Origin of the sequence: Brachybacterium kimchii (assembly GCF_023373525.1) — a bacterium.
Lineage (GTDB): Bacteria > Actinomycetota > Actinomycetes > Actinomycetales > Dermabacteraceae > Brachybacterium > Brachybacterium kimchii.
In genome coordinates this window covers 1-113,335 of the sequence record NZ_CP097218.1, presented here as the reverse complement: position 1 = coordinate 113,335, position 113,335 = coordinate 1, and the positions used below count along the sequence as shown (strand labels likewise).

The following is a 113,335-nucleotide window of genomic DNA, read 5'->3' as shown; positions in this document are numbered from 1 at the left end:
CCGAGCTCGAGCCGCTCGAGACCGCGCTCCGACAGCGCCCAGTCCGCGACGGTCGCCGCGGCGCGGCTCGTCCACCCACGGCCGCGCGCGGTGCTCGTCATCCAGTACCAGAACCACCCGCTGCGGTTCCCCTCGTCGACGGTGACGCATACGAGTCCCCACAGCACGTCGTCCCCAGCGATCGCCCAGGCCTCATGCGACGAGGCCGTATCACGCAGATGTGCGACATAGCGCTCGGCGTCCTCCAGGGTCGCCACGTCGGCTTGGCGAGCCATATCGGCTGCTGAGGTGAACGCCGTCAGCACTGCCATCGCATCCGATGCTCGAAGTCGGCGAAGCGACACGTCCGACCCGACGGTCACGCGACCCTCAGCGGGGTGATCGCGGCGATCTGCTCGCCCGCGGGTTCCTCCGCACGGCGCAGCCCGTAGTGGCTCTGCAGGTTGATCCAGAACTCCGCCGAGGTACCGAAGCACTTCGCAAAGCGCAGTGCGGTGTCTGCGGAGATTCCGCGCTTGCCATGCACGATCTCGCTGGTCCTCCGAGGCGGCACGCCGATGGACATCGCGAGCCCGTTCTGCGTGATGCCGAAGCCCTCGATGAAGTCTTCCTTCAGGACCTCACCTGGGTGAATCGGCTCGATCCTGTCAGCAGTAGTCAACGATCTCCACCTTCTCTGGTCCTACGTCGGTCCGCACGAGACAGATCCGCCATCGGTCGTCGGGCCTGATGCCGTGCCGTCCGACCCGATCGACCTTGAGCGCTTCGAGCCGGTTTCCGGGCGGGACGCGTAGGTACTCGAACACCTCTGCGGATCTCACATGACGAAGCTCGCGCAACGCGACGCGATGGATCGTCGGATCCATCTACCGCACGCGTTCACGACACCACAGCCGCTCGACTTCCTTGCCGCCGAATGATCTGGCCACCCGACCGAGTCTATAACGAAATCCGCCAATTAAGCTAGACGTCAAACCGGAACTCCACCGAGTTCCGTTGGGGACCAGCCCCTGAGAGCGAGAATGGCATCGGAACCGGACGAGCGATCCGCCTCAGTAGTGGTATCGGGCCTGCAGGATGACGAGGTCATCATCCACAACGAGGTAGACCAGCCGATGCTCGTCGGTGATGCGCCGCGACCATGCGCCCTGTGCTCCGTACTTCAGCTGCTCAGGTTTGCCTATACCGGCGAACGGCTCGCGGAGACTGGCGTCGATGAGGGTGTTGATACGCTTCAGGACCTTCCGATCGGTGGTCTGCCAATGCTTGTAGTCCTCCCACGCTGACGCGTCCCAGACCAGTCGCACTCAGGCTCCTTCGTCTGCCCGATCGAGGCCATGCACCTCGGTCTTGCCGACGCGTGCACGATCGTAGGCATCGAGGAGTCGGCGGGCATTGACTGGAGACCGGAACAGATACGCAGTCTCCTGCCACGCGGCATACTCGTCGGCCGACATCAGCACGGCATTCCCCTTACGGGAGACGATCTCGACGGCATCTCGGTCCTCGTTCACACGCTCGATGAGAGGGAACAGCGTCCTGCGTGCCTCGCTTGCGCTGACGGACATGGTGAGTTCCTTCGTTCGGATCGGTGGTACAGATTTATGGTACCAGTGAACGTTGTGCATCCGAACACCGAGTGGTGCCACAGGCCATGCCGGGGGCGACGGAGACAGTCAAGCGGCGCGCAGCACCTCCCGCTCGACGCGATCGCCGAGCTCGTCGCCACCGGGCGCATCCGGAGCACGGTGGCCCACACGCCCTCATCGATCACGCCGGAATCACTTCCGAGTGGCCCATGCATGCAGCGAGAGCGGGCCGTCGCCTCAGCACGAGGGACGGGCAGATGCTCGGATCACGCATCGGGAGCACTGATCACACGTTGAAGCGGAACTCCACCGCGTTCCGACAGGGAGAACCATCAGCGATGGCGTGCCCTCAACCCGCGCCGAGACGCGCGACGAGTGCGTCCGCGACCTCATCCGCAGTCCGCGCTGCCGTGTCGAACTCCAAGAACTCATCGGACCACGCGGCGTAGTCAGCTCGACGGCGCTGCACGTCCGTCCAGGTCGGCTCGCCCACGTGGACGAGACCGCGATCCCTGCCTTCGAGCCTCCGCTCATGCTCGTGCACGTCGGAGATCATGAGATGCACGAACTCGACCTGCGCGCCCGTTCGCGAGGCCGCAGTTCGCCAGGTCCGCCGGGCCGGTTCACTGTCGTTGACCGCATCGACGACGACATCGTGACCGAGCCGGAGATTCTGCTCCGCCATCGCACGCGCCGCCTCGTACGCGGCGACGCCGACCTGCCACCCCGAGGGCAGACCGCAGGCGAGAAGCGACTCCTCGACCACATCGATGGACAGGTGGACCGACCCCGTGCGCGCAGCGACAATCTCGGCGACGCTCGTCTTCCCGACCCCAGGCAGACCGGAGATCACGATGAGGTGCCCAGTCACGAGACCTGCAGGGGCGTGATCGCAGCGATCTGCTCGCCCGCGAGGTCCTCCCCGCAGTCGAGCTCATAGTGGCTCTGCAAATTGATCCAGAACTCCGCCGACGTGCCGAAGTACTTCGCCAGGCGCAGCGCGGTGTCCGCCGGGATCCCGCACTTACCGTGCACGATCTCGTTGATACGCCGCGGCGGAACCCCGATCGACACCGCAAGCTTGTTCTGCGTGATGCCGAATCCTTCGATGAAGTCCTCCATGAGGACCTCACCCGGGTGGATCGGCACGATCCTGTCAGTAGTCGTCAACGATCAGCACCTCCTCCGGTCCGGCGTCGGTCCACACAATACAGAGCCGCCCTCAGTCGGGCTCCGCACCACGCCAGGCCCGTTCGCCGAACCCGGATCCCACGCAGCCCGTCGCAGACGTCAGACGTTAAACCGGAGCTCCACCGAATCCTCATCTTGCAGCAGGAAAGCCTTCAGCTCGCCAGCGAGCGAACTACTTGGGACGTCATGAAGAGATCGCGACTTATCAAGGTACCCAAGATCCCTAAGGCGCTTCTGCACTTGTGTGAGCAACAATTTTCCGTACACCATTTCTTCGGTAGGCACTGCGCCATCGGGCCATAGCTCATCCGTACGAGGAGCCCCACCGTCAAGGTACTCTCGGTTGATCGCGCGACGCTTGTCTCGATGTTTCTTTTTCAACTGCGGAGACCACTCCTCGAGAACCTCAGAACGGATCCTTGTCGCATCTTCAACGGCGAGGCCAGTCACGGCCACGATATGATCGACTGTCGCGTGATACGCCTCCGTATCACACAGAGTCGGACAGAAGACCTCAATGCCTCGATCGCCAAAGACACGCGACCACTCCTCCAACTCGACCGCAGTGAGAAAGTCTCGATCCCGGTGAACAATAACCCGCGGGGACACCGTCATCATTTCAGACATCTCGTGGAACGCCTCAGCTGTGTACTTATTGCCAAGCCCATTGAATGACGCAATCTTGACATCATCTTCAGAGTAACCCGCTTCACGTAGCGCCAGTCGCAAGGCCCAGGGATCCTCATCCTCAGTGCAGAGGATTACGCGGCTATTCAGATCTAGTTGATCAAGCGCACCGAGATCCATTAGGAGGGCAGTGAGACCTCGCTGACTATCAGTCTCGACTTCACCGTCCTTCATCCAAACGACCTTGACAGCATCGGACGCCCCAGTGATCAAGTGCCGGCTGTGCGTACTAACAATGACCTTGCACTCAAAATCCACGGCGATTCGTTCAAGCGCTACCCCAAGCGCCTTCTGACGAGATGGGTGAAGGTGACTGTCAGGCTCATCAACAAGCAGGAGAGCTGGCTTGAACAGAAGTACGTACGCAAATATTTGCGTTATCTGCAGAATCCCGGTCCCCCACAGGTCGACCGGAAGGTGATCCCTTACTGGCACAGATTCGCCTGTGGCAAGCCGCACGTCCACATAAAGGTCGCGATCCGGATCGTATCGAACCAGGAACGAGACAGGAACCCTTAGAACAGACTCAAGCATTTCTTCGAGTCTTCCCAAGAGATCGCGATCGGAAAGGAGGCGAATGATATTTCGGAACACAAGATTCGCGTCACCACTCGCGGCCTTGCGGAACACGGCGGCATATCCGCTCATTTCCTCTCGATGAGGAACCCCTGCCAATCCGGGAACATAAACACTAAAAAGCTTCTTCGGGTCGCTAATTACCTGGCCGAACCCTGCCGAGGTGCCAGACCTGTCAACGCCTACATTGTTATGATTCCGCGCCTTGTACATCTCAATTCGGTATTCCGATAGCACGTCGTTATCCACCGGTGTGCCTTCAAAGAGAACGGAACCTCGGAGGCCGTCACCTCGGTTTGAGTACTGCGCACCATGCCCAAGGAGAGAGAACTCAGCTACTGGAGAATAGCGCAGGCTAGCTTCAGCGATGACTTGCTGCCCCAGTTCCACGGAAGCCTGCGCGCAACTCACAGCAGTGTGGATCGCCTGCAGCACACTACTCTTTCCTGAGTTATTCCCGCCAACCAAATAGGTGATCGGCCCCAATTCGATGCGCGAATCTTTGATCCGTTTAAAGTTTCGGATGCGCACTGCTTCGATCGCGAGAGAAGCGCAACGCTGACTCGGAGGCTCCGGCTCCCTGTCTTCACCGCCGTTCTCGAGAACGCCAAGGTCGAAATCGTTATCGCCCTTTGCGCTGCCCCCGTCGGCAACGGTGCTCACTTCTTGCCGCCAGAGGTTAGTCCGCTACGGAACTCCACCACGTCCCCGTCGGCCATCACGTAGTCCTTGCCCTCCATGCGCACCCAGCCGTGGGCCTTGGCGTCGGCCATGGAGCCTGCCTCGACGAGCTTGTCGAAGCTGACGATCTCGGCCTTGATGAAGCCGCGCTCGAAGTCCGTGTGGATGACGCCGGCGGCCTGCGGGGCGGTCGCGCCCTGCGGGATGGTCCACGCGCGGGACTCCTTGGGGCCGGCGGTGAGGTAGGTCTGCAGGCCCAGCGTGTGGAAGCCGACGCGCGCGAGCTGGTCGAGGCCCGACTCCTCCTGCCCGGTGCTCTCGAGCATCTCCCGCGCCTCGTCCTCGTCGAGCTCGGCGAGCTCTGACTCGAACTTGGCGTCCAGGAAGATCGCGTCGGCCGGGGCGACGAGGTTGCGCAGCGCCTGCTGGGAGGCCTCGTCCGCGAGCCCCTCCTCGTCGGTGTTAAAGACATAGATGAAGGGCTTCGCGGTCATCAGCTGCAGCTCGCGGAGCAGCGAGACGTCGATCCCGGCTCCGGCAGCGCCCTGGAACAGTGTCGTGCCGGTCTCCAGCAGGCCCTTCGCGGCGTCCATCGCGTCGAGCACGGCGGCCTCGGTGAGCTTCCGCTTGACCTCCTTCTCGACGCGCGGGCGCGCGTTCTCGAGGGTCTGGAGGTCGGCGAGGATCAGTTCGGTGGTGATGGTCTCCATGTCGCCCGAGGGGCCGTCGGACCCTTCGGCCCGGATCACATCGGGATCCGAGAAGGCACGGGTGACCTGGCAGATCGCATCGGCTTCACGGATGTTCGCGAGGAACTTGTTGCCCAGTCCCTCGCCCTCGCTCGCTCCCTTGACGATGCCGGCGATGTCCACGAAGGAGACGGTCGCGGGGACCTGCTTCTCGCTGGCGAACATCTCGGCGAGCGTGCCGAGCCGCGGATCCGGCAGCGGCACGACGCCGACGTTCGGGTCGATCGTGGCGAACGGGTAGTTCGCCGCGAGGACCTCCGCGCGGGTGAGGGCGTTGAACAGGGTGGACTTGCCGACGTTGGGCAGTCCGACGATTCCGATGGTGAGAGCCACGGGATCGGAGTCTACGGGCCGACGCGCCCGGATGCCCGCCGCGCGCGGCAGTCGTGGGCGAGAGCACGCCGTCGCAGCGGCCTCCCGCGGCATCCCCGTGAGTCCTCGCGCACCGCCGCCGGACATCCCTCCCCGCTGCCGACCCGATTCACTACTCTCGTCCTGCACGGACCGCTCTCGATCAAGGAGTCCCCATGGCCTTCAGCCTCAGCAACACCATCCTGCGCGGCGTCACCGGCGCCTACATCCTGAACTCGGGGATCGGGAAGCTCGCCCTCCCCGAGGAGGCCGCCACGGGCCTCCAGCAGATGGCCTCGCAGGGCATCCCGCAGGTGGAGAGCCTGTCCCCCAAGCAGTTCGGCTGGCTCGTGAGCCTCGGCGAGATCGCCGTCGGCTCGGCGCTGCTGCTGCCGATCGTGCCGACCCGCGTGGCCGGCCTCGGCCTCGGCGCCTTCAGCGCCGGCATGCTCTCGATGTACTTCCGCAACCCCGAGATGACCCAGGACGACGGCATCCGCCCCTCCCACGCGGGCACCCCGCTGTCCAAGGACCTCTGGCTCGCCGCGATCGCTCTCGCGCTCTTCGTGCGCGGTGCCGGCTCGAAGAAGGTGAAGGTCAAGGAGGTCGCGAAGGACTGACCTCCGCGCCCCGTAGAGATGAGCGTGGCGCACCGGACCCATCGGATCCGGTGCGCCACGCTCATCTCTACTGCCGGGTCGGCCGCGGACCACCCGTCGGGCCGCCTGCCGCGACCCTCGGCCGGCCCGGCCGTCCGCGGGACCGGCGGGTCAGTACGCGACGGTGAAGCGCGCGTTCCGGTGCGCGGGCTCCTCGATCTCGTCGACGACGGCGATCGCGAGATCGGCGCCGGAGATGAAGGACTCGCCCTTCTCGTCGGAGACGAGCACGTCGCCGCCCACGCGGTAGGAGCCGGTGCGCTCCCCCGGCGCGTATCCGCCGAAGCCCGCGGCGGGGCTCAGGAAGAACCACTCGAGCTCGCCGTCGGCGCCGCGCAGGTCCTCCAGGACGGCGCCCAGCTCGCGGGCCTCCGTGAGGAACGCGTCCGGGAAGTCGGGGGTGTCCACGAGCAGCGGGCCTCCCTCGCTCACGTGCAGGGAGCCGGCGCCGCCGATCACGCCCAGGCGCACGCCCTTGCTCTCCGCGATGCGGGCGAGCTCGGCGTAGGCGCCGCGCAGCACGCCGGGCTCGGCGAGCTCTCCGCGCGGGGAGCTCGTGGCGACGACCACGTCGGCCCCGTCGAGCACATCGCCCAGGAACGCCGCGTCGCGCACGTCCCCCGCGCGGTGCGAGGCGCCGGCGGGAAGGCTCTGCGGAGCCTTGCGGCTGACGGCGACGACGTCGTGGCCGCGGCGCGCGGCCTCCTCGACGATCAGCGAGCCGGCGTAGCCGGTGCCGCCGAGGACGACGACGCGGGAGGAGCCGGTCGAGGTGCTGGTCATGGTGTCTCCTTCGGGGCGCTCGGCGCCCGGATCGATCTGATGCCCGACGGATCCGCCGGGCCGGTGCGACGTGCGCCGCACCCACGACGCTCACTGTAGGTAACTCGGTATCCTTTGGGAAGTAGGCACCTCGCAGTAACCGCCCGTCGGCGGTCACTCGTCCCCTGCCGCTGCCCCACCCGGCCCCTCGGCCGACCCTCGAGAGGAACCGCCATGTCCGCCCCCGCCCTCTACGACCCGTACCGCGTCTGCCCGTCCCGCCAGCTGCTGGACCGCATCGGCGACCGCTGGACCGTGCTGATCATCGGCACCCTCGAGGACGGCCCCCTGCGCTTCTCGCAGATCTCGCGACTCATCGACGGGATCAGCCAGAAGATGCTCACCCAGACCCTGCGCTCGCTCGAGGCCGACGGGCTCGTCGTCCGCACCGTGTATCCCAAGGTGCCGCCGCACGTCGAGTACGAGCTGTCCGCGCTGGGCCGCACCCTCCTCGAGCCGCTCGAGATCCTGCGCGCCTGGGCCGTCGACCACATGGACGAGGTCGCCACCGCACGCGCCGCCGCCCTGGGCTGACCGCTCGGGCGCGTGGCTCCGCATCCGCTCGGATGTCCCTCCCCTGTGGTGTGCTGAGCCCATGGACACCCTCACCGTGATCCTCGTCCTCCTGGTCGGCGTCGCCCTCGGCGCGCTGGGCACCTACCTCGTCATGCGCGATCCGCGCTCGCGAGGCGCCTCCCGCACCGATGCCGGGCACCTCGATGGGCAGGGGGCGCCCGCGATCGACCCCGCCCAGCTGCAGCTCGAGCGCGAGGCGGAGCGCCGCGAGGCCCAGGCGGCCCAGCGCGATGCCGAGCTGCGCAGCACGCTCGCCCCGATCACGCATGCGCTCACCCAGCTCGAGCAGCACGTCGAGCGCAGCGAGAGCGCCCGCGCCCGCTCCGACGGCGCGCTGCGCGCCCACCTCGAGGAGCTCGGCGAGCGCACCCGCGACCTGGATCGGGGCACCCACGCCCTGACCGCCGCCCTGCGCGCGCCCACCTCCCGGGGCCGGTGGGGCGAGGTGCAGCTGCGCCGCATCGTCGAGGCGGCGGGCATGCTCGAGCACGTCGACTTCAGCGAACAGCACGCCGGCCGCGGCGCGAGCGGCGAGGCGGGCCAGCGGCCCGACATGGTGGTGCGCCTGAGCGGCGGGCGCAGCGTCGTCGTCGACGCGAAGGCGCCGATGGACGCCTATCTCGACGCGGTCGAGGAGCCGGATCCCGATCGTGCCCGCACCCGGCGCGCCGCCCATGCCAAGGCGATGCGCGGTCACGCGGACCGCCTGGGCTCGAAGGCGTACTGGGCCGCGCTCGGCGACACCCCCGAGTTCACGGTGATGTTCGTGCCCAGCGACGGCGTGCTCGCCGCCGCCCTCGAGTCCGATCCCGAGCTGCTCGAGCACGCGTTCTCCCGCGACGTCGTGGTCGCCTCCCCCGCGACCCTGGTCGCGCTCCTGCGCACGGTCGCCCACACCTGGCGCACCGACTCCCTGAACCGCGATGCCCGCCATGTGCTCGACGCGGGCCGCGAGCTGCACCACCGGCTGGGCACGCTCGCAGGTCACCTCGGGAAGGTGGGTCGCTCGCTGGACTCCTCGGTCGCCGCCTACAACGACGCCGTCGGCTCCCTGCAGTCCCGGGTGATGGTCACCGCCCGGCGCTTCGAGGAGATGGAGCTGACCTCGAAGAAGGTCGAGGACGTCGAGCAGCTCACCCGTCGCGCCCGCAGTCTCGACGAGGAGCAGATCGCCGACCTCGCCCGCGGGGACGCGATCGGGCGTGCAGATGGCACCGACTCCCGCGCGGCGGGCTGAGTCCTCGAATTCCGTGTCGCCGGCTCGCGATCGCGCGCCGCGGCTGGATGCCCTTCACCCATCCACCCCGCCGTCACCGCGCCTTCTCCCGTCGGGCCGCCTTCCCGCGGCCCCGCGGCAGCACGAGCACCGGCACGGGCGCATGGCGCAGGATCCGCGCGGCCGTGGACCCCAGGAACACCCGGGCGAGACCGGCATGGGAACTGGAGCCGATGACGAGCAGGTCGCCGCTGCGCCATTCGAGACCGCCCACAGCGGCGGACCAGCGGTCCCCCTCGACCACGGATCCCGCGTCGGCCTCGACCTCCGGGCACGCGGCGCGCACCTCGTCGAGGATCGTGCGCTGGGTGCGCACCGCATCGCGCCGCCACTGCGCGTAGAAGCCGCTCTCCCGGAAGGCGGTCATCGCGCTCCGGGTGCCGCTGCGCACAGCGAAAGTGACCACCGTGAGCGAGGTGCCCAGCGCCTCGAGCACGCGGACCACGCCGGGCACGAGCGCCGCGTCGGCATCCGACGGATCCACGGCGAGCACGATCCGCGAGAGCGTGCCCTCGCCGGGGTCGAAGCCGCGCGGCGCGAGGGCGACGGGGACCCGTGAGCTGTGCACGAGGCGGTCGCTCGTGCTGCCGAGCCCGATCCGACCGACGACCCCGTCGGCCGATCCGACCACGAGCATGCGGCATCCGCGATCGCGGGCCTCGCGCTCGAGGATCTGCGGCACCGAGCGGCCGACGCGCATCACCGTCTGGACCTCGAGGTCCTCGGGCAGGCGGGAGCGCGCCTCGGCAAGCGCCTCGCGCGCGAGGCCGGTGATCTCCCGACGCCAGTCGTCGTCGACCCCGGAGAAGTCGCGCAGCGACGGGGAGCCGAAGGAGTCGTGGACGACGCAGCACAGCACGAGGTCCTCGCCGAGGGACCGCGCGATCGCGACTCCCAGGCGCAGTCCCGATCCCGTGCGGGTGTCGGGTCCGAAGCCGACGAGGATGCTCATCGCACGCCTCCCCGCCCGTCCTCGTCGGGCGCGGAAGCATCGGGCGCCCGGCCGCGGGGCGACGATGCCTCGTCCCCACCGGGCCCGCCCGGCTCGCCCATGAAGGGCGTGGGCGTCGGGACCGGTCCGCTCCCGTGCGTGCCCAGGTGCGAGTGCCGGTAGCTGTACACCACGTAGACGATGAGGCCGATCACGAGCCAGGCCAGGAACCGCAGCCACGTCTCCACGGCGAGGCTCGCCATGAGCCCCGCGCAGGCGAGGACGCTGACGATCGGCAGGACGGGCACGAGCGGCGTGCGGAAGGGGCGCTCCATGTCCGGATCGGTGCGGCGCAGCACCACGACGGCGATCGAGACGACCACGAAGGCGAACAGGGTGCCGATGCTGACCATCTCGGCGAGCACGGAGATCGGGATGAACCCCGCGAGCAGGGCGACCGCGCCCACGGTGAGGGACGTCATCAGCACCGGCGTCCCCCAGCGCGGGTGGACGCGCGAGAACACCGGCGGGAGCAGCCCGTCGCGTGCGAGGGCGAAGCCGATCCGGCCCATCGCCACGATGTCCACGAGGATCACCGAGCTGAGCCCGGCGACCGCGGCGATGCCCACCAGGATGCCCACCCAGGGCAGGCCGACCTGGTGGAAGACGTCGGCCACGGCGTCGCCCTCGGAGAGCTTGGAGTACTCGACCATGCCGGTGACCACGAGGCACACGCCGACGTAGAGGACGGTGCAGATGGCGAGCGTCCCGAGCAGGCCCATCGGCATGTCGCGGGCCGGCTTCTTGGTCTCCTCGCCGAGGTTCGCGACCGCCTCGAACCCGGAGTAGGCGAAGAAGACGACGGCCGCGGCGACGAACACGCCCGCCACCCCGAAGGTCGAGGGCTCGATCCCCGTGACTGCCTGCCAGAGCGGCGAGGTGAGCCGGGACCCGGTGGACTCGGAGTGCTGGGCCGGCGGGATGAAGGGCACCAGGTTGTCGGTCTTGATGTAGAAGACGCCCACGACGATGACGAACACGCACACCAGCACCTTGATGAGCACGAGCCCGTTGGTCACCCACTTCGACTCGCGGATGCCGCGGATCGCGACGACGCCCAGCAGCACCGCGATGAAGATGGCGCCGAGGTTCACCACGGACCCCTCCTCGGCGAACCACTTCGAGGGCAGTCCGAACACGCCCGCCACGTAGCCGGACCAGCCTCGCGAGACCACCGCGGCGCCGAGCGCGAACTCCAGGATCAGGTCCCACGCGATGATCCAGGCGAAGATCTCCCCGATCGTCGAGTAGGCGTAGGTGTACGAGCTGCCCGCGGTGGGGACGGCGGAGGCGAGCTCCGCGTAGCAGAGGGCGGCGAGCAGGGCCACGACGCCCGCGATCACGAAGGAGATCATCACGGCGGGGCCCGCGTTCTCCTTGGCCTGCAGGCCGGTGAGGGTGAAGATCCCCGTCCCGATCACGATGCCGATCCCGAAGCCGATGAGGTCCTTGACCCCGAGGGCCTTCTTCAGGTGCGCGTGGTCCTCGTCATCGTCCTGATGCAGGACCGTCTCGATGCTCTTGCGTCGCAGCACGCTCATGCAGCCGCCTCCTCGTCTCGGGCCGCCCGACGCCGCGGACCGCAGTGGACTGCGGCGGCGTGATGCCGCGCGGGCTGGGGCAACACTCCACCCCGAACCGTGTGCTGTCAATCACATCCGTGGACGCAGAGCGTCCGACGGCGGCGCGCGGGTCCTCCCCATGCCCCGTCCTTCCACACCTGCCGCCCCAGTGCTCGAACGTCCCCGCGCCGTGCCAGAGTGGACCCATGACCGAGACCCCGCCCCATCGGCCTCTCGCGCCGACGGCCGCCGAGACCACGCCGGAGAACCCGTGGCCTCTGCGCCAGCTCTCGGTGAAGGTCGGCGAGTACGTCGCACGGATGTCCCCGATCTGGGTCGAGGGGCAGATGGTGCAGCTGAACCGCCGTCCGGGCAGCGGCCTGGCGTTCATGACGCTGCGCGACCCCGAGGTGGACATGTCCTTCTCGGTGCCGATCCGCGAGCACGTGCTGCGGGCGATGACGGTCGAGCTCGTGCCGGGGGCGCGCGTGGTCGTGCACGCGAAGCCCACCTTCTGGAACAAGCGCGGGAGCCTCCAGCTCGAGGCGAGCGAGATCCGGCCCGTCGGCCTCGGCGAGCTCCTCGCGCAGCTCGAGCAGCTCAAGCGCGCCCTCGCCTCCGAGGGCCTGTTCGAGGACTCCCGCAAGCAGCAGCTCCCGTTCCTCCCGCGCACGATCGGCCTCATCTGCGGGCGCGAGTCCGCGGCGGAGAAGGACGTCGTGGTCAACGCCCGCCGCCGCTGGCCCGCGGTCGACTTCGCCATCCGCGAGGTCGCGGTGCAGGGGCAGAAGGCGGTGCGCGAGGTCTCCGCCGCGCTCACCGAGCTCGACGCCCTCGAGGACGTCGACGTCATCATCATCTCCCGCGGCGGCGGCTCCCTCGAGGACCTGCTCCCCTTCAGCGACGAGAAGCTGGTGCGCCTGGTCGCGGGCGCCCGCACCCCGATCGTCTCCGCGATCGGCCACGAGGTCGACACCCCTCTCGTGGACCTCGCGGCCGATGTGCGCGCCTCGACCCCCACGGACGCCGCCAAGCGCGTGGTGCCGGACATCCAGGCCGAGCTCGAGCAGCTCGACCTGGGCCGCTCGCGCCTGCGCTCGGCGGTGCGCACTCGCCTGGAGCGCGAGCAGGCGAACCTCGACGCCTTCCGGTCGCGACCCGTGCTCGAGAACCCGGCGAGCATCCTCACCGCACCCGCCGAGGAGATCCGCTCGCGCATCGCGCTCGCCCGCACGCTCGTCGGCTCCCGCCTGGACCGGGCGCGCGACGAGACCGCCCACCTGGGCCGTCAGGTCCGCGCGCTCAGTCCGCTCGCGACCCTCGAGCGCGGCTACGCCGTGGTGCAGACGCCCGACGGCACGATCGTGCGCGCCCCCGAGTCCGCTCCCGTCGACGCCGCACTCTCCGTGCGCGTGGCGGGCGGCCGTTTCGGCGCTCTGCGCACCGAGCACGATCCCTACACCCCGCCCGACATGGACACGATCGACGGCGCCGCAACAGATGCCCCTGCACAGGTCCCGGCCGAGCACCGCACCGATCCCACCGACCAGCCCGATGCCCCGGAGGAGAACCGATGAGCACCACGCCCGAGGACCCCGCGACGGACGATCCTGCGGAGGGGAGCCCCGTGACCGCTCCCGCCGACGACGACGCAGCCGACTCCGCCCCGGATCTGCCCGAGGACGTCGCCGCCCTCAGCTACGAGGCCGCCCGCGACCAGCTCGTCGAGGTGGTGCGCCGTCTGGAGTCCGGGCAGGGCGGGCTCGAGGAGTCGATCGCCCTGTGGGAGCGCGGCGAGATGCTCGCCCGCCGCTGCCAGCAGTGGCTCGACGGAGCGCGTCAGAAGCTCGACGAGGCGGTCCAGGCCCGGCGCTGAGCGCCGATCGCTCCGGCGCTGAGCGATGAGGCTCGCTCCGGCTCCGAGGGCCGGCGGACCACGCCGTCGACATCACCGAGCCGGGGCTCAGGACCCCGTGGTGCCGCCGTCCTCGATGCTGCGCACGGTCGCCTGCGCCGCGGTCTTGAGATCGGCGTCGTCGGCCGTGCCGTGCACGATGACGGCCCAGCCGTCGCCCTGGCACGTGATGCCGTGCTCGTCGTCCTCGCCGCTCACCGTCTGGCAGTCCGCGCCCTCGATCGTGACGTCCCCGGTCGCGTCCGCCCCGGGCAGCTGCGAGGAGAGGTCCGCCGCGGACATCTCCTCACTCTCCACGATGTTGACCAGCGTGTTCGAGGGCGAGGTGAAGCGCAGCTCCCACGTCGGCCGATCGCCCGCCGTGAAATCCGCGGCGCGCGGGGTCCAGCTGCCGCCGAGCGCGGGCTGCGCCACGGGGAACGGCGCCTGCTCCTGGGCGCGCTGCGCGCTCGCGCCGACATCCAGGCGGGACGTCTCGGGGATCTCACGGTCCACGCTGCGCCCCACGCCGAAGAAGATCACGCCGACCACGGCCACGCAGCCGAGCGTGAGGCCGAGCGCCCAGGCGATGTTGCGCATCGAGGCGTCGCCCTTGCTCATCGAGTACGGCGAGCGCTTGCGCGGCGCGGGAGCGGAAGAGGCCGGCGCAGGAGCGGACGAGGGAGCGGCGTCGGCGCCGTCCCTCTCGGCACTCCCGGCGCTCTCGGGCGCGGGCTCGGGCCTGCGCTCGGACGCCTCGGCGCTCGGATCCTTCGGTGTCGGCATGCACGCATTGTCGCGCGTTCGCCCCGTGCCGCGAAAAATGCCAAGATCTATGCCGTGAAGGCCACTTTTCTCACCGTCGGAGAATCGCTCACGGACATCGTCCTGCGCCCGGGAGAGCCGCCCGCCGAGTACCCGGGCGGGTCGCCCATGAACGTCGCGGTCGCGCTGGGCCGGCTCGGGCACGTCTCGCACCTGCTCACCCGCATCGGCGACGACGCCCGCGGGCGGGCCATCCGCGAGCACGTCGAGTCCTCGCGCGTCGTGCTCACCGCGGGCAGCATCGACGATCGTCCCACCTCGACCGCCCAGGCGCAGGTCGGGACCGACGGCGCGGCCCAGTACACCTTCGACCTGGTCTGGGATCCCGACCCCTCCGGTCTCCCCTCCGGCCTCGATGCCGTCCACACCTCGTCGATCGCCGCAGTGCTCGCCCCGGGCAGCGGCGTGGTCGCGGACGTCCTCGAGGCGCATCGGGACTCCGCGACGCTCAGCTACGACCCGAACATCCGCCCCGACCTCATGGGCGATCCCGCGACGGTGCGTCCGCAGATCGAGGCGCTCATCGGCCGCTGCGACATCGTGAAGTCGAGCGATGAGGACATCGCCTGGCTCTACGGCACCGACGACGTCGAGGACGTCGCCGCCTCCTGGCGCGAGCTCGGCCCCAGCGTCGTCGCGATGACCCGCGGCGGGGACGGGGCGGTCGGCTTCGGGCCCGACGGCCGGATCCCGGTGGATCCCGTGCGCGTCGACGTCGCCGACACCGTGGGCGCGGGCGACACCTACTCCGCGGGGATCCTCGACGCCCTCGCGTCCCGCGACCTGCTGGGCGCCCGCCGGCGCGAGGCCCTCGCCGCGGCCGACACCGCAGTGCTGCAGGACGTCCTCGCGCACGCCGCCGCGCTGGCCGCCGTCACCGTCTCCCGGCCCGGTGCCAACCCGCCCTGGGCCGACGAGCTCGAGGACCGGCCCGACGGCGGTCCCCTCCCCCGCTGACCGCGCACCGCCGGTCGCCGGTCGCCGGTCGCCGGACTCACCCATCCCGCTTCACCCACCGATGGCGACGCACCCACCGATTGCACCGGTCCCACTGATCACCGCGTCACCCGAACACCCCGTCGGCCACCGCGCCGTCACCTCGGTCCGATACCGTCCGAGGGTCACCATCCATCACCCCGCGGGGCCCGGCCCTCGCAGCACCGACGAACGAAGGAGTTCCTCCATGACCCAGCCCGAGTACCGCATCGAGCACGACACCATGGGTGAGGTGCGAGTCCCGGTCGACGCCCTGTACGGCGCCCAGACCCAGCGCGCCGTCGAGAACTTCCCGATCTCCGGCCAGGGCCTCGAGCCCGCGCACATCCACGCGCTCGCCCAGGTGAAGAAGGCCGCGGCCCGCGCGAACGAGGACCTCGGCGTGCTCGATGCCGCGATCGCCGACGCGATCATCGCCGCGGCCGACGAGGTCATCGCGGGCTCCCACGACGACCAGTTCCCGATCGACACGTACCAGACGGGCTCGGGCACGAGCTCGAACATGAACATGAACGAGGTGCTCGCGACGATCGCGTCGACGGCGTCGGGCCAGAAGGTCCACCCCAACGACCACGTCAACGCCTCGCAGTCCTCGAACGACGTCTTCCCGACCTCCGTGCACGTGGCCGTGACCAGCTCGGTCGTGAAGTCCCTGCTGCCCGCCCTCGAGCACCTCGCCGCCTCCCTCGAGTCGAAGGCCGAGGCGTGGAAGAGCGTCGTGAAGTCGGGCCGCACCCACCTGATGGACGCCACCCCGGTGACCCTGGGCCAGGAGTTCGGCGGCTACGCGGCACAGATCCGCTACGGCATCGAGCGCGTGAAGGCCGCGCTCCCCCGCACGGCGGAGGTCCCCCAGGGCGGCACCGCCGTCGGCACCGGCATCAACACTCCCGCCGGCTTCCCGCAGAAGGTCATCGCGAACCTCGCCGAGCAGACCGAGCTGCCGCTGACGGAGGCCCGCGACCACTTCGAGGCGCAGTCCGCGCGCGACGGCCTCGTCGAGATGTCCGGCGCGCTGCGCACGATCGCCGTCTCGCTCACGAAGATCTGCAACGATCTGCGCTGGATGGGCTCGGGCCCGAACACGGGCCTCGGGGAGATCGCGATCCCCGACCTGCAGCCCGGCTCCTCGATCATGCCCGGCAAGGTCAACCCCGTGATCCCCGAGGCCGTCCTGCAGGTGTGCGCGAAGGTCATCGGCAACGACGCGTCCGTCGCCTGGGGCGGCGCGCAGGGCTCCTTCGAGCTGAACGTGCAGATCCCCCTCATGGGCACGAGCCTTCTCGAGTCGATCCGCCTGCTCGCGAACGCCTCGAAGGTGCTCGCCGACAAGACGGTCGACGGTCTCACCGCGAACGAGGAGAAGGCCCGCTTCTACGCCGAGGCCTCCCCCTCGATCGTCACCCCGCTGAACAAGCTGATCGGCTACGAGAGCGCGGCGAAGATCGCCAAGCACGCCGTGAAGGAGCAGGTCTCGGTGCGCGAGGCCACGATCGCCCTCGGCTTCGTCGAGCGCGGCGAGCTCACCGAGCAGCAGCTCGACGACGCCCTCGACGTGCTCTCCATGACGACCCCGAAGGCCTGAGCGGCGCCGAGCCCCCGAAGCAGACCGCGGGCCCGCACTCCCCTCGGAGTGCAGGCCCGCCTCTGCGCCGCGGTCACCGGGTCGTCCCGGCGACCGCGACCCGTCCTCACATCACCGGCGCGTCCAGCACGTGGGTGACGAGCTCGGCGACCTTCGAGCGCTCGGAGCGCTGCAGGGTCATGTGGGCGAAGAGCTCGCTGCCCTTGAGGGCCTCGACCACGCTCGCGATGCCGTCGTAGCGGCCCACGCGGAGGTTGTCGCGCTGGGCGACGTCGTGGGTGAGGATCACGCGGGACTTCTGACCGATGCGCGAGAGCATTGTCAGCAGCACGTTGCGCTCCATGGACTGGGCCTCGTCGACGATCACGAAGGCGTCGTGCAGGGAGCGGCCGCGGATGTGGGTCAGCGGGAGCACCTCGAGCATGCCGCGGCTGAGCACCTCGTCGATCACGTTCTGGCTGACCATCGAGCCCAGGGTGTCGAAGACGGCCTCGCCCCAGGGCCCCATCTTCTCGCCCTGGTCGCCGGGCAGGAAGCCGAGCTCCTGGCCGCCCACCGCGTAGAGCGGGCGGAACACCATGATCTTGCGCTGCGTGCGCTTCTCCAGGACGGCCTCGAGGCCGGCGCACAGCGCGAGCGCGCTCTTGCCGGTGCCGGCGCGACCGCCCAGGGAGACGATGCCGATGGACTCGTCCAGCAGCAGGTCGATCGCGATGCGCTGCTCGGCGCTGCGCCCGTGGACGCCGAAGACGCCCTGGTCGCCGGGGACGAGCCGCACGCTGCCCTCGCGGGTGACGCGCCCGAGGGCGCTGCCGCGGGGACTGGTCATGGTGACGCCGGTGTGGACCGGGCGATGGGAGACCTCGGGGATCTCCACGTCGCTGCCGTCGTAGAGCGCGGTCATCTCCTCCTCGCCGACGCTCGCGGTGACCATGCCTGTGTATCCGCGGTCGCGGGCGAGCTCGGCGCGGTACTCCTCGGCGTGGATGCCGCAGGCCGACGCCTTGATGCGCATCGGCAGGTCCTTGGAGACGAGCACGACGCTCTTGCCCTCAAGCTGCAGGTTCTTGGCGACGGCGAGGATGCGGGTGTCGTTGTCGCCGAGGCGGAAGCCGTCGGGCAGCGCGCGGTCCGAGGAGTGGTTGAGCTCGACGTGCACGTGGCCGCCGTCCTCGCCGATCGGCAGCGGGACGGAGAGGTTGCCGTGGCGATCGCGCAGGTCGTCGAGGATCCGCAGGGACTGCCGGGCGAAGAAGCCGAGGTCGGGATGGTGGCGCTTGGACTCGAGCTCCGTGATGACGACGATTGGCAGGACGATGTCGTGCTCGGCGAAGCGGACCAGCGCCTGCGGGTCCGAGAGCAGCACCGAGGTGTCCAGCACGTAGGTGAGGGTGCCGACCTCGAGGTCGGGCAGCGCCTCCTGGGCGCCCCCGGGCTCGAGCGACCGCACCACGGCCACCGGCTGACCGCCGTCCGCCTCCGTTCCGAACCGGTCCTGCGCGGCATCCCGGGCGGCCTCGCGCACGGTGTCGATCGTGGTCGGGTCCTGCTCGGCGAGGTCCAGCTCGCTCGGATCCTGCGCCGTCGTGTCGTGGGGAGCGGTCGTGGTGGTGTCGGTCATCGGGAGCCTCCGTCCGTGATCAGCCCCGTGCGGTCTGCCGCATCCCCTCGGAGGGGAAGTCTGGGGATGCGGCCCGATCGGAGCGCTTGCCGCGAACCTACTCCGCGTCGACTGTGACGCGCGGCACGACGCGCCCGGCGGCGTGTGCGCCGCCGCAGCATTCACGAGGCCGTCATCGTCCGTTCTCCGACGGGCCCGCCCGACGGCGCGGCGCCCGACGTCACGGCGCCCGCCTCACGCGCCGAAGCGGCGCTCGCGCTGGCAGTAGTCGCGCAGCGCGCGCAGCAGGTCCACGCGCCGGAAGCCCGGCCAGTTGGTCTCGCAGAACCAGAACTCCGAGTGGGCGGACTGCCACATGAGGAACCCGGAGAGCCTCTGCTCGCCGGAGGAGCGGATGATGAGGTCCGGGTCGGGCTGGCCGCGCGTGTAGAGGTGCTCGCCGATGCCCTCCATGGAGATGGCCTCGGCGATCTCGTCGGGGCTGCGGCCCTCGGCGCCGAGGTCGCGCACGAGCTCGCGGACGGCGTCGACGATCTCCTCGCGGCCGCCGTAGCCGATCGCGACGTTCACGGTGAGGGACTTCGACGGGGTCGAGCGCTCCTGCACGGCGGCGACGCGCTCCCGGGTCGCCTCGGGGAGCGACTCGACGGATCCTGCGAGGCGCACGGTGTAGCCGGCGCCCGCGATCGACTCGACGGTCTCGGCGATGATCTCGAACAGCAGCGCGAGCTCGTCGGCCCCGCGGCGCAGGTTGTCGGTGGAGAGCATCCACACGGTGACCAGCGGGATCTCGAGCTCCTCGCACCAGGTGAGGAACTCGGTGATCTTCGCGCCGCCCTGGCGATGGCCCTCGGCGGTGGTGATGCCCGAGGCCTTGGCCCAGCGACGGTTCCCGTCGACGATGACGCCGAGGTGCTGGGGCAGCTGGTAGGCGTCGAGCTCCTTGATCAGCCGCTTCTCGTACACGCGGTAGAGGATCCCGTCATCGTCCACGACCAGCTCCCCTCTCGCGCGTCCCGACTCGTCTGCTCGCTGCGTCCGCGCCCGCACGGCGAGGACGCTCCATTATCGACCATGCGCGACGGTGGTGCGGCAAGGGCGCGGCCGCTCTTCACAGCACCGCCACAGACGATGCACTCCCCACTTACGGAACCGTAGGTTACGCTCACGGCATGGCCCTGGCACCCCACCGCTCCCCCGACTCCGAGACCGACCGCGACAGCGTCTCGGAGGCCGCTCGGCGCCCGATCACGCCGGCCGAGCCGCCGTCGGCCCTCGAGGACGACCAGATCCCGACCGCGTCGACGCACCCCTTCGCCCCGCGCGAGCTGACCCGGCAGATGGCACGCCGCGCGAAGGAGCTCGGGATCGCCCTGCCCAAGCCCCGCCTGCGCGGCGTCCTGCACATGCTCGCCCTGCCGGCGGCGCTGATCGCCGGCCTGCTGCTGGTCGCGCTCGGCGACGACCTGCCCACCCGGCTCGCGTGCGCGGTCTTCGTGCTGACCTCGTGCCTGCTGTTCGGCGTGAGCGCGACCTACCACCGCGGCACCTGGCGCGCCGAGCACGCGCTCATGCTGCGGCGCTTCGACCACGCGAACATCTTCCTCATCATCGCGGGGACCTACACGCCGATCGCGGCGTCGATGCTGCAGCCGCGCTCCGCGGTCACCCTGCTGGTGATCTGCTGGGCGGGCGCCCTGATCGGCGTGGGCTTCCGCATCTTCTGGACGAGCGCCCCGCGCTGGCTCTACGTGCCCGCGTACGTGGCGCTGGGCTGGGTGGCGATCTTCTACATGCCCCAGATCATCGCGGGCGGCGGCTGGGCCGTGGCCTGGCTGATCATCGCGGGCGGCATCGCGTACACGCTGGGCGCGCTCGTCTACGGGCTCAAGCGACCCGACCCCTCACCGGCGTGGTTCGGGTACCACGAGATCTTCCACGCGTGCACGATCGCAGGGTTCGTCTGCCACTTCGTCGCGGTCGCGATCGCGGTCATCTGATCGCGCGGCCGCCACTGATCTCGCGGCCACGCCGAGCATCGGGGCCGATGGGCCGACGCGGCGCTCAGTCGCGCGGACGACCGCCCTCGTCGTCGGCGGAGTCCCCGTCGTCCGACGGCTCCGCCCCGGCGGCCGGCGCCGGCTCGTCAGCAGGCCCGTCCTCATCGGCCTGCCCCGTCCCGTCGGTGGGGTCCGCCCCGCTCGACGGCTCTGCCCCGTTCGACGACTCGGTCCCGTCGACGGACCCGGTCCCCTCGCCCCGTCCCTCCTGGGCGAGGTGGTCCTCGGCGCGCGAGCGGGCCTGGATGCGGCGCACGCGACGCGTCATGTCGAGGGCGAGCAGCACGATGACGGCGGCCAGCAGGAACATCACGATGAAGGCGGGAAGCCCCGGCGTGACGGTCGTCGCGGTCATGTCCCCGGAGTCCGAGGGCGCGGCGAGCAGCCGTCCGCCCGACGTCGCGAGCCCGATCGCCCCGGCGCTCATCACCCCGGCGCTCATCGCAGACCCGCGAACAGGTCGGTCTCGGGCAGGGTGACGCCGATGCGCGAGGTGCGCAGCTCGTAGTCGTCGGTCGCCCAATGCGACTCGCGCAGGACGTCGTTGGGGATGTGGAAGAAGAAGCCCTCGGGATCCACCTGGGTGGCGTGGGCGCGCAGCGCCGCGTCGCGGATGTCGAGCTCGTCACTGATGTCCACGCGCGTGGTCACCAGGCGGTCGGCGCCGCCGGGGAAGCGCTGGGCCATCTCCTCGAGCTGCTCGTCGGGGGTGCCGCGTCCGCGCAGGAAGTCGGCGATGCCCTGGAAGCGGCGGCGGGAGAAGCCGTTGATGTAGTACATCTTCGCGACCTCCCACGGCTCGCCGAGCTCGGGGGCGTACTCGGGGTCCGCGGCCCTGTCGAAGGCGAGCGCGCTGATCCGGTGGCACTGGATGTGGTCGGGGTGCGGGTAGCCGCCGTTCTCGTCGTACGTGGTGAGCACGTGCGGACGCAGACGGCGGATCGCGGCGACCAGGGGCCGTGCGCCCTCCTCGACGCTCACGCGGGCGAAGCATCCCTCGGGCAGCTCGGGGCGGGGATCGCCCTCGGGCAGCCCCGAGTCGACGAACCCGAGCCACTCGTGGTCCACGCCCAGGACCCTCTGCGCGGCGGCCATCTCGGTGCGGCGCACTGCGGGCAGGTCCGCGAGGATCTCCTCGTCGTCGGCGAGCTTGGGGTTGAGGATGTCGCCGCGCTCTCCGCCGGTGCAGGTGATGACGGTGACCTGCGCCCCCTCGCGGACATACTTGGCCATCGACCCCGCCCCCTTGCTCGACTCGTCGTCGGGGTGGGCATGCACGGCGACCATGCGCAGCCGGTCGTCGCTCTCGGGCTCGAGGTCGGGCACGTTTCCACCTTCACCGGGTCTGGGTCGGACAGGTCTGGTCCCGTCGGTCGGGACGGGTCCGCGGGCGGGGCTCGGGGCCTCGCCGCGGGCGGCGCCGACGGCCCGGGATCGGGCTCGTCTCCGCACCAGCCGAGGGTACGCCACCAGCCTGGTCCCGGACTGTGGCGAGGGCCGAGACCCCCGCCACTCGGACGCCGGGTCCAGGCGGGATCTGGGAGGATGGGCGCATGGACGCGCACGCTCCGAGCACCCCCACGGGATCGACCGATCCGCTCGCCTCCCGCTACGGGGGCCCGCTGGTGCCGAAGCGCACCGCGCGCGTGCTGTTCGTGATCGGGGCCGTCGTGTTCCTCGCCGTGCTCGCGTTCGTCGGCTACCGCTTCGCGGACCAGCCCGTGACCGCGAAGGACGTCGGCTACGACCACGTCGACGACGACACGATCTCGCTCACCTTCCAGCTCACCCGCAGCCCCGGCGTCGACGCCACGTGCACGGTGCAGGCGCTGAACGCGGGTCGCGCACAGGTCGGCTTCCGCGAGGTCGAGATCCCCGGGGGCCCCGAGCGGCAGGTCGTGCGCACCGTGGACATCGACACCCAGGGCGAGGCGGTCAGCGCCGAGGTCATCAGCTGCCAGAAGGCCTGATCCTCCGCCTGCCGGGATCGCGGCACCGGGGCGCGCGGCAGGGCCCCGAACCCGAGCGTCCGACGCGCCGCACCGTTGGGGGCGCCGGTCGCATCCGTTGTACGATGCTCTGATACCGACAGCGCGTCGGTCTTCATCACCCGCACACGGGGCGCATGCGCAACATGTGCCCCGTGAACTGTGTCGGGCGTCCGCCGAGGGCGGCCGCCCGCGACAAGACATCAGGAGTGTTCGCATGAGCAGCCAGCCCACTGGTTCCTGGCTCACCCAGGACGCCTACGACCGCCTCACCGCGGAGCTCGCCGAGCTCGAGGGGCCCCGTCGCACCGAGATCGCCGAGCGCATCGCCGCGGCTCGCGACGAGGGCGACCTCAAGGAGAACGGCGGCTACCACGCGGCCCGCGAGGAGCAGGGGAAGAACGAGGCTCGCATCGCGGAGCTCACCCACCTGCTGAAGAACGCGGTCGTCGGCGAGACCCCGAAGGACGACGGCGTCGTCGAGCCGGGCATGGTCGTGAAGATCTCGATGGCCGGCAAGGAGCGCACGTTCCTGCTGGGCAACCGCGAGATCGCGGACGACGGCGAGGACCTCGAGGTCTTCTCGACCGAGTCCCCGCTGGGCTCGGCGATCAACGGCACGAAGGTCGGCGAGAGCATCGACTACGAGGCGCCCAACGGCCGCTCGCTGAAGATCGAGATCATCTCCGCGAAGCCCTACCGCGCCTGAGCGATCCGTCGGGCGCCTGTGCGCCGCGACGGACGACCGGACGACGAAGGCCGGGTCTGCGTGCCGGAACCTCTTGGTTCCGACGGCAGACCCGGCCTTCTCCGTACCGGCGGTCCGGTGCGGCGGCGTCACTCCCCTGCCCGGGGCTCCTCGCCGTCCTTCGGGGCCGCACCGCTCGCGACCTCCTCGGCAGATTCCTCGCGCAGCGCGGCGGCCTGCGCCTTCGAGGACTCGGCCTTCGCGCGGCGCTTCGCCTCGCGGGCGGACTCCTCGTGCTTCTTGGGGCGGGGCGGGGCGGTGAGCTCCGCGTCCACGGTCTCGTCGAGGCCCAGGTCGGGTGAGGGATCGCGCCCCGTCATGTACAGCAGCGTGGCGTTGACGAAGGCGATCACGGGGATCGAGAACAGGGCGCCCGCGATCCCGGCGATCATCGCGCCCGAGGCGACGCCCAGGAACACGGCCAGCGGGTGCAGCTCGACGGCCTTGCCCATGAGGAAGGGCTGGAGGACGTTGCCCTCGATCTGCTGCACGGCGATGACGACCGCGAGCATGATGATCGCGAAGACCCAGCCCTTGAGCACCAGCACGATGAGGATCGCGATGGCGCCCGAGAGGATCGCACCGACCAGCGGCACGAACGAGAACAGGAACACGAGCAGCCAGATCGGCACGGCGTAGGAGCCCACGCCGAGCGCGATCATGCCGATGCTGATGCCGGTCGCGTCGACAGCGGCGACCATGATCTGCGTGCGCATGTACGCCGACAGCGCCTTCCAGCCGCGGCGGAACGCCTCGTGGGTGGGCACGCGCGCGGCCGGGGGCAGCAGACCCACCACCCAGCGCCAGATCGTCGAGCCGCCCGAGAGCAGGAAGAACAGGGTGAACAGGGCGATCACGATGCCCGTGACCACGTTGCCCACGGTCGAGACCGTCGAGAAGGCGCCGCTGATCAGGGAGTCCGTGTTCTCCTGCAGCTTCGCGAGGATCTCGTCCGTCGCCTTGTTGATCATCGAGTCGTCGAGGTTGAACGTCGTGTTCGCCCAGTCGATCAGCGTCTGCACACCCGTGAGGGCCTTGGCGTAGATGTCGCCGGCCTGCGCGAACAGCTGGCGGCTGGCCAGCGTGAACATGCCGATCACCACGATGATCAGGGCCACCAGCGCGACGCCGCTCGCGGCCGCCCGTCCCAGGAACGTGTGCCGGGTCAGCAGGCCCACCAGCGGGGAGAGCAGCGAGGCGATGAGGATCGCGATCAGCACCGGGATCACGATGGCCGTGATCTTGAGGATGCCCCAGATGATCAGGGCGGCCGCGGCGGTGATCACGATCAGCCGCCAGGACCAGGCCCCCAGGCGTCGGATCCCGATCGGGATCTCCGCGACCTCGCGCGGGGTGCTCGGTGATTCGTCGGCGCCCTCGGCGTCCGCGAACCGGCGACGGGGTGTCGTCATGGGAAGGTTCCCCTCTCGGATGTCGGCACTCGGCCAGGTTGCACTCTATCTGCTCGCTCGCGGCCCGCGTTCCGCCGGTGAGCGACGGCGGGGTTCGGACCCGGCGCTCGGACCCGGCGCTCCGACCATCGACCGATGCCGGCACCGCCCGCCGGGCCCGATCGGCCCGGTCGCCCGCGGCGTGACCGACTTAGGTCGGGTGCGCGCACCGCCGACGGATGGTCGAGCCGTCCGCAGTGCCCCCGTAGTCTTCGAGCATGAGCCAGCCCACAGTCCCGGTCCACGAACCGAGTGCCGCAGCGACCGGCGGCACGATCCCCGCATCCGCCGCTCCCCCGGGTGCAGAGCCCGCTCTGCACGTCGACGGGCTGCGCAAGTCCTTCGACGGCACCGAGGTGGTGCACGGCATCTCGCTCTCGATCCCGCGCGGCGCCTTCTACGGGATCGTCGGCCCGAACGGCGCCGGCAAGACGACGACCCTGTCGATGGCGACCGGTCTGCTGCGGCCCGACGGCGGCAGCTCGCACGTGCTGGGCGCCGACATGTGGAGCGAGCCCGAGCGCGCCAAGGCGCAGATGGGTGTGCTGGCCGACGGCCTGCGCACCTTCGACCGGCTCACCGGGCGCGAGCTGCTCACCTACGTCGGCCTCATCCGCGGCATGGACCCCGCGGTCGTCGACGAGCGCAGCACCTCGCTGCTGGAGGCCATGGACCTCGCCGGGGAGGACGGCAAGCTCGTCGTCGACTACTCGGCCGGCATGACGAAGAAGATCCTGCTGGCATGCGCGCTGATCCACGCCCCGCGCCTGCTCGTGCTCGACGAGCCGCTCGAGGCCGTCGACCCGGTCTCCGGACAGCGGATCCGCCAGATCCTGCGCGCCTTCGTCGCCGGCGGCGGCACCGTGGTGCTCTCGAGCCACGTCATGGAGCTCGTCGAGGAGCTGTGCTCGCACGTCGCGATCATCGCCCGCGGAGAGATCCTCGCCGACGGCACGCTCGAGGAGGTCCGCGCCGGCGGCAGCCTCGTGCAGCGCTTCATGGACCTCGTCGGAGCGGGCGAGGTCGAGGAGGGGAGCCTGTCATGGCTGCAGTCGTGAGGACCGACGAGCACGGGGCGCCGGCGGGAGGCCCCTTCGGCACCGACGATCGCGCCCACGCCTCCGAGGGCTCCACGCCCACCGGGACCTCCGGGACTTCCGACATCACCACCGCGGGTGGCTCCCTGCACGGCAGCGTGCACGGCATGGCGCTCGTGCGGCTGCTCATGCGGCTGAAGTGGATCCTGTGGCGCCGCTCGTTCCGCAAGAACGTCGGCAAGATCGTCGGCACCGTCTTCGGGGGCCTCTACGGGCTGGGCGGGATGGCCACCCTGGTCGCCCTCGTGGTCGCCACGGTCGTCATGGACGCCGATGGGTCCGTGTTCCCCACCGCCGTCCGCGCGCTGGGCACTGTGCTCGTGCTGGTCTGGCTGCTGCTTCCGCTGTTCGCCTTCGGCGTCGACGACTCCCTGGACCCCCGCAAGCTGGCCCTGTACCCGCGCACCGCGCGGGAGCTGCAGCCGGGGATGCTGGCCGCCGGCGCCATCAGTCTGCCCACCCTGTTCACCGTGCTCGGGGTCGCGATCACGAGCGTCGGCGTCATCATCTGGGCGGCGATGCACGCGGCCGGGCCGATCTGGATGGTCCTCGCGCTCATCGCCCTGGTCCCCGCCCACCTCGCCGGCATCGTGCTCTGCCTGCTGCTGCCGCGCGCGGTCCTCGCGCACCAGGCCTCGCGCTCCTCCTCGCGGCGCGGCCGCGAGGTGGGCGGCGTGATCGGCATCGTCGTCATGCTGGGCGCCCTCTACGGCATCAGCCTGCTGGGGCAGTCGCTCGACGGCGCGAACATCTCCCTGTGGTCGAAGGTCCTCGCCACCGGAGCGCAGATCGGGGCGTGGACCCCCTTCGGCGCGCTCTTCTCCGTGCCCGTCGACCTCGCCCAGGGCGCCGTGCTGCCCGCCCTCGTCCGCGTGCTGATCGGACCGGCCACCATCGTGCTGGTGTGGCTGTGGTGGCGCCGCAGCATCGATCTGGCGATGCGCGAGGCCCTGGTCGGCGATGCCTCCTCCGGCAGCGCGAAGGTCTCCGCCCTGGTGCCGCGCTTCGTGCGCTCGAGCGCGTTCGGCGCGGTCATGGGCCGCTCCCTGCGCTACTGGCGGCGCGATTCCCGCTACCTCGCCTCGGTCGTGATCATGCCGGTCATGCTCGTGTTCTTCGTGGCGATGGGCCTGATCAACGAGAACAACCGCGTCACGCCGTTCATGGGCGTGCTGCTCGTGGCGGCGATCAGCGGGATCACGCTCGCGAACGAGATCGGATTCGACGGGCCCGCCGGCTGGGTGAACATCACCGCGGGAGTCCCGGCCCGTGCGAACCTGCGCGGACGGATCGCCGCGATGGCCGTGTTCACCGTGCCGTTCCTGGTGCTCGCCGCGATCGTGGTCCCGATCCTCATGGGCCGGCCCGACCTGGTGCCCATGATCCTGCTCGGCGCGCTCGGACTGATGATGGGCGGCTGGGGCGCCTCGTCCCTGATCGGGACGATCATGCCGTACCCGACGGCCGCTCCCGGCACGAATCCGATGAAGGACCGCTCGTCCTCGAACGCGAGCGCGATGCTCGCGATGGGGCTGGCGACGGCAGCCGTGTTCGTCCCGCAGCTGCCCGCGGTCGGCGTCGCGATCTGGGGTCTCGTCGTCGACGGGCCGATGATCCTGATCGGCGCCGGGGTGCTCTCCCTGGTGATCGGGGTCGTGGTGCTGCTGGTGGGTCTGCGGCTCGCCGAGCGCCGGCTCGAGGCGCACTACGTGGACGTCTTCCAGCGGGTGCACCACCACGTGTGATCCCAGGCCCGCAGGTGGGTGGGCCCGCAGGTGGGCGGGCCCGCACCCGGGGCCTCCGGTCAGTCAGTCCTGCGCGAGCTCGCGGATCATCACCCGGGCGTCGACCGGGCCGCGGGGCCCCGGGTAGTAGCCGGGCCGTCGGCCGATGTCCTGGAACCCCGCCGTCTCGTAGACGGAGCGGGCGCGCGCGTTGTCCTCGCGCACCTCGAGCACGAGGGCGCGCGCGCCGCCTTCGCGGGTCGCGCGCAGCGACCAGTCGAGCAGGGCTCGCCCGATGCCGCGGCCGGGCAGGGTGGTGCCGATCGTGTGGAGGTCGGCCGAGTCGCCGAGGAGCATGACGCCCGCGTAGCCGACGATCTCGCCGGCCGCGTCAGGAGCATCGGGCTCGTCGGCGGATCCGCCGGTCGGGAGTCCGCTCCCCTGCTCGACGACGACGAAGCGGCGGGAGGGGTGCGCGATCTCCTCGCGCACCATGTCGAAGGTCCAGGCGTCCTCGGGGAACAGCCGCAGCTCGAGCTCAGCGATCGGCAGGGCGTCCTCGAGGGTGGCGACGCGCAGGCGCATCCCCGCGGGCAGCCGCGTCTGCTCGGGGAAGTCCCCGGACTCCGACACGGGCGCTCGCTCGGGCGCGGGCTCGGTCACCGCCGGCCCAGGGCGCTCTTGCGCGCCGACGGCTTCTTCGCGTCGGGCTCGCGCAGGTAGAGGGGCTCGGTCGAGGTCAGGTCCTCACCGGCGTCGAGGCGGCGCCAGGCCTCGTGGAGCAGGGAACCGGCGTCGACGTGGGCGAGCGCGGAGTTCGGATGCAGGATCTCGCTGTGCAGGAGGGCGCCGGAGCCCGCGACGACGTCGCAGGCCATGAGCTCCTCGGCGACGTCCGCCGGGGCCGAGACGGCGGGTCCCTCGACCCGGTCGAGGCGCGTTCCGGGCGCCGACGACGACGTCTCGTCGGCCCGCTCGTAGCGCGCCCAGTAGACCTCGCGGCGCCGCGCGTCGAGCGCGATCGCGAGGCTGCGGGCCTCGGGTGCCTCCTCGGCGGCCTGCAGGGCGAGGGCGTCGAGGGAGCACAGCCCGTGCAGCGGGATGTCCAGGACGAAGGCGATCTCGCGCGCGGTCACGAGACCCACGCGCAGTCCCGTGAAGGGGCCCGGACCGCGTCCGGCGACGACGGCCTCGAGGTCGGCGCGCCCACCGCCCGCCCGGCGGAGGGTGTCGTCGATGAGGGCCATGAGCACCTCGTCATGGTGCCGTGCGCGGTCGTCCTGGCCGACGGCCAGCACGCGCCCGCTCTCCCGGTCCCCGACGGCCACGCCGACGGCTCCCGAGGTGTCGATCCCGAGCCACATCATGCCTCGCGCCCTTCCGTGGTCATGGTCGTGCTGGATGCCGCGCCCCCGAGCGCCTCGCGGACCGTGCGGATCCGCGCGTCGTCCCATCGGGGCCCGACGAAGGTGAGGGTCAGAGCACGGGGCTCGTCGAACTCCTCGCCGTCGCCGGCGGCGGTGTCCTGCGCCGGCTGCGCCGACTGCGATGGCCGGAGCGGCTGGTCCGGCTGCGCGTCCTCCGCGCCGGTCGCGCGGGAGAGCTCGACGAGCAGGTGGGAGTCGCTCAGCTGCTCGACGACGTCGCGTCCCCACTCGACGACCATGACCGCGTCCGAGAGATCGGAGTCGAGGTCGAGGTCGTCGATGTCCGCGCCGCCGCCGAGCCGGTAGGCGTCCACGTGCACGAGTGCAGGCCCGCCCGCCTCGCTCGGGTGGACCCGGGAGATCACGAAGGTCGGGGACGCGACGGGGCCGCGCACTCCCAGTCCCTCGCCGAGGCCCTGGGTGAAGGTGGTCTTCCCGGCGCCGAGGGGCCCGTCGAGCACGAGCAGATCGCCCGCACCGAGCAGTCCGGCGAGGCGTCGCGCGAGGTCGCGGGTGCTCCCGGCCCCGGTCGTGGTGAGCGCGAGCGACGCGACGCCCGATCCGGGCTCGGCGCCACTCATCAGCGCTGCTCCCGCGGCACGCGGTTGGAGACAGAGGTGAGGATCTCGTAGGGGATGGTCCCCGCTGCGGTCGCCCAGTCGTCGGCGGTCGGGACGCCCGGATGGTTCTCGGGGAGCGTGGGGTCCGCGGCATCGAGGTCCGCGAGCGCGGGAGCCGATGGGGCCTCGTCGCCCGCCTCCGCGGGCTGGGTCTCCTCGGTCGACTCGGTGGACGCGGTCGTCTCCGGCTCCGCGCCGTCCCGGGAATCCGTCGGACCGCCCGTGCCCGCCGCGGGATCCGACCCCGTCTCCTGCGCCGGCTCCTCCTCCGTCTGCGCAGAGGCGACGAACTGCGGGGTCACGGCGACCTCGGACGCGTCGTCGCCCAGGGGCGCGAGCGCCTGGGCGGCTCCGAACAGCACGACCTCGTCGCCCGCGCGGGCCCGGGACTCAGATCCCAGGTCCACCACGATCTGGTCCATGCTGATCCGTCCGACCTGCTGGGCGCGGTGGTCGCCGTCGTCGGAGCGCACGAGCACGCTGACACCGCCGGAGGCGGCGCGCGGCAGCCCGTCGGCGTAGCCGATCGGGACCAGGCCCAACCGGGTGGGCGCGGGGGTGGTGAAGCGGTGGCCGTAGCCGACGGTCTGGCCCGCGGGCACGTCCTTCACGAGGGCGAGCCGGCTGGTGAGCGTGAGCGCCGGGCGCAGATCGAGATCGGTGGCGACGGGCGGGTAGCCGTAGAGGCCGATGCCCGGGCGCACGATGTCGCGGTGCAGGTCGCGCCGCGTGAGGGTCGCGGCGGTGTTCGCGAGGTGCTGGAGCGGGATCGGTCCCGCCTCCTCCTCGAGGGCCTCGCAGGCGGAGTCGAAGATCTCGACCTGCTGGTCGGTCATCGGGTCCTCGGGGTCGTCGGCCGCGGAGAGATGGGTCCAGGCCCCGCTGAGGCGGATGAACTCGTCCTCCCTGGCGGCGGAGCCGATGGCGGCGAGCTTCGCGGGGAGGGCGCCGTTGCGTCCCATGCCGGTGTCGATCTTCACGTGGACGCGGGCGCGGCGGTCGGCCTGGCGGGCGGCGTCGGCGACCATCTTGAGCATCGCGAGGCTGCCCACGGAGATCTCGACGCCCTCGGCGACGACGGCGGGGAGGATCTCGGCGGCGGTGCGCGGCTCGTACAGCCAGCTGAAGATCGGCACCTCGATGCCGGCGCGGGAGAGCGCCAGGGCGGAGGCCGGGTGGGCGACGCCCAGCCAGGTCGCTCCCCCGGCGACGGCCGCGCGGGCGGCGCTGAGCATGCCGTGCCCGTAGCCGTCGGCCTTGACCACGGCCATCAGCGCGGTGTGCTCGCGCAGCGAATCGGCGATCACACGCGTGTTGTGCGTGATCGCCGAGGTGTCCACGACGGCCCTGTTGGGCACGTGCCGAGGATCCTCTGCGGGGATCGGGATGCTCATGCTCCTCCTGCCTCGTCGGCCGGCGGTCTCCGGTCGGCCCCGGCAAGGATAGTCGCGACGGCGCGCGGGACGTGCTCGGCGACGTCCAGGGCGGCGATCGGCGCCGTCCCTCCGAGGGCCGCGTCGCGGGCGGCACGGCCGTGCACGAGAGCGGCGAGCGCGGCGGCGCGAGGTCCGGGCAGACCCGCCGCGAGCAGGGCTCCGAGCACTCCGCCGAGCACGTCGCCGGCGCCCGCGGTGGCGAGCTGCGAGGTCGCGTCGTCCTGGCTCAGCAGGGGCTCCGAGGGGTCTGACGGGGCGATGATCGTCACAGCTCCCTTGAGCAGGACGGTCGCCCCGGTGGCCTCGGCGAGGGCGCGCGCGAGTTCCGGCGCGGGCCGCTCGGGGTCGATGCGCAGCGATCGTGCCAGCCGCGCCGCCTCCCCGGCGTGCGGGGTGAGCACGACGCCGGGGTGGAAACCGTCGAGCGCGCCGGCCCCGTCGCCCTCGCGGTCCCCATTCCCATCGCCCCCGCGGCCCCTGTCGTCCGTGCCCACGGCGGCGAGCGCCCCCGCGTCGACGACGCCGGGCAGCCTCGTCCGCTCGTGGGGGCGGTGTCCGGTGCGCAGGTCGTCGAGGGCGCGCGCGAGGCGCGGATCGTCCTCGGGGACGCCGGAGCCGACCACGCGGGCCTGGTGCTTCCCCTCGCCCCCGACGACCTCGGGCCGACGGGCGAGCACGAGGTCGAGCACGCTGCGCGGGGCATCCAGGCGCACCATCCCCGCTCCCGTCCGGGCGGCGCCGCTGACCGAGAGCACCGCGGCACCGGGATAGGTCTCGGAGCCGGCGGCGATCTCGACGACGCCGCGCGAGTACTTGTCGTCCCCCCGGCCCGGCGTGGGCCAGAGCGCCGCGGCGTCCGCGGTCTCCAGGCGCTCGAGGGCGGGACGCGCGGGCAGGTGTGGGCCGAGGCCGATGTCCACGAGGTGCACGGTCCCGGCGAGATCGGCGCCGCCGGGCAGCAGCAGACCGGTCTTCACGGCCCCGAAGGTCACGGTCTCGCGGGCCGCGAGGGCCCCGGGATCGGCGGCGCCGGTGGTGGCGTCGATGCCGCTCGGCACGTCGACCGCGAGCACCGGGGCGTCCAGACCGCGCACCGCGTCGAGCAGCTCGCGCAGCGCGGGCGAGAGCTCAGGGCGCCCTCCGATGCCGGTGATCGCATCGAGCACGAGGGAGATCGGACCGCGCGCGGAGAGCTCGTCGAGGCCGGAGAGCACGCGTCCCCCGCTCGCGCGCAGCGCCTCGGCCCCCGCCTCGTGGTGGCGGCCGAGGACGGCGAGCGCGTCGGCGGCGACCCCGCGCCGTCGCAGCAGGGCGGCGGCGAACAGGCCGTCGCCGCCGTTGTCCCCCGCCCCCGCGAGCACGAGCACGCGCGCGCCGGCGACGGTCCGGGCCCCCGTCGGCCCCTTGTCCCCGCGTCCTCCGAGTCCCCCGCGCAGATGCACGAGCGCCCGCTGCGCGAGCGCGAACGCCGCGCGCTGCATGAGCGGCTCCCCCGCCTCGAGCAGCGGGGCCTCGGCGGCGCGCACCTGGTCGGCGGTGAACGCGCGGATCATGCGGGCACCGTCCGGGGTCCGGAGCCGCGCTCGGCGACGACCACGGCCGTCGCGACGTCGGCGTCGTGGGAGAGGGAGAGGTGCAGGTGGGCGACGCCCTGGCGCTCGGCCGCGGCGAGGGTCGCACCGGTGAGGACCAGGTAGGGCCGACCGGCCGCGGTGCGCTCGACGGTCACGTCCTGCCACGAGTAGTCGCCGGGCGCGCCGAGCGCCTTGCCCACCGCCTCCTTCGCGGCGACGCGCGCCGCGCGCGAGGCGGGCGAGAGCCCGCGCTCGGACGGCACGAGCAGACGATCGAGCAGGGCGGGAGTGCGGGCGGCGAGGGCGTCGAGGCGGGCGATGCCCACGACGTCGACGCCCACGCCGACGACGACGCCGTCTTCGCGCGGCGCGAAGGCGCGCGAGGACGGCGGGAGCTGTGCTGGGGTCACCCCGGCAGTATCACACCGAAACGTGCACGGCAGCGGGGCGGGGGCGGAGCGGGTGCAGGACGGGCGCCCCGCCCCGCGCCTCACTCGACGGTGACGGACTTCGCGAGGTTCCGCGGCTGGTCGACGTCCAGGCCCTTGGCCGCGGCGAGCTCGCACGCGAAGATCTGCAGCGGGATCACCGTGAGCAGGGGCGCGAACAGGGTGCGGGTCGCGGGCACGCGCAGCACCACGTCGGAGTACGGGAGCACGTCGTCGTCGCCGTCCTCGGCGATCACGAGGGTGCGGGCCCCGCGGGCGCGCACCTCCTGGATGTTCGAGACGACCTTGGAGTGCAGGGAGTCGCGGCCGCGCGGCGAGGGCACGATCACGAACACCGGCTGCCCCTCCTCCACGAGGGCGATCGGCCCGTGCTTGAGCTCGCCGGCTGCGAAGCCCTCGGCGTGGATGTAGGCGATCTCCTTGAGCTTGAGCGCGCCCTCGAGGGCGGTCGGGTAGCCGACGTGGCGGCCCAGGAACAGCACGCTGGAGACGTCGGCCATGGCACGGGCGAGGTCGCCCACCTGCTCGGCGTCGTCGAGGACGCGCTGGACCTGCGCGGGAAGCTGGTCGAGGTCCTCCATGAGCGCGGCGATCTCGTCGGGGTACAGGTTCCCGCGCACCTGCGCGAGGTAGAGGCCCAGCAGGTAGCAGGCGGTGATCTGCCCCAGGTAGGCCTTGGTGGAGGCGACCGCGATCTCGGGGCCGACGTGCAGGTAGAGCGCGGCGTCGGCCTCGCGCGGGATGGTCGAGCCGTGCGTGTTGCAGATGGCCACGACCTTGGCCCCCTGCTCCTGCGCGTGGCGCATGGCCATCAGGGTGTCCATGGTCTCGCCGGACTGGGAGATGGCGACCACGAGCGTCTTCTCGGTGACGATCGGATCGCGGTAGCGGAACTCGTGGGCGAGCTCGACCTCGGTGGGGATGCGGCACCAGTGCTCGATCGCGTACTTCGCGACGTTGCCGGCGTTCGCGGCGGTCCCGCAGGCGACGACGATGATCTTGTCGACGCTGCGCAGCACCGAGGGGTCGATGCTCATCTCGTCGAGGTGGAGCTTCCCGGACTCGATGCGCCCGCGCAGGGTGTCGGCGACGGCGGTCGCCTGCTCGTGGATCTCCTTGGCCATGAAGGAGTCGTGGCCGCCCTTCTGCGCCGCGGTCACGTCCCACTCGATGGTGAAGCGCTTGGGCTCGGGCACGAGCTCGCCCTCGAAGGTGGTGACGACGACCTCGTCCGCGGTGACGGTGACGATCTGGTCCTGGCCGATCTCGAGGGCGTCCCGGGTGGAGTCGACGAAGGCGGCGACGTCGGACCCCAGGAAGTTCTCGCCCTCGCCGAGGCCGACGACGAGCGGGGAGTTGCGGCGCGCGGCGACCACGCGGTCGGGGGCGTCGCGGTGCACCGCCAGCAGCGTGAAGGCGCCCTCGAGGCGGGCGACGGCCGCGCGCATCGCGTCGGTGAGATCCCCCGTGCCCTGCATCTCGCGGGCGACCAGGTGAGCGGCGACCTCGGAGTCGGTCTCGGAGCGGAAGACGAAGCCCTCGGCCTCGAGCTCGGCGCGCAGGGCCGCGAAGTTCTCGATGATGCCGTTGTGCACGAGGGCGAGCTCGTCGTCCTTCCCGCCCAGGTGGGGGTGGGCGTTGCCGTCGGTGGGGGCGCCGTGCGTGGCCCAGCGGGTGTGGCCGATCGCGACCGGGGAGGTGGTGTCCTCCTCGCCCGCGAGCGCATCGCGCAGGTTCTGCAGCTTCCCGGCGCGCTTGGCGACGCGGACCTGGCCGTCGTCGATCACGGCGATGCCCGCGGAGTCGTAGCCGCGGTACTCGAGGCGCGCGAGGCCCTGGAGGGCGACCTCGAGCGGACGGGGAGAGGGGGAGGCGGGGACGGAGCCCACGTAGCCGACGATTCCACACATGGCCCCGACGCTAGCGGGCGCGGGACCCGCGGCGCCCCCTGCGACGCGGGTCCGAGGGAGGCCTCGCTCACCTTCGCAGGGGCCCGTGCCCGGCCCTGACGGGGAGTGCGCACGACCTGTCAGATTCGCGCACGGACCTCTGCGCGGTCCTGAGCGGAACGGTCATGCGCGGCCATTCGTCCTCGACCGACCCGTCCCTGTACAGGGCCGCTCGCCTCCGCGGCCCCGTGGTCCCGGCGTTCGCCCCGTGATCGTCGCGCTCGGCTCCTGCGCTCCGCGCGGTTCGCGCCCGCGGCCCCCGCGGCCGATGGAACAATGGCTGACCATGAGATCCCATGCGGTCCACGGGTCGTTCACCCCCTTCGACGAGATCCGCCGCGAGGACTGGGCGCGACTGTCGGACCAGACGCCCCTCCCCCTCACCGCCGAGGACGCCGAGAAGCTGCGGGGGCTGGGCGACAAGCTGGACCTCGCGGAGATCGACGCGGTCTACCGCCCCATCACGCACCTGCTCAACATCCAGGTCGGCTCCGCGCAGGAGCTGCGACGTGCGCGCAGCGGGTTCCTCCACCAGGGCCTGCAGCGCACTCCCTACGTGATCGGCGTGGCGGGCTCGGTCGCGGTCGGCAAGTCCACGACCGGTCGTCTGCTGCGCGAGCTGATGGCCCGCCGGCCCGACACCCCGAACGTGCAGCTGGTGACGACCGACGGATTCCTGCTGCCGACGGCGGAGCTCGAGGCCCGCGGCATCCTGCACCGCAAGGGCTTCCCCGAGAGCTACGACCGCAAGGCCCTGCTGCGCTTCGTCGCGGAGGTCAAGGCGGGCACCGAGCGCGTCGAGGCGCCCGTCTACTCCCACCTCGTCTACGACATCGTGCCCGACCAGAAGGTGGTGGTGGAGCGGCCCGACGTGCTCATCATCGAGGGGCTCAACGTGCTGCAGCCGCCGCGGCCCCGCAGCGACGGCCGCCTGGGCGTCGCGGTCTCCGACTACTTCGACTTCTCCGTCTACGTCGACGCGCGCACCGAGGACATCCGCCGCTGGTACATCGAGCGCTTCCTGCGTCTGCGGCAGACGGCCTTCTCCGACCCGCGCTCCTACTTCCACCGCTACTCGCGCCTCACCGACCAGGAGGCGCGCGCGACCGCGGAGCGGATCTGGGACGACGTCAACGGCCCGAACCTCGCGGAGAACGTCGCCCCCACGCGCGGCCGCGCGGACCTCGTGCTGCGCAAGGACGCCGAGCACCGCGTGCGCAGCGTCCTGCTGCGCAGGGTCTGAGGGCCGCGAGAGGACGGAGAAGGGGCCGACGGGAATCCCGTCGGCCCCTTCCCTCAGGCCCTCGGAGCGTCCAGGACCTCAGGGGCCCTCAGAGCGAGAGGCGCTCGCGCACGACGCCCGCGAGCTTCTCCGCCGCCGTGGTCGCGACCTCGTCGCTCGGGGCCTCGACCATCACGCGCACCACGGGCTCGGTCCCCGAGGGGCGCAGCAGCACGCGGCCGTTCTCGCCGAGCTCGGCCTCGGCCGCGGCGACGGCGTCGAGCACGCCCCTGTCGATCGAGGCGCGGGCCTTGTCGACCCCCTTGACGTTGATGAGCGCCTGCGGGAGTCGGGTCATCACGTCGGCGAGCTCGCGCGCGCTGCGACCGGTCGTGGCGACGCGCTGCAGCAGGTGCAGGGCGGTCAGCTCGCCGTCGCCGGTGGTGGCGTGCGCGGCCATGATCACGTGCCCGGACTGCTCCCCGCCCAGCGAGTAGCCGCCCAGGTTCATCTCCTCGAGCACGTAGCGGTCGCCCACGGAGGTCTGCCCGAGGGTGATCCCGTGCTCCTTCATGGCGATCTTCAAGCCCAGGTTGCTCATGACGGTGACGACGAGGACGTCGTCGTGCAGCTGCCCGCGCTCCTTGAGGTCCAGGGCGAGGATCGCCATGATCTGGTCGCCGTCGATCTCGCGCCCCTGGGCGTCGACCGCGAGGCAGCGATCGGCGTCGCCGTCGAAGGCCACGCCGACGTCGGCGCCGTGCTCGACGACGGCCGCCTGCAGCTTCTCGAGGTGCGTCGAGCCGCAGTCCTCGTTGATCTGCTTGCCGTCGCTGCGGTCGCCGATCACGTGCACGGTCGCGCCGGCGCCGCGCAGGGCTGCGGGCGCCGTCTCGGAGGCGGCGCCGTTCGCGCAGTCGGCGACGACGGTGAGGCCGGTCAGCGGGCCGTCGAGCGTCGAGACCAGGTGCTCGACGTACTGCTCGACCGCGCCGCCGTAGTCGCGGATGGTGCCGACCTCGGTGTCCAGCGGCCGCTGCCACTGCTCGCCGAGTCGCGCCTCGATCGCGTCCTCGACCTCGTCGGGGAGCTTGGTGCCGCCGCGCGCGAAGAACTTGATGCCGTTGTCGGCCGAGGGGTTGTGGGAGGCGGAGATCATCACGCCGAGATCCGCGCCCGAGGTCTTCACGAGGTGCGCGAGCCCGGGGGTGGGGAGGATCCCGGCGTCCTCGACGTCGACGCCCGCGGAGGCGAGGCCCGCGCAGACGGCGGCGCTCAGGAAGTCGCCCGACGGGCGGGTGTCGCGGGCGACGATCGCCCGGGCGCGCGCGCCGTCGAAGGCGCCGAAGGTCGCGAGCACGTGGGCGGCGGCGACCGAGAGGTCGACCGCGAGCTCCGCGGTGATGTCCACGTTCGCGGTGCCGCGCACCCCGTCGGTGCCGAACAGTCGTGCCACAGGGATCTCCTCGGGGTGGGTGCTGGAAGCTGGGTGCCGGCGCGAGGCGCCGCCCGGGCAGGGTACCGCGAGGGGCTCGCGGTCCTCTGGGCGACGCCCCCGACGTGGCGCGTCGCTCGCTGTGGACGGGCGCCGCGGGAGCCCGCGCGGCAGTAGCCTGGAGGGTATGCCCACTGCGGACCTGCTGCCCCACGTGCCGCCCACGGTGATCACCCACCAGGTCGGGAGCCGGGCCGCGGGCCACGGCCTCGCCTACGCCCGTGAGGGCCGCGTCGAGGATCTGGTCTGGGACGTCGACAGCGGGACCGTCACGGCCGACGTCCAGGGCACCGCGGGCTCCCCCTATCGCACCGTCGTCACCCTCGCCGAGTACGAGGAGGACGCGGTCTCCCGCCGCTTCCTGCCCGCCGAGCCCGGCGGGCTGTGGCGCCCCCGCCGCTCCCGCTGCTCCTGCCCGATCGGGGCGGACTGCAAGCACGTCGCCGCGGTGCTCTACCACCTCGACGACCTCGGCGCGGCCGAGGAGAGGCGCGAGACGCCCGCCGAATGGCGCAGCGTCCTGCGCCCCCTGCTCACCGAGTCCCCGAGCGAGGAGGTCCCCCAGCCCCTCGCCATCCGCTTCGACCTCGAGGTCTCGCGGGTCGGTCCCGGGGTCTCCCGACTGCGCCGCGAGACCGCGACCCCCGCGCTGCTCGCCGAGGGCGGAGACCTCTGGCTGGGGCTGCGTCCGATGACGATGGGGCGCAAGGGCACCTGGATCAAGGGCGGGCTCTCCTGGCGCACCTTCGAGTTCCGGATGGCCGGCCGCGCCTACCACACGGGCCACGCCGAGGCCCTGACCCGCATGTTCGCCTCCGCCACAGCCGAGCGCTCGTACGCGAGCGGCTCGATCGAGCACCTCTGGCTGAACTCCATCGGCTCGCCGCTGATCTGGCAGTCCCTCGCCTACGCGAGGGACGCCGGCGTCGAGTTCCTGCCGGGCGACGGCCTGCGCGCGATCGAGCTCGCGTCCGTCGGCGCGGTCGAGGTCGACCTGCGCATCCCGGAGGGCGCCAGCGACCTCCAGGTCCTCCCCCGCATCACCCTCGAGGGCCAGGACGTCGCGCAGGCCCGCCCCCTGGGCACCGCGGGCGTGATCGCCCTGGACGACCCGTCGGCGCCGACGGACGAGGGCTCGCATTCGCCCACTGCCGGCTTCTCGGCGCGCATCGCGCCCGTCGGCTCCCCGATCCCGACGGCCCTGCAGCGACTCTTCCAGCGGCCCGAGCCGCTCGTCGTGCCCGGCGAGGACCGCGAGGACTTCCTCGAGGACGCCTACCCGCGCCTGCGCACGGTCACGCGCGTGACCAGCAGCGACGGCAGCGTCGAGATGCCGGCGATCGAGCCCGCGACCCTGCACCTGGCCGCCGCCTACGCCCCCGACGACCGCCTCTCGCTCACCTGGACCTGGCGCTACCACGACCCGGCCCGCACCCTGCCCATGGACCAGCGCCAGGGCGTGCGCCGCGACGTGGCCCACGAGGACGAGGTGCTCGCCCGGGTGCGGACCCTGTGGCCGACGGCCGGGGGCGATGCCCCCGAGCAGCTGAGCGGCCCGGACACGGCCCGCTTCTCGGAGCACGTGCTCGACGAGCTCGGCGAGCTGCCGCACGTGCGCACCGAGATCGTCGGCACCCGCCACGCCTACCGCGAGCTCGACGGCGCCCCGAAGGTGCGCATCACGCAGCAGCAGTCCCCCGGCAAGCACGACTGGTTCGACCTGGGCTTCGAGATCACGATCGACGGCCGCCAGATCCCCTTCCCCACCCTGTTCGTCGCGCTCGCGCAGGGCCGGACCCGGATCATGCTCCCGGACAAGACGTACTTCTCCCTGGACAACCCCGCCTTCGACGCCCTGCGCGAGCTCATCGCCGAGGGCGAGGCCCTCGCGGAGTGGGACCCGCAGCAGCAGGCCATCAGCCGTTTCCAGGTCGGCATGTGGGAGGACCTCGAGGAGATCGCGGAGTCCGCCGAGGCGAGCGCGGAGTGGGAGCGCACCGTCGGCGCCCTCCAGGACGCGCGCGACCTCACCCCGCCCCCGCTCCCCCACGCCCTCACCGCGGACCTGCGCGACTACCAGCGCGACGGCTTCTCCTGGCTGGCCTTCCTCTTCCATCACGGGCTGGGCGGTGTGCTGGCCGACGACATGGGCCTCGGCAAGACCGTGCAGACCCTGGCCCTCATCGCACATGCGCGTGAGAGCGCCCCGGTGGTCATCGACGGTGCCGACGGCTCGGTCTCGGACGCCCCGCCGCCGTTCCTCGTCGTCGCGCCCTCCTCCGTGCTCCCGGTGTGGCGGGCCGAGGCCGAGCGCTTCGCCCCGGACCTCGACGTGCGGGTCGTCGATCGCACCTCCCGCGCCCGCGGTGAGGACCTCGCCGAGACGGTCCTCGGCGCGGACCTCGTGGTCACGAGCTACACCGTGCTGCGCATCGACGACGACGAGTTCGCGCGCGAGCAGTTCCAGGGGCTCGTGCTCGACGAGGCGCAGTTCGTGAAGAACCGCCGTTCACGCACGCACCAGGCGGCGAAGAACGTGCGCGCGTCCTTCCACCTCGCGATCACCGGCACGCCGATGGAGAACTCCCTGGACGACCTGTGGTCGATCCTCGAGATCGCCGCGCCCGGCCTGCTGGGTCCCGCGATCGGGTTCCGGCAGCGCTTCACCCTGCCCATCGAGAGCGGCGAGCACCCCGAGCGGATGGACGTGCTGCGCTCGCGGCTGCGGCCGTTCATGCTGCGGCGCACCAAGGAGATGGTCGCCTCCGAGCTCCCCGAGAAGCAGGAGCAGGTGGTGAAGGTCGAGCTGGGCCCCGAGCACAGGGCGCTGTACGACTCGGTGCTGCAGCGCGAGCGCAAGAAGGTCCTCGGCCTGATCGACGCGGACCTCGATCGCAACCGCTTCATCGTCTTCCGCTCCCTGACCCTGCTGCGGATGATGGCGCTCGACCCGTCGATCGTCGACGCCGAGGCCCACGGCGACGTGCCGAGCTCGAAGCTCGAGGCGCTCTTCGACCGGCTCGACGAGGTTCTCGGCGACGGCCACCGGGTGCTGCTGTTCAGCCAGTTCACCTCGCATCTGCGGCACGTGGCCGACGAGCTGACGATGCGAGGGGTCGCCTTCAGCTACCTGGACGGCTCGACCCGGGATCGCGACGCCGCCGTGCGGGAGTTCCGCGAGGGCGATGCGCCCGTCTTCCTCATCTCGCTGAAGGCCGGCGGCTTCGGCCTGACCCTCACGGAGGCCGACTACGTGTTCCTGCTGGATCCGTGGTGGAACCCGGCGGCGGAGAACCAGGCCGTCGACCGCGCCCACCGCATCGGCCAGGAGCGCCGGGTGATGGTCTTCCGCATGGTCGCCGAGGACACCATCGAGGAGAAGGTCCTCGCCCTGCAGCAGCGCAAGGCCGCGCTCTTCGACTCCCTGACCGACGGCGGGAAGGCCTTCCGCTCGGGGATCACCGCGCAGGACATCCGCGAGCTCCTGAGCTAGTCCCCGGCTTCCACCGCCTCGGCCCCCTCCCGGCGCTCGCGCCGGGCCCCGGCCCGATCGCCGGCTGCCGTCATCCCTCGGCATCTCGGACCAATCCGCCTCCGCGAGGCTTCCGAACCCGTGGTGTCCGGCGCGGCGCCGCCGCGCGGGCCAGGACCGGATCCCGACGCCGAGGAGGCACCGCTCATGTTCCACCGTTTCCGTCGCACCACCCTCACCGCTGCGGTCCTCGCGCTCGTGGGCATGGGCCTCGCCGTGCCCGCTGCGAACGCCGAGGAGACCGCGCCCGACGAGACCGCTGCGTCGAGCTCCCTCGTCCAGGGGCCTCTGATCGACGGGCCCCTCATCGATATCGACGGTCTGCTCGAGACGCTCCAGCTGGGCCAGTTCCAGCAGTGAGCGGAGCACCGGGCACGTCGACACACTCCCACAGCGTCACGAGGAGCACGCCCCTGTGAGGATGCGCAGGAACATCGCCCCCGAGTCACCGGAGCGGATCCCGCTCACTCCGGCCCAGCGCGGCATCTGGTACGCGCAGAAGCTGGATCCGGAGAACCCCTCGTTCCAGATCGGGCAGTACCTCGACCTCGAGGGCCCCATCGACCCCCTCCTGCTGAACATCGCCCTGGTGAAGGCGGCCGCGGACCTCGACGCGCTGAGCATGCGGATCCTGGAGGACGAGGACGGGCCGTTCGGAGAGATCCGTCGGCCGCGACCCGGTGAGCATCTCGTGGAGGTCCGCGATCTCTCGCACCTGCCGCGCCACGAGGCGGAGGAGATCGCGCACGCGATCATGGACCGCGAGATGTCCACCGCCCGCGGCATGGACGGCGGGGACCTGCTGGGGGCGACCCTGTTCGTCGTCGGCGAGCGCCGGTCGCTCTTCTTCCTGCGCGTCCACCACGTGCTGATCGACGGCTACTCGGCCGTGGTCGCCCTGCGCTACATCGCCGGGGCCTACTCGAGGCTGGCCCGCCTCGTCCCCGGGACGCACGTCCCCCGGGCGCTCGCACCGGCGCTCGCCCGCGTCGGGGCGAGCTTCCCCTCGCCTCTGCCCGCCCTGGGGGACCTCCACCGGGAGCTGCGCGACTACGAGGCCTCCGACCAGCACGCGGCCGACGCCGAGCACTGGGAGCGGGCGATCGCCCGCGAGGCGCCCCCGGTGGGTCTCGAGGGCCGTTCCGACGGCATCGCCCGCGACGTGGTCCGGATCGACGTGCCCCTCGGCTCCGAGCGCGCACGCCGCCTGGCTCGACTCGATCGGGAGCTGCCCAAGACGCTCATCGCCTCGGTCGCCGTCTACCTGTCCCGGATGACGGGGGCCGAGGTCGTCCCCGTCGGGCTGCCCGTCACCGCCCGGCGGGGACGGATCGCCCGGACCACTCCCTCGATGCTCTCCAGCGTCCTGCCGCTGCGGATCCCGGTATCGCCCTCCGACACCCTGGCGACCGTGGTCTCCGGAACGGGGCGGATCGTCCGCGACGCGGTCGCCCACCAGCGCTTCCGCGTCGAGAACATCGACGATGCGCCGGCCGATCCCGGTCCCTCGGTGAACCTGCTGCCCGTCATCGACGAACTCCGGTTCGGGAGCGCGCGGGGAACGGTGCACATCCTCTCGACCGGCCCCGTGCGGGATCTGTCCATCGTTCTCGGCGATCCCCGCAGCGAGGCCTCCGACCCCGTGCTGCGGATGGAGGGCGACGTCGACCTGCACACGGTCGAGTCCCTGTCGAGGCACGGGGACCGGATCCTCCGTCTGATCGACGCCGCTCTCGAGGCGCCCGCCGCGACGACCGTCGCCGCCGCGCCGGTGGTCGGCGCCGCCGAGCGGGAGCGGCTCCTGGACGGGGGCAGAGGCTCCCGGGACCCCGTGTCCCCGGGGACCCTCCTGGACTCCGCCGCCGCGACCCTGCGCGCCCGCGGCGAGCAGCTCGCGGTCACCGCACCCGATGGCGAGCTCAGCTTCCGCGAGCTCGACGTTCGCGCGACGCTGATGGCGCGCCATCTGGTCCGCGAGGGCGTCCGTCCGGGCGATCGGGTGGCCGTGAGGATCGGCCGCACGGTCGAGCTCCCAGTGCTGGTCCTGGGCATCCTGCGGGCAGGGGGCGCCTTCATGCCCCTGGACCCCGCCTACCCCGTCGGCCGGGTGGCGGACATGATCAGCGATGCCGAGCCCGCCGCGCTGCTGACGACGTCGCAGCAGCTGGCCCGCGACCGGGAGGACGGGGCCGCGTTCGACGTCCCGACCACTGTGATCGACACCGACACCGCGACCTGGTGCCGGCGGGCGGAGGATTCGACGCCCCTTCCTGCGATCGGCCCGGACGACCTCGCCTACGTCATCTTCACGTCGGGCAGCACCGGGCGCCCGAAAGGGGTCGCCGTCGAGCACATGTCCCTGCATGCCCTGCACGAGCACCATCGACGCACGTGGCACGACCCTGCCTCCCAGCGGCTCGGGCGGCCCGTGCGCGCCGCCCACACCGCCGGGCTCTCCTTCGACGCCTCGTGGGACCCGCTGCTGTGGCTGATCTCCGGCCATGAGCTCCACATCGTCGACGACGAGACCCGCCGGGACCCCGAGCGCCTCGCCGCCCTCCTGGACCGGGAGCGGATCGATGCTCTCGAGACCACCCCCTCCTTCGCCGAGGCGCTGATCGACGCCGGGATGCTGGAGCGCGAGCACCGGCCGAGCGAGATCGCCCTGGGCGGCGAGGCCGTGGGCGAGCAGCTCTGGGCCGCTCTCGCGGCCCGTGACGACGTGCATGCCGTGAACCTCTACGGGCCCACCGAGTCGACGGTGGACAGCATGGTCGCCCCCATCGCGACCGGCCGCCGCCCGCATCTCGGCGCTTCCGTGGCCGGCAGCCGCCACTACGTCCTCGACGCCGCGCTGTCCCCGGTCCCCGACCGTGGGGTGGGCGAGCTGTATCTGGCGGGGCACGGGGTCGCCCGGGGATACATCGGCCGACCGGACCTGGACGCCCAGCGCTTCGTCGCCGACCCCTTCGCCGCCGACGGCTCCCGGATGTACCGCACGGGCGACCGGGTCAGGCGCCGCCATGACGGCACGCTGAGGTTCCTCGGACGCACCGACGACCAGGTGAAGATCCGCGGCTACAGGGTCGAGCTGGACGAGGTCGAGGCCGCTCTGCGCCGGCAGGAGGGCGTCGTGGCCGCCGCGGCGATCGTCCGCGGGGAAGGACCGTCCGCGCGGCTCATCGGCTACGTGTCGACCGGCGGGACCGGATCCTCGGCCGGCCCCGGCGCCGCCGCCGGTGAGGGAGCCGAGGCGGCGGAGTCGATCCGCGGTGCTCTGCGCGAGCACCTTCCCGACTACATGGTGCCCGCGGTGGTCCTGGCGCTGCCCCGGCTCCCGGCGACGGCCAACGGGAAGATCGACCGCTCCGGCCTGCCCGATCCGGCCACGGTCACCGGCGGCGGCGTCTCCCGTCCTCCCCGGTCCGCCGCCGAGCGCGCCGTGGCCGCCGGCTTCGGCGCCGTCCTGGAGCGCACCGACATCGGCGTCGACGAGGACTTCTTCGCCGCCGGCGGCCACTCGCTGCTGGCCACGAGGCTCGCCTCCCGGCTCAGCGCCGACCTCGATCGGGCGGTCACCGTGCGGGACGTCTTCGAGCATCCGACGGTCGCCGCCCTCGCCCGCACCCTGCAGGACTCCCCCGGCGCGGCCGTCCCCCCGCGCCCCGAGCGCGGCGCACGCCCCGATCCGGTCCCGGCCTCCCCCAACCAGCGCCGCCTGTGGTTCCTCCACCAGCTGGAGCCCGACTCGGCCGCCTACGCGGTCCCGATCGTGCTGCACCTCGAAGGAGCCCTCGACGTCGGCGCTCTGCGGGCGGCCCTCGACGACGTGATCTCCCGCCACGAGCCCCTGCGCACCCTCCTGCCCGCGGAGCACGGCGAACCCGTCCAGCGGATCCTCCCCGCCGATCAGGTGCCCTCGCCCCTCCTCTGCATCGAGGTGCCGCCCGCCCGGGTGGACGCCGTGATCGCGACGGAGACCCGGCGTCCCTTCGATCTCACCCGGGAGATCCCGCTGCGCGCCGTGCTGCTGCGCTCCGCCGCGGACCGCGCGACCCTCGTGATCACGATGCATCACATCGCGACCGACGGCTGGTCCCTGTCCCCGTTCGCCCGTGACCTCGGCGACGCGTACGCGGCGCGGCACGAGGGACGGGCTCCCCACCTGCAGCCGCTCCCCGTGGACTTCGCGGATGCTGCCGTCTGGCATCAGGACCGGCTCGGCGACGCCGAGGACCCCCACAGCCAGCGGGCGATCCTCACGGCGTTCTGGGAGCGGACCCTCGCGGGCGCGCCTCCGGAGATCTCCCTGCCGCGCGATCGCCCCCGCGGGGCCGCGAACCCGGGGGACACGGCCCAGCAGGGCGTCGGCGAGATCCGCCTCGACCTGTCCCCTCGGCGCCACGCCGCCGTGCGCGAGCTCGCCGCCGCGCACCGCACCAGCCTGTTCATCGTGCTGCACACGGCCCTGGCCGCGGCGCTGCATCAGCACGGGACCGGCGATGACGTGGTGCTCGGGACCCCTGTCGCCGGGCGCGGCGACGCCCGGCTGGAGGACCTCGTCGGATTCTTCGTGAACACCGTCGCGCTGCGCACCTCGCTGCACGGCGACCCGCGCCTCGACGAGCTCCTCGAGCGCGTCCGCGCCGCGAACACCGACGCGTACGCGCACCAGGACCTCCCCTTCGACGCCGTCGTCGACGCCGTCCGCCCTCCGCGGAGCCCAGACCGCCCTCCTCTCGTGCAGGTGCTGCTGACGCTCCAGAACGCGCCGATGGCCCGGCTCGACCTGCCGGGCGTCGACGTCGACGTCCCCGCGCCCTCCACGAGCTCGGGGGTCAAGGCCGATCTCCTGATCGACGTCACCGCCCCGGAGGGCGAGGACGGCCCGCTCACCGTGGCGCTCGGCTTCGACCGGGCACTGTTCGACGCCTCCACCGTCGAGAGGATGCGCGACTCGCTGGAGCGCGTGCTCGCACAGCTCGTGACGGACCCGTCGACCCGCCTGGGCGATCTGCCCACGGCCTCGCCCGCCGAGCTGCGCGCCCTGACGGCGCGCGACCGCGGCCCGGAGCACGGCGCGCCGCTCACGATCCTGGAGCGTCTCGCCGCCGCCGCACGGACCCGGCCGCAGGATCCCGCGCTGGTCGACGCCCATGGTGCGCTCACGGCGGCGGAGCTGCTCGCGCGCGTCGAGGAGATCGCAGCGGGACTGGCCGGGATCGGGATCGCGCAGGGGGACCGGGTCGCTCTCGCCCTCCCTCGCGACAGGGACGCCATCGCCGTCCTGCTCGGCGTGCTCCGGGCCGGCGCCGTCGCCGTCCCGCTGGACGCCTCCCACCCCGATGCGCGCCTCGCACGCGTCCTGGACTCGGCGGACCCGCGTGTCCTGCTGACCGGCGATCCCGCGCGGTTCCGCGCCCTGCGTCAGGAGGTGCCCGACGGCCCGTCCGACCCCGGCGCGACGATGATCGTCCTCGCGCCGGGTGATCTGCCGTCGGGCGGATCGGCGCCCGCGCAGCCGGGCATCGAGGACACCGCCTACCTGGTCCACACCTCCGGGACGACCGGCGACCCCAAGGGCGTGCAGGTCTCGCACGCCGCGCTCGGCACCCTTCTGCGTCACCACGAGAGGACGCTCATCGGCCCCCTGCGGGACCGTCTGGGCCGAGCACCCCGGATGCTGCACGTCTCGGGCCTCGCCTTCGACGCCGCCTGGGACCCGGTCCTCTGGCTCGTCGCCGGCAGCACGCTGATCATGGCGGACCAGGACGTCCAGGCCGACGCCGAGGCGGTCCTCGACGCGATCGGCCGCGAGCGCATCGACGTGCTCGAGACGACCCCCTCGTACGCGACGCGGCTCGTCGAGGCCGGACTCGAGGACGCCGTGCTCAGCGGGTCCGGCTCCCTGCTCCTGGCGCTCGGCGGCGAGGCCGTCCCTCCGTCCCTCTGGGACCTGATCGCCCGCAGCGAGGTCCTCGAGGGGCGGAACCTGTACGGCCCGAGCGAGGCCACGGTCGACGCCCTGGTCGCGCCGATCCGCTCCGGGGCCGTGGTCCTCGGGCGCCCCGTCGACGGGGTCGCGATCCGCGTGCTCGACGATCTGCTGCGTCCCGTCCCCGCCGGAGTCGAGGGGGAGCTCTACCTCTCGGGCGCGACCCTCGCCGACGGCTACCGCGGCCGCTCCGCGGAGACCGCCTCCCGCTTCATCGCCGACCCCACCGGCGACGGCGAGCGGATGTACCGCACGGGCGACGTGGTCCGCCGTGGCGCCGACGGCTCGCTGCGCTTCGTGCGCCGCACGGACGACCAGGTCAAGCTGCGGGGCTACCGCATCGAGACCGGGGATGTCGAGAGCGCCCTGGAGCGATCTGCCGGCGTGCGCGCCGCCGTCGTCCGGGTGGTGGCACCCGGCGGCGAGGGCACGGAGCGGATCGCCGCCTGGGTCAGCGGAGAGGTCGACCCGGAGGAGGTGCACCGGCGCGCCCGGGACGAGCTGCCCGCCTACATGGTCCCGACGAGCGTGCTCGTCCTCCCGGAGCTGCCCCTGAACGCGAACGGCAAGGTCGACGTCCCGGCGCTCCCGGATCCCCAGCGGTCCACCGGCCCGCATCGCGGCCCTCGCGACGAGGCCGAGCAGCGGATGTGCCACGTGCTGGCGGAGGTGCTCGCCGTGACGGAGCCCGGACCGGACGAGGACTTCTTCGAGCTGGGGGGCCACTCGCTCCTCGCCGTCCGCCTCGTCGGCAGGATCCGGGAGGAGTTCGGCGCGGCGCTCCCCGTGCGTGCAGTCTTCGACCACCCCACCGCGGCTCAGCTGTTGGCCGACGTGAGGGCGCAGGGGGCCGGGACCGAGGGCGTGACCCCGCGGCACCAGGACTCGTCCGATGCCCCGTCCTCGTGTGAGGGCACCGCCGTGTCGGGGCGGCTGCGGGAGTGGGTGCGGAACCATCCGCGCCCTCGCGACGAGGAGCTCCCGCTCTCCCCCGACCAGGAGCGCCTGTGGTTCCTGCACCGCCTCGACCCCTCGTCGGCCGAGTACACGGTGCTGCTCGAGTGCGACCTCGAGGGGGACCTCGACGTCGAGGCGCTCGGCGGTGCGATCGACGACCTCGTGGCCCGCCACGAGATCCTGCGCACCGTCTTCCCCGAGGTGGAGGGCCGAGGAGTCCAGCGCGTCCTCGACCCGCCCGTCGGCATCCTCCAGGACGGCCCGATCGACGTCACCGCGGGATTCGACCTCGCCGCGCGGATCCCCCTGCGCGCCGGGCTGGAGCGGACGGGCGCCGAACGCTGGCATCTGACCCTCGCCATCCACCACATCGCGACCGACGGCGCCTCGCTGAGACCGCTCACGCGCGACCTGTCCACGGCCTACAGCGCCCGCTCCGGCGGCATGCGCTCGGCGACCCGCCCCCTTACCGTGCAGTTCGCCGATCACGCCCGTCACCAGCGCATGCGCCACGCCGAGGACCCGGCGCGGGACCCCCGTCCCGCCGCCTGGGCGGATCGGCTCGCGGGCGCACCCGAGGAGCTGGACCTGCCTGCGGACGGCCAGCGGGGAGAGGCAGGCACCCGTCCCGCGCACTCCCGGACCTTCACGATCCCCGCCGAGGTCGCCGCGCCTCTCCTGCATCAGGGACGCGCTGCCGGCGGCACCGGCTTCCACACCTGGCTCGCCGCGCTCGTCTCCTATCTGCAGCGCATCGGCGCGGGCGACGACATCGTGATCGGGGCGCCCTCCGCCGGGCGGGACGACCCCGACCTCGCCGACCTCGTCGGGTTCTTCGTCACCACTCTTCCGCTCCGGATGCGGGTCGACGGGACCATGACGTTCGGCGACGTGGTGGGGCGCGCCCGCGAGGCCGCTCTGGCCGCGATGGAGGACGACGGCATCCCCTTCGAGCGCATCGTCGAGGCCGTGGCCCCTGCACGCCGCTTCGGGCGCCATCCGCTGTTCCAGACCATGCTCTCCCTCGAGGAGACGGACGGGGCCGTCCTGGACCTGCCGGGCGTCGCCGTCACCCGCGGCGCCCCCGAGACGACGGGCGCGGCCAAGGTCGACCTCTCGTTCACGCTCCGACCGGACGCCGAGGGCGGCATGGAAGGGATCCTCGAGTACGACGCCGAGCTGTTCAGCGACCTGGCCGCTCGCGGTCTCATCGACCGCTGGCTCGCCTTCCTCGGCGGCATCGCCGGGGACCCCGGGGCGTGCGTCGGCAGGGTCCCCGCGGGGCCGCCGTCGACGCCTCTGACTCCGTGGCCCGCGACGGCACCCGCGCAGAGCGTGCTCGCGGCTCTCGCGGACTCCGCCGCCTCGCGCCCGGACGCGTCGGCGCTCGTCGGCCCGGATCGAGCCCTGACGACCGCCGAGCTCGCCGCTCGCGTCGACGGGATCGCCGGAGGCCTCCGAGCCGCCGGAGTCGGGACCGGGGACCGCGTCGCTCTGGCCGTGCGCCGCGGCAGCGACTCCGTCGCCGGGATGCTCGGCATCTGGAGGGCGGGCGGGGTCGCGGTCCCGCTCGACATCGGCCTGCCCGCCGAGCGGGTGATGGCCATGATGCGCGCATCGGCGCCACGCCTTCTGCTGCACACCGGACATGCGGACGAGCAGGACGCCGCGGCGAGCGCGCGTGCGTCGGGGCTCGACGCCGACCGCATCCTGACGATCGACGGCCTCCCCGCCGGGGAGCCTCCGCAGCACCTGCCGGGTCCCGAGGACGGCGCCTACATCATCTTCACCTCGGGCACCACCGGGACGCCGAAGGGCGTCCGGGTTCCCCACCGCGCCCTCACGCGACTCCTGACCAGCCACCGCTCGACCCTCCTGCCCGATCCCGCGCGCCGCCGTCTGCGGCTCGCCCACACCACGGGAGTCGGCTTCGACGCCTCGCTCGATCCCGTCCTGTGGTGCGTCGCGGGGCACGAGGTCCATGTGGTCGACGAGCTCGTGCGCAGGGACCCCGAGGCCCTTGTCGCCCTGTTCGCGCGGGAGCGGATCGACGCCTGGGAGGCCACCCCGGGCCATGTCGACGCCCTGCGCGGGCAGACCGGGCTCACCGACCTGCTCGATGGCGGGGACCCGGAGGATCCCTTCCTCCTGCTGCTGGGCGGGGAGCCCGTCGACCCCGGCCTGTGGGACTGGGTGCGCGAGCGCCGCGCGGTCCAGGGGTGGAACCTCTACGGGCCCACCGAGGCAGGGGTCGACACCCTGGTCGCGCCCCTCGCCGACAGCATGCGGCCCGTCCTCGGAGCGCCCACCTGCGGGACCGTCGCCCGGGTCCTGGACGCGGATCTGCGTCCGGTGCCCGTCGGCAGCATCGGCGAGCTCTGGCTCAGCGGCCCTCAGCTCGCCGACGGATACCTGGGCGATCCGGCCGCGACCGCCGGGCGCTTCGTCGCGGACCCGTTCGCGGGGGACGGCAGCCGCATGTACCGCACCGGCGATCTCGTCTCCGTGCGGGACGCGGAACCGGGGCGCAGAGCGCCCGTCATCGCCCTCGGGCGCATCGACGACCAGGTGAAGATCCGCGGGCATCGGATCGAGCCCGGCGAGATCGCCGCCGTCATCACGGCGCAGCACACCGTCGCGCAGGCGATCGTGCGCACGGTCGACGGCGCCCGCGGCACCGCGCTCGCCGCCTGGGTGGTGCCGGCGCCCGGCGTGGAGGCCGACGGACTGCGCGGCCGGCTCGAGCAGGCGCTCGCCGCGCGGCTGCCCGAGTACATGCTCCCCTCGTCGATCACTGCGATCCAGGACATCCCGCTGACGTCGAACGGGAAGGTGGACGCGCGCGCCCTTCCCGGGCCGACGTCCGCCGTCGGTGCGGGGCGCGCCCCGCGGCCGGGCACCGAGACCGTGATCGCCGAGGCGTTCGCCGACGTGCTGGAGGTCGAGGACGTCCGGGCCGACGACTCCTTCTTCGCACTGGGAGGGCACTCCTTCGTCGCCCGTCCTGCGACGGCGGCGATCGGCAGGGCGCTGGGGCGCGAGGTCCCGATCCACGCCCTCCTGCGCACCCCGACCGTGGCGGGACTCGCCGCGGCGCTCGACGCCGCCGAGCCCGCCACAGGGCACGCGGCCGAGGTCGACGCGCTCGGCGTCGTGCTGCCGCTGCGGCCCGACGGCCGGGGCGATCCGCTGTTCGCCGTCCATCCGGCCAGCGGTCTCGCGTGGGCCTTCTCCGGTCTCCTGCCCCATCTGAGCACGACCCGGCCGGTGATCGGACTGCAGCTCCCGGGCCTCGCCCCGTCGGCCGACGGGGACGACGCGACGGACGCCGACGAGACCCTCGACGACCTGCTGGACCACTATCTGCGCGCCATCCGATCCGTCCAGAGCCACGGCCCGTACCACCTGCTGGGGTATTCGCTCGGAGGGCGCATCGCCCATCGGATCGCCGCCCGCCTGCAGAGCGCCGGCGAGGAGGTCGCCCTCCTCGCGGTCCTCGACGCCTACCCGGGTCAGGACGCGCTGCACGGCGTCCGCGACGAGCAGGAGCGCTGGCGCGCCTTCCTCGACGCCCAGGGGACGCCGATACCGGAGGGCCGACTGGACGTCTCCACCGTCCTCGCGACCCTCAGGGCGGCCGGCAATGCCCTGGGGAACGTCCCCGCCGCGGCGGCCCGGCGCATGGCGGCCCGCTTCCCGCAGGTGGCGGCGCTCCTGGACGACGCCGCCCTGCCGGTCGTCGACGGCGACCTGGAGCTGATCGAGGCCACCGCCCAGGTGCCGCAGGGCCGACCCGCACCGGAGGCGTGGGCTCCGTACGTCCGTGGGGCCGTGACCGTCGAGCGGGTCGCCTCACGGCATTCCGATCTCCTGTCCGATCCGGCGGCGCGCGAGGTCGCGGCGTGGCTCGACTCGATCATCCCCGGCGCGGAATCGCACCGAACCGGATCGCCGAGCGCTCCGAACCACTCTCGAACCCGACCTGACGACGGCAGAGGAAGCGCACGATGACCAACCCCTTCGACGACCCCGACGGCACCTTCCGAGTTCTCGTGAACGAGCGCGGCCAGCACTCGCTGTGGCCCGAGTCCGCGGACCTCCCCCGCGGCTGGGTCGCGGTCTTCGGGCCCGGCTCGCGCGCCGACTGCCTCGGCCACGTCTCGGCCTCCTGGTCCGACATCACTCCCGCCCGGTCCGACGACGGAGCGCGAGAGGCCTCGTGATCGCCCTGCACGGCCTCGTCAAACGGTTCGGCGGGCGGACGGCACTGGACGGCGTCGACCTCGAGGTCCCCGCCGGCACGGTGCACGGCCTGCTGGGGCCCAACGGCGCGGGCAAGACCACGATCGTGCGGGTCCTGACGACGCTCCTCTCCCCGGACGCCGGCGACGCCCTCGTCGCCGGCCGCTCCGTGCGTTCGCATCCCGACGACGTGCGGCGCAGTCTCGGCGTCTCCGGCCAGTACGCCGCGGTCGACGAGCGCCTCACCGGCTTCGAGAACCTGCGGATGGTGGCACGGCTCTACGGCATGCCCCGGCGCACGGCCGTCGAGCGGGCCCGGGGACTGCTGGCCGACTTCCGCCTCGAGGACGTCGCCGACACGCTGCTGGCCGGCCAGTACTCCGGTGGCATGCGCCGACGCCTCGACCTCGCCGGTGCGGTGATCGCGCGCCCGCCGGTGGTCATCCTCGACGAGCCCACGACGGGCCTGGACCCGCGAGGGCGGCGCGACACGTGGGATGCGGTGGACTCCCTCACGGCGGACGGGGTGACGGTCCTGCTGACCACCCAGTACCTCGAGGAGGCGGACCGGCTCGCCGACTCGATCTCGGTGATCGACCGGGGCCGCATCGTCGCGGAGGGGTCGGCCAGGGAGCTCAAGTCCCGCGCCGGGGGCTCGCGCATCGACGTCTCGTGCACGAGGGTCGACCAGGTGCGCACCGCCCGCACGGCGCTCTCCCGGCACGGTCTCGAGGCCGACGCGGACGACCGCGGGCATCGGCTCACCCTGAGCACGGAGGAGGGCGTCGGCGGCCTCGGCCGCGTGCTCCGCGCTCTCGAGGAAGCAGGCATCGACGTCGAGGAGGCGTCCCTGCGACAGCCCACGCTCGACGAGGTCTTCCTCGCCCTGACCGGGGACCAGGAGTCGGGCGGCCGTCCGAGCGGCTCGCGGCGGTCGCCGGAATCGGAGCCCGCACGATGAGGGCCCTGAGAGCCCTCGGCGACGGCGGGGTCATCGCCCGGCGCAACCTCATCGGTCTGCGGCGCACGCCGGGCGCCCTCGTCACCGGGATCGCGCAGCCGATCCTCTTCGTGCTCATCCTCGCCTTCGTGTTCGGTGGCGCGCTCGGCGGCGATCAGTACCGCGAGTTCCTGATCGGCGGGATCCTCGCGCAGACCCTCACCTTCAACTCGTCGTTCACCGCGGTGTACCTCGCGAAGGATCTGCAGTCCGGCCTGATCGACCGATTCCGCGCCCTGCCCATGTCGCGCGTCGGGGTCATCCTGGGCAGGACCGTCTCGGACCTCGCCACGAGTGCCATCTCGGTCCTCGTCATCCTCGTCTGCGGGCTCGCCATCGGCTGGCGACCCACCAGTGGGATCGGCTCGATCCTGCTCACCTGCGCCCTGCTGATGCTGTTCGCCTTCGCGGTCTCCTGGGTGGGTGCGCTGATCGCCCTGACGGCGCGCTCGGTGGAGGTCGCCCAGAGCGTGGGCCTGCTGTGGCTGTTCCCCGTGTGCTTCGTCTCGGGCGCGTTCGTCTCGGCCGACATGCTCCCCTCCGCGCTGCAGGCCGTTGCCCGCTGGAACCCCGTCACGGCGGTCGCGACCGCCGCACGAGAGGGCTTCGGGAACTCGGCCCCTGCGGGCTTCGTGGCGCCCGGCGGCTGGCCGGCGGAACATCCCGCCCTCTACGCGACGCTGTGCTGCGTCGCCCTCATCGCGGTGTTCGCGCCCCTGGCGGTCGTGCGCTATCGGAGCATCGGCCGTCGGTGATCGCCACGCTGGGGACCACGGTCGGCGCCGTCGCGGAGGCTGCGCTCCCCCTCGGCGGCCTGCCGTCGCTCGCCGCGCCCGAGGACCTCGTCGCAGCGGGCGCACGGCAAGGGGCCCATGCCGAGCGCACCCTGGCCGGTCGCGTCGCGCTGCGTCTTCTGCTCGCGCACGTGCTGGGCGCTCCAGCTGCGGAGGCGCCGCTGCTGCCGATCGAGCGCACATGCGACGTGTGCGGCGAACCCCATGGCCGGCCCAGGACAGCCGGTGCCGCTCTCTCCGGATCCGCCTCCGGCCCGCATGTCCTCGTCGCCGTGGCGGCGTGCGAGGACGGCGCGGAGGAACCGCCTCCGCTCGGCGTGGACATCCAGGAGCTGCCGCGGACGCTGTGGGACGGCTTCGACGCCGCGGTCCTGCACCCGGACGAGCACCTCACGGAACCCGCTGGTACGCGGGCCCGCGTGGATCTGTGGACCCGCAAGGAGGCCGTCCTGAAGGCCGCGGGCGTCGGCCTCCGCATCGATCCGCACCGGCTCCGCCTCGTGCCCCGCCTAACGCGCGGCGTGCGGCAGTGGGCAGTGCACGAGTGCTCTCCCCGCCCGACCCTCGGTCTCGTCGTCGAGGACCTGCCCGGGGAGGTCCCCTGTGCGCTCGCGACGAGCGCCGACAGCCGTCGGCCGATGCGCGCGCACGACCTCGGCCCGCTCCTGCCCGCGGCACGATGACCGGCCGCAGGTGCACTGCCCCGCACGCGCGGCTCGTTCTCGCCCGCACCGGTCCACCGTCGCCGGACGCACAGGACCCCGGCACCGATGCGGTGCCGGGGTCCTGTGAGAAGACGTGATCGGGTCGATCAGCGCTTCGAGTACTGCGGGGCCTTGCGGGCCTTCTTGAGACCGGCCTTCTTGCGCTCGATGACGCGGGCGTCGCGGCTCAGGAAGCCGGCCTTCTTGAGCGCGGGACGGTTGTTGTCCCGGTCGATCTCGTTGAGCGCGCGGGCCACGCCCAGGCGCAGGGCGCCGGCCTGGCCGGAGGCGCCGCCGCCGTTGATGCGGGCGACGACGTCGAAGCGGCCCTGGAGGTCGAGCACCTTGAAGGGCTCGTTGACCTCCTGCTGGTGCACCTTGTTCGGGAAGTACTCCTCGAGGCTGCGGCCGTTCACGGTCCAGGTGCCGGTGCCGGGCACCAGGCGGACGCGGGCGACGGCCTGCTTGCGGCGACCGGTGCCGCCACCGGGTGCGGTGATCGACTGGCCGGTGCCGACAGTCGCCTCAGCGGTGGACTCGGTCGTGAAGTTGGTCGGAGTCTCGTCGAGGGTCTCGACGGTCTCGGTGGTCTCTGTCACGGTTCTCCTCAGTATGTTCCGTGCGGCAGGGCGAGCGCGGGGCGCGCCCGCTTACTGCGCCACCTGGTCGAAGGTGAATTCGGTGGGCTGCTGTGCCTTGTGGGGGTGCTCCGGGCCGGCGTAGACCTTGAGCTTCTTGAGCTGCTGGGTCGCCAGCTTGTTCTTCGGGAGCATCCCGCGGACAGCCTTCTCGACCGCGCGCTCGGGGTAGGTCTCGAGGAGCTCGGAGTAGGGGATGGCGCGGAGGCCGCCCGGGTAGCCGGAGTGGCGGTATGCCAGCTTGGCCTCGCGCTTGTTGCCGGTCAGGGCAACCTTGTCAGCGTTGATGATGATGACGAAGTCGCCTGCATCCACGTGGGGTGCGAAGACCGGCTTGTGCTTTCCCCGCAGGAGCTGAGCAGCCTGGGAAGCGAGCCGGCCGAGGACGACATCCGTTGCGTCGATGACGTACCAGGAGCGCTCGACATCGTCGGGCTTCGGGGTGAACGTACGCACTCGTGCCTTCTTCTCTCGTCGTGTGTGCCCCGCATGGATCAGGGGCGCGCGGATGCACGCCCCTGGGGGCACGATTCGATCTGGACCGTGGACACGCTTCCTTCGGTTAAAGCATGGCCGTCTCGTCGCGCCTGGACCTCGGCCCGTCGGTCGCGGGCCGCGGTGATGAAGCGCGGATCGCTGCTGACGGTGAGACCCTCGATGTGTGTGAGGAACCCTGCTCGCGCCGGCGTGAGCTTCGGCTGCGGTTCGGGTGCACATCTGGGCACGACGACTCGTCATGATAGCCGGGCGGACAGAGGTCGGTCAATGCCGCCCGTGCCTGCCGACCTGCGGGAACGCTCGCTGTGGTCGATTCCACTCCGACCTCTCGCCCGCGCGGCCGCCGGGCCGTCACCCGGGCAGCCGCCGAGCCGTCACCCGCGCAGCCGCCGGGCCGCCTCCGCCTGCGCGGCGAGATCGCCGTCGGCCGGGTACTCGACGCTCTCGAGCGTGAGCCCCTCCGGCGGCGCCATCGGGGCGGCGCCGGGCGTCGTGCGGGTCGCGGCCTCGCGGGTGCGGGCGCGCAGGATCTCGAGCGGACGGTCGCTGCCCCGTCGGCCCTCGCCGACGGCGAGCATCGCGCCCACCAGGGAGCGGACCATGTGGTGGCAGAAGGCGTCGGCCCTCACGGTCGCGACCACCAGGTGCTCGTCGCGCCTGCCCTCGCCGGGGCGCTGCCAGGACAGCTCGCGCAGGGTGCGGATCGTGGTCGCGCCCTCGCGCGGGCGGCAGAAGGACAGGAAGTCGTGCTCGCCCAGGAGTGCGGCGCTCGCCTCCCCCATCGCGCTGACGTCGAGCGGGCGGCGATGGCGCAGCACGTCGCGCCGCAGCGGGTCGTGGACGAGCGGCCCGTCGGAGATGCGGTAGCGGTACGTCCGGGCGATCGCCCCGAAGCGCGCGTCGAAGGCCTCGGGGACCTCTCGCGCGGAGCGGACGACGACATCCGCCGGCAGCACGCCGCCCAGTCGCGCGACGAGGGCGTCGGCGGGAGAGCGGTCGCTGCGCCCGGGAAGCACGGCGACCGCCCGGTCCGGGAGGTCGAGGTGGGTGACCTGGCCCCGGGCGTGGACCCCCGCGTCGGTGCGTCCGGCGACGGTGACCCGGACGTCGGTGCGCGTCACGCGCTGCAGCGCCTCCTCGAGCACTCCCTGCACGGTGCGCTGCCCGGGCTGGGCGGCCCATCCGTGGAAGTCGGTGCCGTCGTAGGCGAGATCGAGGCGCAGACGCATGGGAGCGAGCGTAGTCGTCCCGCTCCCCGGCACCGCCCCGGGCCGGTCACCGGTCGGCCGGTAGGGTGTGCCGCGTGAAGATCCTCGTCATCGGCTCCGGGGGCCGCGAGCACGCCATCGTGCGCCGCCTCTCCCGCGACTCCCCTGCCCCGGTCCTCCACGCCGCTCCCGGGAACCCCGGCATCGGCGACCACGCGACCTGCCACGACGTCGCGCTCGACGACCACGAGGGCCTCCTGGCCCTCGCTCGCGAGCTCGCGGTCGACCTGGTCGTCGTGGGACCCGAGGCGCCGCTGGTCGCGGGCCTCGCGGACGTGCTGCGCGAGGACGGCATCGCCGTCTTCGGGCCGTCGGCCGAGGCGGCCCGCCTCGAGGGGTCGAAGACCTGGGCGAAGGAGATCATGGAGGCCGCGGCCGTGCCCACGGCCCGCTCCGTGTCCGTCTCCTCCGGCGACGCGGTGCTCGCCGGCCTGGACCGGGTGAACCCGCTGCGCGACGTGCCCTTCGTGGTGAAGGCCGACGGCCTCGCCGCGGGCAAGGGCGTCGTGGTCACCGACGACATCGAGCACGCGATCGCGCACGGCCGCGCCGTCATCGGCGCGGGCGGATCCGTCGTCGTCGAGGAGTACCTCGACGGCCCCGAGGTCTCCCTCTTCTGCGTGAGCGACGGGACGCGCGTGGTGCCGCTCGCCCCCGCGCAGGACTTCAAGCGCGCCCTCGACGGCGACGAGGGCCCGAACACGGGCGGCATGGGCGCCTACTCGCCCCTGCCCTGGGCGGACGCGGACCTCGCCCGCGAGGTCGTCGCCGCCGTCGCCCAGCCCACGATCGACGAGCTCGCCCGGCGCGGCACGCCCTTCGTCGGCATCCTCTACTGCGGCCTCGCGCTCACCGCGCGCGGCGTGCGCGTGGTCGAGTTCAACGCGCGCTTCGGCGACCCCGAGACGCAGGTCGTCCTCGAGCGCCTCACCAGCCCCTTCGGCGAGCTGCTGCTCGCGGCCGCGCGCGGCGACCTGAGCGCCGTCGCCGTGCCCACCTGGTCGGACGACGCCGCGGTCACAGTGGTCCTCGCGGCCCCCGGCTATCCCCGCCGGCCCCGCACCGGTGACCACATCTCCGGCTTCGACGAGGCCGCCGCGCAGGGCGCCGTCGTGATCCACGCCGGCACCGACGTCGACCCCGAGGGCCACCTCGTGAGCTCCGGCGGGCGCGTGCTCTCGGTCGTCGGCGTCGGCCCGACCCTCGAGGCCGCGAGGACGCTCGCCTACGCGGGCATCGATCGGATCGACCTCCCCGGCTCGCACCACCGCACGGACATCGCGCAGCAGGCAGCTGCGGATGAGGCGGCCGGGTCAGAGGCGGCCGGGGCATGAGCCCGGCGAGCCCGGACGTCCCGTCGGCCCCGGACCGCGAGCCGCGCTCCGCGCCCCTGATCACCGCCCCCGCCCTGCCGGGATGGGACCACGCGGTGAGCGGCAAGGTCCGCGAGCTCTACGTGCCCGCTGGCGAGGACCTCGCGGGCGCCCGCGAAGTGCTCGTCGTCGCGACCGACCGCATCAGCGCGTACGACTTCTCCCTCGCCCCCGGCATCCCCGACAAGGGACGCGTGCTCACGGGCATCTCGCTGTTCTGGTTCGAGCAGCTGGCGGACATCGTCCCGAACCATGTGATCTCGGCCGATGACGTCCCCGAGCAGGTGCGCGGCCGGGCGCTGCGCTGCCGGGCGCTCGACATGATCCCGCTCGAGTGCGTGGTGCGCGGCTATCTCACGGGCTCGGGCCGCGCGGACTACGAGCGCGACGGCGCCGTCGGCGGCCACACGCTGCCCGCGGGTCTCGTGGAGGCCTCGCGCCTGCCGCGCCCCCTGTTCACCCCGTCGACCAAGGCCGAGCAGGGGGAGCACGACGAGAACATCACCGTCGACCAGGCACGTGAGCGCCTGGGCGGCGACCTCGTCGACCGCCTGGACGAGCTCACGCGCGCCGTCTACGTGCGCGCGCAGCAGATCGCTGCCGAGCGCGGGATCCTGCTCGCGGACACGAAGCTCGAGTTCGGCTTCTCGCGGGCCGACGGCACGCTCACGCTCGGAGACGAGGTGCTCACCCCTGATTCCTCGCGCTTCTGGTCGGCCGACGCCTATCGCGAGGGCGTCGCCCAGCCCAGCCTCGACAAGCAGTTCGTGCGCGACTGGCTGACGTCCGACGCCTCGGGCTGGGACCGGACCTCGGGCCAGGAGCCTCCGGAGCTGCCGCCCGACGTGGTCGCGCAGACCCGCGACCGCTACATCGAGGCGTTCGAGCGCCTGACCGGGCGGGAGTTCGACCCCGAGGGATGAGTCATGCGGGATGTGGGGTGGCGAGAGTCTGAATCCTCGGGCCGCCGGCCCGCGTCACCTCCTCAGCCCCGCGTGCTCCGCTTCCCTCGATTCCACCGCTCGTTCCGCGCTCGCTCCCTCCTGCCTCGTACCGCCTCGCCCTCCCTCGTCGCTCCTCTTCGGCACCCGTCCGGAATGTGACCCAGTTCACTTTCCACATCCGGCTCCTCAGCGCTTCGAATGTCGGTGCCCCCGAGGAGCATGGGTGCATGGACGAGGAAGACCGGGGCGCGGCGACCGCGCGGGCACCGAGGAGCGGCGGGATGACCACCGCCACCTCGGCTTCGGTCACGGCCGATGGTCGGGTCCTCCTGCATCCCCGTCCTGTCGCCTCTGCCGATGTCCCCTCAGCTGGTGCTCCGTCGACCGCCGACGCGGACTCTCCCATCCGTGACGAGCTCCTCGACCTCGGTGCCGTCGCCGACGCGCTCGGCCGGGTCGCGCTCTCGACCGACGCGTCCTTCACGGGCGCCGGATCCGGCCTCGATGCCGCAGCGCTCTCGCAGGTCCTGTCCGTGATCGACCGCGCGCACTCGGCGCTCTCCGCGCTCGAGATGCGGACCATGACGGCACTCGACACGGCCGTGCGCGGTCAAGATATCGCCGAGGGCGCGCCCGCCCGTGACCAGGGCCGCCGCACCGCCGACGAAGTCCGGATGGCATCGCGCATCTCCCCCGCCCTGGCCTCCCGCCGCCTGCGCGCCGGAGAGCGCCTGGTCCGGGAGATGCCGCGCATGTTCGAGGCCCTCGCGTCCGGTGCGATCACCTCCGAGGCGGCCTACGCGATCGGTCGTGCGGCCGGTCCGGTCCAGCCGGATCTCCGCTCAGAGGTCGACGAGGTCCTTGACCAGCACCTGCCGGACCTCGAGGGCGCGAGCACCTCGCGCTGGTCCCGGGAGGTCGATGCGCTCGCACAGACCCTCGACCCGCAGGGCGCTCCGCGCCGCCACCGTTGCGCCGAGCAGGAGCGATCCGTGACCGTGCGCGCCGGAGCGCACGGGATGGGCACCGTGACGGCCCATCTCTCGGGACTCGACTGCCAGGCGATCCGTCGGCGGCTGTCCCTCGAGGCGGAGAAGATGCGCGCCGCCGGCGAGGACCGCACCCACGGCCAGCTCATGGCCGATCTGCTCTCCGACACGATCCTGGGCCGCCACGGCGCCGTCGATCCCGTGACCCTGCAGATCGGCGTCGTCATCTCCGAGCGCGCGCTCTTCTCCCCCGCGCACGGCGAGCCGGCGACGATCGAGGGCTACGGGGTGATCGACGCCGGCCAGGTGCGCGACCACGTGCTCGGCCAGGACATCGATACCCGACGCGAGCGGGCGCACCACTCCCTGCTCGGCGACCCGCCGCAGGCCGAGCCCGCGAAGCCGACCCTCGACGAGGACCTCCCGCTGCCGGACGCGATCGCGGACCTCGTGGACCTCGAGACGCCCGCGCAGCGCCGCACGCAGCAGGTCGACGCGATCACGGCGCACCTGCGCGCGGCGCGGGGCGCCCCGCCCGCGGAGGATCTGCGGGCCCAGGGCCCACCAGGGTCGGGCTCGTCGACGACGGAGCCGTCGAACGACCTCCCCTCCCCCTCCGACGCTTCGCATCCGGACGCGGGCCGCTCCGGCACCGGTGCCGCCGGGCTCAGCCCCGGCGAGCGGTACCGGCGCGCGCTGCAGCTGCTGGAGGCCGAGGAGGGGATGGCCGACGAGCTGCGCCGGCTGTTCACGCATCCCACCACGGGTGAACTGGTGGCGATGGAGTCGCGCTCACGCGCCTTCCCACAGGGTCTCGCTCGCTACATGCGTATCCGCGAGATCCTCTGCGGCGGGCCGTACTGCGACGCCTCGATCCGGCATGCGGACCACATCCGCCCCCACGCCGAGGGCGGGCTGACCAGCGCGCTCAACGGGCAGGCGCTGTGCGCGCACTGCAACCTGACCAAGGAGACGCTGGGCAGCGCCGAGCATGTTCCCGCCGAGGACGGCAGCCACCGCGTCACCTGGACCTCCCGCCTCGGCGCCACGGCGACCGTGACGCCCGGCGCCCAGACCGGGCTTCCGATGTCGCGGACCGCCGTGCAGGCGCACGCGCTGGACGCAGATCCCCGGTCCTGGTTCGATCGCGACGCGGTCGACGGCCAGACCCGCGGGAAAGGCCGCTCCCACCTGCGCCTCCTCATCGAGGAGCCCGAGCTCGAGCCCGTCGAGGACCTCATCGCACGCGACCCCTGCGCGGGGCGCTCCGCCTCCGACGAGGACCGCATGCACCAGGCAGCGATGGACGCCTTCGGCCCAGCCTTCTCCGGCTGCGATGTCGACTGGGACGAGTTCGACATCCTCGATGAGTTCGACCGGCTCGACGCCCTCGGCCGGCCCGACGAAGACCTGGGAGGCCTCCGCTCGTCGGTCCGAGCGCCCAGCGCGTCGGCTCCGGAGCCCAGCACGTGCGCCCGACGACGCGACGCCGGCTGAACGACGCGACGCCGGCCGAGGACACCCGCCCCGCGACCCGGGCGCGCCCCGAGGTCCCGTCACCCCGCGGCAGCGACCTCCACGACTCGCTCACCCTCCGGCCAGTCGCGGACCTCGGTGCCCTCGGGTGCGAGGTTGGTGGACTGGGCGATGAAGATCGTCCGACCCTGCGTGCTGACGACGTTGTCGTGCACCGGCAGCGCGAGCACCGGACGGACCGCACGCAGGAAGTCGATGGTCTCCTGCATCTTCGACCAGGGGGCGACCACGGCGAACGCGAGCACGTCGATGCCCGCGAACTCCGGCACCACCTCGAGGGAATCACCGGTCACGCCGAGCAGCGGCTCGCCCGGGGCGGAGATGACGAGGCCCGAGTTGCCGACCCGAGGGATGTCCGGGTGGATGATCGCATGCTCCCCGCCGACGGCCCCCACCTCGACCGCGCCGACCCGCTCCAGTGCTCCCGCGGGCAGCTCGACCAGCTGATCGGCACCGAGCGCACCCTCGAACGCCCCTCCCGGCAGCTCCCGCTCCCCGCGCAGCCCCGCCGCGGTCTGCGGCTCCGCCAGCACGCGAGCCTCGGGCGAGGCCTCGAGCACGCGGGCGAGCAGCGCGGGCGCGACATGGTCGGCGTGCTGGTGGGTGATGGCGACCGCGTCGTAGGGCCCCGCGGCGAGCACCGCGTCCGGGTCGCTGAACGACCCGGGGTCCACGAGCAGCCGCAGACCCGCGGCCTCGACCGCGAGGCAGGAATGTCCCAGGTGACGGATCTTCATCATGCGCTCCTTCGACGTTCTGGCGGACGCCCCGCGGACACCGTGCGCATCCGCGGTCCGTGCGCCTCTAGGATGAAGGCTCGCACACCGTCGCGCGGGCGCGCACGTGCGCGCTCTCGCTGGTCCGCCGGAGCCCGCCACCCCGACAGGAGAACCCATGCCACGCGTCGTGGTCCACGTCATGCCGAAGCCCGAGATCCTGGACCCCCAGGGCAAGGCGGTCGCCGCCGCGCTCCCCCGGCTGGGCTTCGAGCGGATCGCCTCCGTGCGACAGGGCAAGCGATTCGAGCTCGAGCTCGAGGGCCCGGCCGACGAGGCCGCGCTCGCGCGGGTGCGCGAGGCCGCCGAGACGCTGCTGTCGAACCCCGTCATCGAGGACGTCGTCGCCGTCGAGACCGTCGAGGAGCAGGCCTGATGCGCATCGGCGTCGTCACCTTCCCGGGCACTCTGGACGACCGCGACGCGCTGCGCGCGATCGCGCAGGTGGGCGGCGATCCCGTCGCCCTCTGGCACGGCGAGGACTCCCTGCGGGACGTCGACGCCGTGGTCCTGCCCGGGGGCTTCTCCTACGGCGACTACCTGCGCGCGGGCGCCATCAGCCGCTTCGCCCCGGTCATGGACCGCGTGGTCGACGCCGCGAACGGCGGCATGCCGGTCCTCGGCATCTGCAACGGCTTCCAGATCCTCTGCGAGACGCACCTTCTGCCCGGCTCGATGATCAAGAACGCCCACCGCGCCTTCATCTGCCGCGACCAGCCGCTGCGCGTGGAGAGCACGGCGAGCGCGTGGACCTCGGAGTTCGCCGAGGGCGAGGTCATCCGCATCCCGCTGAAGAACCAGGACGGCCAGTACGTGGCCGACGAGCGCACCCTCGCCCAGCTCGAGGAGGAGGGCCGCGTCGTCTTCCGCTACGTCGCCGGCGCCACGCACGGGCCCGCGGGATTCGAGGAGAACCCCAACGGCTCCCGGCACGACATCGCCGGGGTCCGCAACGAGCGCGGGAACGTCGTCGGCCTCATGCCGCATCCCGAGCACGCGGTCGAGCCTGGCTTCGGCCCCGACGAGCCCGGCCGCGGCACCCGCACCGGTACCGACGGGCGCCGCTTCTTCACCTCGGTGCTGGGGTCGCTGGTCGCCTGACCTGCGCGATCGCGCTTAGGATCCCGCAGCGACCTGCGTCGCCGCTCGTCGCTGCGGGACGTCGTACCGTGCACCCTCCGGTGCGCTCGGCAGGAATGCGAAGACGAGAAGGACGAGCGGGCCGAGGTACGGGATCAGGTTCAGCAGCAGGAAGAGGCCCGAGAAACCGGCGTCGCGCAGACGCCGGCACTGCAGGGACAGGCTCGGCACGATCAGGGCGATCACGAGCATCACCACCAGCATCACGCCGAACACCACCAGCGCCATGCCCGGGCTGTCCCCGAAAGTGGGGCCCATGAACGCGGGCTCTCCTCCCGCCTCCGTCTCCTTCGCCTTCTGCTCGACCCACGCGCTGCCGACCACTCCCCCGATGACGCACAGCAGCACGGGGATGACGAACAGCAGGAGCACCGCGAGCTGGGCCCACCAGAACTCCGAGCGGCTCGCGCGCCCGGAGAACGTCGCGAAGTTCCCCACCATCCGCGAGAGCGCCCGGATCGGTCCGGACACGTGCACGGGCCGGTCGAGCTGCGCTGCGACGCGCTTCGGGACAGGTCGGTTCACGGATCGATCCTCCGGTTCGGACGGGCTGCGAGCATGCTGCCCAGCACCCTAGCGGAGCAGGCGCCGGCAGCGGTCGATCGGCCCGGTATGGGGACCGGGATCCGGACCGGGACCGGGGCCCGGTCGGCGCGGGCCCCGCGTCACTCCGCGGGCGGCCCCGCGATCGCCCTCAGGTTCGCCAGGTGATCGCGCCAGCGGCGCAGCCCGTCCTTGGTGAGCGAGAGGGTGGTGCGCGGACGCTTGCCCACGAATCCCTTCGCGGCCTTCACGAACCCCGCCCCTTCGAGCTCGGTGATCTGTTTGGAGAGCACCGAGTCACTGACCTGCAGCTCGTCGCGCAGCTCGCCGAAGGCGATCGACTCGACGGGCGCGAGAGCCGCGACGATCGAGAACCGGACCGGATGCGCGAGCTCGGACTCGAGGTGGAAGCGGGGGTGGTCCTTCGCGGTCGCGCTCATCGCGCCTGCACCTCCTCGCGCCCTGCTCCCCGGCGGCCGCGCGTCTTGAGGGCCGCGGCCTCGCCGGTGACGGCGATGACGAACAGGACGAAGAACAGCGGGGCGATGACGAAGGCGAGCGTCGTGGTCGCGAGGATCATCCCGGCGATCCAGAGCACGCCCCAGACCGCCATCAGCGCGACCCAGCGACGCCCCAGTCCGCGACGCCAGCGGTCGCGGAAGATCCACAGCGGGACAATCGCGACGCCCACCCAGACCAGGGAGAACACGAGCACGAGCAGGTTCGGGGAGAAGTCGGTCGACTCGGGCACGAGCGCCGCCAGGTGCAGGCCGATCACCGCGAAGGCGCCGATCACGCACAGCATGCCGAAGGTGATGAAGGCCGCCGGGATGGCGGCCGGGAGGGTGCGGGAGCGCCCCTCGGCCTCGGCGAGGAGCCGGCGGGCCTGGTGGTCGTCGGGTGCGCCCGGCGCGTCGCTCGGGACGGGGTCCGGGGTCCTGTCGTTCGCGGTGCTCATGGCGGGTTCCTCTCGTCGTGGTCCTCCCGCGCCCTGGGTCGGGGCTGCGGCGTCATCGCTCGGGGCCTCTCGACCGCCGATGCACACATCACATCAAGTACTTTCCATTTCGTCAAGTACTTTCTGAAGACCCGACCCTTGTGCGGGTGCCGTCTCCGCACCCCTCGGGGCTCCGTTCCGGGGCCCCGAGGGGCGGCCCGTACGATGACCCGGTGACCTCCCCGCGCATCCCGCTCCTGCTCGACTGCGACACCGGCATCGACGACGCCATCGCCCTGACGTACCTGGCCAGCAGGCCGGAGGTCGAGTTCGCGGGCATCGTCTCGACGGCGGGGAACGTGACCACGGAGCACGTGCTCGACAACAATCTCGCGCTCGCCGACATGCTCGGGCTCGATGCCCCGGTGGCCCGCGGGGCCGACGCACCGCTCGTGCAGGAGCTGATGACGGCCGAGGACACCCACGGCCCCACCGGCATGGGCCACGCGCAGCTGCCCGCGACGACCCGCTCGGCCGATCCCCGCAGCGGCGCGCAGCTCTGGGTCGACGCGGCACGCGCGCGTCCCGGAGCGCTCGTCGGCCTGGTCCTCGGCCCGCACACGAACCTCGCGCTCGCCCTCGAGATCGAGCCCGAGCTGCCGCAGCTGCTCTCGCGCCTGCACATCATGGGCGGTGCGATCAACCATCGCGGCAACACCCTGCCCACCACCGAGTGGAACATCGCCGTGGACCCCGAGGCCGCCCAGCGGGTGCTCGCGGCCTTCTCCTCGGCGCCCCGGAGACCCGTGCTCGCGCCGCTCGACGCGACCGAGTCGGTGCGCTTCACGCAGGAGACCCTCGACGCCCTGCGGGCGATCTCCGATCATCCGGTGATCGCGGCCCTCGCCGAGGCGCTGCGCTGGTACTTCGAGTTCCACGAGGCCGACGGCTTCGGCTGGATGGCGCACGTGCACGACCCGCTGGTCGCGGCGCACGCCCTCGTGCCGGAGCTCGCGAGGACGGCTCCGCTCGCCGTCGACGTCGAGCTCGAGGGCACGCTGACCCGGGGCCAGACCGTCGGCGACTGGCTGGGCCGCTGGGGCAGGGAGCCGAACGTCGACGTGATGACCGAGGTCGACGCGGACTGCTTCGTCGCGCACCTGCTGGCGGTGCTCCGGGCGCGCTTCGGCGCCTGAACTGCGCCGGTCCTCCCCGTGCTCCGTTCAGCCGCGCCGTCTCGCCCGCGCTCTGCTCAGCCCCGCAGGTCCACTCAGCCCCGCGTGGACTGCAGCACGGTGAAACGCCGGTCCCGAGCGCGCTGGCGGACGGGGCCGACGCGATGCTCGAGCTCGCTGCGGTAGCGCAGATGGGAGTTGTGGACGAACCACAGCTCGCCGCCGGGACGCAGCACGCGGGCCACGGCGTCGAGCAGACCGTGCACGAGCGTCGCGTCCACGGCGGTGCCGTCGTGGAACGGCGGGTTCAGCAGCACGAGGTCCGCGCTGCCCGCCGCCTGGCCCGCGAGCGAGGACTCCCAGAGCACGCGCACAGCAGGCCCTGCCTCTTCGCCTGCGCCTTCATCGCCGGCCGCACCCGCGTCCGCATCCGCATCCGCATCGAGCGTCGCGCGCGTGGAGGCGACGGCGTCGAGGTCGTCGTCGGTCGCGAGGACTCGCGCCTCGGGGAACGCACGCCGCAGGTAGGCGGTCAGCAGCCCGTTGCCGCAGCCCAGATCCACGGCGGCGAGAGCACCGCCGCCGACAGCGCCCGACATGTCTGCCGTGCCCCGCGTTCCCGGCGCGTCTCCCGCGCCCTCCGCGGCCGCCGCCCCGGCGACCTCGCCCGCGAGCACCGCGCGATCGAGGGCGTCGAGCAGCAGCAGGCTGCCCGCGTCGGCCGACGCTCCCCCGAACACCCCGCCGATGCCGCGCAGCGGGACCCGGACCTGCTCGCCGCGGACGAGGACGTCGGCGCCGCCCTCGTGGACGGGCGCCGACCGTCCCTCGGCGCGCGGAGCACGAGCGACCAGAGCCCGGGACTTGCCGATCCCGCGCGTCGCGTGGACCTCGTCGAACGCGCCGGCCAGGACGTCGTTCTGGGTGCGCGTCATGTGCTTGACGCGCCCTCCCGCGACGAGGGCGGGCACTCCGGCGCGGGCGAGCGCGTGCGCGCGATGGTCCAGGGCGGCGAGCGCCTTGGGCAGTCGCGCCAGGGCAACCTGCGGGGTGCTCCCCTCGAGCAGCCCGCCGATGTCCTCGGGAGTGCCGTCGAGTCCCGCGATCACGAGCCGCCCCTCCCTGCGCGCTTCCGCGTGCGCCTCGGCGAGCGCGAGCGCCCGCTGTGCGGAGGCCTCGTGCACGAGGACCCGGGAGGGGCCGCTCGCGACCTCCTCCAGGGCGGCGGAGGTCAGCGCGCCGGTGGCGTCGTCCAGGATCACCAGGTCGCCGCGGTCGAGCGGTCCCAGCTCCGCACGGGCGCTCTCGAGGATGACGCGATCGGTCTGGTCGGCGCGGTCGTCGCCGGGGGCAGGCGATGCAGCAGGTGCGGGAGAGGTGGAGTCCATCCGGTCAGTCTGTCGCCTCGATGCACCCCGGTCCACTCCCGCGGCCCGACCGCCGGCCGGAGGTGCTCAGGCACTCACCCGCGGTCGGCCGGGCTCACCTCGAGGGTGAAGTGCCGACGGGCGGGCTTCCCGCTGCGCGCCGACTTCCAGCCCACGCAGCGGGTGGTGCCGTCCTCGTCGTCCTCGTAGCGCACGAGCACGGTGCCGGGCAGCGTCACGGGCGCCTCGAAGCGCACGTCCCACTGCAGGGGTCGGGTGAGGTCGGGGCGCGACTCGGTGAAGGCGCGCGAGGCCGTGAACATCCCGTGGGCGATCGCGCGGGGGAACCCGAAGGCGCGTGCCGAGAGCGCGGACATGTGGATCGGGTTCGCGTCGCCCGAGACCTCCGCATAACGGCGGCCCGTGCCCGCATCCAGGTGCCAGCGGCCCGTCGGGGCCGGCGGGACGAAGTCGCGGCGCGAACGGCCGGAGGAGCCCTCGCCCGATCCCGACCGGCTCCCCGGTCCCGCCCCCTCGCCGGATCCCGAGCCCTCGCCCCCGCCCTTGGCCAGGTACGTCGAGACGTCGGTCGCGACGATCTCGCCGTCCGCGGAGAGGAACGTCGTCACCGCCTCGAAGGTGCGGCCCCTGCGGTGGGGCCGCAGATCGCGGGTGCGGCACTCGACGTCCACGAGCTCCCCGACCCGCACAGGCCGATGCTGCAGCAGGCGGTTCTCGGTGTGCACGAGCCCGAGCAGGCCCACGGGGAAGTCCGAGCGGGCCATCAGCGAGAGGCTCACGGGGAAGGCGAGCACGTGGAGCACGCCCGGGTGGACGAGGTCGGTCGCGGCTCCGCCCATCAGGTGGTCGAAGGCCGCGGCCCGCGCCGGATCGATCCGCACGCGGCGCACGCGGTGGGCGACCTCGGGCAGCTCGCGCGAGCGCCGGGCGCCGGGCCGACGGCTCAGCGCCGCCGCGTAGACGGCGGGGAACGAGGGGACGTCGGCGAGGTCCCGGATCCTCTCCCCCTGCTGCAGGGCGTCCTTTCCCTTCCGCGCGGTGCTCCCGGTGCTCCCCGTGCGCTCGACGCTCCCCGCGCTCTCGGTGTTCTCCCTGCTCATCGGCCCACCAGGTTCTGGCCGCACACGCGCACGGTCTGCCCGCGCACGCCGCCCGCGCCGGGCGAGGCGAGGAAGCCGATGGTCTCGGCCACGTCGAGCGGGAGGCCGCCCTGCTGCAGCGAGTTCGCACGCCGGGCGATCTCGCGCTGCAGCGGCGGGATCTTCGCGGTCATGTCGGTCTCGATGAAGCCCGGCGCGACGGCGTTCGCGGTCCCGCGCTCGCCGAGCCGGCGCGCGAGGGCGTCGACGAAGGCCATCACGCCGGCCTTCGAGGTCGCGTAGTTCGCCTGTCCGCGATTGCCCGCGATGCCGCTCGTCGAGGCCAGCGAGACGACCCGGAGATCGGACCCGACGACGGGCTCGTCGCTGGACAGCAGCGCCTCGGCGAGGGCGATCTGGCTCGAGATGTTGACGGCGATCACGGCGTCCCAGCGGTCCGCCGTCATGTTCGCGAACATCTTGTCGCGGGTGATGCCCGCGTTGAGCACGAGCACGTCGAGCACGATGCCGCGCTCGCGCAGGAAGGCGATGACGCGGTCGCCGGCCTGCGCCGAGGTCACGTCGAGCTGCAGCGGGGTCGCGCGCAGCTCGTTCGCGACACCGCTCAGCTCGCTGCCGGAGGCGGGCACGTCCAGGAGCACGAGCTCGGCGCCGAGTCCGGCGAGGGTGCGGGAGATGGCCGCGCCGATGCCGCGCGCGGCCCCGGTGACCAGCGCGGTGCGTCCCGCGAGGGGTCGTTCCCAGTCCTCCGGGAGGGCGCCGTCCTGGCGCGCGACGCCGACGATCTGCCCGTCGACGAAGGCGCTGCGGGCCGAGAGCAGGAAGCGCAGGGTGCTCACCACTCCGGGGGCCGTCAGCGGCACCCCGTCGGCGACCTGGATGCCGTTCGCGGTGCCGCCCTTGCGCATCTCGTGGCCGAGCGTGCGCACGAACCCCTCGACGCCGCCGCGCACGGCATCCCGGGCGAGGTCCTCGCCCGTCGGCGGGCGCGAGATCGTCACCACCCGCGAGCCGGGCAGCAGAGAGCGCATGGCGCCCGCCAGGGGCAGCACGGTCGTGCCGAGGTCGGCGGGCTTCGCCAGGTCGTCGAGCACCACGACCACGGAGCCGACGGTCGAGGTCTCCTCGAAGCGTCGACGCACGTCGGCGCCCCAGTCCAGGAGCAGAGCCGCGACCTCGTCGGCCCCGGGCGAGGCGCCGAGGACGACGACGGGACCGAGGACCGGCTGCGGTCGATCGGCGTGGCGCGGGAGGCGCGGCGGGTTCGGCAGGCCCGTCCGCTTGACGAGCGGTCGCCCCAGGGGGGAGCGGGTGAATCGGGTGTAGGCGTCGGTCATCGACGCTCTCCTCTCTGTGCGGGGCGGGTCACTCGCCGTCGGACTCGAGCAGGACCACGGTCCCCTGCCCGCCGGCGGCGCACACGGAGACGAGGCCCCGCTGGACGGCGCCCTTCTCGCGGGCGCGGGCGTGCAGGAGCTTCGCGAGGGTCGCGATGATGCGGCCGCCGGTCGCGGCGAAGGGGTGGCCGGCGGCGAGGGAGGATCCGGCGATGTTCAGCCGGCTGCGGTCCACGGTGCCGTAGGCGCCGTCGCGGCCGAGGCGCTCGCGCCCGAACTCCTCGGACTCCCAGGCGGCGAGGGTGGTCAGGACCGTCGAGGCGAAGGCCTCGTGGATCTCGATCAGGTCGAGGTCGTCGAGGCCCAGACCGTGCGCGTCGAGCAGGGCGGGGACGGCATAGGCGGGGGCCATGAGCAGGCCCTCGTCGCCGTGCACGTAGTCGACGGCGGCGGCGCGCGTGTCGACGATCCGCGCCAGCGGCGTGTGCCCGTGCTCGGCCGCCCATTCGCGGCTGGAGACCAGCACGCTCGAGGCGCCGTCGGACAGGGGCGTGGAGTTGCCGGCGGTCATCGTCGGCTCGGCCACGGCGGGGTTCGAGGTGCCGAAGACGGGCTTCAGCTTCGCGAGCTTCTCCATCGAGGAGTCGGGGCGCAGGTTCTCGTCGCGTCCCAGTCCGCGGTAGCCCGTGACCAGGTCGTCGAGCAGCCCCGCCTGGTACGCGGCGGCGAGGTTCCGATGGCTGGCGAGCGCGAGCTCGTCCTGCGCCTCGCGGGTGATGCCCCACTGCGAGGTGGTGATGGCCTGGTGCTCGCCCATCGACATGCCGGTGCGCGGCTCGGCGTTGCGCGGAGGCAGCGGCGCGAGATCGCCGGGGCGCAGCGCCGCCAGGGTCTTCGCGCGCTGCATGGGCGTGCGGGCGCGGCTGAGGCGGTGCAGCAGGCGGCGCAGGCGCACCGAGACCTCGATGGGCGCGTCGGACGCGGAGTCGACGCCGCAGGCCACGCCCACGTCGATCTGTCCGAGCCGGATCCGGTTGCTCACGTGCATCACCGTCTCCAGGCCCGTCGCGCACGCCTTCGACATGTCGACGGCGGGGGTGCGCGCGTCGAGCGGCGTGCCCAGCACGCACTCGCGCGTGAGGTTGAGGTCCCCGGCGAGCTTGAGCACGGCGCCGCCGGCGACCTCGCCGAGCTGCGCGCCCTGGAGGCCGAAGCGGGCGACGAGCCCGTCGAGCGCGGCGGTGAGCATGTCCTGCTCGGAGACGCCCGCGTAGGCGCCGCCGGAGCGGGCGAAGGGCAGGCGGTTGCCGCCGAGGACCACGGCGTCGCGCGGGGACCCGGCGGTGCCGGGGTCGGTGCGGGTGGAGTCGGTCGGGGACGCGGGAGCGTCGGTCACGGGACACCTCTTCGGGTCTGCGAGTCGGGAGCGGCGCTGTCGCGGGCGGACGAGGGTCCGCCCCGCTGCGCCTCGACGAAGACTTTACATGCAACCGCCGGTACTTGATACCTTTGGTTTCGTGAACGCAAGGATGCACGCGGCCGACGCCGCCACGACGATCCCGACGGCCCCGGCCGCCGCGGACTCCCCGTCGGCCGGCTCTCCGTCGGTCGACTCCCCGTCGGCCCCGGCGGAGAGCGACGGGCGCACGGCCCGCTGGGCGCGCCATCGCGAGCAGCGCCGCGCCGACCTGCTCGACGTCGCCCGCCACCTCATCCACGAGCGCGGGCCCGACGTGACCATGGAGGAGATCGCGTCGGCCTCGGGGACCTCGAAGTCCATCATCTACCGCTACTTCTCCGACAAGGCCCATCTGCAGCGGGCGCTGGGCCTGCACATCCTCAGCGCGATGCAGAAGCGCCTCACCGAGGAGGTGCGGGAGCTCGCGAGCACCGCGGCGAGCGCGGGCGGGCGGGGCGTCTCCCCCGAGGCCCATCTGCGGGCGATGATCTCCACCTACGTCGACACCGCGCAGCGATCCCCGCACGTCTACGCGTTCGTCACCCGGCCCAGCGACGGGCTGAACCATTTCCTGGACTCCGCGACGCGCCTCGCCGCCGCCGCGCTCCCCGCGGGCCACCCCGCTCCCGGCATCTGGGCGGCCGGCGCCGTCGGCTTCGTCGAGCGCGCCGTGGACCGCTGGATGCGCGGCGAGGACGACTCCCGTCCCAGCGCCGACGACCTCTCCGACCACCTCGTGACATGGCTGATGAAGGGCATGCGATGACCACCTCGACCCAGAACCACGCTCAGAACCCCACGGACCCCACCCAGGACCAGGCCCCGGGCTCGACCGCCGGCCCGACGCCGGGCCGCGCGGCGACGCGGTCCACCACGCCGACGGGGCCGATCCCGGTCCCCCGCGAGGGCGACCCGCGCCTCGACGTCGACGCCGTGACCCGGGCCCTGCTCGGGAAGTGGGCGGAGACGCGCCTCGAGGCCCGCGAGCGGGCGGCGCGCCCGGAGATGCACCGGCCGCTGGATGCGAGCGTCGCCGAGCACCGTGACCGCGTGTTCGGGCAGCTGCGGACCCTCGCCGAGGAGCAGGTCTCGCTGCCCATGCTCCCCGAGCACCTGGGCGGCCCCAACGACAACGGGGCGAACGTCGCGGGCTTCGAGGAGCTCGTCGTCGCCGACCCGTCCCTGCAGATCAAGGCCGGCGTGCAGTGGGGCCTGTTCACCTCGGCGATCGTCCAGCTCGGCGACGAGGACCAGCAGCGACGCTGGGTGCCCGACGCCATGAGCCTGGAGATCCCCGGCGCGTTCGCGATGACGGAGATCGGCCACGGCTCGGACGTGCAGTCGCTGGGGACCACCGCGACCTTCGACCCCGAGGGCGGGGACGACGGGGAATGGGTGATCCACACGCCCTTCCGCGCCGCCACCAAGGACTACCTCGGCAACGCGGCGGTCAACGCGCGGGCCGCGACCGTGTTCGCGCGCCTGATCACCCGCGGCGTCGACCACGGGGTGCACTGCTTCTACGTGCCCGTGCGCGACGAGAAGGGCGAGATGCTCCCCGGCGTGCGCAGCGAGGACGACGGCGAGAAGGGCGGCCTCAACGGCATCGACAACGGCCGCCTCGCCTTCGACCACGTCCGCGTGCCCCGCACGAACCTGCTGAACCGCTACGGGGACGTCGCGGCCGACGGCACCTACTCCTCCCCCATCGAGTCGCCCGGCCGGCGCTTCTTCACGATGCTCGGCACGCTCGTCCAGGGCAGGGTCTCCCTCGACGGCTCGGCGAACCGGGCGAGCCAGCTCGCGCTCACGATCGCGCTGACCTACGCCTCCCAGCGTCGGCAGTTCACGGCCGCCTCGCCCACCCAGGAGACGGTGCTGCTGGACTACCAGAGCCACCTCGCGCGGCTGCTCCCCAAGCTCGCCGCGACCTACGCGGGGGCCTTCGCCCACGAGCAGCTGCTGCAGGCCTTCGACGACGTCTTCTCGGGCCGCGGGGACACCCCCGAGGGGCGCGAGGACCTGGAGACCCTCGCGGCCGCCCTCAAGCCGACCTCCACGAGGCTCGCCCTGGACACCATCCAGGAGTGCCGCGAGGCGTGCGGCGGGCAGGGCTTCATGGCCGAGAACCAGCTGGTGGGGCTCCACCAGGACCTCGACGTGTACGCGACCTTCGAGGGCGACAACACGGTGCTGCTGCAGCTGGTCGCCAAGCGCCTGCTCGCCGATTACACGAGCGAGCTGCGCAGCATCGACCGCGCCGGGATCGGCCGCTTCATCGCGCAGCGGGCCGACGTCCTCGCCCACCGCCACACCCCCTGGGGGCGCCTCGTGCAGACCGCCTCGGACGCGGGCAACGCACGGAGGTCCTCCGAGACGCTGCGGCAGGCGGACGTCCAGGAGCACCTGCTGGCCGAGCGCGCACGCGTGAAGGTCGAGGAGGTCGCGCTCGCCCTGCGCGCGGGCGCGCGGATGGCGCCGGCCGACGCCGCTGCACTCGTGAACAAGCACCAGGTCGAGATGCTCGACGCGGCGCGCGCCCACGCGGACCTCGTGCGCTGGCGCGCCTTCACCGCGGGCATCGAGTCCGTCGAGGACGAGGGATCGCGAGAGGTCCTCACCGACGTGCGCGACCTGTTCGGCCTCTCCCTCCTGCAGGACGATCTGGCCTGGTACCTGCTGAACGGCCAGCTCTCCGCCCAGCGCGGCCGGCAGGTCTCGGCGGACATCAAGCGTCTGCTGTGGCGCCTGCGCCCGCACGCGCTGGACCTCGTCGACGCCTTCGACGTGCGACCCGGCCACGTGCGCGCCCCCATCGCGCTGGGCGCGGAGCAGGAGCGCCAGGACGAGGCGGCGGCCTTCTTCCGCGCGCAGCGCGCGTCGGCCGATGCGCCGGTGAGCGAGAAGGCGCTGCGCGCGAAGGAGAAGGCCGAGAAGAAGGCCCGGGACAAGCAGGCGCCCAAGAGCGCCCGGCGCTGAGGCGGGCCGCGCAGGAGACCGATCCCGTGCGGTGGGCGGGCGCGCCCGCCGCACGGGCGCGCCCGTAGACTGGCCCGGTTCCACCCACCGTGCGCGACGAACGGACGCAGACGAAGCGATGACCGCCCCAGCACCCCTCTCCGAGCACCACGACCCGCACGACCCGCTCGATGCGGCCGACGCCCGCTCCGACATCGACACCGTCGACGACGCGATCGCGACGCCCGCGCAGGAGCAGCCGTTCGCGGCTCTCGGCCTGAAGGACGACGAGTACGCGCGCATCCGGGAGATCCTGGGCCGCCGTCCCACCAACGCCGAGCTCGCCATGTACTCGGTCATGTGGTCCGAGCACTGCTCGTACAAGTCCTCGAAGATCCACCTCAAGACCTTCGGCGACCACATCACGCCCGCCATGACGGAGCACCTGCTGGTGGGCATGGGCGAGAACGCGGGCGTCGTCGACATCGGCGACGGCTGGGCGGTGACCTTCAAGGTCGAGTCCCACAACCACCCCTCCTACGTCGAGCCCCACCAGGGCGCGGCCACGGGCGTGGGCGGCATCGTGCGGGACATCATCGCCATGGGCGCGCGGCCCGTCGCCGTCATGGACCAGCTGCGCTTCGGCGCGATCGACCACCCGGACACCGCGCGCGTGGTGCACGGCGTGGTCTCCGGCGTGGGCGGCTACGGCAACTCCCTGGGCCTGCCGAACATCGGCGGGGAGACGGTGTTCGACGCCGCCTACCAGACGAACCCGCTCGTGAACGCGCTCGCCGTGGGCGTGCTGCGCCACGAGGACATCCACCTGGCGTCCGCCACCGGCAGCGGCAACAAGGTGGTGCTGTTCGGCGCCCGCACGGGCGGGGACGGCATCGGCGGCGCCTCGATCCTCGCCTCGGAGACCTTCGAGGAGGGCGGACCCGTGAAGCGCCCGAGCGTGCAGGTGGGCGACCCCTTCATGGAGAAGGTCCTCATCGAGTGCTGCCTCGAGCTGTTCCACGGCGGAGTGGTCGAGGGCATCCAGGACCTCGGTGCGGCGGGCATCTCGTGCGCGACCAGCGAGCTCGCCTCCAACGGCGGCTCCGGCATGCACGTGGACCTCGAGAACGTGCTGCTGCGCGACCCCACGCTGAACGCCGGTGAGATCCTCATGAGCGAGTCGCAGGAGCGCATGATGGCGGTGGTGACGCCCGAGAACCTCGAGGCGTTCCTCGCGATCACCGCGAAGTGGGACGTGGAGACGGCGGTGATCGGCGAGGTCACGGGCGACGGCCGCCTCACCATCGACCACCACGGTCGCCGCATCGTCGACGTCGATCCCGTGACGGTCGCGCACGGCGGCCCGACCTACGACCGCCCGTTCGCCCGCCCCGACTGGCAGGACGCGCTGCAGGCCGACCGCGCCGAGGAGCTGGCGCGCCCCGCCTCGGCCGAGGAGATCGGCGGCGCGCTGCGCGCGCTCGTCGCCTCCCCGAACCTCGCCTCCTCCCACTGGGTCACCGACCAGTACGACCGCTACGTGGGCGGGCAGACGGCGCTCGCCATGCCCGACGACGCGGGCGTGCTGCGCGTGGACGAGACCACGCACCGCGGGGTCGCGATCGCGACCGATGCGAACGGCCGCTACACGAAGCTCGACCCCCGCACGGGTGCGCGCCTCGCCCTCGCGGAGGCCTACCGCAACGTCGCGACCGTGGGCGCACGGCCGCTCGCGGTGACGGACTGCCTGAACTTCGGCTCCCCCGAGGACCCGGGCCCCATGTGGCAGCTGGTCGAGGCGATCCACGGGCTCGCCGAGGCCTGCGAGACGCTCGGCGTCCCCGTGACCGGGGGCAACGTCTCCCTGTACAACTCGACCGGAGAGGCGGGGCGCATCGACTCCGCGATCCACCCGACGCCCGTCGTCGGCGTGCTCGGCGTGATGGACGACGTCACCGCGCGCACCCCCTCGGGCTGGCACGAGACCGGTCACTCCGTCGTGCTGCTGGGCGCCACCCGTGAGGAGCTCTCGGGGTCGGCGTGGGCACAGGTCGCGCACGGCCATCTGGGCGGCATGCCCCCGCAGGTCGACCTCGAGGCCGAGCGCGCACTGGCGGAGGTGCTGATCGCCGCCGGCACGAGCGGCCTCGCGACCGCCGCGCACGACCTCTCCGAGGGCGGCCTCGCCCAGGCGCTCGTCGAGGCGACCACCCGGTTCGGCGTCGGCGCGCAGGTCGATCTCGCGGACGTGCTCGCGCGCGACGGGATCGACCTGTTCACGGCCCTCGTCTCCGAGTCCCAGGCCCGGGCCCTCGTGGCCGTCGACGCCGCGCGCGAGAGCGAGCTGCTCGACCTCGCGGGCGAGCACGGCGTGCCGGCGCTGGTCATCGGCAGCACGGGCGGCGAGGACCTCTCGATCGCCTCTCTCGAGGCCCTCCCCCTCGCCGAGCTGCGCTCCCTGCGCGAGGGGACGCTGCCGCAGCACTTCGGCTGAGCACGATGCACGAGGCGCCCGACAGGGCACCGGGCGACGGCGGGGCGCCCGACGGCGGAGCCCCGCCCGTCGGGGAGGTCGATCGGGAGCAGCTGCCGCTGAGCACGCGCGACGCCCTCGCCCTGGACGCGGCCAAGCTCGCCCACGGCCGCGGGCTCTCCCAGCAGCGGATCGCCGAGGCCCTGCACGTCTCCCGTCCGCAGGTCTCGAAGCTCCTGACGACAGCGCGCGCGAAGGGGTTCGTGCGCACCCTCGTGCTCGACCCCCGGGAGTCCGACCGCGCCCTCACCCACGGCCTGCGCGAGCGCTTCGGCCTGAGCGACGTGCGCCTCGTGGTGCCCGCGGGCCGCGGCCCCTCCGATCTGGACCAGGCACTGGGCCACGGCGCCGCCGAGATGCTCGACGCCGCAGGCGCCATGGAGGGTGCGACGCTCGCCGTGTGGTGGTCGAGCGCCGTGCGGTCGACCCTCGAGTCGGCTCTCGGTCGCCTGCGCGTGCGGCCCGGCGCCCTCGTCGTCCTCGGCGGCCAGGACCGGCCCGGCGGCCCCGACCCCGCGTTCGAGGCCTTCGCCGGCCGCACCGCGGTCCCCGTCCATCGCGCGCCCGCGCCCACCGTCCACGCGTCGCTCGCCGCACAGATCGCCCGCGAGGAGCAGGCGGACGCCCGGGGGCACGAGGCGCTCGTCCACGGGGCGGGCGTCCTCCTGTTCGGCGCCGCTCCCGCGGACCCGCTCGCGCTGACGTGCCCCGGGCTCCTCACGGACGCGGAGCGCGCGCAGATCCGGGAGCGCTCCGTCGGCCGGATCTGCGGCCGTTTCCTCGACCCCGACGGGCGGATCGTCGCCCCCACGCTCAGCCAGCGCACCTCGGGCCCCACCCTCACCGCGCTGCGCAGGACCGGCCGCACGGTGCTCGTCGCGGGCGGGGCCGAGCAGCTCGGCGCGATCCGGGCGGCGCTCGCCCGACGCTACGCGAACCACCTGGTCACGGACCTCGCCACGGCCCGGCGTCTCATGACCGACGACGACTGACGACTCCGACACCCGCTCCCCCGCATCGGCACATATGTGCCGTCTCGACGTTGCGCCGTGCGGCACCGGACACCTTCACTGAGGTGTCCGAACAAAGGAGTTGGAATGACCACCGCGAAGACCGCCGTGGGCGAGGAGGGCGTGCCCAACACGTCCTGGGGCGTCATCAAGGATCGCTCCCGTCAGCTGAAGGACGGCTACCTCGACCGCACGCCGCTGTTCCAGTTCATCCTGCTGTCGATCTGCTTCCCCATGTGGGGCATGGCGGCCAGCATGAACGACATCCTCATCACCCAGTTCAAGGCCGTCTTCACGCTCTCGGACTTCGCCTCCGCCTTCGTGCAGTCGGCGTTCTACGGCGGCTACTTCCTGGTCGCGATCCCCGCCAGCCGGGTCATCCGCCGCACCAGCTACAAGACGGGTCTGCTGGTCGGGCTCAGCGTCTACGTGCTGGGCTGCGTGCTGTTCTTCCCCGCCTCGCAGGTCGCGACGTACTCGGTGTTCCTGTGCTCGCTGTTCGCGATCGCCATCGGACTGTCGTTCCTCGAGACCTCGGCGAACACCTATTCCTCGATGATCGGTCCCCGGCGCCGCGCGACGCTGCGGCTGAACATCTCCCAGACCTTCACCGCCTTCGGCTTCCTGGGCGGCGCGCTGCTGGGCAAGTTCCTCGTCTTCACCGACGGGGACGCCCTGCACGAGCGCGTCGCCAGCGCCTCCTCGGAGTCCGAGCGCCTCGCGATCACCTCGGAGGCGCTCGGCCGCACGCTCGAGCCGTACAAGGTGATCCTCGTGCTGCTGCTCGTGCTCGTGGCGCTCATCGCCATCACCCAGTACCCGCACTCCAAGCCGCTGCGCGAGGACGCGACCGAGCAGAAGGCCTCGATCGGCGAGACCCTCGCCTACCTTCTGCGCAACCGGATCTTCTGCGCGGGCATCGTGACCCAGTTCCTGTACGTGGGCATGCAGACCGCCCTGTGGTCCTTCACCATCCGACTGGCCCTGGTGCTCGACGACTCCCTCAACGAGCGCGCGGCCGCCTCGTACCTGATCGCCGCGTTCATCGCCTTCTTCGTCGGCAAGTTCGTCGCGAACCTGCTGATGACGCGCTTCGACGAGGACCTCGTGCTCATCATCTACTCGGCGCTCGGCATGGCGACCATCCTGTACGTGGTCGCGGCCCCGAACTTCACCTCGGTGTACGCGGCGATCGTCGCCTCCGCGCTGCTGGGCCCGTGCTGGGCGACGATCTTCGCCCGCAACCTCGACGTCATCGAGGACAAGCGCTTCACCGAGACCGGCGGCGCGATCATCGTCATGTCGATCATCGGCGGCGCCGTGATCCCCGCCGTGCAGGGGCTGATCTCCGACACCACGGGCTCGATGCGCTTCAGCTTCATCGTGAACCTGTTCTGCTTCGCCGCGGTGCTCGTGTACTTCCTGATCCTGCGTCGGCGCGGCCGACGGACGACGACCGGCGAGGAGATCTGAGATGGCGCACGCGACGAGGATCGCCGTCGTCGGCTCGAACATGGTCGACCTCATCTCCTACATCCACCGGATGCCCGGCGAGGGCGAGACGGTCGAGGCGCCGGACTTCCGCATGGGCTGCGGCGGCAAGGGCGCGAACCAGGCGGTGGCCGCGGCGCGGCTGGGGTCCGAGGTCGTGATGGTCACGCGCGTGGGCGATGACGTCTTCGCCGAGACCACGCTGAAGAACTTCGAGGACAACCGCATCGGCACCGAGCACGTGCTGCGCACACGGGCCTCCTCCGGGGTCGCCCCGATCTTCGTGGACCCCGAGTCGCGCAACTCGATCCTCATCATCAAGGGGGCGAACGCCCTGCTCACCCCGCAGGACGTCGAGGAGGCGCGGGACGCGATCGCGCGCTGCGAGCTCATCGTCCTCCAGCTGGAGATCCCGCTGGAGACGGTCGCGGCCGCGATGGCGCTGGGGGCCGAGCTCGACATCCCCGTGCTGCTGAACCCCGCTCCCGCCTCCCCCGACCTGGACCTCTCCCGCATCACCGGGGTCGAGTTCCTGGTGCCCAACGAGTCGGAGCTCGAGCTGCTCACCGGGATGCCGGTCGACGGGATCGAGGACATCCAGCGCGCCGCCGAGGTCCTGCTCGCCGCGGGCATCCGCAACGTCATCGTCACCCTCGGTGCGCGCGGCGCCCTGTGGATCCACGAGGGCGGTCGCGAGCTCATCGCCGCCCCCGCGGTGCGGGCCGTGGACACGACGGGCGCCGGCGACGCGTTCATCGGCTGCTTCGCGACGCAGTGGGTGCGCACCCGTGACGTCGCCGAGGCGATCCGCGCCGGCACCGCCTACGCGGCGGACTCGGTCACCCGCCAGGGCACGCAGTCCTCCTACGCGTGGGCCTGATGTACCGGGGCCGGGCCCGGGCCTGCGCCTGGACCCGGCCCCGGGTCGCCCCGGCGCCCCTGCGCTCGGCTCAGGAGCGGGTGAACGTCTCCTCGCCGTCCTCGCGCACGGCCTGACCGTTCGAGAAGTCCTGGATGCGGCGGCCGTCCACGACCCGCGAGGCGGCGAGCGGGAGACCCCATGCCGTGGTCCAGGTGCGGAACTGGGTCGCGCGGGCATCCTTCGCGCCGGACGCGCTGGAGATGACGAAGCCCTTGGTCAGCCGCGTGACGTAGTACGCCCCCTCGACGTGGACGAGCTGGGTGACGGTGCCCAGCGTCTTCTCCCCCGGGCTCGCGAAGGCGTCCAGGTGCAGCCTCCACGCGCTCGAGATCGCGGAGGTCGTGTTGCTGCGCATCCCCGAGAGCTTCGGGTAGAACGCGTTGCCCGGGCATTCGGTCGCGTTCACGTCCCGATGGCCGAAGATGCGCCGCAGGTGCGCCGTCTCGCCCTCGTCGTACAGGCTGCCGCCGCCGGTCACGGTGGAGACCCAGTCGAACTGCTGGCTCGCGTTCGTGCGGAAGGCGCCGAGCAGCTTCCAGGCGGCGACCTTCTGCACCGCGGAGATCGCTGCGCTGGGCGGCGCGCTCGAGGTGAAGGTGCCCATCACGCTGACCCCGCAGCTGAAGGTGTTGAAGCCGTAGGCGTGCGCCCCGATGATGTGCTTGTGCAGCCCGCCGTGGCGCCCCTCGTAGATCGTGCCGTACCTGTCGACGAGCAGGTTGTAGCCGATGTCCGCCCAGCCCAGCGTCTTCGTGTGGTAGCTCAGGATGCCCCGCAGGAGCTGGGGCGCATCGGCCTTCGCGTACGAGTTCGAGCCCGCGGTGTGGTGGACGACGACGGCCCGCAGCTCGCTCGCGGAGCTCACCGAGCCCACGAGCGACTCGTCGGCGCCCCAGGCGCTGCGGCGCACGATCGTGGGGGCGCCGGGTCCGAGCTCGACGGCGTCGCCGGCGGCGACCGCCCGGGTGCTCATGCGCTGAAGGGCCGACGAGGCGGCGCCGTCCTTCTCCTCCTCGCGCGGGGAGGTGGTGAGGACATGGGCGGTGAGCTCATCGCTGACATCCTCGCCGTCGCGGACCGCGACCAGTTCGATCTCGTCGGCCGCGCCCAGCCAGGCGGGCTCCGCGGCGCCGAGGGACGTCCCGTCCTCGGGATCCTCGGCGATCTCGAGCGGGAACCAGGAGGTCCACTCCGCCCCGCTCGCGCGGCCGCGCACCCGCAGGACGTCGGGCTCCGTGCCGCTCCAGCTGGCGCCGACCATCGTTCCGGCGGCATCCTCGATCACGCGGGCTCGGGCGCCCTGGTCGCTCGCGCGTCGGGGCAGATCCGCGAGGGGCACGTCGCGCGTACGGGTCTCGCCGCCCGTGACCGAGGGGTCGGCGTGGACCGGCGCGGCGAGGGCGAGGGCGCCGCCGCCGGCGAGTGCGAGGGGGAGGGTGAGGGCGCCGGCGCGCAGCAGACCGCGGCGGTCGATGTCCTGCGTCGTGGGCTCTGGGATCGTGGGGCGCGGGGTCGTGGATCGCGGGGTCATGGCAGGTCTCCTGGGGGGAAGGGTTCCGGCTCGGACGCCGCCCACGCTAGCGGATGCGGGCGACGCGGCGCCGCCCCTGGGACGACCGCGGACGGGCCCGGGATGACGAAGGGCCCGCCGAGCAGCTGCTCGGCGGGCCCTTCGTGCGTCGGACGACGCGGAGTCCGGATGGCCTGGATCAGGCCTCCTCGGACTCCTCGTCGGCGCTCTTCACCGCGTTGACGAAGCCGGCCTTCTCGGCGGCCTCGGCGGTGCGGAACCAGACCTCGGCGACGGTGCGGCCGTACCAGGGCGAGTCCGGGGCGTGGAACTTCATCGAGTCCTCGTTGCCCTTGATGTCGAAGCCCTCGGGCGGGTTCTCCCCGCGGAAGGAGTCCTCGCCGTAGGGGGCCTCGGTCGCGGCCTCGTCGGCCTTCGCGGCGTCGGCCTTGGCAGCGCCCTTGGCGGCGCCCTCGGCCTCCTTCACGACGGCCTGCTTCGGCGAGTACGCCTCGCTGACCAGCTCGATGACGGCCATCGGGGCGTTGTCGCCCTTGCGGGGGCCGACCTTGGTGATGCGGGTGTAGCCGCCGGGACGCTCAGCGAGGGTCGGGGCGATCTCCTCGAAGAGCACGTGCACGACGCCGCGGTCGCGGATGGTGCGCATGACGCGACGGCGCGCGGCCAGGTCGCCCTTCTTCGCGAAGGTCACCAGACGCTCGGCGTACGGGCGCAGCCGCTTCGCCTTGGTCTCGGTGGTGGTGATGGACTTGTGACGGAACAGCTCGGTCGCGAGGCTCGCGAGGATCATCCGCTCGTGGGCGGGGGATCCACCGAGGCGAGCACCCTTGGTGGGAGCAGGCATGGTCGTTCTCCTAGAAGATGGAAAGACGGAAGGTCAGTACTGGTCGCCGTAGTCGTCGTCGTAGGTCGCGATGGCCGAGGGATCGAAGCCGGCCGGCGAGTCCTTGAGCGACAGACCGAGGTCGGCGAGCTTCGCCTTGACCTCGTCGATGGACTTCTGCCCGAAGTTGCGGATGTCCAGCAGATCGGCCTCGGAGCGGGAGGTGAGCTCACCGACGGTGTGCACGCCCTCGCGCATGAGGCAGTTGTACGAGCGGACCGTGAGGTTCAGGTCGCTGATCGGCAGGGCGAGGTCCTGCGCGAGCGCCTGGTCCGTCGGCGAGGGGCCGATCTCGATGCCCTCCGCCTCGTTGTTCAGCTCGTGGGCCAGGCCGAACAGCTCGACCAGGGTCTTCCCGGCCGACGCCAGGGCGTCGCGCGGGGAGATGGCCGGCTTGGTCTCGACGTCCACGATGAGACGGTCGAAGTCGGTGCGCTGCTCGACGCGGGTCGCCTCGACCTTGTAGGTCACCTTGAGCACGGGCGAGTAGATCGAGTCGACCGGCACGCGGCCGATCTCGGCGTCCACGCCCTTGTTCTGCGCGGCGGAGACGTAGCCGCGGCCGCGCTCGACGACCAGCTCGATCTCCAGGCGGCCCTTCGAGGAGAGGGTCGCGATGTGCAGATCCGGGTTGTGGATCTCGACTCCGGCCGGCGGGGTGATGTCGGCGGCGGTCACGTCGCCCTCACCCTCCTTGCGCAGGTACATCACGACGGGCTCGTCGTTCTCCGAGGAGACGACCAGGCCCTTGATGTTGAGGATGACCTCGGTGATGTCCTCCTTGACCCCGGGGACGGTGCTGAACTCGTGCAGCACGCCGTCGATGCGGATCGAGGTGACCGCGGCACCGGGGATCGAGGACAGGAGGGTGCGGCGCAGCGAGTTGCCGAGCGTGTAGCCGAACCCGGGCTCGAGCGGCTCGATGACGAACCGGGAGCGGTACTCCGACACGACCTCTTCGGTCAGCGTGGGGCGCTGTGCAATGAGCACGGTGTGTCCTTTCTGCGAGCGTCCGCCATATGACGCTCATGAGGGGTGGATGACCACGGGTCGTCGTCCCTGCGCACTCCCTCACCGGGAGCGCGCGGGAACGACGGCTGCATCAGACGCGACGACGCTTCGGGGGGCGGGTGCCGTTGTGGGCCTGGGGGGTGACGTCCTGGATGGAGCCGACCTCGAGGCCGGTCGCGGTGAGCGAGCGGATCGCGGTCTCGCGGCCCGAGCCCGGGCCCTTCACGAAGACGTCGACCTTCTTCAGGCCGTGCTCCTGCGCGCGGCGGGCGGCGGCCTCGGCGGCCATCTGCGCGGCGTAGGGGGTGGACTTGCGCGAGCCCTTGAAGCCGACCTGGCCCGCGGAGGCCCAGGAGATCACGGCGCCGGTGGGGTCGGTGATGGAGACGATGGTGTTGTTGAACGTGCTCTTGATGTGAGCCTGGCCGTTCACGATGTTCTTGTTGGACTTGCGGCGCGGCTTGCGCGCCGCCGCCTGGCGGGTCTTCGTAGCCATGAGGCGGAGCTCCTCGGTTCAGTTCAGGTGATCGATGCGCCGTGAAGAGGCGGCGCGGAGTTGCTGCAGGGCGCGCGGGGCGCTGATCAGCGGGCCTTCTTCTTGCCGGCCACGGTGCGCTTGGGGCCCTTGCGGGTGCGCGCGTTGGTCTTCGTGCGCTGGCCGTGCACGGGCAGGCCACGACGGTGGCGCAGGCCCTGGTAGCTGCCGATCTCGACCTTGCGGCGGATGTCCGCGGCGATCTCGCGGCGCAGATCGCCCTCGTGCTGGTAGTTCGCCTCGATGTGATCGCGCAGCTTGACGAGGTCCTCGTCGCTGAGGTCGCGCACACGGATGCTCGGGTCCACGCCGGTGGCGGCGATGGTCTCGAGGGCGCGGGTGCGCCCGATTCCGAAGATGTACGTCAGGGCGACCTCGACGCGCTTGTCGCGCGGCAGGTCAACGCCAACCAGACGTGCCATGGTGCAGTTCTCCTACTGTCTCGGAGGCCTGAGACGACACCTCGCACCCGTGGTGCGCCGCAGCCTCCGTCTGCGGGTGTCCGTCGGGGTCTCCCCCGTCGGCGGTGCCGGCTCTTCTGTTGTGTCGGGGCCGTGGCCCCGTGCCCCGGATGCTCCGGGACTCCCGGATCACCGGGATGCCCGCTCGCCTCCCTCGTCGATCCGCAGGACAGCGGATCTCGGGACGCGGCGCGGGCGCGGCTGCTCGCGCGGCCAGGGATTCTCGGGGGACCCGATCAGCCCTGACGCTGCTTGTGCCGCGGGTTCTTGCAGATGACCATGACCACGCTGTGGCGACGGATCACCTTGCAGCTGTCACAGATCGGCTTCACGCTCGGCTTGACCTTCATGACTTCCTTCTCGCGGGTTCAGGGGAATCTCTTCCCCACCCGGCGGACCGCGCACGGGTGCGCGGCGCCGGGATCACTTGTAGCGGTAGACGATGCGGCCCTTGTCGAGGTCATAGGGGCTGAGCTCGACGACCACGCGGTCCTCGGGCAGGATGCGGATGTAGTGCTGCCGCATCTTCCCGGAGATGTGCGCAAGCACCTTGTGCCCGTTGTCCAGCTCGACCCGGAAACGCGCGTTGGCGAGCGCCTCCTTGACCGTGCCTTCGACCTCGATCACGCCGTCCTTCTTGGCCATGCCTCCCCTATCTCCTCGCCGCCGCGGTCGCGGGGCGGGGTTTCGCGTCGGTCTCCGGGCGCATCGCACACGGACCGGGCGGACCCGGTTCCGGTGAGAGGCGCCTGGGCGCGCCCGAACGCGAACGGAGCACACCCGATCGACCATCCTACCGTCGAACTCGCGCAGGACCGAGGGGCGGAGGGGATGAACCCCGTCACGCCGCGGGCGCGGGTCGGGCGCGGAGCAGGTCCGGGTCAGGCCCCGAGCGGATCCGGCGCGGCGGCCACCCCGCGGGCGGCGAGCTCGGAGGCGCCGCCGTCGGCCGCGGTGAGGACCACGATCCCCTGCTCGGTGACCGCGGTCGAGTGCTCGACGTGGGCGGCGCGGCCGCCGCCTGTCGCACGCACCGTCCAGTCGTCGGCGAGCATCTCCCACTCCGCCGGGCCCTGGACGAGCATCGGCTCGATCGCGAGGCACATCCCGGGGACGATCCTCGGACCGCGGTCGCGGGTGCGGAAGTTCATGACGTCGGGGGCCTGGTGCATGGCCGTGCCGATGCCGTGGCCGCCGAACTCCTCGAGGTGGCAGAGCTCGCCGAGCGCCTCGGCGTCCACGTGGTCCTCGATGGCGGCGCCGATCTCGCCGACCCGGCGCGCGCTCGCGAGAGCGACGATGCCCTGCCAGAGTGCCTCGCGGGTCACCTCGACGAGGTGCCGATCGGCCTCGGAGCGGAACTCCCCGACCACGTGGGTCCGAGCGGCATCCGAGTGCCAGCCCTCGACGATGCAGCCGCCGTCGATCGAGACCAGGTCGCCCTCCTGGAGCACCTGGGCGCCCGGGATGCCGTGGACGATCACCTCGTTCACGCTGATGCACACGGTGGCGGGGTACCCCTGGTACCCCTTGAAGTTCGGCAGCGCGCCCTCGTCGCGGATCATCTCCTCGGCGAGGCGGTCGAGCTCGCCGGTGGTGACGCCCGGGCGGATGTGGTCGGCGAGCATGTCGTGCACGCGCGAGAGCAGCAGACCGCTGCGCCGCATGAGGGAGATCTGCTCCGGGGTCTTGATCTCCGGGCGTTCGCGGCGCAGGAGGCTCATCGGGTCGCCCCGGCTCCGATGCGCGGGCTCAGCGGGCGCCGAGGACGCTCAGCAGCTCCTCGGTGACCTCGTCGATGGAGCGCATACCGTTCACCCGGTGCAGGATGCCGCGCCGCTCGTAGACATCGACGAGGGGCGTCGTCTGCTCCGCGTAGACCTCGAGGCGGCGGCGGATGGTGTCCTCGGTGTCGTCGGAGCGGCCCTGCTCGGCGCCGCGCGCGACGAGCCGCTGGATGACGGCGTCGTAGTCGACCTCGAGCATGAGCACCGCGTCGACGCCGCCCTCGCCGTCCTCGAGGATGCCGTCGAGCGCCTCGACCTGGTCGAGCGTGCGCGGGTAGCCGTCCAGGAGGAAGCCGCCGCGGGCGTCGCTCTCCGCGAGGCGGGAGCGCACCATGTCGTTGGTGACGGAGTCGGGGACGTACTCGCCCTTGTCCATGTACGACTTCGCGAGCTTCCCGAGCTCGGTCTCCTGGGAGACGTTCGCGCGGAAGATGTCGCCCGTGGAGATGGCGGGGATGCCGAGCGCGTCGGCGATCCGGCCCGCCTGGGTGCCCTTGCCCGCACCGGGGGCGCCGATGATCAGCAGGCGGCGGGCGCCGGCCGCGGCGGCCGACGTCTCCGGGGAGGAGCCCTGCGCGCTCGTGGTGGGCTGATCGGTCATCGGAGGATCCCTTCGTAGTGGTGCTGCTGGAGCTTCGCGTCGACCTGCTTCACGGTGTCGAGGCCGACGCCGATGATGATGAGCAGGGACGCGCCGCCGAGCGGGAAGTTCTGGTTGGCGCCCAGGTAGACGAGCGCGAACAGCGGGATCAGGGAGATCACCGCGAGGTAGACGGCGCCCGGGGTCTGGATGCGGTTGATGACGTACTGCAGGTAGCGCTCCGTGGGCTTGCCCGCGCGCACGCCCGGCACGAAGCCGCCGTACTTCTTCATGTTGTCGGCGATCTCCTCCGCGTTGAAGGTGATCGAGGTGTAGAAGAACGCGAAGAAGACGATGAGCGCCACGTAGACCGTCGCGTAGATCCAGGAGAAGGTCGCGCCCATCACGAGGTGGGCGTTGACCCACTGCACCCATCCGGCCGACGGGTCCCCGAACGAGGAGATCAGTTGCGGGAGGGCGAGGATGGAGCTCGCGAAGATCACCGGGATCACGCCGGCCTGGTTGACCTTGACCGGGATGTAGGTGGAGGTGCCGCCGTACATGCGCCGGCCCACCATGCGCTTGGCGTACTGGACGGGGATGCGGCGCTGGGACTGCTCCACGAAGACGACGCCCACCATCACGACGAGCGCGACGAGGATGATCAGCGAGAAGGTCATCCAGCCCTGCAGCTGCCAGATCTGGCCCATGGAGGACGGGAACGCCGCGGCGATCGAGGTGAAGATCAGCAGGGACATGCCGTTGCCGATGCCGCGCTCGGTGATGAGCTCGCCCATCCACATGATCAGCACGGTGCCGACGGTCATCGTGAGCACCATCAGGACCAGCGTCAGGATCGCCTGGTCGGGGATGACCTGGAGGTTGCAGCCGGCGAAGAAGCTGCCGGTGCGCACCATGGTGATGATCGTGGTGGCCTGCAGCACGGCGAGGCCGATGGTGAGGTAGCGCGTGTACTGGGTGAGCTTGGCGGTGCCCGCCTGGCCCTCCTTGTGCAGCTCCTCGAACCGCGGGATCACCACGCGCAGCAGCTGGATGATGATCGAGGCGGTGATGTAGGGCATGACGCCCAGGGAGAACACCGACATCTGCAGCAGCGCGCCGCCCGAGAACAGGTTCACCATCCCCAGGACGCTGCCGCTGCCCGTGGAGGCCTGCTCGGCGCACGCGGTGACGTTGGTGTAGTCGAACCCGGGGGTGGGCACGAAGACACCGAGCCGGTAGATCGCCATCAGAGCCAGGGTGAAGAAGATCTTCGCCCGCAGCTCGGGGGTGCGAAACGCTCGGACGAACGCGTTCACGTGACTCCCTTCTCAGGGGCCCGTCGATGGGGCCCGGACATGCCGACAGGGCACCGCAGGAAGAGTATTTCCCCCTGCGGCGCCCCGTCAAAGAAGCGCGAGCGCGCTCACGCGGTGCGGGCCGTCCCGCCAGCCGCCGTGATCTTCTGCTCCGCCGAGGCGGAGAACTTCTGCGCGGTGACGTCGAGCTTCACGCTCACGTCGCCCGTCCCCAGCACCTTCACGGGCTGGTTCTTGCGCACGGCGCCCTTGGCGACGAGATCCTCGACCGTGACCGTGCCGCCCTCGGGGAACAGCTCGGACAGGGTCGCCAGGTTCACGACCTGGTACTCGACGCGGAAGGGGTTGGTGAAGCCGCGCAGCTTCGGGAGCCGCATGTGCAGGGGCATCTGGCCGCCCTCGAAGCCCGCGGGCACCTGGTAGCGGGCCTTGGTGCCCTTGGTGCCGCGGCCGGCGGTCTTGCCCTTCGAGGCCTCACCACGGCCGACGCGGGTGCGCGCGGTCTTGGAACCGGGCGCGGGGCGCAGGTCGTGGAGCTTCATCGGGTTCTGCGAATCAGTCATGTGTCAGTCCACCTCTTCGACCGTCACCAGGTGGGTGACGGCGCGGATCATGCCGCGGATCTCAGGGCGGTCCTCCTTCACCACCGTGTCGCCGATGCGCTTGAGGCCGAGGCCGCGCAGGGTCGCACGCTGGATCTGGTTCTCGCCGATGAGGGATCGGGTCTGGGTCACCTTCAGCTGCATCACGCACCCACCTTCTCGGAGGCCTTGGCCTCGCGAGCGGCGGCGCGGCCTGCGGCCTGGGCGCGCAGCAGCGGGGCGGGGACGACGTCCTCGACCGGGAGGCCGCGACGGGCCGCGACGGCCTCCGGCTCCTCGAGCTGCTTGAGCGCGTCGATGGTCGCACGCACGATGTTGATCTGGTTGCTCGACCCGAGCGACTTCGAGAGCACGTCGTTCACTCCCGCGCACTCGAGGACGGCGCGGACCGGGCCGCCGGCGATCACACCGGTGCCGGGGGCGGCAGGACGCAGCAGGACGGTGCCTGCAGCGTCGTGGCCCTGGACCTGGTGCACGACGGTGCCCTGGATGCGGGGGACGCGGAAGAAGTTCTTCTTCGCCTCCTCGACACCCTTGGAGATCGCCGAGGGGACCTCCTTGGCCTTGCCGTAGCCGACGCCGACGGTGCCGTCGCCATCGCCCACCACCACGAGAGCGGTGAAGGAGAAGCGGCGGCCGCCCTTGACGACCTTCGAGACGCGGTTGATGTTCACCACGCGCTCGAGGAACGCGGACTTCTCCGCTTCCTGCTGGCGGCCGCGGCCCTCGCCGCGACGCCCACCGCGCCCGCGGTCGTTGCCGCCGCTGCGCGAATCGTTGTTGGAGTTCTCGCCCCGACGGCCGGAGGCCGCGGGACCGCTGTTCCGCTGCTGTGCAGCCATATCAGTTCCTCTTCTCGTCCTGTGTCCGGGGGGCGATCACAGTGCCAGGCCGGCCTCGCGAGCGCCGTCGGCGACGGCGGCCACGCGGCCGTGGTACTTGTTGCCACCGCGGTCGAAGACGACCGCGTCGATGCCGGCGGCCTTGGCGCGCTCGGCGACGAGGGTCCCGACGGTGCGGGCCTTGTCCGACTTGGTGCCCTCGGCCCCGCGCAGGTCCTGCTCCATGGTGGAGGCCGACGCCAGGGTGATGCCCTTGGCGTCGTCCACGACCTGGACGAACATGTGGCGCTGCGAGCGGGTGACCACCAGACGGGGGCGCTCGGCGGAGCCGACGATGCGGCGGCGCACGCGCAGGTGGCGACGGCCGCGGGCGCGCAGGCGGCTGCCGCGGGAGCCGGTCGTGTGCTTCTCTGCGTAACCCATGATCACTTACCAGCCTTTCCGGCCTTGCGCAGCACGACCTCGTCCGCGTAGCGCACGCCCTTGCCCTTGTACGGCTCGGGCGGGCGGATGCCGCGGATCTTCGCTGCGACCTGGCCCACCTGCTGCTTGTCGATGCCGGCCACCGCGAACTTGGTGGGCGACTCGACGGAGAAGGAGATCCCCTGGGGGGCCTTCACGATGACGGGGTGGGAGAAGCCGAGCGCGAACTCGAGGTCGGTGCCCTTCGCGGTCACACGGTAGCCCGTGCCCACGATCTCCAGCTTCTTCTCATACCCCTCGGTCACGCCGAGGAGGATGTTGTTGACGAGCGTGCGGGTGAGGCCGTGCAGCGCACGGTTCTCCTGCTCGTCGTCGGGACGGCGCACGACGAGCTCGCCGGCGTCGTTGCGCTCGATGGTCAGGGGCTCAGGCACGGTGTGCGAGAGCTCGCCCTTGGGACCCGTCGCCGTGACGGTGCGGCCATCGATGGTGACGTTCTGGACGGCTGCCGGCACGGGGACCGGTCGGAATCCGATGCGGGACATTTCGGTGTGCTCCTCTCCCGCTCACCAGATGTAGGCGAGGACTTCCCCACCCACACCCTTCTTGGCAGCCTGCTTGTCGGTCAGGAGGCCGGAGGACGTGGACAGGATCGCCACGCCCAGGCCGCCGAGGACCTTGGGCAGATTGGTGGACTTGGCGTACACGCGAAGGCCCGGCTTCGAGATGCGACGGACGCCGGAGATGGCGCGCTCGCGGCTCTGGCCGTACTTGAGCTCGAGAACGAGGTTCTTGCCCACCTCGGCCTCTTCCTCGTGCCAGCCGAGGATGTAGCCCTCGGACTTCAGGATGTTCGCGATGCCGCTCTTCAGCTTCGAGTACGGCATGGTGACGGAGTCGTGGTAGGCGCCGGAGGCGTTCCTGACACGCGTCAGCATGTCCGCGATCGGGTCGGTCATGGTCATGTCTTAGTGCTTCTTCCTCACCTGGTTTCCTGCCGCGGCGCCGTGGCGCTCTTCGCAGGACCTGTGGTGATAGTCCTTACCAGCTGCTCTTCGTGACGCCGGGGAGCTCACCGCGGTGAGCCATCTCGCGCAGGCACACGCGGCAGAGCCCGAACTTGCGGTACACCGAGTGCGGACGACCGCACCGCTGGCACCGGGTGTAGGCGCGCACGCCGAACTTCGGCTTGCGCTCCTGCTTCTTGATCAGCGCTGTCTTTGCCATGTCAGTTCTCCTTGAAGGGGAAGCCGAGCAGCTTGAGCAGGGCGCGTCCCTCGTCGTCGGTCTTCGCGGTGGTCACGACCGTGATGTCCATGCCGCGGACGCGGTCGATCTCGTCCTGGTCGATCTCATGGAACATGACCTGCTCCGTGAGACCGAAGGTGTAGTTGCCGCTGCCGTCGAACTGCTTGGCCGACAGACCGCGGAAGTCGCGGATGCGGGGCAGCGCGGTGGACAGCAGACGGTCCAGGAACTCCCACATGCGGTCGCCGCGCAGCGTCACGTGGGCGCCGATCGGCATGCCCTCGCGCAGCTTGAACTGGGCGATGGACTTGCGGGCCTTGGTCACCTGGGGCTTCTGACCGGTGATGGTGGCGAGGTCGCGGATCGCGCCGTCGATCACCTTCGAGTCGCGAGCGGCGTCGCCGACGCCCATGTTCACGACGATCTTGGTCAGGCCGGGGACCAGCATGACGTTCTCGTAGCCGAACTGCTCGGTGAGCTTGGCCTTGATGTCGTCACGGTAGGTGCTCTTCAGGCGCGGGGTGGGCGCCTCGGTCGTCACGGTGCTCATCAGATGTCCTTCCCGGAGCGCTTGGCGTAGCGCACACGGACCTGCTTGGTGCGGCCGTTCTCGAGCTCGAGGGTCTCCACGCGGTAGCCGACCTTGGTGGGACGGTTGTCCTCGGGGTCGACGAGCGCCACGTTCGAGACGTGGATCGGAGCCTCGCGCTGCTCGATGCCACCGGCGCCGCCCTGCTGGGTCGGACGCAGGTGGTGGGTGCGGCGGTTGACGCCCTCCACCAGCACGCGCTGCGTGTCGGTGAACACCTCGAGCACACGGCCCTGCTTGCCCTTGTCGCCCGGCTCGAGCCCGCGCTTGGCGGCCTTGTCGCCATCGCTCGTGCGGCCGGTGATGACCTGGACCAGGTCACCCTTCTTGATCTTCATGCCTGCCATGTCACAGCACCTCCGGCGCCAGCGAGATGATCTTCATGAACCGCTTGTCGCGCAGCTCGCGGCCCACGGGGCCGAAGATGCGCGTGCCTCGCGGCTCGCCGTCCGTCTTGAGGATCACGGCGGCATTCTCATCGAAACGGATGTAGGAACCGTCGGCGCGGCGGCGCTCCTTGGTGGTGCGCACGACGACGGCCTTGACGACATCGCCCTTCTTGACGTTGCCACCGGGGATGGCGTCCTTGACGGTCGCCACGATGGTGTCGCCGATGCTTGCGTAACGGCGACCGGAGCCACCGAGAACGCGGATGCAGAGGATCTCCTTCGCACCCGTGTTGTCGGCGACCTTCAGTCGCGACTCCTGCTGAATCACTCAGTACTCCTGTCGTCTCGCCGGTTCTCGCCACCCGGGACGGGGAGCCAGCCTTGCGGAACGGATATGGACCGTTGCCCGGATACCCGGCCCCAGGGCCGGATGACGGTGCGGAGCGCGGCGGGCATCAAAAAACCCTCCGGCGGACTCGGACACACCCGGGGCTCACGAGGGGCCGATGGTGCGCGGTCTCCGACGGGGGATGGACGCTGCGGTCCGCATCCTCCGTGCACGCCCGAGGGCATGCACGAGATCAGCAACCGTTCAAGTGTACGGGCCGGGCGGGCTCCGGCGGAAGGGCGGCGGCGACGAAAGGGCTGTGTCCTTGCTCATGCGTCGCGCGAGGACGCCGATGGGCCCGGCCGACGAGCATTCGTCGGCCGGGCCCATGATCGGGAGGTGCGCTCCCCCGCGTCCTTCACGGGGCGTCGGGCACGGGGTCCGTCAGGAGCCCGCCCCCACGCGATCCGCGCCCGAGGCGCCGCTGCCGTCGCGGCCTTCGTCCTCGGGAGCCGCGTCCGCGTCGGAGGGGAGCCCCGCACCGGGGACGTCCATCGCGGCCTCGATCTCCGCCTCCATCTCGGGATCGACCACGATGGGCATCTCCGAGGTGTTCAGCAGCGGGTTCTCGTCCTGGTGGGCGACGAGCTCCCGCGCCTCCTCGGCGGTCTCCACCGAGGGGAAGGAGCCCAGCAGCGGCCGCTTCGCGCTCTCGCGCATGAAGATCACGGCGATGCCGGCGACCAGACCGAAGAACATGATCCAGAGGGCGGGCATGTAGCTGTTGCCCGTCCACTTGATCAGCGTCTGGGAGATCACCGGGGTGGTGCCGCCGAACAGGGACACCGAGATGTTGTAGGCGATCCCCATCGCGCCGTAGCGGGCGGCCGTCGGGAACAGCGCGGGCAGCGCCGCGGCCGAGGGCCCGATGAACATGGCGACCGGCAGAGCGACGATCACCATGGCGACCTGGATCTCCAGGAACGAGCTCTGGTGCATGAGCCAGAACGCCGGGAGCATCAGCAGCACCGCGGTCGCGGAGCCCGTGAAGTAGACGGCGCGGCGGCCGAAGCGGTCGGACGCCTTCCCTGCGAACGGGATCATGACGCACAGGATGAGCAGCGCGGGGATCGTGGTCGCGGCGCTCGTCATCTCGTTGTACCCGAACTGGGTGCCCAGGTAGGTGGGCATGTAGCTCGTGAGCGCGTAGCCGGCGGTGTTCGTCGCCGCCACGATCGCGACCGCGATCAGCAGCTCGCGCCAGTGGTAGCGGATGATGCCGATCGGACCCTTGCGGGCGTGCACCGAGCTCGCGTCCTCGTGGGACTGCTCGGCCTCGGCCTCCTGCTCGGCCTCGGTGGCCTCGAAGGCGGGCGTCTCGGGGATGCGGGCACGGAACCAGATGGCGACGGCGCCCAGCGGGATCGCGATGAGGAACGGCACGCGCCATCCCCAGGCGAGCATGGCGTCGGGGCCCCAGACGGACGAGGTGACGAGGTGGGTGAGGGCCACCGAGCCCGCGCCCAGCGCGAACCCGAAGTACGAGCCCACGTCGAGCATGGAGGCGTAGAAGCCGCGCTTCTTGTCGGGCGCGTACTCCGAGACGTACGTCGTGGCGCCCGCGTACTCGCCGCCCGTCGAGAAGCCCTGGACGAGCTTGAGGGCGTAGAGGAGGAAGGCGGCCCAGACGCCGATCTGCGCGTGGGTGGGCAGCACGCCGATGAGGGCGGTCGCGATCGCCATCATCGCCATCGTGAAGAAGAGGACCTTCTGGCGGCCGATCTTGTCGCCGAGCGGGCCCAGCACGAGGCCGCCGAAGGGACGCACCAGGAAGCTGACGGCGAAGCCCAGGAGGGTGAGGATGGTGTCGAGCGACTTGCTGCCCGTGTGGAAGAACAGCTCGGACAGCATCAGCGTCATGTAGCCGTAGACGCCGAAGTCGAACCACTCCATGACGTTCCCGACCACGGTGCCGCCGATCGCGGTGCGCACCTTGGAGCCCTTGACGACGAGGACGTCATCGACCTCGAGGCGCGGCTGCTTGGGCTTGCGTCCGAGGAGCCGACGGCCCGGGCGGCGCGCTCCGCCCGGACGATCGCCGTCCGACCGGGCCTCGGGCTGCGCATCGGCCTCGGGGCCGAGCTGGGGGGCGGCACCGAGCGTGCGCTCGGCGCCGGGCAGAGATGAGGGCTCTGAAGAGGACATGGACCTGCCTTCGTGGGGCTGAGGTGCCGAGGGGTCGTCGCTCTGCCGAGAGAGCGGCCGACGCTTCCTTCCTCGTGCCCCGGGGGAGATCCGGCGACGAGCCGTCGGAGGTCCCGAGGAGCGGGCACGGCGCACCAGGAAAACAGGTTTCGAGCCCGATGTCAGGTCCATGACCTGGATCGATTCTCGAAAGCGGGGGTTGACCAGTGCATACGCTGATGTCTCACACGGCGTGTCGCGCTTCACATCCGGACGGTTCCCGGGGGCACCGCACAGGGTGCTCCGCCGGGTGCCGCGGGTCGCCGGCAGCCGCCCCCGGACATGCGAGAGGCCGGCCGCCCCGGGTGGGGGCGACCGGCCTCAGCGGCGCATGACGCCGGTGATCCGCGAGGGATCAGAGGGTCACTTGGCCTTCTCGATGATCTCGACCAGGCGCCAGTGCTTCGACGCCGAGAGCGGGCGCGTCTCCATGAGGAGGACCTGGTCGCCGATGCCGGCGGTGTTCTCCTCGTCGTGCGCCTTGAACTTCTTGGTCTTGGTCATGACCTTGCCGTACAGGGAGTGCTTCACGCGCTCCTCGACCTCGACGACGATGGTCTTGTCCATCTTGTCGGAGACGACGTACCCGCGCAGGGTCTTGCGGTAGGGACGGTCGTGCGAGGAGGCGTGGTGCCCCTCGACGGCTGCGTCCTCGTGGACGTTGTCGTTCATGTGTTCTCCTCGCTTCGCGGTCACTCGGCGGTCGGGGCCTGGCGGATCCCCAGCTCGCGCTCACGCAGGATCGTGTAGATCCGCGCGATGTCCTTCTTGACGGACCGCAGGCGGCCGGAGCTCTCCAGCTGGCCGGTCGCGGACTGGAAGCGGAGCTTGAACAGCTCGTCCTTGGCCTTCGACAGCTCGTCGGCCAGCTTCTGGTCGTCCAGCTTGTCGAGCTCCTCGGCGGTGAGCTTGGTCGCTGCCATCAGATGTCACCACCCTCTCGGCTCAGGATGCGGCACTTCATCGGCAGCTTGTGCGCTGCCAGGCGCAGCGCCTCACGAGCCACCTCATCGGACACTCCGGCGACCTCGAACATGACGCGGCCCGGCTTGACGTTGGCGACCCACCACTCCACGGAGCCCTTGCCCGAGCCCATGCGGACCTCGGCAGGCTTCTTGGTGAGCGGTCGATCGGGGTAGATGTTGATGAACACCTTGCCGCCGCGCTTCATGTAGCGGGTCATGGCGATACGCGCGGCCTCGATCTGGCGGTTGGTGACGTACGCCGGCGCGAGCGCCTGGATGCCGTACTCGCCGAACGCGAGATCATTGCCGCCCTTGGACATGCCGCTGCGGGTGGGGTGGTGCTGCTTGCGGTGCTTGGTCCTGCGGGGGATCAGCATGTCCCTCAGGCCTCCGTTCCGGACTCAGCGGGCGCAGCGCTCTGCTCGGCGGCGGCGGGAGCGGCCTGCTCGGCCTGCTCGGGACGCTGCTGACGGGCGGCGGCGTTGCGCTCGTTGCGACGGCCGCGCGGACGCTCGGCACGCGGGCCCCGACCGGAGCGGGGACCCTGCGAGGCGGCCTGCTGGGCCGCGAGCTCCTTGGCGGTGACGTCGCCCTTGTAGATCCACACCTTCACGCCGATGCGGCCGAAGGCGGTGCGGGCCTCGTAGAAGCCGTAGTCGATGTTCGCGCGGAGGGTGTGCAGAGGCACGCGACCCTCGCGGTAGAACTCGCTGCGGCTCATCTCGGCGCCGCCGAGGCGGCCGGAGACCGCCACGCGGATGCCCTTGGCGCCGGCGCGCTGCGCGGACTGCATGCCCTTGCGCATCGCACGGCGGAAGGACACGCGAGCGGCGAGCTGCTCGGCGATGCCCTGCGCGACCAGCTGCGAGTCGGCCTCGGGGTTCTTGACCTCGAGGATGTTCAGCTGGATCTGCTTGCCGGTGAGCTTCTCGAGCTCGCCGCGGAGGCGCTCGGCCTCCGCACCGCGGCGCCCGATCACGATGCCCGGGCGGGCGGTGTGCAGGTCGACGCGGACACGATCACGGGTGCGCTCGATCTCGACCTTGGAGATGCCGGCACGCTCGAGCCCCTCGGACATGAGCTTGCGGATCGCGACGTCTTCCTTCACGTAGTCGCGGTACCGCTGCCCCTCCTTGGTGGAGTCGGCGAACCACCGGCTGGTGTGCTCCGTGGTGATCCCGAGGCGGAACCCATTGGGATTGACCTTCTGGCCCATACGGGACTCCTTACTTGTTCACGGGAGCGACCACCACGGTGACGTGGCTGGTGCGCTTCTTGATCTGGAAGGCACGACCCTGAGCTCGCGGCTGGAACCGCTTCATGGTCGGACCCTCGTCGACGTACGCGGCGGAGACGACGAGCTCCTGCTCATCGAAACGCTCCCCCGCCTGATCGGCCTTCACCCTGGCGTTGGCGATCGCGGACTGCACGAGCTTCAGGACGGGCTCGGAGGCCACCTGCGGTGCGAACCGCAGGATGTCCTGAGCCTCCACCGTGCTCTTGCCACGAATCAGGTCCACAACGCGCCGGGCCTTCATGGGCGACATGCGGAGATACCGCACCTGCGCCTTGGCTTCCATTGCTGTCCTCTCTTCGAGAGAAGTGCTGCCGTCACTGACTCGCGTCAGCGACGACGGCCCTTCCGGTCGTCCTTCTCGTGGCCCTTGAAAGTCCGCGTGGGGGCGAACTCGCCGAGCTTGTGGCCCACCATCGACTCGGTGACGAACACCGTGACGTGCTTGCGGCCGTCATGCACTGCGAAGGTGTGGCCGAGGAAGTCCGGTGTGATGACCGAACGACGCGACCAGGTCTTGATGACGTTCTTGGTGCCCTTCTCGTTGGCGACGTCGACCTTCTTCTGAAGGTGGTCGTCGATGAACGGGCCCTTGGCAATACTGCGAGGCATACTTCTGGCTCCCTATCAGCGCTTCTTGCCCGTGCGGCGACGACGGACGATGAGCTTCTCGCTCTCCTTGTTCGGACGCCGGGTGCGGCCCTCGGGCTGGCCCCAGGGCGACACCGGGTGACGACCGCCGGAGGTGCGGCCCTCGCCGCCGCCGTGCGGGTGGTCGACCGGGTTCATGACCACGCCGCGCACGTGCGGGCGCTTGCCCTTCCAGCGCATGCGGCCGGCCTTGCCCCAGTTGATGTTCGACTGCTCGGCATTGCCGACCTCGCCGATGGTCGCGCGGCAGTCCGCGTCGACGTTGCGGATCTCGCCGGAGGGCATGCGCAGCTGCGCGAAGCGGCCCTCCTTGGCGACCAGCTGCACGGAGGCGCCGGCCGAACGGGCGATCTTCGCTCCGCCGCCGGGGCGCAGCTCGATGGCGTGCACCACGGTGCCCAGCGGGATGTTGCGCAGGGGCAGGTTGTTGCCCGGCTTGATGTCGGCGCCGGCGCCGTTCTCGACCCAGTCGCCCTGACGGAGCTTCGCGGGTGCGAGGATGTAGCGCTTGTCGCCGTCCGCGTAGTGCAGGAGTGCGATGCGAGCGGTGCGGTTGGGGTCGTACTCGATGTGAGCGACCTTGGCGTTCACGCCGTCCTTGTCGGCGCGGCGGAAGTCGATCACGCGGTAGGCGCGCTTGTGGCCACCGCCGCGGTGACGCGAGGTGATGCGACCGTTGGAGTTGCGGCCGCCGCTCTTGGAGAGCGGGCGGACCAGCGACTTCTCGGGCTCACTGCGAGTGATCTCGACGAAGTCGGCGACGCTCGAGCCGCGACGGCCCGGCGTGGTCGGCTTGTGCTTGCGAATTCCCATGGTGGGTTTCCCTCTGACTCTCTTCGGATCCTCGGCGATCGGTCGCTCAGGCGACCGACCCTCCGAAGATGTCGATGGTTCCGTCGGTCAGGGTGATGACAGCGCGCTTGGTGTCCTTGCGCTTGCCGGTCCCGTAGCGGGTGCGGCGCGCCTTGCCCTGGCGGTTGATCGTGTTCACCGAGGCGACCTTCACGTCGAAGATCTTCTCGATCGCGATCTTGATCTCGGTCTTGTTGGCGCGGGGGTCCACCTCGAAGGTGTACTTGCCCTCGTCCATCAGCCCGTAGCTCTTCTCGGAGACGATCGGGGCCAGGACGATGTCCCGCGGGTCCTTGTTCAGCGTGGTCACTTGGACTCCTCCTCGACGCCCGCGTTCTTCGCCGCGGCGAAGGAGGACGTGGGCAGGGACAGGGTGGCGCGCGCGACGAAGTCCTCGAGACCGCCGGAGGTGAACACGACGTCGTCGCTCAGCATGACGTCGTAGGTGTTCAGCTGGTCGGCGAACAGGACATGCGCCGTGGGCAGGTTGCGGGTGCTCAGGGCGCCCAGCTCGTCGTCGCGACGGATCACCACGAGGACGTGCTCGCGCTCGGAGATGCGGCCCAGCGCGGTGCGCGCGGCCTTCGTCGAGGGCGCGTCGCCCTCGAGCAGCGAGCTCAGGACGTGGACGCGGCCGTTGCGCGCCCGGTCCGAGAGGGCGCCGCGCAGCGCGGCGGCCTTCATCTTCTTGGGGGTGCGCTGGCTGTAGTCGCGCGGGACCGGCCCGTGGACGATGCCGCCGCCGGCGAACTGAGGAGCGCGGATCGAGCCCTGACGAGCGCGGCCGGTGCCCTTCTGCTTGTACGGCTTCTTGCCGCCGCCGGCCACCTCGCCGCGGGTCTTCGCCTTGTGCGTGCCCTGACGGGCGGCCGCGAGCTGGGCGACGACGACCTGGTGGATGAGCGGGACGTTGGTCTGCACGTCGAAGATCGACGCGGGGAGCTCGGCCGTGCCGGACTTCTTCCCGGCCGGGTCGAGGACGTCGACGGTCAGGTTCTCTGCCATCGGGCTCAGGCCTCCTTCACGGGGCTCTTGACGGCCGAGCGGACCAGCACGAGACCGCCCTTGGGGCCGGGGACGGCACCCTTGACGAGCACGAGGCCCTTCTCGACGTCGACCGCATGCACGGTCAGGTTCTGGACACTGGTGCGGACGTTGCCCATGCGGCCGGCCATGCGCAGGCCCTTGAACACGCGACCAGGGGTGGAGGCGCCGCCGATCGAGCCGGGCTTGCGGTGGTTGCGGTGCGCACCGTGGGAGGCGCTGACACCGGCGAACCCGTGGCGCTTCATGACGCCCGCGGTGCCCTTGCCCTTGGTGGTGCCGACGACGTCGACCTTCTGGCCGGCCTCGAAGACCGACGCGTCGATCTCCTGGCCGACGGTGAAATCACCGGCGTCGGAGGTGCGCAGCTCGGCGAGGTGACGGCGCGGGGTCACGCCGGCCTTCTCGAAGTGGCCCTTGAGCGGCTTGCTCACCTTGCGGGGATCGATCTGGCCGTACGCGATCTGGACCGCGTCGTAGCCGTCGACCTCCACGGAGCGCACCTGGGTGACGACGTTGGAGTCGGTCTGGACGACGGTGACCGGCACGAGCTTGCCGTTCTCGTCCCAGACCTGGGTCATGCCGAGCTTGGTGCCGAGCACGCCGGCGACGGCGCGGGCAGCCTGCCCTGTCAGTTCGTTGCTCATATCGGCCTGCCTCAGAGCTTGATCTCGATGTTGACGTCCGCCGGCAGATCGAGGCGCATCAGCGAGTCCACGGCCTTGGGCGTGGGATCGACGATGTCGATCAGACGCTTGTGCGTGCGCATCTCGAAGTGCTCGCGGGAGTCCTTGTACTTGTGGGGCGAACGGATCACGCAGAACACGTTCTTCTCGGTCGGCAGCGGCACGGGGCCGACAACGGTCGCACCCGCACGGCTCACCGTGTCGACGATCTTGCGCGCCGAGCTATCGATGACCTCGTGGTCGTACGACTTCAGCCTGATGCGGATCTTCTGTCCCGCCATGGCGTCCTGTCTCTCTCTCGTCTGGACATTCATGCAGTCGGCACCGGTACCCGAGGACGGGCGTGTCGCACTCCCTAGGGGGCGAAGCCCCATGGGCGAGTGACCGTTGCCGGCTGGTCCGTGCTCTCCCTCTTCACGATGCGCTCTCGACGCGGTGGCGTCGTTCGCATCCTGGGGCTGGGCCTCATCCGGTGATCATTCGCCGCGTCGCGCAGAGCGCGGGAGCGGAGAACGGAACCGGGCATGTCGGCCCGCACAGACAACTCCCCCAGTCTGCCATCCCGCATGCTCCCCGTCGAGGGCAGGACAGGTGGAGCGAGTCACATGGCACAGTCCTGTCTGCGAGCGCGGGGACGGCCCGCGGAGGTCGCACCGACATCGCACCGACCCCGCGCGAGAGGTGAGGGCGCCGGTGCCCGGAGCAGAGCGGCGGCGCCCGGTGCTGATGACGTCGACGGGCCGATGGTGGGGAGCCGTGGCGATATCGCCACGGCTCCCCACCATCGGCCCTTCCAGGACAGGGCGCCCATGACCAGGGCGTCGGTCTCCTACTTGTTCGTGCTCGGCCCGACGCCGCCCTGCAGCTGACGCTGGAAGATCACGTACACGATCAGCACCGGGATGATGGTGATCGTGACGGAGGCGAACATCGCGGACCAGTCCGTCTGGTAGCCCTGCTGCGCCTGCATGTTCGCCAGGCCCTGGGCCAGCACGTACTTGTCGGGATCGGTGTTCAGCACGATCGGCAGCAGGAACTGGTTCCACAGACCCAGGAAGTTGAAGATCGCGATCGAGACCAGGCCCGGCTTCGCCATCGGCAGCATCACCTGGAAGAAGGTGCGGAAATCGCCCGCGCCGTCGATCTGCGCCGCCTCGCCGATCTCCTCCGGCAGCTGCCGGAAGAAGGCGTAGAGGAAGAACACCGTGAACGGCAGGGCGAAGCCCACGTAGCTGATGATCAGTCCCGCGTAGTTGCCCTGGAGGCCCATGTTCTTCAGCACGAAGAACAGCGGCACCACCGCGAGGAAGAGCGGGAACGTGAGCCCCGCGATCAGCGCGTAGTAGATGATCGTCCGCCCGGGGAACTGGAAGCGGGCGAGCACGTACGCGCACATGGCCCCCAGCATCATGACCAGGATCAGCGAGCATCCGACCACGATGATCGTGTTGAGGAAGTAGCGGCCGATGCCCGCCGTCGTCCAGGCCCGCACGAAGTTGTCGAAGTTCCAGGTCTTCGGGAGCGAGAACGGTGACGCGAGGATCGAACGGGAGTCCTTGAAGGAGCTGAAGACGGTCCAGATCAGCGGGAGGATCACGACCAGGGCCCAGAGCACCAGGATCGTGTGGGAGACGGCGCCGAAGGCCCTGTCCCCCGATGACCGCTTCCGGCGCCGGGGAGCCGGCGCGGCCGTGCCGCCGTCCTCGTGGGCGGGCCGGGCGTCGCGCGTCGTCCGTGTCGTCTGCGTCGTGCTCATCAGTCCTTCTTCCTGCTCAGCAGCAGCACGATGACGGCCATGATCATCGTGAACACGGCCATCACCACGCCCATCGCCGAGGCGAGGCCGAAGTTCGACTTCTGGAACGCCGTCTCGTAGAGGTACCGGGAGACGACCTCGGTGCTCTTGGACGTGCCGCCGTTGGGCGTCATCACGTTGATGAAGACGAACATGTCCAGGGCGAGGATTCCCATGTACACCAGAGCGGTGGAGACGTTCTCCCGGATCATCGGCAGCACGACCCGCACCGACAGGCGCAGGCGACCCGCGCCGTCGAGCCGCGCGGCCTCGATGACCTCGGAGGGCACGGCCTTGATCGCTGCCACGAACAGCACCATGTAGAAGCCGACCATGTTCCACACGACGGCGATGATCACCGCGGCCATCGCGAAGCGCGGGTCGCCGAGCCAGGCGATCTGCGAGTCGATGCCGACGAGCCCCAGCACGCCGTTGAGGAGCCCGCCGCCCGGGGCGTAGATGAACGCGAACAGGATGCCGATGACGACCGCGGGGATCACGTAGGGGAAGAAGCTGATGACCCGGTAGACCGTCGCTCCCCGGATCCCCTTGACCTCCCCGCGGCTGTCGCCGCCGATCGTCACCAGCACGGCCAGCGCGTAGGCCAGGGTGATGGTCACCAGGGGCAGCACGACGAGCAGGATCGCGTTGTGCCAGAGAGCGGTGCGGAAGTTCTCGTCCTCGAACAGCGTGACGTAGTTCTTCAGGCCCACGAACTCCTGCGACGCGCTGACTCCCCGCCAGTCGGTCAGGGAGTAGTAGAACGCCTGCAGGAACGGCGAGACCACGAACATCACGTACACGAGCAGGGGCACGCCGAGGAACAGCGCGAAGAAGACCACCCGCTCGAGCGTGAGCCGCTGGCGCCGACCTCGGGAGCGGGGAGCTTCCGAGGTCGGCGCCGTCGTCGGGACTGCGACCATCACTTGACGTCGAACTTCTCGACGGAGTCGTCCTCCCGGACCTTGTCGATCATCTTCTGCTGCTTCTCGCGCAGCTCATCGGCGCCGACCCTGCCCGAGAGGAACTCGGTCCACTGCGTCACGGTGTCGGGACCCAGGTTGTACCAGTCGATGAGGTTGAAGGTGAACGCGTTCTCCCCGGCGTCGCTGATCATCTTCAGCGTCGCCTGCAGAGCCGTCGAGGCGTCCTCGTCCGAGGGGGCGGCATCCTTCACGACCGTGGGCGAGCCCGTCAGCGTGGTGAAGTTCGTGGCCTGCTCCTTCGAGAGCATCACGCGGAGGAACTCCATGCCCCCGGCGGTGTTCTTGCCCTTCGAGGGGACGACGAAGGGCTCCCCGGCCGTGCCGTGGATCGCCTCGTAGGGCATCTTCCCCCCGGAGCTCAGCGTCGGCGCGGGCGCGGCCGTCATCTCGTAGTCCTTCGGAGTCACGCCGCGCTGCTCGTTCTCGATCCACGAGCCCGACGGGTAGAGCACCGACTTGCCGGTGACCCAGTCGGTCTGGGCCTGGGTGTGCTTGATGCCCTCGCCGCCGGGGGCGAAGAACTTGGCCTTCACGGCGTCCTCGAGGGCCGCGTACGCCTTGACCACGGCGTCCTGCTCGAAGGCCTTGGCGTCGAGGGAGTCGAGCTTCTTGCGGACCTCGTCGCCGCCCTCCTTGATGGCCATGGTGAGCGCGAGCTCCATGTAGTAGCTCGACGCGTTCTGGCCGCCGTAGGAGAACGGGTAGGCCTTGGTCTTCTTGATCTCCTCGCCGAGGGACATCATGTCGTCCCAGGTCTTGGGGGCCGACCAGCCCTTCTCGTCGAACTGCTTCTTCGAGAACCACAGGGCGTACACCGTGTACACGTAGTTCATCGCCAGGAACTTGCCCGAGTAGGTGCCCGGATCCGTGGAGCCCGGCAGCAGGGTGTCCTTGATGGCCGTGCCGTCCACGCCCTTCACGTCCAGCAGGGGCTGGAGATCGGCGAGCTCGCCCTGGTTGATGAGCGCGGAGACGTTCATGGACTGGGCGCCGGAGTTGTCGAAGAGATCGGGCGGGTTGCCGCCGACGAAGCGCGGCTGCAGCTCGGGCTGGATGTTCACCGTCGAGGAGACCTTGGGGGTGATGTCCGAGTGGAGCTTCTCGAACGCCTTGCCGGCGTCCTTCGCGTAGTCGTCGCCGTAGCCGCCGTCGAAGATGACGACGTCCACGCTGGATCCGGACTTCACGCCGAACGGGTTGTCGTCGGACTTGTCGCCGCCGCCGTCGGCCGCATCGCCGCCGGACGAGGAGTCGTCCCCTCCCCCGCCGCCCGCGCAGGCCGAGAGCGCGACCGCGCCGCCGCCGGCCCCTGCGAGGGCGAGGAAGCTCCGCCGCGAGGCCGCGAGGCGCTCGAGAGGTGTCATCATGTCGGAAGAGTCCTGAGAGGAGTCCATGGTCTCCTGCTTTCGTCATTGAGTGGACAGGGTGTCGTCGGACCATCGAGGCGAGGTGCCGTGACGTCGTCGTCGGCGTTCCTCGTGCCACGATCATAATGCGCACCTTGCGTAGATCTGATCGATTGAGCACCCAGTCGGTCACGAACACGTAACGGGCCCGGTCGTCGGTCGTCGCCGGGCGGCCGTGCGGGGCGCGCACCCCGTCGACATCCAGCGGACGTCCAGGCGATACCTCGGTGCCGCCCTGATCCGTCCTCTAGGCTCGCGTGCATGACACAGCCTCAGCAGCAGCCCTCACCTCTGACGGCGCGGCTCTACAAGCTCGAGTATCCGCGCTCGCTCGGCACGTACAGCACCTATGCCGAGGTGCAGGCCGTGGTGGATGCGCTCGCGGATGCCGAGTTCCCGGTGGAGAACACGATGATCGTGGGCACCGACCTCAAGCTCATGGAGCGGGTCACGGGACGCCGCACGTGGCGCAAGGTCCTGCTGAACGGCGCGCTGAGCGGCGTCTGGATGGGTCTGTTCATCGGGCTGCTGCTCGCCCTGTTCTCCGGCCATCTGCTGCAGACGGTGATCTCGGGCGTGCTGTTCGGGGTCGTCTTCTTCACCATCTGGTCGGCGATCGGCTACGCCGCCACGGGCGGCAACCGCGACTTCACCTCGATGACCGCGACCATCCCCATGCAGTACGAGCTGATGGTCGAGCACAGCCACGCGCAGGCCGCCCGCAGCATTCTGCTCGCGGCGGGCGCGACCCCGCCCGGTCCCGCCGCGCCGCAGGGCGCCGGCCGCGGCGCGAACGGCGCGCCCGTCGTGCCCGCCGCAGCGGGCTCCCCGCAGCCCGTACGCCCGCCGCACGGCGACTACGGTGCGCAGAGCGCCGCCGGATCCGCGGGCGGCACCGGTCCCCAGCGGCTCCAGGACGCCTCCGCCCCGTCATCCGCGTACGCCGCGGAGGGCACCCGGAGCGACGACGCGTCGTCAGTCGCCACCGGCGCCGACGCCTCCCCCTCCGCGGGCAATCGCCCGCAGTACGGCAGGCCCGCGGCGCCCGCGCCCACCCGCAGCGCCTCCGCCGCGAGCCCGTCCCGGCCGCAGTACGGCAGGCCCGCGTCGGCCCCGACCGCGGATCCGGAGCAGACCGACGACGACGGCGCCACCGACGCAACCCACCGGGATCCGCGCCCCTGAGCCGCTGAGCTCCTCCGGGCGCACCCCGCTCACCGCTCCCCCACGACGCAGGCCCGCCCACCGCTGCACCACGCGGTGCGCGGGCCTACGTGCGCGGGCGCAGACACTCAGGTGGGTGCGGCTCCGGGCACAGCTCCGGGCACGGCACGACCTCCATCGCGGGGACGGTCTCGCAGTGACGTGGACCCGATCCCGACGCGCCGGCCTGGACGCGAGAGCGACCGGCTGCTCTCGCCTCGGCGTCCCGGCCTCTGCTCCCCCGGCGGAGGCTCGGGGCGGCCGGGCATGACGAAGGCCCCGGATCCTCCCGCCGTGCGGCGGATGGATCCGGGGCCTTCGAGCTCTCCCGTGGGGGATCAGCTCACGTCTGCGGGCTCGCGCCCGCGATCATCACTTGATGATCTTGGTGACGCGGCCGGAGCCGACGGTGCGGCCACCCTCGCGGATGGCGAAGCCGAGGCCGTCCTCCATGGCGATGGGCTGGATGAGCTCCACCGACATCTCGGTGTTGTCGCCGGGCATGACCATCTCGGTGCCCTCGGGCAGCGTGATGACGCCGGTGACGTCCGTGGTGCGGAAGTAGAACTGCGGACGGTAGTTCGAGTAGAACGGGTTGTGACGGCCGCCCTCGTCCTTGGACAGGATGTAGACCTGCGCCTCGAAGTTGGTGTGCGGGGTGATCGAACCCGGCTTCACGACGACCTGGCCGCGCTCGACGTCCTCGCGCTTGGTGCCGCGAAGGAGCAGGCCGCAGTTCTCGCCGGCCCACGCCTCGTCCATCTGCTTGTGGAACATCTCGATGCCGGTGACCGTGGTCTTCTGCGCCGGGCGGATGCCGACGATCTCGACCTCGGAGTTGATCGGCAGCTTGCCGCGCTCCACCTTGCCGGTCACGACGGTGCCGCGGCCCTGGATGGTGAAGACGTCCTCGACGGGCATGAGGAAGGGCTTGTCGAGATCGCGGACCGGGTCCGGGATGTTGTCGTCGGCCGCGGCCATCAGGTCCTGGACGGACTTGACCCACTTCTCGTCGCCCTCGAGGGCCTTGAGAGCGGACACGCGGATGACGGGGGCGTCCTCGTCGAACTCCTGCGAGCCGAGCAGCTCACGGACCTCCATCTCGACGAGCTCGAGGATCTCCTCGTCGTCGACCATGTCGGACTTGTTGAGCGCGACCAGCAGGTAGGGGACGCCGACCTGACGGGCGAGCAGCACGTGCTCGCGGGTCTGGGCCATGGGGCCGTCGGTCGCCGCGACCACGAGGATCGCGCCGTCCATCTGGGCCGCACCGGTGATCATGTTCTTGATGTAGTCGGCGTGGCCGGGGGCGTCGACGTGCGCGTAGTGGCGCTTCTCGGTCTCGTACTCGATGTGCGAGATGTTGATCGTGATGCCGCGCTGCTTCTCCTCCGGCGCGTTGTCGATCTGGTCGAAGTCCCGCTTCTCGTTGAGATCCGGGTACTGGTCGTACAGGACCTTCGAGATCGCAGCGGTCAGCGTGGTCTTGCCATGGTCGACGTGACCGATGGTGCCGATGTTGACGTGCGGCTTGGTCCGCTCGAACTTGGCCTTGGCCATTGTGGTGTCCTCCTAGGACTGTCTCATCTGGGTACTACTGGTTCGGGACGGCGGGCGCCCGGCCTGCGGGCCTCCGCCGCGGGGTCGGAGGAGAGGCGGATCGAGTGTACCCGTCTCCCCTCCGCTGCCTCACTCGCCCCGGGTCTTCGCGACGATCTCGTCCGAGATGGTCTTCGGGACCTCCGCGTAGCTGTCGAACTGCATCGAGTACACCGCACGACCCTGGGTCTTGGACCGCAGGTCGCCGACGTATCCGAACATCTCCGACAGCGGGACGAGAGCACGGACGATCTTGACCCCGCTCGCGTCCTCCATCGACTGGACCTGCCCGCGACGCGAGTTCAGGTCGCCGATGACATCTCCCATGTACTCCTCGGGAGTCCGGACCTCGACCGCCATGAGCGGCTCGAGGATGACCGGGTTCGCGAGGCGCAGGGCCTCCTTGGTCGCCATGGAGCCGGCGATCTTGAAGGCCATCTCCGAGGAGTCGACGTCGTGGTACGCACCGTCGATCAGCTGCGCCCGGACGTTCACGACCGGGTAGCCGGCGAGGACGCCGGACTGCAGCGCGTCCTGGATGCCCGCGTCGATGGACGGGATGTACTCACGCGGGATGCGACCACCGGTGACGAGGTTCTCGAACTCGTAGAACACGCCCTCCTCCGCGTCCTCGAGGGGCGCGTAGGTGATCTGCACCTTGCCGAACTGGCCGGAGCCTCCGGTCTGCTTCTTGTGCGTGTAGTCGAACTTCTCGACCGTCCGCTTGATGGTCTCGCGGTACGCGACCTGCGGCTTGCCGATGTTCGCCTCGACCTTGAACTCGCGGCGCATGCGGTCCACGAGGATGTCGAGGTGCAGCTCGCCCATGCCGCGGATGACGGTCTGGCCGGTCTCGTCGTCCAGCTCGACCTGGTAGGTCGGGTCCTCCTTGAGGAACTTCTGGAGCGCCGCGGAGAGCTTCTCCTGGTCGCCCTTGGTCTTGGGCTCGATGGCCACGGAGATCACGGGCTCGGGGAAGGTCATCGACTCCAGGGCGATCGGGTTCTGCAGATCGCTCAGGGTGTCGCCGGTGGTGGTGTCCTTCAGGCCGATGAACGCGTAGATGTGGCCGGCGAAGGCCTCGTCCACGGGGTTCTCCTGGTTGGAGTGCATCTGGAAGAGCTTCCCGACGCGCTCCTTCTTGCCCGAGGTCGAGTTCATGACCTGGTCGCCGCTCTTGACGTGACCGGAGTACACGCGCACGTAGGTGAGCGTGCCGAAGAACGGGTGGGTCGCGAGCTTGAAGGCCAGGGCCGAGAAGGGCTCGTCGGTCGACGGCTTGCGCGTGAGCTCCTTGGACTCGTCCTTGACGTCGTGGCCGACCATCGGCGGGACGTCGAGGGGCGAGGGGAGGTAGTCCACGACCGCGTCGAGCATGGGCTGCACGCCCTTGTTCTTGTACGCGGAGCCGGCGAAGACCGGGTAGGCCTCGGAGTTCACCGTGAGGTGACGGATGCCGGCCTTGAGCTGGTCGACGGTGAGGTCGCCCTCCTCGAGGTAGGCCTCCATGAGCTCCTCGGTGCTCTCGGCGACGTCCTCGACGAGCTTGGCCCGGTACTCGTCGACCTGCTCCTGGAGCTCCGCGGGGATCGGGACCTCGGCCTGGTACTGGCCGAGCGCCGCATCGCCCTTCTTCTTGCCGAACTCGGGGGCGTCCTCGGGGAACGTGTCCGGCCACTCGTAGGCCTTCATCTCGACGAGGTCGACGACGCCGCGGAAGTCGTTCTCCGCGCCGATCGGGACCTGCATCACCAGCGGCTTGGCGCCGAGTCGCTCGACGATGGTGCGCACGGTGAAGAAGAAGTCCGCGCCCAGCTTGTCCATCTTGTTGACGAAGCAGATGCGGGGCACGTCGTACTTGTCGGCCTGGCGCCACACCGTCTCGGACTGGGGCTCCACGCCCTCCTTGCCGTCGAACACGGCGACGGCGCCGTCGAGGACGCGCAGCGAGCGCTCCACCTCGACGGTGAAGTCGACGTGACCGGGGGTGTCGATGATGTTGATCTGGCTGTCGTGCCAGTAGCAGGTCGTCGCGGCCGACGTGATGGTGATGCCGCGCTCCTTCTCCTGCTCCATCCAGTCCATCGTGCCGGCGCCGTCGTGCGTCTCGCCGATCTTGTAGTTGACACCGGTGTAGTAGAGGATGCGCTCGGTCGTGGTGGTCTTACCGGCATCGATGTGGGCCATGATGCCGATGTTTCGGACCTTGGTGAGGTCGCTGAGCACTGCGAGTGCCACTGACTTGGGCCTTTCTGGAGGGCTGCTGGTCTGGAGTGCGGTGGGAGGCGGGGCCCGCCCGCCGCGGATCCGGGGATCCGGCGGGCGGGCCCTGCCGTCTCACCAGCGGTAGTGCGCGAAGGCCTTGTTGGCCTCGGCCATCTTGTGCGTGTCCTCCCGGCGCTTGACCGCGGCGCCGAGACCGTTGGACGCGTCGAGCAGCTCGTTCATGAGCCGCTCGGTCATCGTGTGCTCGCGGCGGGCGCGCGAGTAGCTGACGAGCCAGCGCAGGGCCAGCGTCGTCGAACGACCGGGCTTGACCTCGACGGGGACCTGGTAGGTCGCACCGCCGACGCGGCGCGAACGCACCTCGAGGCTGGGCTTGACGTTGTCCAGGGCCTTCTTGAGGGTCGCGACCGGGTCCTGGCCGTTCTTCTCGCGGCAGCCCTCGAGGGCGCCGTAGACGATCGACTCGGCGACGGTCTTCTTGCCGTCGAGGAGGACCTTGTTGATGAGCTGGGTGACCAGCGGGGAGCCGTAGACCGGGTCCACCACGAGCTGGCGCTTGGGAGCTGCTCCCTTACGAGGCATTACTTCTTCTCCTTCTTCGCGCCGTACCGCGAGCGGGCCTGCTGGCGACCCTTGACGCCCTGGGTGTCCAGGGAGCCGCGGACGATCTTGTAGCGGACACCCGGGAGGTCCTTCACACGGCCGCCGCGCACGAGCACGATCGAGTGCTCCTGCAGGTTGTGGCCGACGCCGGGGATGTACGCCGTCACCTCGATGCCGGTGGACAGACGCACGCGCGCGATCTTGCGCAGCGCCGAGTTCGGCTTCTTGGGGGTCTGGGTGTAGACGCGCGTGCAGACGCCGCGGCGCTGGGGCGAACCCTTGAGCGCCGGGGTCTTCGAAGCGGAGGACTTGACCGTCCGCCCCTTGCGCACCAACTGCTGAATAGTGGGCACTTCGACTCTTCCTGTTCTGCCGACGGGAGTGTTGGTCCCCTCGGAACTCCATCTTGTGGCCGCGGGTGCGGCCGGCGACCCGTCGTGCGCTCCCCTGCATCCCGGGAGTGGGCACGGCGACCCGCGCGGACGACGTGCGCCGTCCGTGCGTCGGAGCACCGTGATCGCGCGCCGCGGACGAGGGCGGGGATGCGCCCGTCGCCCGGATTCGGGCATGCCACGAGGATCCGCTCCTCGCGGGGGACACCCGGGCGTTCGAGTCGACAGCCCGGGAGAAGTCCCGATCACGACCAGAGGGCACTCCGGACGCTCTTGACAGTCTACTGACGCCGCGTGCAGAGGGTCAAAGGACTGGGTGCCTTCGGATGCACATCACATGCCCGACGAAGCGCGACGGGGCCCGGGGACGCGGCGAGCGCACCACGGGTCTCCGTGATGCGCTCGCGATGCCTGCACGACGCGCGATCGGGCGTCGTCCGTCCGATCGGGCCCCGGGCGTCGGCTCAGCCGATGCCGAGCTTCGAGGTGCAGCCGGGCCATGCGCCCCAGCCCTGAGCGGCCTGGACCTTCTTGGCGACCGCGATCTGCTGCGCGCGGGATGCCTGGTCGGCCGAGGAGGCGTAGGCGCCGCCGCCGAACGCCTTCCAGGACTGATCGGTGAACTGCAGACCGCCCTTGAACCCGTTGCCGGTGTTGATGGACCAGTTGCCGCCCGACTCGCACTGGGCGATCGTGTCCCAGACGGAGCCGTCGGAGACCGAGGGGGCCTTCGCGCTCGAGGAGGACTTCGAGGTGCTCGTGGACTTCTTCGAGTCCGAGGAGGCCTGGGACTTCTTCTCCGAGGTCTTCGCGGACGTCGTCTTCGAGGACGAGGAGTCGCTGTCGCTCGAGGAGTCGTCGTCCTTCGCGGCGGAGCTCGAGGAGTCGTCCGCGTCGCTCGAGGTGTCCTCGGGCTCGGGAGCCTTCTTGGTGCCCTTGAGGACGACCTCGTCGACCGGCTCCTTCGTGACCTGCTCGTCCAGGACCTTCGTCTTGGTGACCTCGCCGTCGACGATGGTCTCGCGGACCTTCGTCTCCTTGGTGCCCTTCCGGCCCTCGGTCTCCACCTTCGTGGTGCCCTCGGTGAGCTCGTCGGACTTCTTGGTCGTGGTCTCGAAGTCGACGGACTCCTTCTTCGTCGACTCCTTCTCGCGCACGCGCTGGACCGTGACGGTCATGCCGTCGGTCAGCTCCTCGTCGCGACCGGGCTTCGCGGTGTCGGTGTCCTCGATGTTCTTCAGGACCTCCTCCATGCCCTCGCCGACGGTGTCGGAGTAGACGGTCAAGGTCTTGTGGCCGTACTGGCCCTTGAAGGTCACGGACTTCGCGGTCTGCACCTCGACCGAGGTGCCCTCCGCGCTCAGCGAGGTCTCCGGGTCGGGGCTCACGTGCGCCTTCTTCGTGTCGACGTCGACCTCCTCGAGGGCGTCGGCCACGGTGTCGCCGGTCGTGAGCACCTCGTGCGCCTTCCCGTCGACCGTGACGGTGACGGGGTTGCGGTGGACGACCTGGATATCGATGCCGTCGGTGACGACGGAGTCGATGGAGGGGATCACGAGGTCCGTCGAGCGCACGGTGACGCCCTGCGCCTCGAGCAGCGCGCCCACGGTCGGGCTGAAGGTGCGCACGGTGCTGTGCTCGCCGTACACGTCCACGCCGGCCTCGTTGGAGACCGCGTAGGCGGTGCCGCCGCCGCCGGCGACCAGCAGCCCTGCCACGGCCGCAGAGATGATCCACGGAGTCTTCTTCAC

109 protein-coding genes (1 of these 109 cut by a window edge) are annotated in these 113,335 nt (G+C 71.5%); 33 read left to right on the top strand and 76 right to left on the bottom strand.

What is annotated here, in order from left to right:
- The 8 genes from M4486_RS00550 to ychF all read right to left on the bottom strand — a co-directional run.
- Window positions 1-311, bottom strand: the 5' portion of a protein-coding gene (locus M4486_RS00550; RefSeq protein WP_249479064.1) for a GNAT family N-acetyltransferase. 181 nt of this gene lie to the left of the window's left edge; 311 of the gene's 492 nt are visible here — the first part of the coding sequence; it begins with the start codon at window positions 309-311; its stop codon lies beyond the left edge, outside the window.
- 47 nt (window positions 312-358) lie between these two features.
- A complete protein-coding gene (locus M4486_RS00545) occupies window positions 359-661 on the bottom strand; it encodes a HigA family addiction module antitoxin (RefSeq protein ID WP_249479063.1) in 303 nt (100 codons plus the stop codon).
- Window positions 662-1,052: 391 nt separating this feature from the next.
- Window positions 1,053-1,307 (bottom strand): Txe/YoeB family addiction module toxin, encoded by a 255-nt coding sequence (locus M4486_RS00540; RefSeq protein ID WP_249479062.1) that lies wholly within the window; start codon window positions 1,305-1,307, stop codon window positions 1,053-1,055.
- Window positions 1,308-1,568, bottom strand: coding sequence for a type II toxin-antitoxin system Phd/YefM family antitoxin (locus tag M4486_RS00535; RefSeq protein ID WP_249479061.1), 261 nt, complete (start codon window positions 1,566-1,568; stop codon window positions 1,308-1,310).
- A 370-nt stretch (window positions 1,569-1,938) separates the two neighbouring features.
- Window positions 1,939-2,442 (bottom strand): P-loop nucleotide/nucleoside kinase family protein, encoded by a 504-nt coding sequence (locus M4486_RS00530; RefSeq protein WP_249479060.1) that lies wholly within the window; start codon window positions 2,440-2,442, stop codon window positions 1,939-1,941.
- A 14-nt stretch (window positions 2,443-2,456) separates the two neighbouring features.
- Complete coding sequence (locus M4486_RS00525; protein ID WP_249479059.1) at window positions 2,457-2,759, bottom strand: HigA family addiction module antitoxin; 303 nt, start codon at window positions 2,757-2,759, stop codon at window positions 2,457-2,459.
- A gap of 120 nt (window positions 2,760-2,879) precedes the next feature.
- Window positions 2,880-4,706: an ATP-dependent nuclease gene (locus M4486_RS00520; protein ID WP_249479058.1), complete on the bottom strand. Its 1,827-nt coding sequence runs from the start codon at window positions 4,704-4,706 to the stop codon at window positions 2,880-2,882.
- Window positions 4,703-5,806, bottom strand: a complete 1,104-nt coding sequence (gene ychF / locus M4486_RS00515) for a redox-regulated ATPase YchF (protein WP_249479057.1) — start codon at window positions 5,804-5,806, stop codon at window positions 4,703-4,705. Before ychF ends, M4486_RS00520 begins: the two co-directional genes overlap by 4 nt.
- Before the next feature lie 194 nt (window positions 5,807-6,000).
- Between ychF and M4486_RS00510 the strand changes: the two genes are divergently transcribed.
- Entirely contained in the window at window positions 6,001-6,444 is a 444-nt protein-coding gene (locus tag M4486_RS00510) for a DoxX family membrane protein (RefSeq protein ID WP_249479056.1), read from the top strand.
- 150 nt (window positions 6,445-6,594) lie between these two features.
- Here M4486_RS00510 and M4486_RS00505 read toward each other — a convergent pair whose 3' ends face one another.
- Window positions 6,595-7,266, bottom strand: a complete 672-nt coding sequence (locus M4486_RS00505) for an NAD(P)-dependent oxidoreductase (RefSeq protein ID WP_249479055.1) — start codon at window positions 7,264-7,266, stop codon at window positions 6,595-6,597.
- Between the two features lie 213 nt (window positions 7,267-7,479).
- On the opposite strand from M4486_RS00505, the gene M4486_RS00500 reads away from it, so the two are divergent.
- Together M4486_RS00500 and M4486_RS00495 are read left to right on the top strand one after the other, a co-directional pair.
- Window positions 7,480-7,839, top strand: a complete 360-nt coding sequence (locus M4486_RS00500; protein ID WP_249479054.1) for a winged helix-turn-helix transcriptional regulator — start codon at window positions 7,480-7,482, stop codon at window positions 7,837-7,839.
- Window positions 7,840-7,900: 61 nt separating this feature from the next.
- Window positions 7,901-9,118, top strand: coding sequence for a DNA recombination protein RmuC (locus M4486_RS00495; RefSeq protein WP_249479053.1), 1,218 nt, complete (start codon window positions 7,901-7,903; stop codon window positions 9,116-9,118).
- Between the two features lie 73 nt (window positions 9,119-9,191).
- On the opposite strand, the gene M4486_RS00490 is transcribed toward M4486_RS00495, so the two are convergent.
- Complete coding sequence (locus M4486_RS00490) at window positions 9,192-10,109, bottom strand: universal stress protein (RefSeq protein WP_249479052.1); 918 nt, start codon at window positions 10,107-10,109, stop codon at window positions 9,192-9,194.
- On the bottom strand, window positions 10,106-11,689 hold the full coding sequence (locus tag M4486_RS00485; protein WP_249479051.1) for an APC family permease: 1,584 nt from the start codon (window positions 11,687-11,689) through the stop codon (window positions 10,106-10,108). The genes M4486_RS00490 and M4486_RS00485 overlap by 4 nt, the downstream gene beginning before the upstream one ends.
- 227 nt (window positions 11,690-11,916) lie before the next feature.
- Between M4486_RS00485 and xseA the strand changes: the two genes are divergently transcribed.
- On the top strand, window positions 11,917-13,287 hold the full coding sequence (gene xseA / locus M4486_RS00480) for an exodeoxyribonuclease VII large subunit (RefSeq protein WP_249479050.1): 1,371 nt from the start codon (window positions 11,917-11,919) through the stop codon (window positions 13,285-13,287).
- Window positions 13,284-13,586, top strand: a complete 303-nt coding sequence (locus M4486_RS00475) for an exodeoxyribonuclease VII small subunit (RefSeq protein WP_249479049.1) — start codon at window positions 13,284-13,286, stop codon at window positions 13,584-13,586. Before xseA ends, M4486_RS00475 begins: the two co-directional genes overlap by 4 nt.
- 87 nt (window positions 13,587-13,673) lie before the next feature.
- Here M4486_RS00475 and M4486_RS00470 read toward each other — a convergent pair whose 3' ends face one another.
- Window positions 13,674-14,390 carry a DUF4245 family protein gene (locus M4486_RS00470; RefSeq protein ID WP_249479048.1) on the bottom strand — a complete coding sequence of 239 codons (717 nt, stop codon included), beginning with the start codon at window positions 14,388-14,390 and terminating at the stop codon, window positions 13,674-13,676.
- Window positions 14,391-14,444: 54 nt separating this feature from the next.
- Here M4486_RS00470 and M4486_RS00465 point away from each other — a divergent pair, with 54 nt between their 5' ends.
- Both M4486_RS00465 and M4486_RS00460 read left to right on the top strand, forming a co-directional pair.
- Window positions 14,445-15,386 carry a carbohydrate kinase family protein gene (locus tag M4486_RS00465; RefSeq protein ID WP_249479047.1) on the top strand — a complete coding sequence of 314 codons (942 nt, stop codon included), beginning with the start codon at window positions 14,445-14,447 and terminating at the stop codon, window positions 15,384-15,386.
- A gap of 226 nt (window positions 15,387-15,612) precedes the next feature.
- Window positions 15,613-17,010, top strand: coding sequence for a class II fumarate hydratase (locus M4486_RS00460; RefSeq protein ID WP_249479046.1), 1,398 nt, complete (start codon window positions 15,613-15,615; stop codon window positions 17,008-17,010).
- A 106-nt stretch (window positions 17,011-17,116) separates the two neighbouring features.
- Here M4486_RS00460 and phoH2 read toward each other — a convergent pair whose 3' ends face one another.
- The gene (gene phoH2, locus M4486_RS00455) at window positions 17,117-18,631 is read right to left on the bottom strand and encodes an RNA 5'-3' helicase PhoH2 (protein WP_249479045.1); all 1,515 of its coding nucleotides are present in this window, start codon (window positions 18,629-18,631) and stop codon (window positions 17,117-17,119) included.
- Between the two features lie 234 nt (window positions 18,632-18,865).
- On the bottom strand, window positions 18,866-19,624 hold the full coding sequence (locus M4486_RS00450) for an isoprenyl transferase (RefSeq protein WP_239202895.1): 759 nt from the start codon (window positions 19,622-19,624) through the stop codon (window positions 18,866-18,868).
- A 179-nt stretch (window positions 19,625-19,803) separates the two neighbouring features.
- Between M4486_RS00450 and trhA the strand changes: the two genes are divergently transcribed.
- Window positions 19,804-20,631, top strand: a complete 828-nt coding sequence (trhA, locus tag M4486_RS00445; RefSeq protein WP_249479043.1) for a PAQR family membrane homeostasis protein TrhA — start codon at window positions 19,804-19,806, stop codon at window positions 20,629-20,631.
- Window positions 20,632-20,695: 64 nt separating this feature from the next.
- On the opposite strand, the gene M4486_RS00440 is transcribed toward trhA, so the two are convergent.
- Entirely contained in the window at window positions 20,696-21,118 is a 423-nt protein-coding gene (locus M4486_RS00440) for a hypothetical protein (protein WP_249479042.1), read from the bottom strand.
- Between the two features lie 11 nt (window positions 21,119-21,129).
- The gene (gene mca, locus M4486_RS00435; RefSeq protein ID WP_249481183.1) at window positions 21,130-21,978 is read right to left on the bottom strand and encodes a mycothiol conjugate amidase Mca; all 849 of its coding nucleotides are present in this window, start codon (window positions 21,976-21,978) and stop codon (window positions 21,130-21,132) included.
- A 266-nt stretch (window positions 21,979-22,244) separates the two neighbouring features.
- Here mca and M4486_RS00430 point away from each other — a divergent pair, with 266 nt between their 5' ends.
- Both M4486_RS00430 and greA read left to right on the top strand, forming a co-directional pair.
- Entirely contained in the window at window positions 22,245-22,661 is a 417-nt protein-coding gene (locus tag M4486_RS00430) for a DUF4307 domain-containing protein (RefSeq protein ID WP_249479041.1), read from the top strand.
- A 235-nt stretch (window positions 22,662-22,896) separates the two neighbouring features.
- Window positions 22,897-23,388: a transcription elongation factor GreA gene (gene greA / locus M4486_RS00425; RefSeq protein WP_249479040.1), complete on the top strand. Its 492-nt coding sequence runs from the start codon at window positions 22,897-22,899 to the stop codon at window positions 23,386-23,388.
- A gap of 128 nt (window positions 23,389-23,516) precedes the next feature.
- Here greA and M4486_RS00420 read toward each other — a convergent pair whose 3' ends face one another.
- Window positions 23,517-24,839: an AI-2E family transporter gene (locus M4486_RS00420; protein ID WP_249479039.1), complete on the bottom strand. Its 1,323-nt coding sequence runs from the start codon at window positions 24,837-24,839 to the stop codon at window positions 23,517-23,519.
- A 257-nt stretch (window positions 24,840-25,096) separates the two neighbouring features.
- Here M4486_RS00420 and M4486_RS00415 point away from each other — a divergent pair, with 257 nt between their 5' ends.
- Window positions 25,097-25,936, top strand: coding sequence for an ABC transporter ATP-binding protein (locus tag M4486_RS00415; protein ID WP_249479038.1), 840 nt, complete (start codon window positions 25,097-25,099; stop codon window positions 25,934-25,936).
- Window positions 25,921-27,720, top strand: coding sequence for a hypothetical protein (locus M4486_RS00410; protein ID WP_249479036.1), 1,800 nt, complete (start codon window positions 25,921-25,923; stop codon window positions 27,718-27,720). The genes M4486_RS00415 and M4486_RS00410 overlap by 16 nt, the downstream gene beginning before the upstream one ends.
- Window positions 27,721-27,783: 63 nt before the next feature.
- Here M4486_RS00410 and M4486_RS00405 read toward each other — a convergent pair whose 3' ends face one another.
- The 7 genes from M4486_RS00405 to glmS form a co-directional block, all read right to left on the bottom strand.
- Window positions 27,784-28,332: a GNAT family N-acetyltransferase gene (locus M4486_RS00405; protein WP_249479034.1), complete on the bottom strand. Its 549-nt coding sequence runs from the start codon at window positions 28,330-28,332 to the stop codon at window positions 27,784-27,786.
- Window positions 28,333-28,358: 26 nt separating this feature from the next.
- Entirely contained in the window at window positions 28,359-29,066 is a 708-nt protein-coding gene (gene tsaB / locus M4486_RS00400; RefSeq protein WP_346731759.1) for a tRNA (adenosine(37)-N6)-threonylcarbamoyltransferase complex dimerization subunit type 1 TsaB, read from the bottom strand.
- Window positions 29,063-29,707 carry a tRNA (adenosine(37)-N6)-threonylcarbamoyltransferase complex ATPase subunit type 1 TsaE gene (tsaE, locus tag M4486_RS00395; RefSeq protein WP_249479032.1) on the bottom strand — a complete coding sequence of 215 codons (645 nt, stop codon included), beginning with the start codon at window positions 29,705-29,707 and terminating at the stop codon, window positions 29,063-29,065. The genes tsaB and tsaE overlap by 4 nt, the downstream gene beginning before the upstream one ends.
- Window positions 29,707-31,140 (bottom strand): alanine racemase, encoded by a 1,434-nt coding sequence (gene alr, locus M4486_RS00390; RefSeq protein ID WP_249479030.1) that lies wholly within the window; start codon window positions 31,138-31,140, stop codon window positions 29,707-29,709. The genes tsaE and alr overlap by 1 nt, the downstream gene beginning before the upstream one ends.
- Complete coding sequence (locus tag M4486_RS00385) at window positions 31,137-32,735, bottom strand: NAD(P)H-hydrate epimerase (RefSeq protein ID WP_249479028.1); 1,599 nt, start codon at window positions 32,733-32,735, stop codon at window positions 31,137-31,139. The genes alr and M4486_RS00385 overlap by 4 nt, the downstream gene beginning before the upstream one ends.
- Window positions 32,732-33,166 carry a holo-ACP synthase gene (locus M4486_RS00380; RefSeq protein WP_249479026.1) on the bottom strand — a complete coding sequence of 145 codons (435 nt, stop codon included), beginning with the start codon at window positions 33,164-33,166 and terminating at the stop codon, window positions 32,732-32,734. Before M4486_RS00380 ends, M4486_RS00385 begins: the two co-directional genes overlap by 4 nt.
- A gap of 80 nt (window positions 33,167-33,246) precedes the next feature.
- Window positions 33,247-35,115: a glutamine--fructose-6-phosphate transaminase (isomerizing) gene (gene glmS, locus M4486_RS00375; protein WP_249479024.1), complete on the bottom strand. Its 1,869-nt coding sequence runs from the start codon at window positions 35,113-35,115 to the stop codon at window positions 33,247-33,249.
- A gap of 325 nt (window positions 35,116-35,440) precedes the next feature.
- Here glmS and coaA point away from each other — a divergent pair, with 325 nt between their 5' ends.
- Window positions 35,441-36,397 carry a type I pantothenate kinase gene (gene coaA / locus M4486_RS00370; protein ID WP_249479022.1) on the top strand — a complete coding sequence of 319 codons (957 nt, stop codon included), beginning with the start codon at window positions 35,441-35,443 and terminating at the stop codon, window positions 36,395-36,397.
- Window positions 36,398-36,485: 88 nt separating this feature from the next.
- Here the strand turns inward: coaA and glmM are convergent, their stop codons facing one another.
- Window positions 36,486-37,832 carry a phosphoglucosamine mutase gene (gene glmM, locus M4486_RS00365; protein ID WP_249479020.1) on the bottom strand — a complete coding sequence of 449 codons (1,347 nt, stop codon included), beginning with the start codon at window positions 37,830-37,832 and terminating at the stop codon, window positions 36,486-36,488.
- A 166-nt stretch (window positions 37,833-37,998) separates the two neighbouring features.
- Here glmM and M4486_RS00360 point away from each other — a divergent pair, with 166 nt between their 5' ends.
- From M4486_RS00360 to M4486_RS00330, 7 genes are all read left to right on the top strand, one after another.
- On the top strand, window positions 37,999-41,364 hold the full coding sequence (locus tag M4486_RS00360; protein ID WP_249479018.1) for a DEAD/DEAH box helicase: 3,366 nt from the start codon (window positions 37,999-38,001) through the stop codon (window positions 41,362-41,364).
- 186 nt (window positions 41,365-41,550) lie between these two features.
- The gene (locus M4486_RS00355; RefSeq protein WP_152351827.1) at window positions 41,551-41,763 is read left to right on the top strand and encodes a hypothetical protein; all 213 of its coding nucleotides are present in this window, start codon (window positions 41,551-41,553) and stop codon (window positions 41,761-41,763) included.
- Between the two features lie 61 nt (window positions 41,764-41,824).
- On the top strand, window positions 41,825-52,366 hold the full coding sequence (locus M4486_RS00350; RefSeq protein ID WP_249481181.1) for a non-ribosomal peptide synthetase: 10,542 nt from the start codon (window positions 41,825-41,827) through the stop codon (window positions 52,364-52,366).
- Entirely contained in the window at window positions 52,363-52,578 is a 216-nt protein-coding gene (locus tag M4486_RS00345; protein WP_249479016.1) for an MbtH family protein, read from the top strand. Before M4486_RS00350 ends, M4486_RS00345 begins: the two co-directional genes overlap by 4 nt.
- The gene (locus tag M4486_RS00340; protein WP_249479015.1) at window positions 52,575-53,558 is read left to right on the top strand and encodes an ATP-binding cassette domain-containing protein; all 984 of its coding nucleotides are present in this window, start codon (window positions 52,575-52,577) and stop codon (window positions 53,556-53,558) included. Before M4486_RS00345 ends, M4486_RS00340 begins: the two co-directional genes overlap by 4 nt.
- A complete protein-coding gene (locus M4486_RS00335; protein WP_249479014.1) occupies window positions 53,555-54,352 on the top strand; it encodes an ABC transporter permease in 798 nt (265 codons plus the stop codon). The genes M4486_RS00340 and M4486_RS00335 overlap by 4 nt, the downstream gene beginning before the upstream one ends.
- Window positions 54,349-55,074: a 4'-phosphopantetheinyl transferase family protein gene (locus M4486_RS00330; protein ID WP_249479013.1), complete on the top strand. Its 726-nt coding sequence runs from the start codon at window positions 54,349-54,351 to the stop codon at window positions 55,072-55,074. Before M4486_RS00335 ends, M4486_RS00330 begins: the two co-directional genes overlap by 4 nt.
- Window positions 55,075-55,202: 128 nt before the next feature.
- On the opposite strand, the gene rpsI is transcribed toward M4486_RS00330, so the two are convergent.
- The 3 genes from rpsI to truA all read right to left on the bottom strand — a co-directional run bounded on the left by rpsI (window position 55,203) and on the right by truA (window position 57,460).
- Window positions 55,203-55,694 (bottom strand): 30S ribosomal protein S9, encoded by a 492-nt coding sequence (rpsI, locus tag M4486_RS00325; protein WP_249479011.1) that lies wholly within the window; start codon window positions 55,692-55,694, stop codon window positions 55,203-55,205.
- Between the two features lie 51 nt (window positions 55,695-55,745).
- Window positions 55,746-56,189 (bottom strand): 50S ribosomal protein L13, encoded by a 444-nt coding sequence (rplM, locus tag M4486_RS00320; protein ID WP_200501839.1) that lies wholly within the window; start codon window positions 56,187-56,189, stop codon window positions 55,746-55,748.
- A 416-nt stretch (window positions 56,190-56,605) separates the two neighbouring features.
- Window positions 56,606-57,460: a tRNA pseudouridine(38-40) synthase TruA gene (truA, locus tag M4486_RS00315; protein ID WP_249479009.1), complete on the bottom strand. Its 855-nt coding sequence runs from the start codon at window positions 57,458-57,460 to the stop codon at window positions 56,606-56,608.
- Window positions 57,461-57,534: 74 nt separating this feature from the next.
- Between truA and purD the strand changes: the two genes are divergently transcribed.
- The 3 genes from purD (at window position 57,535) to M4486_RS00300 (ending at window position 62,302) form a co-directional block, all read left to right on the top strand.
- Window positions 57,535-58,833 carry a phosphoribosylamine--glycine ligase gene (gene purD, locus M4486_RS00310; protein WP_249479008.1) on the top strand — a complete coding sequence of 433 codons (1,299 nt, stop codon included), beginning with the start codon at window positions 57,535-57,537 and terminating at the stop codon, window positions 58,831-58,833.
- The gene (locus tag M4486_RS00305; protein ID WP_249479006.1) at window positions 58,830-59,795 is read left to right on the top strand and encodes a phosphoribosylaminoimidazolesuccinocarboxamide synthase; all 966 of its coding nucleotides are present in this window, start codon (window positions 58,830-58,832) and stop codon (window positions 59,793-59,795) included. The genes purD and M4486_RS00305 overlap by 4 nt, the downstream gene beginning before the upstream one ends.
- Before the next feature lie 302 nt (window positions 59,796-60,097).
- A complete protein-coding gene (locus tag M4486_RS00300; RefSeq protein ID WP_249479004.1) occupies window positions 60,098-62,302 on the top strand; it encodes an HNH endonuclease in 2,205 nt (734 codons plus the stop codon).
- A 59-nt stretch (window positions 62,303-62,361) separates the two neighbouring features.
- Here the strand turns inward: M4486_RS00300 and M4486_RS00295 are convergent, their stop codons facing one another.
- Window positions 62,362-63,081, bottom strand: a complete 720-nt coding sequence (locus tag M4486_RS00295) for an MBL fold metallo-hydrolase (RefSeq protein WP_249479002.1) — start codon at window positions 63,079-63,081, stop codon at window positions 62,362-62,364.
- Between the two features lie 154 nt (window positions 63,082-63,235).
- Between M4486_RS00295 and purS the strand changes: the two genes are divergently transcribed.
- The gene (purS, locus tag M4486_RS00290; protein WP_249479000.1) at window positions 63,236-63,493 is read left to right on the top strand and encodes a phosphoribosylformylglycinamidine synthase subunit PurS; all 258 of its coding nucleotides are present in this window, start codon (window positions 63,236-63,238) and stop codon (window positions 63,491-63,493) included.
- Entirely contained in the window at window positions 63,493-64,218 is a 726-nt protein-coding gene (gene purQ / locus M4486_RS00285) for a phosphoribosylformylglycinamidine synthase subunit PurQ (RefSeq protein ID WP_249478999.1), read from the top strand. The genes purS and purQ overlap by 1 nt, the downstream gene beginning before the upstream one ends.
- A 15-nt stretch (window positions 64,219-64,233) precedes the next feature.
- Here purQ and M4486_RS00280 read toward each other — a convergent pair whose 3' ends face one another.
- The 3 genes from M4486_RS00280 to M4486_RS00270 form a co-directional block, all read right to left on the bottom strand.
- A complete protein-coding gene (locus M4486_RS00280) occupies window positions 64,234-64,782 on the bottom strand; it encodes a DUF805 domain-containing protein (RefSeq protein ID WP_249478997.1) in 549 nt (182 codons plus the stop codon).
- A gap of 140 nt (window positions 64,783-64,922) precedes the next feature.
- Window positions 64,923-65,240, bottom strand: a complete 318-nt coding sequence (locus tag M4486_RS00275; protein ID WP_249478995.1) for a winged helix-turn-helix domain-containing protein — start codon at window positions 65,238-65,240, stop codon at window positions 64,923-64,925.
- Window positions 65,237-65,758 carry a hypothetical protein gene (locus M4486_RS00270; RefSeq protein ID WP_249478994.1) on the bottom strand — a complete coding sequence of 174 codons (522 nt, stop codon included), beginning with the start codon at window positions 65,756-65,758 and terminating at the stop codon, window positions 65,237-65,239. Before M4486_RS00270 ends, M4486_RS00275 begins: the two co-directional genes overlap by 4 nt.
- A 212-nt stretch (window positions 65,759-65,970) precedes the next feature.
- On the opposite strand from M4486_RS00270, the gene M4486_RS00265 reads away from it, so the two are divergent.
- Window positions 65,971-66,933, top strand: coding sequence for a nucleoside hydrolase (locus tag M4486_RS00265; protein ID WP_249478992.1), 963 nt, complete (start codon window positions 65,971-65,973; stop codon window positions 66,931-66,933).
- Between the two features lie 74 nt (window positions 66,934-67,007).
- Here the strand turns inward: M4486_RS00265 and M4486_RS00260 are convergent, their stop codons facing one another.
- The 4 genes from M4486_RS00260 to M4486_RS00245 all read right to left on the bottom strand — a co-directional run bounded on the left by M4486_RS00260 (window position 67,008) and on the right by M4486_RS00245 (window position 72,133).
- The gene (locus M4486_RS00260; protein ID WP_249478991.1) at window positions 67,008-68,300 is read right to left on the bottom strand and encodes a class I SAM-dependent methyltransferase; all 1,293 of its coding nucleotides are present in this window, start codon (window positions 68,298-68,300) and stop codon (window positions 67,008-67,010) included.
- 74 nt (window positions 68,301-68,374) lie between these two features.
- Window positions 68,375-69,400: a MaoC/PaaZ C-terminal domain-containing protein gene (locus M4486_RS00255; protein ID WP_249478989.1), complete on the bottom strand. Its 1,026-nt coding sequence runs from the start codon at window positions 69,398-69,400 to the stop codon at window positions 68,375-68,377.
- Complete coding sequence (locus M4486_RS00250) at window positions 69,397-70,737, bottom strand: 3-oxoacyl-ACP reductase (RefSeq protein ID WP_249478988.1); 1,341 nt, start codon at window positions 70,735-70,737, stop codon at window positions 69,397-69,399. Before M4486_RS00250 ends, M4486_RS00255 begins: the two co-directional genes overlap by 4 nt.
- Window positions 70,738-70,765: 28 nt before the next feature.
- Window positions 70,766-72,133, bottom strand: coding sequence for an acetyl-CoA C-acetyltransferase (locus M4486_RS00245; RefSeq protein WP_249478987.1), 1,368 nt, complete (start codon window positions 72,131-72,133; stop codon window positions 70,766-70,768).
- A 121-nt stretch (window positions 72,134-72,254) separates the two neighbouring features.
- On the opposite strand from M4486_RS00245, the gene M4486_RS00240 reads away from it, so the two are divergent.
- The 6 genes from M4486_RS00240 (at window position 72,255) to rbsK (ending at window position 81,068) form a co-directional block, all read left to right on the top strand.
- Complete coding sequence (locus tag M4486_RS00240) at window positions 72,255-72,962, top strand: TetR/AcrR family transcriptional regulator (RefSeq protein ID WP_249478986.1); 708 nt, start codon at window positions 72,255-72,257, stop codon at window positions 72,960-72,962.
- Entirely contained in the window at window positions 72,959-75,175 is a 2,217-nt protein-coding gene (locus M4486_RS00235; RefSeq protein ID WP_249478984.1) for an acyl-CoA dehydrogenase family protein, read from the top strand. Before M4486_RS00240 ends, M4486_RS00235 begins: the two co-directional genes overlap by 4 nt.
- A gap of 118 nt (window positions 75,176-75,293) precedes the next feature.
- On the top strand, window positions 75,294-77,648 hold the full coding sequence (purL, locus tag M4486_RS00230) for a phosphoribosylformylglycinamidine synthase subunit PurL (protein WP_249478982.1): 2,355 nt from the start codon (window positions 75,294-75,296) through the stop codon (window positions 77,646-77,648).
- Window positions 77,649-77,653: 5 nt separating this feature from the next.
- Window positions 77,654-78,679 (top strand): sugar-binding domain-containing protein, encoded by a 1,026-nt coding sequence (locus M4486_RS00225; RefSeq protein WP_249478980.1) that lies wholly within the window; start codon window positions 77,654-77,656, stop codon window positions 78,677-78,679.
- 105 nt (window positions 78,680-78,784) lie between these two features.
- Window positions 78,785-80,170, top strand: a complete 1,386-nt coding sequence (gene fucP, locus M4486_RS00220) for an L-fucose:H+ symporter permease (protein WP_249478979.1) — start codon at window positions 78,785-78,787, stop codon at window positions 80,168-80,170.
- A gap of 1 nt (window position 80,171) precedes the next feature.
- Window positions 80,172-81,068 carry a ribokinase gene (rbsK, locus tag M4486_RS00215; RefSeq protein ID WP_249478978.1) on the top strand — a complete coding sequence of 299 codons (897 nt, stop codon included), beginning with the start codon at window positions 80,172-80,174 and terminating at the stop codon, window positions 81,066-81,068.
- A gap of 70 nt (window positions 81,069-81,138) precedes the next feature.
- Here rbsK and M4486_RS00210 read toward each other — a convergent pair whose 3' ends face one another.
- From M4486_RS00210 to ngcE, 35 genes are all read right to left on the bottom strand, one after another.
- Window positions 81,139-82,641, bottom strand: a complete 1,503-nt coding sequence (locus M4486_RS00210) for a peptidoglycan recognition protein family protein (RefSeq protein WP_249478977.1) — start codon at window positions 82,639-82,641, stop codon at window positions 81,139-81,141.
- Window positions 82,642-82,819: 178 nt separating this feature from the next.
- Window positions 82,820-83,485 carry a 50S ribosomal protein L17, sunset domain variant gene (gene rplQ / locus M4486_RS00205; protein WP_249478976.1) on the bottom strand — a complete coding sequence of 222 codons (666 nt, stop codon included), beginning with the start codon at window positions 83,483-83,485 and terminating at the stop codon, window positions 82,820-82,822.
- 33 nt (window positions 83,486-83,518) lie between these two features.
- Window positions 83,519-84,514 (bottom strand): DNA-directed RNA polymerase subunit alpha, encoded by a 996-nt coding sequence (locus M4486_RS00200; RefSeq protein ID WP_152351801.1) that lies wholly within the window; start codon window positions 84,512-84,514, stop codon window positions 83,519-83,521.
- 112 nt (window positions 84,515-84,626) lie between these two features.
- The gene (gene rpsK / locus M4486_RS00195) at window positions 84,627-85,031 is read right to left on the bottom strand and encodes a 30S ribosomal protein S11 (RefSeq protein WP_109274700.1); all 405 of its coding nucleotides are present in this window, start codon (window positions 85,029-85,031) and stop codon (window positions 84,627-84,629) included.
- Between the two features lie 86 nt (window positions 85,032-85,117).
- A complete protein-coding gene (gene rpsM / locus M4486_RS00190) occupies window positions 85,118-85,492 on the bottom strand; it encodes a 30S ribosomal protein S13 (RefSeq protein ID WP_200501860.1) in 375 nt (124 codons plus the stop codon).
- A gap of 275 nt (window positions 85,493-85,767) precedes the next feature.
- On the bottom strand, window positions 85,768-85,881 hold the full coding sequence (gene rpmJ / locus M4486_RS00185; protein WP_087105259.1) for a 50S ribosomal protein L36: 114 nt from the start codon (window positions 85,879-85,881) through the stop codon (window positions 85,768-85,770).
- A gap of 73 nt (window positions 85,882-85,954) precedes the next feature.
- Entirely contained in the window at window positions 85,955-86,176 is a 222-nt protein-coding gene (gene infA / locus M4486_RS00180; RefSeq protein ID WP_109274698.1) for a translation initiation factor IF-1, read from the bottom strand.
- A 236-nt stretch (window positions 86,177-86,412) separates the two neighbouring features.
- The gene (gene map, locus M4486_RS00175; protein WP_249478975.1) at window positions 86,413-87,255 is read right to left on the bottom strand and encodes a type I methionyl aminopeptidase; all 843 of its coding nucleotides are present in this window, start codon (window positions 87,253-87,255) and stop codon (window positions 86,413-86,415) included.
- Window positions 87,256-87,283: 28 nt separating this feature from the next.
- The gene (locus tag M4486_RS00170) at window positions 87,284-87,919 is read right to left on the bottom strand and encodes an adenylate kinase (protein WP_249478973.1); all 636 of its coding nucleotides are present in this window, start codon (window positions 87,917-87,919) and stop codon (window positions 87,284-87,286) included.
- Window positions 87,916-89,217: a preprotein translocase subunit SecY gene (gene secY, locus M4486_RS00165; protein ID WP_249478972.1), complete on the bottom strand. Its 1,302-nt coding sequence runs from the start codon at window positions 89,215-89,217 to the stop codon at window positions 87,916-87,918. Before secY ends, M4486_RS00170 begins: the two co-directional genes overlap by 4 nt.
- A gap of 107 nt (window positions 89,218-89,324) precedes the next feature.
- Complete coding sequence (gene rplO / locus M4486_RS00160; protein ID WP_214651121.1) at window positions 89,325-89,780, bottom strand: 50S ribosomal protein L15; 456 nt, start codon at window positions 89,778-89,780, stop codon at window positions 89,325-89,327.
- A 3-nt stretch (window positions 89,781-89,783) separates the two neighbouring features.
- Window positions 89,784-89,966, bottom strand: coding sequence for a 50S ribosomal protein L30 (gene rpmD / locus M4486_RS00155; protein WP_152351795.1), 183 nt, complete (start codon window positions 89,964-89,966; stop codon window positions 89,784-89,786).
- Complete coding sequence (rpsE, locus tag M4486_RS00150; protein WP_249478971.1) at window positions 89,963-90,661, bottom strand: 30S ribosomal protein S5; 699 nt, start codon at window positions 90,659-90,661, stop codon at window positions 89,963-89,965. The genes rpmD and rpsE overlap by 4 nt, the downstream gene beginning before the upstream one ends.
- Before the next feature lie 36 nt (window positions 90,662-90,697).
- Window positions 90,698-91,084 carry a 50S ribosomal protein L18 gene (gene rplR / locus M4486_RS00145; RefSeq protein WP_152351793.1) on the bottom strand — a complete coding sequence of 129 codons (387 nt, stop codon included), beginning with the start codon at window positions 91,082-91,084 and terminating at the stop codon, window positions 90,698-90,700.
- Window positions 91,085-91,086: 2 nt separating this feature from the next.
- On the bottom strand, window positions 91,087-91,629 hold the full coding sequence (gene rplF / locus M4486_RS00140; protein WP_152351792.1) for a 50S ribosomal protein L6: 543 nt from the start codon (window positions 91,627-91,629) through the stop codon (window positions 91,087-91,089).
- A 21-nt stretch (window positions 91,630-91,650) separates the two neighbouring features.
- Window positions 91,651-92,049 (bottom strand): 30S ribosomal protein S8, encoded by a 399-nt coding sequence (gene rpsH, locus M4486_RS00135; RefSeq protein ID WP_152351791.1) that lies wholly within the window; start codon window positions 92,047-92,049, stop codon window positions 91,651-91,653.
- Window positions 92,050-92,125: 76 nt separating this feature from the next.
- Entirely contained in the window at window positions 92,126-92,311 is a 186-nt protein-coding gene (locus M4486_RS00130; RefSeq protein WP_152351790.1) for a type Z 30S ribosomal protein S14, read from the bottom strand.
- A gap of 1 nt (window position 92,312) precedes the next feature.
- Complete coding sequence (gene rplE, locus M4486_RS00125) at window positions 92,313-92,882, bottom strand: 50S ribosomal protein L5 (protein WP_152351789.1); 570 nt, start codon at window positions 92,880-92,882, stop codon at window positions 92,313-92,315.
- Window positions 92,882-93,268 (bottom strand): 50S ribosomal protein L24, encoded by a 387-nt coding sequence (gene rplX, locus M4486_RS00120; protein ID WP_152351788.1) that lies wholly within the window; start codon window positions 93,266-93,268, stop codon window positions 92,882-92,884. Before rplX ends, rplE begins: the two co-directional genes overlap by 1 nt.
- A 1-nt stretch (window position 93,269) precedes the next feature.
- Entirely contained in the window at window positions 93,270-93,638 is a 369-nt protein-coding gene (gene rplN / locus M4486_RS00115) for a 50S ribosomal protein L14 (RefSeq protein ID WP_152351787.1), read from the bottom strand.
- Between the two features lie 444 nt (window positions 93,639-94,082).
- The gene (locus M4486_RS00110; protein ID WP_249478970.1) at window positions 94,083-95,843 is read right to left on the bottom strand and encodes an MFS transporter; all 1,761 of its coding nucleotides are present in this window, start codon (window positions 95,841-95,843) and stop codon (window positions 94,083-94,085) included.
- 402 nt (window positions 95,844-96,245) lie between these two features.
- Entirely contained in the window at window positions 96,246-96,554 is a 309-nt protein-coding gene (gene rpsQ, locus M4486_RS00105) for a 30S ribosomal protein S17 (RefSeq protein ID WP_152351786.1), read from the bottom strand.
- Between the two features lie 20 nt (window positions 96,555-96,574).
- On the bottom strand, window positions 96,575-96,805 hold the full coding sequence (gene rpmC / locus M4486_RS00100; protein ID WP_152351785.1) for a 50S ribosomal protein L29: 231 nt from the start codon (window positions 96,803-96,805) through the stop codon (window positions 96,575-96,577).
- Window positions 96,805-97,224 carry a 50S ribosomal protein L16 gene (gene rplP, locus M4486_RS00095; RefSeq protein WP_152351784.1) on the bottom strand — a complete coding sequence of 140 codons (420 nt, stop codon included), beginning with the start codon at window positions 97,222-97,224 and terminating at the stop codon, window positions 96,805-96,807. The genes rpmC and rplP overlap by 1 nt, the downstream gene beginning before the upstream one ends.
- Window positions 97,225-97,229: 5 nt before the next feature.
- Window positions 97,230-98,063: a 30S ribosomal protein S3 gene (gene rpsC / locus M4486_RS00090; RefSeq protein WP_200501866.1), complete on the bottom strand. Its 834-nt coding sequence runs from the start codon at window positions 98,061-98,063 to the stop codon at window positions 97,230-97,232.
- A 10-nt stretch (window positions 98,064-98,073) separates the two neighbouring features.
- A complete protein-coding gene (gene rplV / locus M4486_RS00085) occupies window positions 98,074-98,427 on the bottom strand; it encodes a 50S ribosomal protein L22 (protein WP_249478968.1) in 354 nt (117 codons plus the stop codon).
- Between the two features lie 44 nt (window positions 98,428-98,471).
- Entirely contained in the window at window positions 98,472-98,753 is a 282-nt protein-coding gene (gene rpsS, locus M4486_RS00080; RefSeq protein ID WP_152351781.1) for a 30S ribosomal protein S19, read from the bottom strand.
- Between the two features lie 15 nt (window positions 98,754-98,768).
- Window positions 98,769-99,605: a 50S ribosomal protein L2 gene (gene rplB, locus M4486_RS00075; protein ID WP_249478967.1), complete on the bottom strand. Its 837-nt coding sequence runs from the start codon at window positions 99,603-99,605 to the stop codon at window positions 98,769-98,771.
- A 46-nt stretch (window positions 99,606-99,651) separates the two neighbouring features.
- On the bottom strand, window positions 99,652-99,954 hold the full coding sequence (rplW, locus tag M4486_RS00070) for a 50S ribosomal protein L23 (RefSeq protein WP_152351779.1): 303 nt from the start codon (window positions 99,952-99,954) through the stop codon (window positions 99,652-99,654).
- Window positions 99,951-100,649: a 50S ribosomal protein L4 gene (gene rplD / locus M4486_RS00065; protein WP_152351778.1), complete on the bottom strand. Its 699-nt coding sequence runs from the start codon at window positions 100,647-100,649 to the stop codon at window positions 99,951-99,953. Before rplD ends, rplW begins: the two co-directional genes overlap by 4 nt.
- A gap of 5 nt (window positions 100,650-100,654) precedes the next feature.
- A complete protein-coding gene (gene rplC, locus M4486_RS00060) occupies window positions 100,655-101,335 on the bottom strand; it encodes a 50S ribosomal protein L3 (protein WP_249478966.1) in 681 nt (226 codons plus the stop codon).
- Between the two features lie 11 nt (window positions 101,336-101,346).
- On the bottom strand, window positions 101,347-101,655 hold the full coding sequence (rpsJ, locus tag M4486_RS00055) for a 30S ribosomal protein S10 (RefSeq protein WP_050668652.1): 309 nt from the start codon (window positions 101,653-101,655) through the stop codon (window positions 101,347-101,349).
- A gap of 548 nt (window positions 101,656-102,203) precedes the next feature.
- Window positions 102,204-103,130: a carbohydrate ABC transporter permease gene (locus M4486_RS00050; RefSeq protein WP_249478964.1), complete on the bottom strand. Its 927-nt coding sequence runs from the start codon at window positions 103,128-103,130 to the stop codon at window positions 102,204-102,206.
- Window positions 103,130-104,092 carry a carbohydrate ABC transporter permease gene (locus tag M4486_RS00045; protein ID WP_249478963.1) on the bottom strand — a complete coding sequence of 321 codons (963 nt, stop codon included), beginning with the start codon at window positions 104,090-104,092 and terminating at the stop codon, window positions 103,130-103,132. The genes M4486_RS00050 and M4486_RS00045 overlap by 1 nt, the downstream gene beginning before the upstream one ends.
- Window positions 104,092-105,522, bottom strand: a complete 1,431-nt coding sequence (gene ngcE, locus M4486_RS00040) for an N-acetylglucosamine/diacetylchitobiose ABC transporter substrate-binding protein (RefSeq protein ID WP_249478962.1) — start codon at window positions 105,520-105,522, stop codon at window positions 104,092-104,094. Before ngcE ends, M4486_RS00045 begins: the two co-directional genes overlap by 1 nt.
- A 300-nt stretch (window positions 105,523-105,822) precedes the next feature.
- Here ngcE and M4486_RS00035 point away from each other — a divergent pair, with 300 nt between their 5' ends.
- Complete coding sequence (locus M4486_RS00035; RefSeq protein WP_249478961.1) at window positions 105,823-106,746, top strand: general stress protein; 924 nt, start codon at window positions 105,823-105,825, stop codon at window positions 106,744-106,746.
- A gap of 390 nt (window positions 106,747-107,136) precedes the next feature.
- On the opposite strand, the gene tuf is transcribed toward M4486_RS00035, so the two are convergent.
- The 5 genes from tuf to M4486_RS19770 form a co-directional block, all read right to left on the bottom strand.
- Window positions 107,137-108,324: an elongation factor Tu gene (gene tuf, locus M4486_RS00030; protein ID WP_200501874.1), complete on the bottom strand. Its 1,188-nt coding sequence runs from the start codon at window positions 108,322-108,324 to the stop codon at window positions 107,137-107,139.
- 129 nt (window positions 108,325-108,453) lie between these two features.
- Window positions 108,454-110,601 carry an elongation factor G gene (gene fusA / locus M4486_RS00025; protein WP_249478959.1) on the bottom strand — a complete coding sequence of 716 codons (2,148 nt, stop codon included), beginning with the start codon at window positions 110,599-110,601 and terminating at the stop codon, window positions 108,454-108,456.
- 99 nt (window positions 110,602-110,700) lie between these two features.
- On the bottom strand, window positions 110,701-111,171 hold the full coding sequence (gene rpsG / locus M4486_RS00020) for a 30S ribosomal protein S7 (protein ID WP_249478958.1): 471 nt from the start codon (window positions 111,169-111,171) through the stop codon (window positions 110,701-110,703).
- Window positions 111,171-111,545, bottom strand: a complete 375-nt coding sequence (rpsL, locus tag M4486_RS00015) for a 30S ribosomal protein S12 (RefSeq protein WP_152351771.1) — start codon at window positions 111,543-111,545, stop codon at window positions 111,171-111,173. The genes rpsG and rpsL overlap by 1 nt, the downstream gene beginning before the upstream one ends.
- Before the next feature lie 503 nt (window positions 111,546-112,048).
- Window positions 112,049-113,335 (bottom strand): resuscitation-promoting factor, encoded by a 1,287-nt coding sequence (locus M4486_RS19770; RefSeq protein ID WP_283257949.1) that lies wholly within the window; start codon window positions 113,333-113,335, stop codon window positions 112,049-112,051.

Bases quoted from the DNA above. Each gene is read 5' to 3' on its own strand.
- M4486_RS00535 (WP_249479061.1), bottom strand. From the start codon at position 1,568: ATGTCCGTCAGCGCAAGCGAGGCACGCAGGACGCTGTTCCCTCTCATC.
- M4486_RS00510 (WP_249479056.1), top strand. From the start codon at position 6,001: ATGGCCTTCAGCCTCAGCAACACCATCCTGCGCGGCGTCACCGGCGCC.
- M4486_RS00505 (WP_249479055.1), bottom strand. From the start codon at position 7,266: ATGACCAGCACCTCGACCGGCTCCTCCCGCGTCGTCGTCCTCGGCGGC.
- M4486_RS00500 (WP_249479054.1), top strand. From the start codon at position 7,480: ATGTCCGCCCCCGCCCTCTACGACCCGTACCGCGTCTGCCCGTCCCGC.
- M4486_RS00495 (WP_249479053.1), top strand. From the start codon at position 7,901: ATGGACACCCTCACCGTGATCCTCGTCCTCCTGGTCGGCGTCGCCCTC.
- M4486_RS00490 (WP_249479052.1), bottom strand. From the start codon at position 10,109: ATGAGCATCCTCGTCGGCTTCGGACCCGACACCCGCACGGGATCGGGA.
- M4486_RS00485 (WP_249479051.1), bottom strand. From the start codon at position 11,689: ATGAGCGTGCTGCGACGCAAGAGCATCGAGACGGTCCTGCATCAGGAC.
- xseA (WP_249479050.1), top strand. From the start codon at position 11,917: ATGACCGAGACCCCGCCCCATCGGCCTCTCGCGCCGACGGCCGCCGAG.
- M4486_RS00475 (WP_249479049.1), top strand. From the start codon at position 13,284: ATGAGCACCACGCCCGAGGACCCCGCGACGGACGATCCTGCGGAGGGG.
- M4486_RS00470 (WP_249479048.1), bottom strand. From the start codon at position 14,390: ATGCCGACACCGAAGGATCCGAGCGCCGAGGCGTCCGAGCGCAGGCCC.
- M4486_RS00460 (WP_249479046.1), top strand. From the start codon at position 15,613: ATGACCCAGCCCGAGTACCGCATCGAGCACGACACCATGGGTGAGGTG.
- phoH2 (WP_249479045.1), bottom strand. From the start codon at position 18,631: ATGACCGACACCACCACGACCGCTCCCCACGACACGACGGCGCAGGAT.
- trhA (WP_249479043.1), top strand. From the start codon at position 19,804: ATGGCCCTGGCACCCCACCGCTCCCCCGACTCCGAGACCGACCGCGAC.
- M4486_RS00440 (WP_249479042.1), bottom strand. From the start codon at position 21,118: ATGAGCGCCGGGGCGATCGGGCTCGCGACGTCGGGCGGACGGCTGCTC.
- mca (WP_249481183.1), bottom strand. From the start codon at position 21,978: ATGGTCGCCGTGCATGCCCACCCCGACGACGAGTCGAGCAAGGGGGCG.
- M4486_RS00430 (WP_249479041.1), top strand. From the start codon at position 22,245: ATGGACGCGCACGCTCCGAGCACCCCCACGGGATCGACCGATCCGCTC.
- greA (WP_249479040.1), top strand. From the start codon at position 22,897: ATGAGCAGCCAGCCCACTGGTTCCTGGCTCACCCAGGACGCCTACGAC.
- M4486_RS00420 (WP_249479039.1), bottom strand. From the start codon at position 24,839: ATGACGACACCCCGTCGCCGGTTCGCGGACGCCGAGGGCGCCGACGAA.
- M4486_RS00415 (WP_249479038.1), top strand. From the start codon at position 25,097: ATGAGCCAGCCCACAGTCCCGGTCCACGAACCGAGTGCCGCAGCGACC.
- M4486_RS00410 (WP_249479036.1), top strand. From the start codon at position 25,921: ATGGCTGCAGTCGTGAGGACCGACGAGCACGGGGCGCCGGCGGGAGGC.
- tsaB (WP_346731759.1), bottom strand. From the start codon at position 29,066: ATGATGTGGCTCGGGATCGACACCTCGGGAGCCGTCGGCGTGGCCGTC.
- tsaE (WP_249479032.1), bottom strand. From the start codon at position 29,707: ATGAGTGGCGCCGAGCCCGGATCGGGCGTCGCGTCGCTCGCGCTCACC.
- alr (WP_249479030.1), bottom strand. From the start codon at position 31,140: ATGAGCATCCCGATCCCCGCAGAGGATCCTCGGCACGTGCCCAACAGG.
- M4486_RS00385 (WP_249479028.1), bottom strand. From the start codon at position 32,735: ATGATCCGCGCGTTCACCGCCGACCAGGTGCGCGCCGCCGAGGCCCCG.
- glmS (WP_249479024.1), bottom strand. From the start codon at position 35,115: ATGTGTGGAATCGTCGGCTACGTGGGCTCCGTCCCCGCCTCCCCCTCT.
- coaA (WP_249479022.1), top strand. From the start codon at position 35,441: ATGAGATCCCATGCGGTCCACGGGTCGTTCACCCCCTTCGACGAGATC.
- M4486_RS00360 (WP_249479018.1), top strand. From the start codon at position 37,999: ATGCCCACTGCGGACCTGCTGCCCCACGTGCCGCCCACGGTGATCACC.
- M4486_RS00355 (WP_152351827.1), top strand. From the start codon at position 41,551: ATGTTCCACCGTTTCCGTCGCACCACCCTCACCGCTGCGGTCCTCGCG.
- M4486_RS00350 (WP_249481181.1), top strand. From the start codon at position 41,825: ATGCGCAGGAACATCGCCCCCGAGTCACCGGAGCGGATCCCGCTCACT.
- M4486_RS00345 (WP_249479016.1), top strand. From the start codon at position 52,363: ATGACCAACCCCTTCGACGACCCCGACGGCACCTTCCGAGTTCTCGTG.
- M4486_RS00335 (WP_249479014.1), top strand. From the start codon at position 53,555: ATGAGGGCCCTGAGAGCCCTCGGCGACGGCGGGGTCATCGCCCGGCGC.
- truA (WP_249479009.1), bottom strand. From the start codon at position 57,460: ATGCGTCTGCGCCTCGATCTCGCCTACGACGGCACCGACTTCCACGGA.
- M4486_RS00305 (WP_249479006.1), top strand. From the start codon at position 58,830: ATGAGCCCGGCGAGCCCGGACGTCCCGTCGGCCCCGGACCGCGAGCCG.
- M4486_RS00300 (WP_249479004.1), top strand. From the start codon at position 60,098: ATGACCACCGCCACCTCGGCTTCGGTCACGGCCGATGGTCGGGTCCTC.
- M4486_RS00295 (WP_249479002.1), bottom strand. From the start codon at position 63,081: ATGATGAAGATCCGTCACCTGGGACATTCCTGCCTCGCGGTCGAGGCC.
- purS (WP_249479000.1), top strand. From the start codon at position 63,236: ATGCCACGCGTCGTGGTCCACGTCATGCCGAAGCCCGAGATCCTGGAC.
- purQ (WP_249478999.1), top strand. From the start codon at position 63,493: ATGCGCATCGGCGTCGTCACCTTCCCGGGCACTCTGGACGACCGCGAC.
- M4486_RS00275 (WP_249478995.1), bottom strand. From the start codon at position 65,240: ATGAGCGCGACCGCGAAGGACCACCCCCGCTTCCACCTCGAGTCCGAG.
- M4486_RS00270 (WP_249478994.1), bottom strand. From the start codon at position 65,758: ATGAGCACCGCGAACGACAGGACCCCGGACCCCGTCCCGAGCGACGCG.
- M4486_RS00260 (WP_249478991.1), bottom strand. From the start codon at position 68,300: ATGGACTCCACCTCTCCCGCACCTGCTGCATCGCCTGCCCCCGGCGAC.
- M4486_RS00255 (WP_249478989.1), bottom strand. From the start codon at position 69,400: ATGAGCAGGGAGAACACCGAGAGCGCGGGGAGCGTCGAGCGCACGGGG.
- M4486_RS00250 (WP_249478988.1), bottom strand. From the start codon at position 70,737: ATGACCGACGCCTACACCCGATTCACCCGCTCCCCCCTGGGGCGACCG.
- M4486_RS00235 (WP_249478984.1), top strand. From the start codon at position 72,959: ATGACCACCTCGACCCAGAACCACGCTCAGAACCCCACGGACCCCACC.
- purL (WP_249478982.1), top strand. From the start codon at position 75,294: ATGACCGCCCCAGCACCCCTCTCCGAGCACCACGACCCGCACGACCCG.
- M4486_RS00225 (WP_249478980.1), top strand. From the start codon at position 77,654: ATGCACGAGGCGCCCGACAGGGCACCGGGCGACGGCGGGGCGCCCGAC.
- fucP (WP_249478979.1), top strand. From the start codon at position 78,785: ATGACCACCGCGAAGACCGCCGTGGGCGAGGAGGGCGTGCCCAACACG.
- rbsK (WP_249478978.1), top strand. From the start codon at position 80,172: ATGGCGCACGCGACGAGGATCGCCGTCGTCGGCTCGAACATGGTCGAC.
- M4486_RS00210 (WP_249478977.1), bottom strand. From the start codon at position 82,641: ATGACCCCGCGATCCACGACCCCGCGCCCCACGATCCCAGAGCCCACG.
- rplQ (WP_249478976.1), bottom strand. From the start codon at position 83,485: ATGCCTGCTCCCACCAAGGGTGCTCGCCTCGGTGGATCCCCCGCCCAC.
- rpsK (WP_109274700.1), bottom strand. From the start codon at position 85,031: ATGGCTACGAAGACCCGCCAGGCGGCGGCGCGCAAGCCGCGCCGCAAG.
- rpsM (WP_200501860.1), bottom strand. From the start codon at position 85,492: ATGGCACGTCTGGTTGGCGTTGACCTGCCGCGCGACAAGCGCGTCGAG.
- rpmJ (WP_087105259.1), bottom strand. From the start codon at position 85,881: ATGAAGGTCAAGCCGAGCGTGAAGCCGATCTGTGACAGCTGCAAGGTG.
- infA (WP_109274698.1), bottom strand. From the start codon at position 86,176: ATGGCCAAGAAGGACGGCGTGATCGAGGTCGAAGGCACGGTCAAGGAG.
- map (WP_249478975.1), bottom strand. From the start codon at position 87,255: ATGAGCCTCCTGCGCCGCGAACGCCCGGAGATCAAGACCCCGGAGCAG.
- M4486_RS00170 (WP_249478973.1), bottom strand. From the start codon at position 87,919: ATGACCGATCAGCCCACCACGAGCGCGCAGGGCTCCTCCCCGGAGACG.
- rplO (WP_214651121.1), bottom strand. From the start codon at position 89,780: ATGACTGATTCGCAGAACCCGATGAAGCTCCACGACCTGCGCCCCGCG.
- rpsE (WP_249478971.1), bottom strand. From the start codon at position 90,661: ATGGCTGCACAGCAGCGGAACAGCGGTCCCGCGGCCTCCGGCCGTCGG.
- rplR (WP_152351793.1), bottom strand. From the start codon at position 91,084: ATGGGTTACGCAGAGAAGCACACGACCGGCTCCCGCGGCAGCCGCCTG.
- rplF (WP_152351792.1), bottom strand. From the start codon at position 91,629: ATGTCCCGCATCGGATTCCGACCGGTCCCCGTGCCGGCAGCCGTCCAG.
- rpsH (WP_152351791.1), bottom strand. From the start codon at position 92,049: ATGACCATGACCGACCCGATCGCGGACATGCTGACGCGTGTCAGGAAC.
- M4486_RS00130 (WP_152351790.1), bottom strand. From the start codon at position 92,311: ATGGCAAAGACAGCGCTGATCAAGAAGCAGGAGCGCAAGCCGAAGTTC.
- rplE (WP_152351789.1), bottom strand. From the start codon at position 92,882: ATGAGCACCGTGACGACCGAGGCGCCCACCCCGCGCCTGAAGAGCACC.
- rplX (WP_152351788.1), bottom strand. From the start codon at position 93,268: ATGGCAGGCATGAAGATCAAGAAGGGTGACCTGGTCCAGGTCATCACC.
- M4486_RS00110 (WP_249478970.1), bottom strand. From the start codon at position 95,843: ATGTCCTCTTCAGAGCCCTCATCTCTGCCCGGCGCCGAGCGCACGCTC.
- rpsQ (WP_152351786.1), bottom strand. From the start codon at position 96,554: ATGAACGACAACGTCCACGAGGACGCAGCCGTCGAGGGGCACCACGCC.
- rpmC (WP_152351785.1), bottom strand. From the start codon at position 96,805: ATGGCAGCGACCAAGCTCACCGCCGAGGAGCTCGACAAGCTGGACGAC.
- rplP (WP_152351784.1), bottom strand. From the start codon at position 97,224: ATGCTGATCCCCCGCAGGACCAAGCACCGCAAGCAGCACCACCCCACC.
- rpsC (WP_200501866.1), bottom strand. From the start codon at position 98,063: ATGGGCCAGAAGGTCAATCCCAATGGGTTCCGCCTCGGGATCACCACG.
- rplV (WP_249478968.1), bottom strand. From the start codon at position 98,427: ATGGAAGCCAAGGCGCAGGTGCGGTATCTCCGCATGTCGCCCATGAAG.
- rpsS (WP_152351781.1), bottom strand. From the start codon at position 98,753: ATGCCTCGCAGTATTGCCAAGGGCCCGTTCATCGACGACCACCTTCAG.
- rplB (WP_249478967.1), bottom strand. From the start codon at position 99,605: ATGGGAATTCGCAAGCACAAGCCGACCACGCCGGGCCGTCGCGGCTCG.
- rplD (WP_152351778.1), bottom strand. From the start codon at position 100,649: ATGGCAGAGAACCTGACCGTCGACGTCCTCGACCCGGCCGGGAAGAAG.
- rplC (WP_249478966.1), bottom strand. From the start codon at position 101,335: ATGAGCAACGAACTGACAGGGCAGGCTGCCCGCGCCGTCGCCGGCGTG.
- rpsJ (WP_050668652.1), bottom strand. From the start codon at position 101,655: ATGGCGGGACAGAAGATCCGCATCAGGCTGAAGTCGTACGACCACGAG.
- M4486_RS00050 (WP_249478964.1), bottom strand. From the start codon at position 103,130: ATGAGCACGACGCAGACGACACGGACGACGCGCGACGCCCGGCCCGCC.
- M4486_RS00045 (WP_249478963.1), bottom strand. From the start codon at position 104,092: ATGGTCGCAGTCCCGACGACGGCGCCGACCTCGGAAGCTCCCCGCTCC.
- ngcE (WP_249478962.1), bottom strand. From the start codon at position 105,522: ATGATGACACCTCTCGAGCGCCTCGCGGCCTCGCGGCGGAGCTTCCTC.
- M4486_RS00035 (WP_249478961.1), top strand. From the start codon at position 105,823: ATGACACAGCCTCAGCAGCAGCCCTCACCTCTGACGGCGCGGCTCTAC.
- tuf (WP_200501874.1), bottom strand. From the start codon at position 108,324: ATGGCCAAGGCCAAGTTCGAGCGGACCAAGCCGCACGTCAACATCGGC.
- rpsG (WP_249478958.1), bottom strand. From the start codon at position 111,171: ATGCCTCGTAAGGGAGCAGCTCCCAAGCGCCAGCTCGTGGTGGACCCG.